The organism is Ochrobactrum sp. XJ1 (genome assembly GCF_024701725.1).
GTDB classification, from domain to species: domain Bacteria; phylum Pseudomonadota; class Alphaproteobacteria; order Rhizobiales; family Rhizobiaceae; genus Brucella; species Brucella anthropi.
In genome coordinates this window covers 1-112,646 of the sequence record NZ_VDGD01000012.1, presented here as the reverse complement: position 1 = coordinate 112,646, position 112,646 = coordinate 1, and the positions used below count along the sequence as shown (strand labels likewise).

The following is a 112,646-nucleotide window of genomic DNA, read 5'->3' as shown; positions in this document are numbered from 1 at the left end:
ACGCGCTTTCAGCTTGTCGCGACCGTCCTTGGGCAGCAACAGCTCGACGCGATCCTTGACCTTCAACGGCACGTGCGTGAGCGCACCACCGAAAACTTGCGCCTCACCCACGATTTCGTCCGCCGGATAAAGCTGCACATCATCAAATGCCGTCATCCCCCATTGCAGGAGACGCTTTGCTTCTTCTTCACGCTCCTTGATGCTGGCAAGGCCGCTCATCGCCAGATAAAGCCTGCGACCGTTCTGTTCCGCCGACCCGACCAGCGCAAAGCCCGACGCTTCCGTAAAGCCTGTTCCCATGCCGTCAGCCCCGACATCAAGCCGTAACAACGGATTGCGGTTGCGCTGCATGATGTTGTTCCAGGTGAAGGCCGGTTGAGCATAGTACTTATAGTATTCAGGATGGGCGGTTCGGATATGTCGCGCCAATCTGACCAAATCCTGCAGCGAGACAACCTGCCCTTCAGCAGGCAAACCTGTCGAGTTTACGAATTTGGAGCCGGTCAAGCCTAGCTCCTTCGCACGGTCATTCATACGGTCTGCGAAAGCCTGCTCGCTGCCTGCCAGTCCTTCTGCCAGTACGATAGCTCCGTCATTCGCTGACTGAACAATCATTCCTTGCAAAAGATCAGCGACGGTCGGCGTCGACTTGATACGCGCGAACATCGTTGACGTCCCCGAGGGTGCACCTCCGGTTCTCCATGCATTTTCGCTGACTGTGTATGGTGTACCGAGTGTCGTGGCACCCTGTTCGAGCGCTTCAAATACCACTTCCGCAGTCATCAGCTTGGCAAGAGACGCAGGAGGAATCGGAACATTGGCATTCTTGGAAAGAAGCACAGTTCCGCTCCGGTCATCGACGAGCAAGACCTGCGGAGCTTTTGTAACGAATGCAGTTTCGACAGGTGCCGCCAAGCTAGTAACCGGCATGGCAACAGCCAGCGAAACGCCGACAGTGACGGCACGAGCAAACACCAGTGTTTTTGAAATCAGCCCCATGCAAATCCCGTTACGTGAGCAATGTGATAGAGCTTACGCAACGAATCCGACCAAAATCAATATGCCAGTGTTTATCACCGTATCGTGAGCGATCAATCGAGACGCACCACAAACGCATTTTCTGCGCCTGCCTTCCAGGCAGCACGCAGCAGAGCATCATTTCCACCCTTCTCGGCCACGGCTGTCAACTCGTACAACTCACTGATTTCGGTCGGAATCTTCGTGAGCGTAAATCTGATTGAGCCTGGCAATGAAGCCTGAACCTGCTTGGCCTCTTCAAGCGTCTTGAATGTGCCAATCTCAACATATTCGCCGTGTTCCTCGGCTTCACGACGCTTCCAGGCGCTTGAGATCGCATCCTTGGTCAGGATGCTGCCATAGGCGCGCTCTTTGGCATAGGCCGTTGCTGCAAGCCGGTCAGACGCATAGCCCGCGAGACCGCTGACACCGGCAGCATTAGCCACTCCGAAGCTTGAGCCGGGGCGCTGCGACGGTACCGGTACATTTGCCGGTAACATTGGAGCTGCTCCACCCGACGGATCGCTATAAGCAGGATCGACTGCAAACGGTGAGTTTTCAGGTATAGGCGTGGACACCGGAACCGCGTCCATTACAGGCATCGGAACGCGTGACTTCGGTGAGGTCGGCGTCGGCCCGTTCATTGCCATCATGACGCCAGTTGCGGGCTGGCCGATCGCATCGCCACCTGCCGGACGGTACGACGCCATCAGAAATGCATCATCATTGCCGTTCAACGGAGCTCTTCCGACATATTCGACCTTCACATTCGCTGTACCGTGATGCTGATAATCAAGCATTTCGGCAGCTTTCTGGGAAAGATCGATCACGCGATCATATTCGTATGGACCACGGTCGTTCACACGCACGATCACCGAACTGCCATTGGCAAGATTGGTCACGCGGGCATAGCTCGGCAACGGCATCGTTGGATGCGCTGCGGTCAGATGCGTCATGTCATAGACTTCACCATTGGCAGTCAGACGACCATGGAAAGCTTCGCCATACCAGGAGGCATGGCCGACCTTGACGTATTTCTTGTCTTCTTTGGGATAATACCAGCGCCCCTTAACTTTGTATGGCTGACCGGTCTGATCGCGCCCGCCACCACGTGGTAGAGGCTTTCCTTTCGAAAAGGCTACGCGTGGGCTGGCTTTCACGCCATATTTGGATTCGGCGAAATATTCCTTCGAGCGCTTTGTCTTCGATTTCGGCTGCGGTGCCGATGCACAACCCGCCAAGGCAACAGCAATGGCCATAAACGACAACAGAACGACAGAACCGCGCTTATCGCGCAGCTTCACTGCCTTGCCGTTGACCGAATGTTTCAGCCCTCGTTTCGAATCCATACGCCACACGCCCGTTACTCAACAACGCAACCGGAAACGCTGGTCACGCCTTTTAGAATTTAGTGATGTCACCGATTCATTGACGGATCATTAAAGCTTTTGAAATTCCGCGTATTTTGAGTCGCATTGAACGGCACGGGCTCAACGCGGACGCGCCATGAATGTCCTGACTTGTGGAACAATCGCTCATTCGAAACGTTGAATTTTCAACAGGAAGGAGAACAAAAATGTTGAGAGCAATGATCCTTTGGCTGATGGGGGTTCCACTCGTTGTCGTGCTGCTTATCTGGTATTTTTTCTTTTAAATGTGGAACGTTCAGACCCTTCAATCGTTATTCATACGGCTCTTATGACCTCCGAGCCAGTCACCTAACGTCATGGATTAGGCCCGCTCCAACAAGGCGGGTCTTTTTTTGCGTGATCAACATCACCGCCTCAATTTTGAATCTGGCATGTAAACATTGATTGCTTTGCGCAGCAGACGAAAATGGGCAGGTGTCCAGGTTGACAGTTCACCATCTGTGTTTACGGCACGCGGCTTCTTGGTGCGCACAATAACTTCGGTCGTCGGGAAAGCCCGTACATCATCCCATTTGGAATGGGTACCGCGACGCAAGCTTGGAAGCAGGCGCAAAAGCTTCCACCAGTGATCGACTTCCAGACTATAGAAATCCAGCTTACCGTCATCCACTGTCGCATCCTTTTCGACAGCCATACCGCCGCCGTAGAATTTTCCATTCCCGACAGAGACTTGCAACGTACGGATTTTCTCTGTCATGCCGTCATGTTCCAGATAGACTGTGAAAAGCTCGGAGCGCATGAGGATGCGCGCTGCGACAATCGCATAACCGAGCTTCCCCCATTTCTTCTTCGCCGCGGAACTCAGTTGCTGCGCCAATTCAGCACTGAAACCGATACTTGCGACATTGAAATAAAGGTGACCGTTCACCTCACCCAGATCGATGGGCTGCACCTCGTAGGATACAAGGCGACGCGCTGCCTCAACTGGATCGGCAGGAATGCCAATGGTTCGGGCAAAATCGTTTGCGGTTCCCAGCGGAAGGATTGCAAGCGGCAATCCGGTTTCCATCAATCCTTTGGCCGCAGCGTTCAGCGAACCATCGCCACCACCGACAATAACCAGATCGCAATCTCTTTCACGAAGGATCACATCTGAAATTGTTTCATCGTCCTGCGGATTTCGTTCTATGAGCTGGAGGCCACCGCGTTCCAATGCTGCACGAATATCCGCGCCGTATCCCCTGCCATTTCGGGCATGTGGGTTTACGATAAGTAGTGCTCGGCGCTTTGTGGTCTTACCCATGGACTTCCTGTCATCTGCAACAGCCTGCAAATCTGGCTGCATGGTTGGGAGCGTTACCTGCAGATGGCCTCTCAATCTTGGATATCAATGGAATGGTTCATGAAAAATTTGTCACGGTACTGTAGTGTTTCGTGAGGTCATGAGACCGCATGTAGTGACAAGGCCGACCTGTCGACAAAACAGTTTGACGAGACCAGAAAGAGAACATAGTTTGGCAAAACCAACTGTAAAACTTTCTAAAGCGGCCTCGTCGAATTTGTCGCTAATCGACTGAAATACATTACAGTTTGCGGGTATGATGTAATGGTAGCCTGTCAGCTTCCCAAGCTGAACGCGCGGGTTCGATTCCCGCTACCCGCTCCAACATAATCGCTCGCACAAGTGTCAGAGACTAGCGAACATTTTCTCCGGTTTTTGGATCGACCTTCACCTCCACCTTGGCGCCAGCCTTGGTGACATATTCGATCTCGTAATAACCACGATCATTCCAGTCGACTTCATCAATGAAAGCAGTATCCGCATTCTGTTCGATTTTCGCGATTATTTCCGAAAGTTTGGTGCCTTCCGGTGGCGGAGCGGCATAGGCCGCAGCAACAGACAGACCGAGAAACAAAGTCGTAACAGCAAGACGCATGGTTATCTCCTTTAGCTATCCTAAAAGAGTAGGACTTCAGGCGTCTTCTTCAAGGCTAATGAGCATTACTTTATGATGGGGCTTATCGAACCGGTGAAGGTTTGATCTATCATCGCAGAGAGTTTAGGCTCTGCTCCAGACAAGATGACGACGATCGCTAGCATCAATATCAAAGGCGCAGCAAGAATGCCGCTCCTTACAGCCGGTTCGAGAATGCGCCGGGTTTTCTTGCTTCGCGTGGATTGCTGATCTCTCATGCAACTAACAGTAGTCGAGCAGACTTAATCGCCTATTAAATAATGTAGTTAATGCGTTATTAGCGCCCAACTACCGCTTAGTTTCCCTTGTTGCCGCGATATATATTGACCCCTAGCTCACGAATTTTCTTGCGCAGCGTGTTCCGATTTAATCCCAGAAGATCTGCCGCCTTGATTTGATTTCCACGTGTTGCCGTAAGACAGGCAAGGATCAAGGGATATTCCAGTTCCGCCAGAACCCGATGATAGAGACCTGGAGGCGGCAGGTCGGCACCGAATGACGCGAAGTAACGCTGCATATTCTGCTCGACAGCCTGCGATATGGAAATGTTCTCCATATCGCCACCACCGGCGGGAACGATATCCGGCTTGGCCAACTCAGACTTCAATTCGGTTTCGATGATCTCCGGCGATATTTCCTCTTGCGGATAAAGCGCCGCCAGTCTTCGCACGAGATTTTCCAGCTCACGCACATTTCCAGGCCATGGGTACCGGCGCATCATTTCCAGGCCAGCAGTGCTGATACGTTTTTCGGGCAGACCTTCTTCGGCAGCCCGCTTGAAAAAATGGCGCACGAGATCCGCCACATCCTCGCTGCGCTCGCGAAGCGGCGGCAAGCGCAGAGGCACGACATTCAGCCGATAATAAAGGTCTTCGCGGAAAAGTCCTTGTGCAATCAACTGCCGCAAATCCTTGTTGGTTGCTGCAACGATGCGCACATCGGTCTTGATCGGCGTGCGTCCGCCGACTGTCATATATTCGCCCTGTTGCAGCACACGCAAAAGTCGGGTTTGTGCTTCCATCGGCATATCACCGATTTCGTCGAGAAACAGTGTTCCACCATTCGCCTGCTCGAAGCGACCGCTCGAGCGGTTTTGTGCGCCGGTAAAAGCGCCCTTCTCGTGCCCGAACAACTCAGACTCAATCAGGTCGCGTGGGATTGCCGCCATATTGATCGCAACAAACGGTCCTTTTCGACGGCGTCCATATTCGTGCAGGGCGCTCGCAACCAGTTCCTTGCCCGTACCGGATTCACCCGTAACCATCACGGTCAAGTCCGTCTGCATCATGCGCGCCAGCACCCGGTATATTTCCTGCATCGCAGGCGAACGGCCCACCAGCGGCATGTTATCTGCTTGCTCATCCGATAGAGCGGCAATGGGCTTGTGTTTTGGTTCAGACAGCGCACGACCGACGATATTAATGAGTTCCGTCAAATCGAATGGCTTCGGCAGATATTCGTAGGCTCCCGCCTCGGATGCCCTAATTGCCGTCATGAATGTGTTCTGCGCGCTCATCACCAGAACCGGCAGGTCGGGACGCATCTTCTTGATGCGCGGCAGAAGATCAAAGGCATTCTCGTCCGGCATATTGACGTCTGTAATGACCAGATCACCATCACCTGCAGCCACCCATCGCCAGAGCGAGGCAGCATTGGAAGTTACGCGCACATCGTAGCCTGCTCGCGACAATGCCTGGTTCAGCACGGTCCGAATGGCTGCATCGTCATCCGCCACCAATATGGTTCCCGTCGGACGTCCTGCGATCATGCGTTATCTCCAGTATTTCCAGCTGCCAGTTCAGTATTTTTCCATGCGGGCATCAGAACGCGGAAAGTCGTTCGCGAAGGATGGCTGTCACATTCGATAATGCCACCATGATCGCCAATGATCTTCGCAACGAGTGCCAATCCCAGCCCCGAGCCATTGGTCTTCGTGGTCACGAACGGATCGAACAAATGCGGCAGCATATCCTGCGGCACACCTGGACCATTATCATGCACACAGAATTCGAGAGGCAGCGCCACCCTGTCCCGTGCGCCCGGCACCTGTAGACGAATGCCTGGACGATAAGCCGTGGACAGGACAATCTCGCCGCCCTCACGATCGCCTATGGCTTCCGAGGCATTCTTCAGGAGATTGAGAAAGATCTGCACGAGCTGGTCACGATTGGCGAAAACCGGCGGGAGAGAAGGATCATAATCTTCCACAAAGCGGATCTTCCGTGCGAACCCGTTCTTCGCAATCGCCTTCACATGATCCAGAACCGCGTGAATGTTGACCGCAGAGCGCTCGATGGGGCGCTCGTCCGAGAAAACTTCCATGCGGTCAACCAGTGAAACAATCCGATCCGTTTCGTCGGTAATGAGGCGCGCAAGCGCTCGATCTTCATCGCTGACAACCTGCTCCAGCAATTGTGCCGCACCGCGGATACCGGATAAAGGGTTTTTGATTTCATGGGCCAGCATTGAGGCAAGCCCGGTCACGGACCGCGCAGCACCTCGATGCGTCATCTGGCGGTCTATCTTTTCAGCCATCGTCTTTTCCTTGAAGAGGATGACCACAGCTCCCGGCAGCTCCGCTACAGGCGCTACGTAAACATCAACGATGCGCTCTGCCCCAAGACGCGGCGACGAGACATCGACGCGATATTCGTTCACCGGCATCTGACTGGTGCGAACCTGATCGACGAGTGCCAGAAGCGGGCTGCCGAAGGGCAGAAAGGATTCCAGCCGGTTGCGCGCCAGAATGGACGAGCCGGAACGAAAGAACTGTTCCGCGTCCAGATTGGCATAGGCGATATAATTCTCGGCGCTAACCATAATAACCGGTTGGCTGATCGCATCGAGTACAACAGACGGAATACCGTTCGTTTCGGTTCTCTCGCGCATCAGGCAACCTCTTTGAGCGCGGTTTCAGGAACTTCGCGCATGAATATACGACGCAAGGCATCGATGACGGCTTTCCGGTCAGTCAGGGTCATGACTTCTGCTTTCTCGATTGGCGTACATGCAGCGCCAGCATGACGATCAAGATACCAGCCGAGATGTTTGCGCGAATGACGGATGCCCGTCGTACTTCCATAATGCTCGAGCATATCTTCGTAGTGCTTTATAATATAATCAAGAATTTCACTTCGTGACTGTGGGGCAAGATCGCTTCCAGCAATTGCACCGGCCAGCCATGGTTGTCCATAAGAGGCACGCCCAACCATCACGGCATCCGCTCCGGAACGGCGTAAAATTTCCTCCGCATCAGGTCGACACGCCACGTCTCCGTTGGCAATCAGAGGAATCCCGACTGCATCCCGGACGGCGTGAATTGCATTCCAGTCCGCTTTACCTTCATAGAACTGACAACGCGTGCGCCCATGGACAGTCACCATGGCAATACCGGCTCCTTCAGCGCGCCTTGCAAGTTCAGGCGCGTTGACGCTTTTCTCGTCCCATCCCAGCCGCATCTTGAGTGTGACCGGAACGCGGACCGCATTAACCGTGGCCTCGACGAGGGTCATTGCGTGATCGAGATCGCGCATCAGCGCAGATCCCGAATAACCGCCCGTCACTTTCTTGGCCGGACACCCCATATTGATATCGATGATATCAGCGCCTTCACCTTCGGCGATCCTGGCCGCCTCGCCCATCCAGTGTGCTTCTCGTCCCGCGAGCTGCACGACATGCGTTCCAAGCCCTTCACCCGAAAGACGCAGAAGGCTTTCCTTGTGACGGTTACAGAGTTCGGCGCTGGCGACCATTTCAGACACGACCATGCCAGCGCCAGCCTCTGCGGCACGCCTGCGGAACGGAAGGTCCGAAACGCCAGACATCGGCGCGAGGAAAACGCGATTGGCAAGGGCCACATCGCCAATGGTCAAAGGTTGTTCGAGAAAACTCACCAATAAATGCCTATTTGATGTGCATAGTGCAATTAGCACATACATTAATCAGTCTCAATTTTCAACGCAAGGAAAAGCGCGCGCAAAATCACGATAAATCAATTGCCGTCTGGCATTTATCTGCACAAGGCATTATTCGGCTTGAAAAGGCAAATTTGAACAGATGCAACCTTTGGCAGAGGCGACAACCATTTCAAAGATAGCAGCAGTCATTGTGGCAGCTGGCCGCGGAGAGCGAGCCGGGCAGAGCATCGAAGGGCCGAAACAATACCGGCGCATCGGTGGCGAAGCCGTACTTGCCCGCACTTTGCGCGCTTTTATCGACTGCCCGCTGGTTGATAGCATCGTTGTCGTCATTCATCCAGACGACCATGTGCTTTACGAACGCGCCCTCCCGGAAAACTGCGGCACCATTCTCGTCGTGAATGGCGGCGCTACCCGGCAGGAATCAACGCGCCTTGGTCTCCTCGCATTGCGAGATTATGCACCGCAATATGTCATGATCCATGATGGTGTGAGACCGTTTGTCAGTCAGGATTTACTGAAGCGTATCGTCGAAAATCTCGCGCCTGATGAAGGCGTTCTACCGGCTCTGGCAGTTTCGGACACTCTCAAACAGTCAGCCACAGACGGAACAGTAAAAACGACGGTGCCTCGCGTTGGTCTTTTTGCTGCACAGACCCCCCAAGCATTTCCCTATACGCCAATCCTTGATGCACATGAAAAGGCCTTCGCGATCAGTCGCTCTGATTTCACGGATGATGCTGCCATTGCCGAATGGCAAAGTATCGCTGTCCGCATCATCGAAGGATCGGCGGACAATATCAAGCTTACCTGGGCAAAGGATATCGAAATGGCTGACAAACGCCTGCGGCAAGACCACGTCTCGTTTCCCGACATTCGTACTGGCAATGGTTATGACGTCCATTCCTTTGAACCCGGCGATCATGTGACGCTGTGCGGTGTGAAAATTCCCCACGAAGCGAAACTCAATGGCCATTCAGACGCCGATGTTGGACTTCATGCGCTGACCGACGCCCTGCTTGCGACGCGAGGAGCGGGTGATATCGGCACGCATTTCCCGCCTTCCGACCCACAATGGAAAGGCGCTGCTTCCCGCATCTTTATCGAACATGCTGCCAGTATCGTGCGTGAAGCTGGCGGTCGTATCGCCAATGTCGACGTGACCTTTATCAGCGAAGCACCGAAGATCGGCCCACATCGTGCAGCAATGACGGAAGCTCTTTGCGACATGCTGGGAATTGCCGCCGATCGCGTTTCCATTAAAGCCACAACCAACGAAAAACTTGGCTTCGTCGGACGCCGTGAAGGTATCGCTGCCATTGCAACGGCAACCGTCATCTATCCCGGCGAGGTTCCCGAATGAGCGCGCTCATCGCAGAAGACAAAGCTATTGCCGTGCTGGAAGCCTGCCGCAAGGCCAGTGTAATGATCGCGATGGCCGAGTCTTGCACAGGCGGGCTTATAGCTGGATCTCTGACCGACATCGCCGGTTCGTCCGATGTCGTGGATCGCGGCTTCGTTACTTATTCCAACGAAGCGAAAGCCGAAATGATCGGTGTTCCGATGGAATTGATCAATCGCGTTGGCGCTGTCTCGAAAGAAGTGGCGCTTTCCATGGCTGAAGGGGCACTTTCTCGCTCCCGCGCCGGTGTAACGGTGGCGGTTACGGGCGTTGCGGGGCCAGGCGGCGGTTCCGATGAAAAACCTGTCGGTCTCGTGCACATCGCATCGGCGCGAAAAGGCCACCCGCCCCTTCATCGCGAATACCATTTCGGTCCAAAAACCAGAGCCGAAATTCGCCACACAACGGTTCTCGCCGCACTGGACCTCGTTCTGGAAAACCTTCGATAGTCTGAAGCATATACTTTTATCTGTCGCGCCCTATCCTTGTCTTTGATCAGACAAGGAGAACATGGCGATGCGTTTCGATGGTAAGGTGGCAATCGTTACAGGTGGGGCGAGCGGTATCGGTGAAGCGACTGTTCGGGCTTTTGTTCGCGAGGGAGCGAATGTCGTTATCGCGGATTATTCGGAGCATGGCCAGCAACTGGCCAGCGAGCTTGCAAGCGGCACCGAACGGGCAATATTCGTCAAAACCGATGTAACCGATACGAAAGCCGTGCAGGCGTTGATTGCAAAAACCGTCGAAACTTATGGTCGCCTCGACATCATGTTCGCCAATGCAGGCATCGCCGCAGATGGCCCGATAGACGAGCTGGATGAAACTGCCTGGCAGAAAACCATCGATATCAACCTTACCGGTGTCTATCTTTGCGATAAATACGCGATTGACCAGATGCGCTCACAGGGCGGCGGAGTGATCGTGAATTGCGGCTCCATTCACAGTCATGTCGGGAAATCAGGCGTCACCGCCTATGCGGCTGCAAAGGGCGGCGTAAAACTTCTGACGCAGACACTTGCCATTGATTACGGTGCGCAAAACATCCGGGTGAATGCGGTTTGTCCCGGCTATATCGATACGCCGCTTCTCAAGGATATACCCGACGACAAGAAACAGGCTCTAGTAGCCCTGCATCCTATAGGTCGTCTCGGTCGCGCCGAAGAAGTAGCCAGCGTCGTGCTTTTTCTGGCAAGCGACGAATCTTCCTTCGTCACGGGAGCATCCATACTGGTCGATGGCGGCTATACGGCGCAGTAAAAGCACATCCTGAAAAGTGTGAAACGGTTTTCAGATAAGATGTGCGTGAAAAGAAAAAATGAGAGCCCCGGAAAACCAGGGCTTTTCTCAGGTTAGTCCGTATATCTGATCGGCCCGCTTCTCAAACGCTTCGGAAAATTTTTTGAAAGCGAGATCGAACATCGTTCCCATGAGAAGACCGAGGGTACGGCTCTTGAACTCATAATCGATGAAAAATTCGACATCGCACTCACTTCCGTCTCCCACCGGCTTGAAGGTCCAGCGGTTGTCGAGATAGCGAAACGGCCCGTCGAGATATTTTACATCAATGACGTTTTCCTCGGGCTTCAGCAGCACCTGACTGGTGAATGTCTCACGGATAAGCTTGTAACCAACGGTCATGTCGGCAATGAGAAGAGACTTTCCGTCACGCTCCTTGCGGGAGCGAACAGACAAGGCCTCGCACATTGGCAGAAACTGCGGATATTTCTCGACATCCGCAACGAGACCGAACATTTGCTCTGCCCGGTGATGTACCCGCCTGACGGTCGTAAACTGCGGCATTTCCTGTCTTAGGCCCGTGCAGCGATCTGCGCCTCACGCGCGGCTCTCAGCTTCGCGAAATCATCGCCAGCGTGATGCGATGAACGCGTCAGCGGACTGGATGCAACCAGCAGGAAGCCCTTCGTCCGACCAATCGTCTCGAACGACTTGAATTCGTCGGGTGTCACGAAGCGAATGACAGGATGATGCTTGCGGGTCGGCTGAAGATATTGGCCGATGGTCATAAAATCCACATCAGCCGAACGCAGATCGTCCATCAACTGAAGGATTTCGTTCCGCTCTTCGCCAAGACCGACCATGATACCGGACTTGGTGAAAATGGTTGGGTCCAGTTCCTTGACGCGCTGCAGCAGACGGATCGAATGGAAATAACGAGCGCCAGGACGAACCTTCAGATAACGCGACGGCACAGTTTCCAGATTGTGGTTGAACACGTCGGGACGGGCTTTCACCACGACTTCGAGAGCGCCTTCCTTGCGCAGGAAATCCGGTGTCAGGATTTCAATCGTGGTAGCAGGAGTAGCTTCGCGGATGGCCTGAATGACCTCAGCAAAATGCTGCGCACCACCATCGGCAAGATCGTCGCGATCCACCGATGTAATAACCACATGCGTCAAGCCCATCTGCTTGACGGCCTTGGCAACATTCTCGGGTTCGTTCGGATCGAGCGCAGTCGGGATACCGGTCGAGACGTTACAGAAAGCACAGGCACGCGTGCAGATCTCGCCCATGATCATGAAGGTCGCGTGCTTCTTTTCCCAGCACTCGCCGATGTTCGGGCAACCTGCCTCTTCGCAAACCGTGACCAGCTTGTTTGAGCGAACGATATCGCGCGTTTCGCTGTAGCCGCGTGAGACAGGAGCCTTGACACGAATCCAATCGGGCTTCTTCAGGACAACATTGTCCGGACGATGCGCCTTCTCTGGATGCCGCTCACGCTTGCCTTGGTTCACCAGATCGAGAACTGTAACCATGCTTTTTCCTGCCTATCCGAAGCATTTTCATGAATGGACCTGAAATGCTCCCAAATTCGGTTCGGTCCTAATCCCTGCCCTCAACCCTGTCAACTTGAGCGATTTGCTACTCATCGCCGCGCCGCCAGTCCAAGAGCCCGGAAAACTAATGCCCATATCAGGCCAAATACCAAGCCTGCAGTGCCGAGCGCCAATGTGAGCACCCAGACACCATACCAACCGGTTATGGCCACTCCGTTGACCGATATGGTGTTGCCGCCAAGAACACTCAAGGTGCCGGCTGCAAAGCCCAGCACCAGTCCTCCAACAGTACACCACTTAATGATCGGCCAGGCGGCACGCCGCCATGGCCCTCCGTTCTCGATCAGCGGAATGAGCGTCCCTCCGTATTATGCGTTCAGCACACGACCATACGCATCCAGAACGCTTTCCTTCATCATCTCGGAAAGGGTCGGGTGCGGGAAGACCGAATGCATCAGCTCTTCCTCAGTCGTTTCAAGGTTCATGGCGATCACGAAACCCTGGATAAGTTCAGTCACTTCCGCACCGACCATATGAGCACCAAGCAGCTGTCCCGTCTTCTTGTCGAAGATGGTCTTAACCAGTCCCTGATCTTCACCGAGCGCAATCGCCTTGCCATTTGCAGCAAACGAATAGCGACCAACGCGGATATCGTAGCCCTTTTCCTTGGCCTTTGCTTCGGTCAGACCAACGGAAGCGACCTGCGGATTACAATAGGTGCAGCCTGGAATCATGTTCTTTTCGAGCGGATGAACATTCGGAAGGCCTGCAATCTTCTCGATGCAGATAACGCCTTCATGCTCGGCCTTGTGTGCTAGCATTGGCGGACCGGCAACGTCGCCGATAGCATAGATGCCAGCAACGTTGGTCTTGCCATATCCATCAATGACGACGCATCCACGGTCTGTTTTCACACCGAGTGCTTCAAGGCCAAGATTTTCGATATTACCCTGAACGCCAACTGCCGAGATCATACGGTCCACGGTCAACGACTGCGTCTTGCCGTCCTTGGTCTCGATATGGGCGGTCACATTATTTGCACCCTTCTCGACCTTGGTAACCTTGGCATCGGTAATGATCTTCAGGCCACGCTTTTCAAGCTGTTTGCGCGCGAGTGCGGAAATCTCCGCATCTTCAACCGGCATGATCTGCGGCATCAATTCCACGACCGTCACGTCAACGCCCATGTCATTGTAGAAAGAGGCAAACTCGATACCAATCGCACCCGACCCCATAACCAGCATGGACTTCGGCAGTTCCTGCGGAACCATTGCTTCGAAATAGGTCCAGATCAGCTTGCCATCCGGCTCAATGCCCGGCAAAGAACGCGGACGTGCGCCAGTGGCGACGATAACGTGCTTCGCCTTGTAGGTGCCCTCCCCCAGAACGCCCTTCGGAACAGGGTTCTGCGGTTGCATCGGCTGCTTTGACGACTTGCCGACCGAAATCTCAACCGGATTGTTGCCCGAAGCAGCCTTTACAAGCTTTGCCTCGCCCCAGATCACGTCGATCTTGTTCTTCTTCATCAGGAAGCCGACGCCGCCGTTAAGACGTGCGGACACACCGCGCGACCGCTGTACCACAGCCGTCACATCAGGTGTGATCGTTCCTTCCAGCTTCAGGCCGTAATCCTTGGCGTGTTCGCCAAAATGCAGGATTTCAGCCGAGCGCAAAAGCGCCTTGGTCGGAATACAGCCCCAGTTGAGGCAAATGCCACCCAGATGTTCACGCTCAACGATAGCCGTCTTCAGGCCAAGCTGCGCAGCGCGGATTGCGGTAACATAACCACCCGGGCCCGAGCCGATAACAATAACGTCGTAAATGTCGGCCATATTGTCCTGCCTTTGCTCAGTTCACTTCTCGGGTGAGCAGCACCCAGTCGTGTCTTTTGTCCTGCCCAATGCGTTCTATCGCTTCGAGCCGCTCAATTTCCTTGAAACCATGGGCGCCGTAAAGGGAAAGCGCCACATCGTTGTGGCTTTCGGTTATCAGGCTGATTGCCGGATTACCGTTCCGGTACGCCAGGTCGATCTCGTTGGCGACGAGTGCACGGCCAATACCTTTGCCGCGAAACTCCCGATAAACGCCAACACTATCTATAAAACGGTTGCCAATGACCTTGCGCTGCATCGCGATCAGCTGATCCGTAACCGGATGTTTTTCGGGCAGATCGTTGATACTTTCGTCCACAGTGAAGCCGATGGAAAGCCCAGCAATATAGTCGGCCCATTCGGCTATGGTCGCGCTCTGCCAGCCTTCGCTCCCGTCAGCGCGCATATATTGCCGACCGCGTTCCATGGCCGTTTCGGTTCGCCCGTCAAGAACGGCCCCGTACCAGAGCCATGACGCAAAACCGTGCGAAGAGATATCGACAAGAATGGCGATCTCTGCGGCTTCACGGCGTTCAGCCGGGCGTAGGTTCGGTTGTCCAGCCATTCAAAAACCTCAGGCGTCGAGTTCAGCAGAACGCGACGCCCTTGAAGTTGATCAATCAGACCAGCATACCCATCGGGTTTTCGATGTGACGCTTGAAGGCCTGTGCAAGTTCAGCAGCCAACGCGCCGTCGACGGCACGATGATCGGTTGAAAGGGTTACAGACATAACGGTCGCAACCTTGATTTCACCGTTCTTGACCACTGCACGCTGTTCACCTGCGCCGATTGCGAAAATGGTCGCATGCGGCGGATTGATGATCGCGGCAAAGTCCTTCACGCCAAACATGCCAAGGTTGGACACGGAGGTCGAACCGCCCTGATATTCTTCAGGCTTCAGCTTGCGATCACGCGCACGCTTGGCAAGGTCCTTCATCTCATTGGAGATAGCGGACAGCGTCTTCGAGTCCGACTGACGCACGATTGGTGTAATCAGACCGCCCGGAATGGAGACTGCAACGCCGACATCAGCACGCTTGTGCTTGACCATACCGCCTTCAGTCCAGGAGACATTGGCTTCAGGAATGTCACGCAGTGCAAGAGCAACAGCCTTGATCACCAGATCGTTGACAGAAAGCTTGTAGGCCGGAACCTCACCCTTTTCAGTCTTGATCATCGGCGCAGCTGCATTGATCTGCGAACGCAGAGCCAGAAGTGCATCCAGTTCGCAATCAATCGTCAGATAGAAATGCGGAACAGTCTGCTTCGATTCCACCAGACGGCGGGCAATGGTTTTGCGCATACCATCGTGAGGAACGATCTCGTAGGTGCCTTCCTCAAAGAGCTTGAGAACGGTTTCATCCGACATCGGCTTCGGTGCGGCAGCTTCCGCCTTCGGCGCAGCAGCCTTGGCACCACCGGAAGCCAGAGCAGCTTCCACATCGCGCTGAACGACACGGCCGTGCGGACCGGTACCCTTCACAGCGGCGATATCGACACCGGATTCCTTGGCGATACGGCGTGCAAGCGGCGACGCAAACACACGGTCACCCTTATTCGTAGCAGCGGGCTGCTCTGCCTTGGCTGGTGCAGGCACCGCTGCAGGAGCTGCGGCTGGCTTCGGCTCTTCCTTGGGAGCCTCGACCTTAGCTTCTGTCTTCGGAGCAGAAGCCGCGCCCTTTGCTGCAGCCGCCACGTCCTCGCCTTCTTCGGCGAGGATAGCGATCAGCGCATTGACCTTGACGCCTTCGGAGCCAGCGGGAACCACGAGCTTGGCAATCGTGCCCTCGTCCACAGCTTCCACTTCCATCGTGGCCTTGTCGGTCTCGATTTCAGCAATAACATCGCCAGGAGCGATCTTGTCGCCTTCCTTGACCAGCCATTTCGACAGGTTGCCTTCTTCCATCGTCGGAGAAAGCGCTGGCATGGTGATATTGATCGGCATGTCCAGACCCTTTCGTTACGCGGTATAGGTAACGGCTTTCACCGCTTCGACCACTTCGGCGACAGTCGGCAGCGCCAGCTTTTCCAGATTTGCCGCATAAGGCATCGGAACATCCTTACCAGCAATGGTCAGGATCGGCGCATCGAGATAATCGAAAGCCTGCTGCATGACGCGGGTGGCGATTTCCGTACCAACGGACGACTGCGGGAAACCTTCTTCCACAGTCACAAGTCGGCCAGTCTTCTTGACCGATTCGACTACAGTTGGAATATCCATCGGGCGGATCGTGCGCAGATCAATGATTTCAACATCGATACCCTGCTGGGCCAGCTCTTCAGCCGCCTTGACGGCGTAGGTCATGCCGATACCGAACGAAACAATGGTGGCGTCCTTGCCCTGCTTGTGAATGCGGGCCTTGCCAATCGGCAGCACGAAATCGTCAAGCTTTGGTACATCGAAATGATGACCGTACAGGATTTCGTTTTCGAGGAAGATCACTGGATTCGGATCGCGAATGGCAGCCTTCAGCAAGCCCTTGGCGTCGGCTGCCGTGTACGGCATGACGACCTTGAGACCCGGAATGTGGCTGTACCAGGCCGCATAGCATTGCGAGTGCTGGGCAGCAACACGCGCAGCCGCACCGGACGGACCACGGAAGACCATCGGAGCGCCCATCTGTCCGCCGGACATATAAAGCGTCTTGGCAGCAGAGTTCACGATCTGGTCGATTGCCTGCATGGCAAAGTTGAAGGTCATGAACTCAACGATCGGACGCAGACCTGCAAAAGCAGCCCCTACACCTACACCGGCGAAACCATGTTCGGTGATCGGGGTATCTACAACGCGCTTGGAACCGAATTCATCGAGAAGTCCCTGAGTTACCTTGTAAGCGCCTTGATATTCGGCAACTTCTTCACCCATAACGAAAACGCTCGGGTCGCGGCGCATTTCTTCGGCCATCGCATCACGAAGCGCTTCACGAACGGTCGTAGAAACCATTTCGGTGCCAGCCGGAATGTCCGGGTCGGACGCGACTTCGAGTGCTGGAGCCTTTGGAGCAGCCGGAACAGAATCAGTCTTCTTTTCTTCGGCTTTTGGCTCTTCCTTGGCTTCGCTCGATGGTGCCTCGGCTTTGGCGGCGGGAGCAGAACCGATATCGGAAGCGCTTTCACCGTCACTGAGAAGCACGGCAATCGGCGTATTGACCTTCACGCCTTCGGTGCCTTCATCGACAAGAATTTTGCCAATCGTGCCTTCATCGACAGCTTCGACTTCCATCGTCGCCTTGTCGGTTTCAATTTCGGCGATCACATCGCCGGACGTAACCTTGTCGCCTTCTTTCTTCAGCCATTTGGAGAGCTTGCCCTCTTCCATGGTTGGGGAAAGTGCGGGCATGAGAATTTCTACGGGCATGACAACACCTTCCTGGAATTAGAGCAGAATATCCGTGTAGAGCTCGGATGCATCCGGCTCCGGATCGTTTTGAGCGAAATCAGCAGAATCAGCGACAATGTCGCGGACATCCTTGTCGATTTCCTTCAGCTCTTCCTCGGTTGCCCAACCCTTGTCGATCAGACGCTGCTTGACCTGCTCGATCGGATCATGCTCGGAGCGCATCTTCTGCACTTCTTCTTTCGAGCGATACTTTGCCGGGTCCGACATGGAGTGACCGCGGTAACGGTAGGTCTGCATGTCGAGAATGATCGGCCCCTTGCCGGAACGCGTCCATTCCACGGCCAGATCGGCAGCAGCCTTGACCGCACGAACGTCCATGCCATCCACCTGGATACCCGGAATATTGAAAGAGAGACCGCGCTTCGAGAAGTCCGTTTCTGCGGACGAGCGCGAAACCGAAGTGCCCATGGCGTAGCGGTTGTTCTCGATTATGTAGACTACCGGCAGCTTCCATAGCGATGCCATGTTGAAGCTTTCGTAGACCTGACCCTGATTGGAAGCGCCATCGCCGAAATAGGTCAGCGTTACATTGTCGTTGTCGCGATAGCGATTCGCGAATGCGAGGCCTGTGCCGAGCGAAACCTGCGCACCGACGATACCATGACCGCCGTAGAAGTTCTTCTCTTTGGAGAACATGTGCATGGAGCCGCCCTTGCCCTTGGAAAGGCCGCTGCGACGTCCGGTCAGTTCAGCCATCACGCCGCGCGCGCTCATGCCCGCTGCAAGCATATGACCATGATCGCGATAGGCAGTGATAACCTGATCACCTTCCTTCAGCGCCATCTGCATGCCGACCACCACGGCCTCCTGGCCGATATAAAGGTGGCAGAAACCACCAATGAAGCCCATGCCATAAAGCTGGCCGGCTTTTTCTTCGAAACGCCGGATCAACAGCATTTCGCGATAAGCATCCAGCTCCTGCTTCTTGTCGAAGTTCACAGGTGCAGGTGCCTTGGGTGCAGTCACAGAAGTCGCCTGCGTTTTGCTAGCAGGCGACTTTTTAGCCCTCGGTGCCATATCTCGCTCCCTAAATTGTCGTTCTATTGTGACGTTATACGGGCATATCACAAGATACAATATGCGCCCAGAGCATAGCTGCTATGTCGCCAAGCCCTTAAAAACATATCACAAAAAGACAATTAACCGGATTTCAGTTAATTTGAACGGTCTTCCCTGGAGGTGATAATTGTCACTTCATCGGGATGGGAGAGATTAAGCGCTCTGCGTGCCTGCTCGTCAAGCATATCCTTCTCGATGGAACCATCGCGCAAAAGCGTGACTCGTTTTTCGAGCGCGTTGCGATCTGCCGTCACTTGTTCGAGCTGCTTGGCCAGAAGGCTTTTCTGCTCTTCCAGCTGGATACGGGAGTAGAGACCATATTCGCCGTGATAGGCGTGAAAGCCGAAGTAACTCAGAAATGCAGCCGTCAGAATGGGCAACACAAAACGCCCACGGATCGATTTACGCTTCTGCTTGGTCCACATTTCGGCTTCCTTCCCGGATATTCGGTGCCACTACGAATCCTGCGAAGGGCATCAATCCGAATTCCACCATCAAGCATTATTTTGCTTAACAGAGATTTACCAAGAACCGATGTCAGGAGCAGTCGGGACTAGTTTTCGTAACAGCTGGAAGAAGTGAACCTCGCGCAAACCATTCAAACCCGTCAGGAATCGAGAACGGCTCATCATAAAGACGAGCCGCTCATTCAGATTGATAAAATGTTTGACAGGATCAAACATCTACAATTGTGGAAAACCCGCCCATGATCATGCGCTTGCCGTCGAATGGCATCTGGTCACCCATCGCCTTCATACGCGGATCACTCATCATTTTGCTATTTGCAGCGTCGCGCGTTGCCTTGTCGGGATATTCGAACCAGGAGAAAACAACCTCCTCGTCGGCCTCGGCCTTAACCGCACGTCGAAAATCGGTGACCTTGCCATCCGGCACATCATCCCCCCATGCTTCGACCATACGCGTCACGCCAAACTCCTTGAATAATACAGCAGCTTCGGCGGCATGCTTGCGATAAAGTTCCTTGTTCGCCTTGGGGACGGCGACAACAAATCCTTCGATATAAGCCATTTTCTCTCTCCCGTTGTTAACTCCCCCACGGCTTCATCATCTGAATTCCAAGCCGCTGCCTCATCAGCTCAAACACCAATGCAATAACATTGATATCAATATAATTGCATCCGGTCAAATGCCAAGCATTGGAAGTCATATAGGGCGAAAACGAAAAAAGGCGGACCGAAGCCCGCCTTTATCAGTCTCAGAGAAAAATCAGAGGAACTTCAGTGCGCTGCGACCTGCATAGCGGGCCTGCTTGCCAAGTTCCTCCTCGATACGGATCAGCTGGTTGTACTTGGCCGTACGGTCCGAACGGGCCAGCGAGCCAGTCTTGATCTGACCACAGTTGGTAGCAACCGCGAGATCGGCAATCGTCGAATCCTCGGTTTCACCCGAACGATGCGACATGACGGCAGTATAGCCAGCCTTATGAGCCGTTTCGACCGCGTCGAGCGTTTCAGACAGCGATCCGATCTGGTTGACCTTGACGAGAATCGAGTTGGCAACGCCCATACGAATACCGTCACGGAGACGAGCGGAATTGGTGACGAACAGGTCGTCACCAACGAGTTGGCACTTGTCGCCAATAAGATCGGTCAGGTACTTCCAACCTTCCCAGTCGTCTTCAGCCATACCATCTTCGATAGTGACGATAGGATAGTCGCTGGCGAGCTTGGCGAGATACTTGGCCTGAGCCTTTGGATCGCGCGTCTTGCGTTCGCCTTCATAGACGTAATTACCGTCCTTGAAAAATTCGGTCGCAGCGCAGTCGAGGCCAAGAGCAATATCTTCACCCGGCTTGAAACCGGCCTTTTCGATCGATTCCATGATGAAATCGAGCGCAGCCTGGGCATTCTTCAGATTAGGAGCAAAGCCGCCTTCATCGCCAACATTGGTGTTGTGACCGGCATCCTTCAGACGCTTCTTGAGGGTATGGAAAACTTCCGAGCCATAACGAACAGCTTCACGAACGGACGAAGCCCCCACTGGCAGAATCATGAACTCCTGGAAATCAATCGGATTGTCAGCATGTGCACCGCCATTAATGATATTCATCATGGGGACCGGCAGAACATGGGCATTTGCCCCACCAACGTAGCGGTAAAGTGGGAGACCGGTTGCCTGGGCCGCAGCCTTGGCAACGGCAAGCGAAACGCCCAGAATAGCGTTGGCGCCGATGTTGCCCTTGTTGGCCGAGCCGTCAAGCTCGATCATCGTCTGGTCGATGAGCAGCTGGCTTTCCGCATCCATGCCCGCAATAGCGTCAAAAATCTTGCCATTGACAGCTTCGACGGCCTTTTCCACACCCTTGCCGAGATAGCGGCTGCCACCATCACGCAATTCTACAGCTTCATGCGCGCCAGTCGATGCGCCAGACGGAACCGCAGCACGTCCGAAAGAGCCGTCTTCAAGCACAACGTCCACTTCGACGGTCGGGTTGCCGCGGCTGTCGAGGATTTCGCGGCCGACGATGTCGATGATTGCAGTCATAGGAACCAGTCCTTCCCTATAGATTGCCCCGCCAGATGTGCGAGGCGCTTAACAAATCCGATGCGGCCATTTCTTAGCGCATAATCCTGAAACTTTGCAGACATTTCAGAAAAGATTATGCACCAGGCCAATTTTTAAGCCCTAACCGCAAAAAAAGCGGCGAGAATGGCTTAGCGAAACAAAAGGCGGAGGAAAATCCCCCGCCTTTTTAAATTCTCCGAGAACTGTTTAAAGCCCTTTCGCGATACGATCGAAAGCCATCAGCTTTTCGAGGAGCGCGGGCATTTTATCCACCGGCACCATGTTCGGGCCATCGGAAGGAGCATTGTCCGGATCCTGATGCGTTTCGATGAAGAGCCCGGCAACGCCAACGGCTACAGCTGCGCGTGCCAGCGTCTCAACGAATTCGCGCTGACCACCCGACGAACCACCTTGCCCGCCCGGCTGCTGTACGGAATGAGTCGCATCGAAGACTACTGGCGAACCGAGGCCTGCCATGATCGGCAAGGAACGCATATCGGAAACGAGCGTATTATAGCCAAACGAAACACCGCGTTCGGTCGCCAGCACATTCGGATTGCCACTTTCCGTAATCTTGGAAAGAACATTTTTCATGTCCCACGGCGCCAGAAACTGGCCCTTCTTGACATTCACGACACGTCCCGTCTTGGCGGCAGCAATCAGCAGATCGGTCTGGCGGCAGAGAAATGCCGGGATCTGCAGGACATCGACCACAGGAGCAACTGCGGCGCACTGCTCTTCAGTGTGGATATCCGTCAGCACCGGAAAGCCGAACTCCTTCTTGAGATCCGCAAAAACTTCCATTGCCTTTTCGAGGCCGATTCCACGCTCAGCCTTCAAGGATGTGCGATTGGCCTTGTCGAAGCTGGACTTGTAGACAAGACCGATGCCGAGCTTATCGGTCATCTCCTTGAGACGGCCTGCCATATCGAAAGCGTGTTCACGCGTTTCCATCTGGCACGGGCCCGCTATCAGGGCAAACGGCGCACTGTTTGAAAAAGTAACGTTTCCGATTTTTACGGATGAATTGGCAGTCGCCATGACGTGAACCTCGATATTGAATGCCTTGCAGGCACCTTATCTGGCGTAAAGGTGAGTCGAAAACAAGACCACGGCCTGAAAGCGGAAATGAAAACGCGCCCCGAAAGGCGCGTTAGATTTTCAGACCAGACGGCTCTGCTCGATTGCCGCTTCGATGAAGGAAGCAAACAGCGGATGCGGTTCGAACGGTCGAGACTTCAGTTCAGGGTGGTACTGAACGCCGATGAACCAAGGGTGGTCAGGATATTCGACTGTTTCCGGCAGAACACCATCCGGTGACATGCCTGCGAAGTTCAGTCCGGCAGATTCCAGACGTTCCTTGTAGTCGATATTGACTTCATAGCGATGACGATGGCGCTCGGAAATATCGGTCGATCCGTAGATTTCCGCAATCTTCGAGCCCGACTTCAACGCCGCTTCATATGCACCAAGGCGCATTGTACCGCCAAGATCACCAGCCGAAGCGCGCTTCTCGAGCATATTGCCCTTCAGCCACTCGGTCATGAGACCGACAACCGGCTCCTTGGTCGGACCGAACTCGGTCGAAGATGCGTTTTCGATACCAACGAGATTACGTGCTGCTTCAATGCAAGCCATTTGCATGCCAAAGCAGATACCGAAGTAAGGAACCTTGCGTTCACGAGCGAACTTCGCTGCAAGAATCTTGCCTTCCGCGCCACGTTCGCCGAAACCGCCCGGCACCAGAATGCCATGAACCTTTTCCAGATATGGGGCCGGATCTTCGCTTTCGAAGACTTCAGCCTCGATCCAGTCGAGATTGACTTTTACCTTGTTGGCAAGACCACCATGATAGAGCGCTTCGATCAGCGACTTATAGGCATCTTTAAGGCCGGTATATTTGCCGACGATGGCGATGGTCACTTCGCCTTCCGGATTGTGGAGGCGGTTGGAGACCTCTTCCCAGCGGTCCATACGGGGCTTCGGAGCCGGATCGATACCGAATGCCGACAGAACTTCCGAATCAAGGCCTTCCTTATGGTAGGCAATCGGCACATCGTAGATCGTTGCTACGTCGAGCGCCTGAATGACCGCGCTTTCGCGGACATTACAGAACAACGACAGCTTGCGACGTTCTGATTCCGGAATCTCGCGATCGGCGCGGACCAGAAGGATATCTGGAGCAATACCGATAGAGCGCAGCTCCTTGACCGAATGCTGGGTCGGCTTGGTCTTCAGTTCACCAGCTGCCGGAATATACGGCATCAAGGTCAGATGGATATAAACTGCCGTTCCGCGCGGCAGTTCATTGCCAAGCTGACGGATCGCTTCGAGGAACGGCATGGCTTCGATGTCGCCAACCGTGCCGCCGATTTCGCAAAGAACGAAATCATAGTCTTCGTTGCCTTCAAGGACGAAGTTCTTGATCTCGTCGGTCACATGCGGAATGACCTGAACCGTCGCACCGAGATAATCGCCGCGGCGTTCCTTTTCGATGATGTTCCGATAGATGCGGCCGGTGGTGATGTTGTCCTGCTGGTTGGCAGGACGACCGGTGAACCGCTCGTAATGGCCCAGATCAAGGTCGGTTTCGGCACCATCGTCAGTGACGAACACCTCACCATGCTGGTAAGGCGACATCGTGCCGGGATCGACATTCAGATAAGGGTCGAGTTTACGGATACGCACGCGGTAACCACGTGCCTGAAGGAGTGCAGCCAGTGCTGCGGCAGCTATGCCTTTTCCAAGGGAAGAAACCACGCCGCCAGTGATGAATACATATCGCGCCATGGGCTTATCTCGTTAGACTTTCTTGATTGATTCCGCCACAAAAAAATGCACCCCGGCAGTGTTTTTTCACCGAAGCCAAGCGGTAATCGTCGTTGCACAAAGAAAAACCGGAGCCAGAAACCCCGGAGCGAATACGTCTGTACTCTCTAGCGCCCCTATTCACATAAAGCCATGTCGAAGCTCGAAATCCACAGCTTCCACCTGCCAGAATAGCCATTGGCACAAAAGAAAAGGCCGAGCCCATAAGCCCGGCCACATTCACATAGTCATTTACAGATCAGAGAACAACCACTTCGGTACCCAGACCGACGCGCTCATAAAGATCCATCACATCCTCATTGATCATGCGGAAGCAGCCGTTGGAAGCCGAGCTACCGATAGTCCATGGCTGTACCGTGCCATGAATGCGGATGTAGGTGTCCTTGTTGCCCTGAAACAAGTACAGAGCGCGCGAACCAAGTGGATTGCCTGGACCACCATCCATACCGTTCTTGAAACGACCATAGTGAGCCGGATCACGCTCGATCATTTCCTTGGTCGGAATCCAGCGCGGCCACTCCCGCTTCGCGTTGATTGTTCCAGTGCCCTTGAATTCCAATCCCTGCTTGCCGACAGCGATGCCATAGCGGCGAGCAGTCGTCGACGTTTCAACAAGGTAAAGGAAACGCTGCTTCGGGTCGATCACGATGGTACCAGGCTTATAGCCGGTAAAAGCCACTTCCTGCGCCCGGAACTTCGGATCGATGTTGTACTTGTTGGCCTTAACTGCATTGCCGCTCTTGGAAGCCTTTTTCTTCTTCGGCTTTTCAGGATTGGCCTTGGCATCGCTTGAGAGAGCAACTTGCTGAACAGACGCAGCAGCTTCATTGAGCTGCGCTTCAGCGCTTACCGGCGAAGTTGCAAATGCAGGAGCGGTCGCTCCGATGCAGAGAGTTGCAATACCTGCCATCAAAATACGGCGTGAAAACATGTTCGGTTCCCGAAAATTCAAGCACAAGGGAAAAATGTCTGCCGCATTAATTGCGACCAGACTTTCGCTTTCCTTACTGCAAAGCGATCCGGTTCTCAATTCGCTGCCATCGTTCTGCAATGCGATTCGCGGCAGCGTATTGCCTAGCTGCAACACTTTGCAGTCTCATGATTAACAAAAAGAAAACCGGCCACAAGGGCCGGTTTCGCATTCTGTTCACTTTGCTCGACCTTTTACTGCGAGCTAGGAACCGGGTTGGCCGGGGTTTCCGGAACAACCGGAGCCTGCGGCTGGGTAGCGTCGGGCTGTGTTGCCGGTGCCGCAGCACCTGGAACTGCAGGTGCAGTCTGATTGGCGTCAGGACGCGAAGACTCGCCACCCAGCTGATTGAGGATACCGCCGCCATTGCCGCCTGCCGGAGCTGACTGACTGCCGGTTGCCGCCGGGATACGATTGAGAATGTCGGTCGGCTTTTCGCCGTAGCGTGCCATGATGCCGAGAATAAGCGAGGTCGCGAAGAAACCGATCGCGAGAATGGCTGTCGTGCGGGTCAGCGCGTTGGCTGCGCCGCGAGCCGTCATGAACCCCGAACCACCGCCAATGCCAAGGCCACCGCCTTCCGAACGCTGGATAAGCACAACGCCGACAAGCGCCAGCACGATCAACAAATGAATGACAATGATTACGGTCTGCATGGGTTACGGTCTTTATATCCCTAAAACTAGAGCGGCTCTTTACACGCTATTGTCCGATAATCCAAGCCCCGAGACCAAGATAGACAGACGTGATGTGCCGGTTACAAATTACGATAGGTTTCGCATATGGCGAGAAAATCGTTCGCCTTCAAGCTCGCACCACCAACAAGCGCACCATCAACATCCGCGACGCCGAGCAATTCCAATGCGTTTGAAGGCTTGACCGAACCGCCATAGAGCAGCCGAAGATGTGCGCCTTTCGTGCCGAAACGTTCAATTAGCTGCTCACGCATGAAAGCATGAGCGGCACGCACGTCCTGCACTGTTGGCGTCAACCCTGTACCGATTGCCCAAACCGGTTCGTAAGCAATGATCGTATTCTCGGCATTGACGCCATCCGGCAAAGAGCCAGCAAGCTGCTTGCCGATTACATCCAGAGTACGCTCCGCCTTGCGCTCATCGGCAGTTTCGCCGACGCAAACGATTGCAACCAATCCGGCAGCCCATGCGGCCTCGGTCTTGGCGCGAACAGTGTCATTGCTTTCATGATGGTCGGTCCGGCGTTCGGAATGACCGATTATGACATGCGTAGCGCCCGCTTCCTTAAGCATTTCTGCAGAGACATCGCCTGTATGCGCGCCAGACACTTTATGGTGAGCATCCTGACCGCCGAGACCAACAGTCTCGCCTTCGAGCGTTTCCGCCGCGCGGGAAAGAAGCGTCGCAGGTACACAAATGACGGCGTCAAGCTTGCGGCCGAGATCGGAGCTCAGGCCGGCAGCAATCGCACGCAATTCGGTCAGGGACTCTCCCGTGCCATTCATCTTCCAGTTGCCAGCAACCAGCGGACGGATTCCCGGAGTCATTTCATTCTCCTCGCCTGTTCAAAACAGTAGACGCGGTCACCTCTTGAAAGCGGACCAGCGCCAAAATTTGCCACTGACTAAGCGTATTCGTGCCGCAATGCAAATGTTCTTGAGTGCCTACATGCAATGAGACCTTGCATATAGGGCTGGCTTGAGGTTATCCCCTGACTGGCTCTATCTATGAAAGCCGAGCTTAGATTTATACTTGAAGGGTTTCCAATGCTCGACAGCCTGCGTTCTGCCGCTCAATCCTGGGTCGCCAAACTTCTGCTTGGCCTGCTTGTACTGAGCTTTGCGATCTGGGGCATCTCCGATGTCTTTCGCGGCGGCCTGTCAGGCAATGCCGCTTTGACGGCTGGCGGTTCCGAAGTGAGCGCCACTGATTATCGTTTCGCCTATGAACAGCAGATGATGCGTTTGTCTCAACAGTTTCGCCAGCGTCTGACGCGCGAACAGGCAAAAACGCTCGGTGTCGAAAATCAGGTACTCGCCCAGCTCGCAGCCGGTGTGGTTCTGGATGAAGGTGCGCGCAACATGCAGCTCGGCCTTTCCAAGGACGGAATTGCTCGACTGACCGGTGAAGATCCGGCTTTCCATGACGCAAGCGGCAACTTCAATCGTGCACAGTTCGATGCAGTGCTTCGTCAATCTGGCATTCGTGCTCAGGATTATCTCGACAACCGCGCGAAAGTGGCTCGCCGCCAGCAGATCGTGGAAGCTGCAACGGACGGCATCAAGCTTCCGAATACAGCGTTGAAGGCGCTGGCTCTATATCAAGGTGAAACCCGCAGCGTTGACTATGTGACCATTCAGGCTGAAAAGGCCGATGCTGTCCCTGCCCCGTCCGAAGATGCGCTCAAGACCTATTTTGACGCACACAAGGACGAGTATAAGGCACCGGAGTACCGGAAAATAACCTATGTGAAGCTGGAGCCGGCTGATATTGCTGATCCGTCCGCCGTCACGCAGGACGAAATCAACGAATATTACGAAAAGAACAAGGACCGCTTCAGCACGATCGAAAAGCGTACTATTGAGCAGTTGAGCTTTGCCGATGACGCCGCAGCTGAAGCTGCCCAGCAGAAAATTGCCGCTGGAACAAGCTTCATCGATATTGGCAAGGAACAGGGTAAAACAGAAGACGACCTGAAGCTTGGCACGTTTGAGAAATCCGCTATTCCTGATCAGGCAGTTGCCGATGCAGCTTTTGCACTGGCAGAGAATGGCGTGAGCCCGGTGGTGAAGGGTGGCTTTGGTCCTGTTATCCTGCGCGTGACGCAGATCGAACCGGCTCATGTGAAGCCACAAGCCGAAGTTGAAGGCGAAATTCGCATCACGCTTGCCAACAATATCGCAGCAAGCAGCATCAGCGGCATTCATGACTCTTATGAGCAGGACCGTTCCGACGGCGCATCAATGGCTGATGTGGCAAAGAAGCTAAGCCTCAAGTCCGTCATCGTGGAATCCGTCGACGCCGAAGGTAACGATCCTTCTGGTAATCCAGTGCAGCTGCCAAACTCCGAAGCGCTGCTTTCTGCTGCCTTCCAGGCCGACCAGGGTTTTGACAACGACGCCCTGACCATGGGCAATATTGGCTATCTCTGGTATCAGGTTGACAGTGTAACTCCGGCACGCGACCGTACGCTCGACGAAGTCAAGGACAAGGTTGCAGCGGCGTGGAAGGGCGAAGAAGCAGTCAAGCGTCTCAACCAGCGCGTAGACGAGTTGAAGAAACGCCTCGATGGCGGCGCGACACTCGACGCGATCGCTACAGAGCTGGGCGTCGAAAAGCAGACCAAGCGTGGTATTGTCCGCACGACCAACGATGCCGATATCGGAACAGCGGCGGCGGCGCAGATTTTCCGGGGAGCGAATGGTTTCACTGGTAGCGCTGCTGCACCTTCGGACGATGCCCAGATTCTGTTCAAGGTTGTTGAAGTGACCGAACCTGCCGGAGCTGGCCCGGAAGCTATTCCGGAACAGCAGCAGAAATATCTGGCGACATCGCTCTCGGATGATGTTCTCGAACAGCTCGTCGGCGAATTGCAGAAGCAATATCCTGTTAAGATAAACCAGACCGTCATCAACAACGCTCTGGCGTTTTAAGGACGGTGGGCATCCAAAATGGCTGATCTAAAACCCTATATCGCGAAAGCTGCATCAGGCGAGCCGCTTTCGCTTGAGGATTCCAGAGCCGCCTTCGATATCATGATGTCAGGACAGGCAACGCCGTCGCAGATCGGCGGACTGTTGATGGCGTTGCGCGTACGCGGTGAAACAGTACCGGAAATCGCCGGTGCCGTTGCCTCCATGCGCTCGCGTATGCTGGGAGTTTCTGCTCCCGACAATGCCATCGATATTGTTGGCACTGGTGGCGATCAGTCGGGTTCATACAATGTCTCCAGCTGCTCGGCATTTGTTGTTGCTGGAGCTGGCGTTCCTGTAGCAAAACATGGCAACCGCGCCCTCTCCTCCCGCTCTGGTGCAGCCGATGCACTCGCCGCGCTCGGCATCAATATCGAGGCCGACGCGAGCATCATCGGTCGCAGCATCACAGAAGCTGGCCTCGGCTTCATGTTTGCACCGATGCACCATTCCGCCATGCGCCATGTCGGCCCCTCCCGCGTAGAACTCGGCACCCGCACCATCTTCAATCTGCTTGGCCCCCTCTCCAATCCGGCCAGCGTCAAGCGTCAGCTTGTGGGGGTATTCGCACCACAATGGCTTGTGCCGCTGGCTGAAGTGCTCAAGGAACTGGGTTCCGAAGCGGCTTGGGTTGTCTACGGCGACGGCCTCGACGAGATGACTACCGCAGGAACGACACAAGTTGCCGCCCTCGAAAACGGTCAGATTCGTACCTTTGAAATTACGCCGGAAGAAGTTGGATTGCGTCGTTGCGACCCGGCCGAACTGAAAGGTGGCGAGGCTTCGGTAAACGCCAAGGCTCTGCTGGGCGTACTTGAAGGCGAGAAAAACGCCTATCGAGACATCGTCCTGCTCAATTCAGGCGCGGCGCTTGTGATTGCTGGCAACGCGAAGGACCTGAAAGAAGGCATCGCACTCGCGGCACAATCCATCGACAGCGGCGCAGCACTTGATGTTTTGCAGAAGGTGATTGCCGTTTCCAACGACAAAGCCGCCTGACGGAAAGGATCAATTCATGTCCACCGACATTCTGCGCAAGATCGAGGCTTACAAGCGCGAAGAAATCGCTGCTGCAAAAGCCGAGCGCACCGTCGCTGATTTGAAGGCACACGCACAGGATCAGGAAGCGCCGCGTGGTTTTCTCAAAGCGCTGGAGGCAAAACGCGCCGCCGGTGAATTCGCGCTGATTGCTGAAATCAAGAAGGCAAGCCCATCGAAGGGCTTGATCCGTCCTGATTTCGATCCGCCTGCACTTGCAAAAGCCTATGAAGCTGGTGGCGCTGCATGTCTTTCAGTGCTGACTGACACGCCTTCCTTTCAGGGAGCGCCGGAATTTCTGACGGCAGCTCGCAACGCTTGCAGTCTCCCGGCTCTGCGCAAGGATTTTCTGTTCGATACCTATCAGGTACACGAAGCCCGTAGTTGGGGTGCAGATTGCATTCTGATCATTCTTGCAAGCGTCGACGATGATCTTGCAAAGGCGTTGGAAGAAACCGCGTTCGAGCTTGGCATGGATGCACTCATCGAAGTGCATGACGAAGCCGAGATGGAACGCGCACTAAAGCTTTCATCGCGTCTGCTCGGCGTCAACAATCGCAATTTGCGTACATTTGAGGTCGATCTGGCCGTTTCGGAACGGCTGTCGAAAATGGCGCCAGCCGATCGCGTTCTGGTCGGTGAAAGCGGCATATTCACACACGAAGACTGCCTGCGTCTGAAAAAGTCTGGAATCGGGACATTCCTCATCGGAGAGAGCCTGATGCGGCAGGCCGATGTTGCAGCGGCTACCCGTGAACTGCTGACTGGCAAGGCTTGATCGATGCCATCCAAACTCACCCATATCGACCAGACCGGCGCTGCCAATATGGTGGATGTTGGTGCCAAGGACGAGACTGAACGACAGGCTGTGGCCGAAGGATCGGTCAGAATGAAGCCCGAAACGCTGGCGCTCATTCTGGAAGGCAACGCCGCGAAAGGTGATGTCATTGGTGCTGCGCGTCTGGCTGGCATCATGGCGGCCAAAAAGACCGCCGATCTGATTCCCCTATGCCATCCGCTGATGCTGACCAAAGTAGCCGTCGAAATCGAGCCGGATCAGACATTGCCCGGTTTGCGCGTTCGTGCGCTGGCCAAGCTCAAGGGGCGCACCGGCGTGGAAATGGAAGCCCTCACCGCCGTTTCTGTCACATGTCTTACGATCTATGACATGGCCAAAGCCGTCGACAAACATATGGAGATCGGCGGTATCCGCGTTACCGAAAAGAGCGGCGGCAAATCAGGTGACTGGAAAGCATAAACCGCTAGACTTTGCTCTGGATCAACTCATCTGGACAGATTCTGTGGTCTAGACGGGTCAACAATTCAGTTCGAGAGGAAACGCCATGTCCCTTCTCCCGGTCGATGAAGCACTGGCCCGCATCCTGAAATCCGCAGAACCGCACGGTAAAGAGCAGGTCGCATTGTCAGATGCAGGTGGGCGCGTGGTTGCAACACCTGTTTTGGCACATTTTCTGCAGCCGCCGTTCGACGGATCGGCCATGGACGGTTACGCCCTGATCGCGCCAGACAACATCTCTTATCCCGTCGAGTTCGACATCATCGGCGAATCGGCAGCGGGAAATCGTTTCGAAGGTGAAACGGGAACTGGTCAGGCAGTCAGGATTTTCACCGGCGCGCCACTGCCCAAAGGCTCGGACACGATCGTTATTCAGGAACACACTGAGCGCTCGGATAACCGGCTAACCGTTCACGAAGGCATAGAACCGGGACGACATATACGCCGCGCAGGCCTCGATTTTTCACCCGATAACATCGTCATTCCGAGCGGGCGGGCGCTGGATGCTGCAGCCCTGTCGCTGGCAGCGGCCAGTGGCAATGCGAAAATCGACGTGTTTCAAAAGCCCAAAATAGCAATCATTGCGACCGGCGATGAACTGGTTCCGCCGGGGGAAGCACCCGGAAAAGACCAGATTGTTGCATCGAACAGCGTTGGAATCGCCGAGATAGTAAGGCGAGCCGGCGGAGCGCCACATGATAAAGGGATCATTCCGGATGATCCTGCCAAAATCGAACGGGCAATAGCAGACAGCCTGCAAAGCGGCATCGACATTCTGGTGACGATCGGCGGCGCTTCCGTCGGTGACCGGGATTTTGTGCATGGAGCACTGCAGAAACAGGGCGTCAATCTCGACTTCTGGAAGATCGCCATGCGGCCCGGCAAGCCCCTGATGTATGGGCGCATCGAAGTGAACGGCAAGATCGTGCATGTCATCGGACTACCGGGCAATCCCGTTTCGAGCTTGGTATGCAGCCTCGTTTTTCTCCGTCCGCTCGTCGCCAAGCTTGCCGGAACGAACCTCGATGCCGATATCCGACCTGCAAAGCTGGGCACTGACCTGCCTGCGAATGACCACCGCCGCGATTATATCCGGGCCACAATCGAATCAAACCCTGATGGAACGCTGACCGCAAAGCCGTTTCCGGTCCAAGATTCGTCCATGCTTTCAGCTCTCGTCGGTTCAAAAGCGCTTCTCATCAGGGATGAAAACGCTCCTGCTGCCACTGTTGGCGATGATTGTCGCGTTCTCATGCTGTAGATCGAGCGCAATTCTCGGCCTCACTAAAGCTTGAGAAAACAGACCTAAGTCATCATAAAATATATGTTATTCGAAGCAGCATCTGACATGCCGTGCCCGTGATGGTCTTGCCCTGAAGTATTCCGTTCAATCTCACCCTGAGCGTTAATGGTTTTAAAACCATTGCAGAACAAGACTGGAACATATAGTGTTCGTTCTGGTTTTGTTTTTCTCGATTCTTGGCCGGGAGGGTGTCGCGCATGTTAACCCGTAAACAGCACGAGCTTCTGCTGTTCATTCATGAACGTCTAAAAGAAACGGGCATTCCCCCGTCTTTCGATGAAATGAAGGAAGCGCTCGATCTGGCTTCAAAATCGGGTATCCATCGTCTGATCACCGCCCTTGAGGAGCGTGGATTTATTCGCCGTCTGCCGAACAGGGCGCGTGCGCTTGAGGTGTTACGTCTGCCGGATTCCATCGCTCCGGGCCTCAATGCACAAAAGAAGTTCGCTCCCAGCGTTATCGAAGGCAGCCTGGGCAAAACGCCTCCGCCACCGGCACGCCCCGCCCCCGTGGCTACCAATGACGACACGTCTGGAACTGTGTCCGTACCGGTCATGGGGCGAATTGCTGCGGGTGTACCGATTTCAGCAATCCAGAATCAGACACACTCCCTCAGCCTTCCGCCCGAAATGATCGGTGCGGGCGAGCACTACGCGCTTGAGGTCAGAGGTGATTCAATGATCGACGCCGGCATTTTCGACGGTGATACCGTCATCATTAAACGCGGTGATTCAGCAAACCCCGGCGAAATCGTGGTGGCACTTGTCGATGACGAGGAAGCGACTTTGAAGCGCTTTCGCCGCAAGGGTGCATCCATCGCTTTGGAAGCCGCAAACCCGGCATACGAAACTAGAATATTTGGCCCGGATCGGGTTCGTGTGCAGGGCAAGCTTGTGGGCCTGATCCGCCGCTACTAGATCGTAGTGAAGCCGGTTTTGGAGATAAGCTCCGAGTTCAAACAATGGAGCGGTTCCAGTTAAGAACAGAAACGTGGAACCGCTCTTTATTTAGTTGCAGCGCGTTGGTTCATCGCTAACACCTGATGAACAAACTCCGGCATTTTGAGCGGAGTGGGATTTTGGTTTGTACTCGCGCTCGGACAAGCCACGTGCTGGACGTGAATGGATGCGGTGCAGATGCCAGGGACGACTTGGCGCATCAATTGCATAGGTAATTCGGTCCTCCGGCTGCAATTCAGATGTTTGCTGGCTCATCCCGGGCTTTGCGACGTCGTAGGTGTCGCCCGGTACAGCTCTGAAAGATCGATTTTGATCTGGCCTTTCTCCGAGCCTGATCTCGACGGCTCCCTTTAGTGCCAGTTCCTGCTTGCTGATACTCAGGATAGTGGAACGTTCGCACGCCAGATCTTTGCCGGAAACGGCGAGAATAACCACATCGCCGATATTGCAGGCTATTTCCAGCATCGCGACATCTGCGGTGTAGGCTAGTGTACGACCATCACGCAGACTGATCGTGCAAAGTCCATCTTCGCATTCGAACCCGTCCCCATCAGTTCGCTTTTTGTTTTTGCCGGATGGCGGCGCAATGAACTCTTCCACCAGATAAGCGGTTTTCCAATTGTCGATTGTGAACTGTGACGGTCGGCTTCGATTGACTGCGAACTTCCCGTCCGCGAGCCGAACCCCCACCAGTTTGGCATCTTCCGAGATCACGATGTCAGGAAAGGGCTCCCTGACGAAAGCAGCAAACCCTAGAACGATGAACGGCAGCGCCAACACCTTCAATCTGGTCGACAGAACAACAACCAGAACGAGCGCAATGGTCCAGAGAACGATAGTGAGTGCGGGCATGGCCCCAGGATTACCGTCTGGTGACCACTTTGCAACAAAGGCAGCAATGTGCCTGACTGCGAAAATGCCCCAGCCCATTATCTGCAAAGGCACCCAGTCCAGTTGCAATGGCATCAGCACAAGACCAAAGACGGCAAACGGCATCACGAGAAGAGCTATTACAGGCTCAGCGAGGACATTTCCTACAAGACCGAACGGCGCTGTATTGTTGAAGTGATAAGCTGCAAAAATCCCGCTCGCCAATCCGGCGATGAGCGAAGTAGCCGCCGCCGCTGTGATCGGCTTCAGGATTTTTCCAGCGAAGCTATAAGCGGTCTTCCCACGTTTTTCCGTGCCAACCTGCCTGATCGCGTAGCGCTCGCTCCACCAGGCATAACCGGCAATCAACGCAGCCGTAGCCGAAAAAGACATTTGAAAACTCGGTCCCAGTATCTCATGCGGCGAAATTGCAATCATAGCGATGGCCGCAATCGCCAGATTGCGCATACTGATGGCCGCTCGGTCTACCAGCAAAGCTCCGAGCATGACTGCAATCATCTCATAGCTTCGTTGTGCAGCGACATCCGCACCTGACATGGCAAGATAGAAGGTACAGCTCAACAGGGAGAGAAAGGCCGCATATTTCTTCACCGGATGCCGCACACTGAAAGCCGGAAATAGCGCGAAGACGGATCGCAACGTCAGCATGACAACGCCAGCGGCAAGCGCCATATGCAAGCCCGAGATCGACAGAATATGTGCGAGCCCCGCCTTGCGCAGGTCTTCATTTGTCCGCTCGCTGATCCCCGCACGCGTGCCTGCCACAAGCGCCGAAGCAACACTGCCGTCCTCGCCACCGATCACTTCCTCGATTCGCTCAGACACCCGCACGCGCAACATGGCGATCCATTGGGAAATTTCCGCAGTCAGTTCGTCTGGCTGAGAAACCGTCGCCACTTTGGGTGTTCCGAGAAAGAAACCATTGGCACCAATACCATTGAAATAGGCATGAAACGAGAAATCGTAGTTACCCGGGCGAACCGGACCCGACGGAATACGCAATCGCACGAAACCTGCCAGTCCGCTGCCAATGGCCGTTGACGCCGGTATGTCCCGCGCATTGACACGAATGCGTTTCGGTGGAAAACGGAGTTTTGGACGCTCTGTCTGGAGCACATCAAGTGTTATCCGCCAGCTGCCATTGTCCTGATATTCAAGAGCGACAACCCGACCCGTTACACGTGTTGCCACGTCAGAGCCCAGCATCGGCGTGGCACGACGTTCCGTTTCCCATTTGCCGACCACAAACCCCGCCAGCAGAGCGATTGCCAATGTCACGCCTTGGGCAGCGGCGAATTGTTTGCGCGTCGCAATTCGCAAGATAGTGGCCATACCGAGCATGGACAAAAGCGGTATCCATGCCGGTTCGAATGAGAGCGTGAAATAGATGATTGCGCCAACACCGGCAAAAACCGGCAGCAGAAGAAAAAATACACCGCGTCCCGCTTCAGTTTCAGCCGCAGCCTTGAACTGTCGACCTGTGACCGACGGTATAGACAAAAGTCGTTCACGCAAGCTTGGCGCACGAGGCTTGACCGGCGGTGGATTTACCGGAATCTCGACATCATTTGGAGGCCAGACCTCTGGCAACAAAGCGCGCACCAAACCGTCGGGCAAGCTTTTCACAAGCGCCCGTTCGTTTGCATCGCTCGCTTCCCTGATGCCTGTCATGCCCCCGCCTGACCGCAAAAGTTGGCCCAACCGCCGGAATACCCCGAAAGAACGACGGCACATTCGTGCGAAAGGGATGCGAGGCCCTTGCGCACATTGCTGCCTATGCTACATGAACCGCAGCCGAAATCGAGTGGGTTCGCATAACGAACCCCGATTACCTGCCGGGCAGTCTCGCGCAGGCATAGGAATTCAAGTTCGCGCCTGTGTCTCCGGCATTTGCCGCTGCTCTAAAAAGGCGCACGACATAGTGGAGCTATCATGCCGAAACCGGTCGTTACCCGTTTTGCCCCCTCGCCCACGGGGTACCTGCACATTGGTGGTGCGCGCACTGCCTTGTTCAACTGGCTTTATGCCAAGCACAGCGGCGGCAAGATGCTGCTGCGCATTGAAGACACCGACCGGGAACGTTCCACCGACGCCGCGACGGCTGCCATTCTTGATGGCCTGACCTGGCTTGGTCTGGACTGGGACGGCGATGCCATCTCTCAGTTCGAGCGCGCGCCTCGCCATCGCGAAGTCGCGGAAGAGCTCGTCACTCTCGGCAAGGCATATTATTGCTATGCAACACCAGAAGAACTGGCCGAAATGCGCGAGAAAGCACGCGAAGAAGGCCGTCCGCCGCGCTATGACGGTCGCTGGCGTGATCGCGATCCGTCAGAAGCGCCTGCAGGCGTAAAGCCGGTCATCCGGATCAAGGCACCGCAGGAAGGCGAAACCCTCGTGCAGGACGCTGTGCAGGGCGATGTGCGCTTCCCCAACAAAGACCTGGACGATTTCATCATTCTGCGTTCCGATGGTACGCCGACTTACATGCATGCAGTCGTTGTCGATGATCACGATATGGGCGTGACCCATATCATACGCGGCGACGATCATCTGACCAATGCTGCGCGGCAGACAGTCATCTATGATGCAATGGGTTGGGACGTGCCGCAAATGTCGCATATCCCGCTCATTCATGGTGCGGACGGTGCAAAACTCTCCAAGCGTCATGGCGCTTTGGGTGTGGATGCCTACCGTGCGATGGGTTATCTGCCTGCTGCTCTGCGCAACTATCTTGTACGCCTCGGCTGGAGCCATGGCGACGACGAAATCATGTCGACCGAACAGATGATCGAATGGTTCGATGTGAAGGATATCAACAAGGGGGCAGCTCGCTTCGATTTTCAGAAGCTTGAGGCAATCAATGGCGTCTATATGCGCGCCAGTGACGACAAGGCGCTTTATGATGCGCTTATCGCTGTTCTGCCGGAGATCGAGGGTGGCAAGGAAATTGCCGACGCTCTCGACGACAAGCGAAGCGCACAATTGCTTGCCGCTATGCCGGGCCTGAAGGACCGCGCCAAAACTTTGGTGGAACTGGCTGATGGTTCGAAATTCATCTTTGCTGCCCGTCCGCTTGATCTTGACGAAAAGGCAGCTTCTCTCCTGAACGACGAAGGCCGGGCCGTGCTCAAATCCGTACTCCCGGATCTGGAAGCATCTGGCGAATGGACCGTTGAATCTCTAGACGCTGTCGTAAGGACTCACGCAGAAAAAACCGGCCTGAAACTGGGCAAGATTGCACAGCCTTTACGTGCAGCTCTGACCGGTCGCGCCACCTCTCCGGGCGTGTTCGACGTGCTTTTCGTCCTTGGACGCGAAGAGTCCCTCGGACGTATTCGCGATCAAATCGGTTAAGGTGGGAACATTCACGCTGACGTGACAAAACCGGCGTAAATAGTTCAAATTACGCATTGCATCGCGAACCGTTTGGGATAGTTTGACGGGCAAAATCGTTAGGATAATGCGCTAAACGCTGATGGTCCCCATAGGGGCGGGGACCATGCCAAGAGATAAAAGACAAATTATAACGACGATTACAATTCTGCCGTCGTGCGGGCGGCAAAGTGGACATGAAAGGAAACACGATGTCAGATAGGACAGCCAGCTTTACACTAGAAGGCAAAACATTCGACCTGCCTGTACGACAAGGCACTGTCGGACCAGACGTCGTCGATATCGGTCCACTTTACAAAAACTCGCAGATGTTCACGTACGATCCCGGCTTCACGTCCACGGCATCGTGCGAATCCAAGATCACTTACATCGATGGCGATGAAGGCACCCTGCTCTATCGCGGTTACCCGATCGATCAGCTTGCCGAACACGGTGATTTTCTGGAAACCTGCTATCTGCTTCTCTACGGCGAATTGCCTACCGCGACGCAGAAGTCTGACTTCGACTACCGTGTGACACGCCACACGATGATTCACGAACAGATGACGAAGTTCTTTACGGGCTTCCGTCGTGACGCTCATCCCATGGCAGTCATGGTTGGCTGCGTTGGTGCAATGTCGGCTTTCTATCATGACTCGACCGACATCACCGACCCGCATCAGCGTATGGTCGCGTCGATCCGTCTGATCGCCAAGGTTCCAACGCTTGCCGCCATGGCCTACAAGTACCATATCGGCCAGCCGTTTATGTACCCGAAGAACGATCTCGATTTTGCGTCGAACTTCCTGCATATGTGCTTTGGCGTTCCATGCGAGGATTACAAGGTCAATCCGGTTCTGGCTCGTGCAATGGACCGCATCTTCATTCTCCACGCAGATCATGAGCAGAACGCCTCGACCTCGACCGTGCGCCTTGCCGGTTCTTCTGGGGCCAATCCGTTTGCATGTATCGCTGCCGGCGTTGCCTGCCTCTGGGGCCCTGCCCACGGCGGCGCAAATGAAGCTGCGCTCAACATGCTGGCTGAAATCGGTTCTGTGGACCGCATTCCAGAATTCATCGCCCGTGCAAAGGACAAAAACGATCCGTTCCGTCTGATGGGCTTCGGTCACCGCGTCTACAAGAACTACGATCCACGCGCCAAGATCATGCAGAAGACCTGCCATGAAGTTCTGGGCGAACTGGGCATCAAGGACGACCCGTTGCTCGACGTTGCAATGGAACTGGAAAAGATCGCCCTGACGGACGAATACTTCATTGAGAAGAAGCTTTATCCAAACATCGACTTCTACTCCGGCATCACGCTGAAGGCCCTCGGTTTCCCGACCGAAATGTTCACGGTTCTCTTTGCTCTCGCCCGCACCGTCGGCTGGGTCGCACAGTGGAAGGAAATGATCGAAGATCCGCAGCAGAAGATCGGCCGTCCACGCCAGCTCTATACCGGCGCTCCCGAGCGGGATTACGTGCCGCTCGCAAAGCGTAAGTAAGTATCAGACTATAATAAAAACCCCGGTTGCCAAAACAACCGGGGTTTTTCGTATTCTATCTACAGTCAAAATCAGCTCTTGGAATTGCCTGCCAATTCCAGAATGACGCGCGCCCCGATCTCGCCAGAGGGTTGCTCCGTCGCCATGATCGACGCAACTTTATCAAATCCGTCCAGCTGCGCCTGACGTGCCGATCCAGGCCGCATCAACCGTTCAAGGTTGCGTGCAAGCATTCCCGGACGGACAAACTCATTGAAATACTCAGGAACGACCGGTTCGTCGGCGATGATATTTGGCAAGGCAGCGCTCCAGATCGTGATCTTGGGCATCAGAAACTTGCTTGCGAACCAGTCCGCCTTATAGGAAAGCACGCTTGGAATGCGCGATAGAGCCAGTTCCAGCGAAACCGTCCCTGAAGCGGCAAGCGCTGCATCGGCTTTAGAAAAAGCTTTCCACTTTTCCTCATCACCCAACACAATAAGCGGTTTGACAGCCCAGTCCTTTGAAAGATCGCGAACCATTTCCTCAATGCGTGGCAGTGTCGGCAGAACGACGTCAAGCTTGTCGACCCGGGCAGCTAATTCACCAACAGCCTGCCCGAACGGTTCCATGAGCATCTGGATTTCAGTACGACGAGACCCCGGCAGAACGAGCAATGTTTTCCGGGACTCAACAGTCCGTCGCGCTTCCAGGTTTTTTTGCTCATCCCGTGCCCGCAGTATCGGTTCATAGCTGGAAAGGCGATGCCCGACATAAGTGGCACTCGGCCCGCTTAACCGCTGCATGACCTCCACCTCAAATGGAAGAATAGTCAACACATGGTCGAAATAGGCTTTCATCGCCCGCGCGCGTTGCGGCCGCCAAGCCCACACGCTTGGTGCTATATATTTCACGATGGGAATCGATGGATTTGCAGCCCTGATCTTCTTGGCGACGCGATGTGTAAACTCCGGACTGTCAATCAGAAGTACGCAATCCGGTTTCTCAGCGATGATGCTTCTAGCGGTCTGGCCAATACGCCGCATTAGACCCGGTAAGTTCTTCAGAATTGCGCCCAGCCCCATAAGCGCAATCTCGTGCGGATCAAAAAAGGACTTCATTCCCCGGGCCGCAAGGTGATCACCACCGACACCAATGATATCAACCAAGCGGTCTGTCTGGCTCCGCAACGCATCGATAAGGTCGGCACCTAGAAGATCACCGGATTCTTCACCGGCCACTATTGCTATTTTCAACGGCCGGCTGGTGGTGTTCACTTCTTGATATCCTTTTTCTCGCGACTGACCGTCTCTACGAAAAGGCCTCTTGCATTGGCCGCCGCGATGGTTTCACCGAAGCCTAGAATGAATGTCCTGCCTGCCTCAACAGCTATTCCTGATAATCCCGCTTTTACGGCATTATCAATCGTAGAAATTCCGATGGTCGGAAGGTCTGCTCTTTCGTCCTGTCGCGGCTTCGCCATCTTGACGAGAACACCGCCACGACGAGGTATGCGGCCAGCTGCACGTAACTCGCGCACACGCTCTATCATTTGATCTGTGCCTTCCGCCCCTTCGAGCGCAACGACACGTCCGCCAACCGCAACAGCACCCTGCCCGACATCCAGATCACCCAGACGAAGCGCAGATTCCATTGCAAGTTCAAGATTATGACGTTCTCTCGCGTCCGGTGCATTTCGCGTCAAAATTTGAGCTGGCGATGGAGAAAGTAAATTCGGAACAACATCGTGAGCCCCGACAACTTTGAAACCGAAGGACTCCAGCAGACCGATAAATGCACGTAAAAGAGCATCATCGCCTTGTCCCAACGCACGTAAAACGTAAGGCACTGCGCGCAGAGTAGGCCAGTCAAACTTCAGATCACTGACATGGGGCCTGCTTGTCACGCCACCAGCGAGGACAACGCGATCCACACCGGCAGCCTTCATCGACCGCACGAGCTTTGCAAACTCTACGATGGAAATTTCCTGATGCTCGTACTTGTAGAGTACCGGATCAGCCTCCCCTCGCAACGGTACGAGGAATGGCTTCTTCTCCGCAGCCTCAAGGGCCTCCGCCACACTGATCGGCAGCAGGCCATTACCAGCGATAATTGCAACGCGTCCCGCATCATCTGCAAGACGCGGTATTTGCTCAATCTTCGCCGCTGTCATGCCCGGCCCCACCATGGACCGCATCAAGCGGAGGTGTACAGTAGGCACGTTTGGTATCGACATTGATGAAGTCGATCATATCGATGACAGCCGGAGAATCCGGTATCGCAGTCAGGACGTCCTTTGCACGGTCCCGAATGGGCTTTGTGCGATCGAACAGCATCCGAACTGCATGACGGAGATTATGAATCTCTTTGCGTTCCATACCGGAACGCTTCATGCCGACGATGTTCAATCCACCGAGATGAGCGTGCACGCCAATCGCCATGCCGTACGGGATAAGATCGCTTACAACCGCAGCCATGCCGCCAACGAAAGCGTGATGTCCAACGCGCACAAACTGATGAATAGCGGCACCACCACCCAGAATAGCGTGATGCCCGATTGTCGTGTGGCCACCAATCATCACATTGTTGGAGAAGGTGACGTAGTCGCCAATGTCACAATCATGTGCCACATGCGCGTAAGCCAGGAACGAACAGTTGTCGCCAACCGAAGTGTAACCACGTGCGCTGTCTGACCCCTTGTGCATGGTCACGCCTTCGCGGATCAGGCAATTTGTGCCAATGTTCAGCTTCGTTGGACCGCCCTTATGCTTGTTGTTCTGCGGATCGCAACCCAGAACGGCATGCGGATAAACCTTTCCACCTGCGCCAAGCGTCGTTGCACCAGTCACCACTACATGACTCATCAATTCCGAATTGTCGCCTATGACGGCGCCAGACTGAATGTGACAGAAGGGGCCGACAGACACACCCTGCCCCAGTTCCACACCCTGCTCAACAAGAGCGGTGGGGTGAATAAATGTTTCTTTCATTGATATGCTCACTGGCTTTCTTCAGCTGTACTGATCATGGCAGCGACTTCAGCTTCCGCAACCTTTACACCATCGACTTCGGCAATGCATTCGTATTTCGAGATATTTGCGCGTTGCTTGATCTTCTTTACGTGAAGCAAAAGTCGATCTCCCGGTATGACCGGGCGACGGAATTTGGCATTATCTATAGTCATGAAATAGACCACGCCAGGGCGTCCGGTTTTGCGCTGAAGCAGAGAAATAGCGCCCGCCGTCTGTGCCATGGCTTCGACAATCAATACGCCCGGCATAATCGGCTTTTCAGGGAAATGTCCGGTGAAATGCGGCTCGTTGATCGTCACATTCTTGATGCCGGTTGCGGAGACGTCGCCGTCAATGTCAACAATCCGGTCGATCAGCAAAAATGGATAGCGATGCGGCAGCACTGCCAGAAGATCCTGGATATCTGCTGCTTCCAGCTTGGTCTGATTTGCATCACTCATCAGAGGATTGCTCCTTTCTCGATTGCCCGATGCTACGTATGTTCGCGATATCTCGGAACCACTGTTTGATAGGCCGAGCTGGAATACCGCCCCAGCGCTCGCCATCGGGTATGTCATTCATAACGCCGCTCGCTGCAGCAATCTGCACGCGCGAACCGATAATCAAATGGTCGGCAAGTCCCACACGACCACCCAGCATCGTCTGGTCACCGATGACACAGCTGCCGGAAATGCCGCAATGAGCCGCAACAATACAAAAACGGCCGATTCGCACGTTGTGGGCGATCTGTACGAGGTTATCGATCTTTGTACCTTCGCCAATGACGGTGTCGTTCAACGAACCACGGTCGATCGTCGTATTGGCGCCAATCTCGACATTGTCCTGAATGATGACTCTGCCGAGCTGGGGAACCTTCTCCAAGCCGGCGGGACCTGGGACGTAGCCGAAACCGTCCTGCCCAATCCGCACACCAGGATGAAGAGACACTTGATTGCCGATGAAAGCACACTGAACGGTTACACCGGGGGCAATATAGCTGTTGCGACCTATCTGGCTGCCTTCACCGATAACCGCTGTTGACGCGATCAGCGTACCGCTGCCGACACTTACGCCCCTGCCGATAACTGCGCCGGCCTCGATGGTCGCACCATCCTCGATATGTGCTGTCGGATGAATAATCGCCGCTGAAGAAACACCAGTTTCTCCGAACCAGCTGACCGGTTTGACGGACGCTGGAAACAGCATTCGACCAACGGATGCAAAGTCCCGTTGCGGATTGCGGGTAACCAGTGCAGCTATGTGCGACGGCACGCTATCCACCACAGCCTCACTACATAGAACGCCCGCGGCATTGATCGATGAGAGACCGTCGGCATTCTTCTTGCCTTCGACGAAAACAAGAGAACCCTCAACAGCATCTTTAAGCGAAGAAAGACGCGCAACAGAACGCGGTGCAAGCTTCGGGTCACGAAGTCTTGCACCGGTAAAATCTGCGATATCGCCAATCGTGAGTTCACGCGAAGGCGCGAAAAAAACAGGATCTGCCATCAAAACACTTTCTTCCCCGGGGTTGTTATACCCCGGGAAAAGGCAAATCTATTAGAACTTGGTCGAAACACCGAAGTTGAAGTTCTGAACCTTGTCGGTATCAGCCTTCGCGATCGGGAACGCATAGTCAAAACGCAGAGGACCGAACGGCGAAGCCCACATCAGGCTTATACCTGCCGAAGCGCGAAGCTTCTTGTCGTCGCCATAGATTGGCGAACCGCCCTGCGAGGAGTCATTACCATAAAGCGTTGCGGCATCAGCAAACAAGGCGCCACGGATACCCAAGCTTTCAGGAACGAGTGGCATCGGGAACTGAACTTCAGCCGTACCGTTGATATAGGTCGTTCCGCCCATCCAGTAGCGTTTGCCGTTCGCGGCATCCTGATATGGACCGATACCATTGAACTTGAAGCCGCGGATGATGTCCGAATTGTTCTTGAACAGATCAAAGATGCGGACGCCATCATCACCGAATTCATGGATATAACCACCGCCAATGCCCAGCATACCGACGATATCGGCTTCCTGAGAAAGCGTCTTGTAGTAGTTACCCTTGAACGTGGTCTTGATGTACTTGGCATCGCCGCCAAGACCTGCGAACTCCTGCGTGAACTTGCCATAAAGACCGTCATGCGGATTCTTCATGTCGTCGATGGAGTTGTAGGTCAGCGAGTAGCTGATCGACGAACGCAACCACGGACTATGCTCAGCAGCCTCTAGCAAGGCAGGCGCATAGTAGTTGTCAGCGTCCGCACGGAACAGGTCATACTTTTCCTGAACGAGGTTATACGCGATACCTGCCGAGAAATTGTCCGTGATCGGAAGACCGAAGCGGATCGTACCACCGGTCTGCTCGACGTCGTAATCATCGTTTACGCGATACGTACGACGGAATACATCGAAACCAGCCGAGAGACGATATCCGAGGAAATATGGCTCCGTAAACGACAGGCCATAATTGCGCATATCATCCTGACCGGCACCGGCGCTGATACGGATGTACTGGCCGCGTCCGAGGAAGTTACGCTCGGTAATAGCAGCTTCGACCTGCGCACCCGGCGATTCGCCGCCTGTCGTGTAACCGCCACCGATCGAGAATTCGCCGGTCGACTTTTCAACGACATCAACGACAAGAATAACCTGATCCGGCTCAGAGCCAGGCGCCGTCGAGATATTGACCGTCTGGAAGAAGTCAAGCGCTTCGAGACGACGCTTCGCGCGCTGTACCATGACCTGATTGAAGGCATCACCTTCGTTCATGTCGAATTCGCGACGAATCACGAAGTCACGCGTCTTGTCGTTACCGCGAATTTCAATGCGCTGAATATAAGCGCGCGGACCTTCGTCAACGCTATAGACGACCGAAATCGTATGGTTCTCGAAATCACGATCGCCACGCGGTTCAACCTTGGCGAAAGCATAACCACTACCGGCAACATTTTCGGTAACTGCGAGAACCGAATCTTCGATTTCCTTGGCGCTGTAAGGCTTACCCGAACGAGTCTTGACCAGATGATCCAAGGCCTGCCCGTCAACGCCATCAACGTTGCTCTCGACGCTTACATTGCCGAATGTATAGCGCTGACCTTCATCAACCGTGATGGTGATCGTGTATTCGTTTGTCGACGGATCGAGAACTGCATTCGATGAAATAACGCGGAAATCCGCATAGCCGCGATTGTAATAGAAACGACGGAGCGTTTCCTCGTCAGCCTGAAGACGCCCTTCGTCATATACGTCATTACGCGTCAGCCACGAAAGCGGATTCGAACGTTTGGTCGAAATCACGTCGCGCAAACGACGAGAGCCGAATGCCTGATTGCCAACGAAATCGACATTTGCGATTTTCGTGCGCGAACCTTCGTTGATTTCATAAACGACGTTCACACGCCCCTGACCAAGATCAACAGTACGTGCATTCACGGTCGCATCGCTGCGCCCGATATGCGCATAGGCTCCCTTGATCGCTTCAACGTCAGCTTCCATCGTCGCAGCGTCATAAGGCGAACGCGGCTTGAGCTGAACAGCACGAGTAAGATCAGGATCCTTGATCTTCTTGTTGCCCTGGAAAAGGACGTTGTTGACGACGGAACGCTCAGAAACATTCACGACGAGCGTGCTGCCGGACTGATTGATGCGAACATCCGAGAACAGACCCATCGCAAACAGACGCTTCACCGCAGCATCAATATCAGCGCTGGTGAAGGCCTTGCCCGGACGAATGTCGATATTGTCACGGATGGACTGTGCGTCGACGCGTGTATTACCGCGTACCTCGATACGGCTAACGACAGCAGCCTCGGCAACATTGACCGAAGCCAGCGAGAGTGCAGCAGTACCCGAAGCCACAAGAGCCACTGACATGGCGAGCGCAGAAGCGGCGCCAAAGAATTTAGAACTTGCCGTCATAGGCTTTCCGAACCTTCGTTTCTTTCTGTCCCCGGGGCGATTAACCCAGAAAAGCACGTACAGATACAACCGTCATACCCGGTTTTTCCATACAAGCAAGCGTCACGGTTAAATTCTGTTTACTTAAGCAACCAGCGTGGCATCCGCGCCACGCGATTTGAGCGTTATGGTAAACAAATCGCTTAGCTTTTCGAGCAGTCACTCCCAATTTTCACTTCTGTTTAACACCTTCCCCGATCCTCGCCAGAGAAGATGCGCATCATAGCGGTTAGCTGACTGGAACCCTCCAGCCTGCACCGATCCCCAAGATCACCACCTGAGCCAGCCGGAGAGTCATCTAGCAGGCAAACAGGTCGTTGAAAAGTACGAACCCCATGAATCCCATAACAAGTAGGAACCCAACACGATAGAAAATTTCCTGCGCCGCAACAGATACCGGGCTACCCTTTATGGCCTCCACCGCATAGAAAACCAGGTGACCGCCATCCAGCGGAGGCAATGGAAACAGGTTCAAAAGCCCGATACCAACCGACAACATTGCCATTAGCTGGATAAGCCAGTCAAAACCCTGACTTGCAGCCTTACCAGCCATATTGGCAATTTTCACCGGACCACCGAGCTGACATTTATCCTCACGCCCGACCGCAAAACGCTGAAAGAACTCTCCTGTCCGGCTGATAATGTAGCCCGTTTCCATGACAGCCTGTCCCACTGATTCGAGGGGACCATATTCAATCCGGCGAAAATTACCGACAGCTTCAGTGGTTTCCACGCCGATGGCGCCAAGCTTGATCTTGTTTCCAAGCGGATCCGTACGCTCGACGATTGCCGGAACGGCCTGCAAATCCACCATCTTGCCATCACGCTCGACAGTGAAGTTCAGCTTGTCCCCGGCCCGTCCGGATACGATGCGCTGCACGTCGGAAAAAGTTGTGATCTTTTCGCCCTCAACGCTGATAAAGCGATCCCCGGCTTCAAACCCTGCTTCAGCAGCAGGACTGCCAGGCTGAACGCCAGCTATGAGCGGATCGGAAATCTGACGCCCATAGAGCGCGAAGAAGACACTGAAGATAACGATCGTCAGAATGATATTGAAAGCAGGACCGGCAAAGACGGTCGCCGCACGCTTCCACACAGGCTGGGTATGGAATGCCCTTCGCTGCTCATCTGCGCTCAGGCTTGCATTATCGACGTCAACTGGAGAGCTCGTGGCGCTCTCGTCACCGATGAATTTGACATAGCCACCAAGCGGAATGGCAGAAATCTTCCACCGCGTGCCGTGCTTGTCCGTGAAACCGATCAGCTCAGGTCCGAAGCCGATAGAAAATGCCTGTGAGCCAATGCCGCACCAGCGCGCAACCAGATAGTGGCCCATTTCATGAACAAAGACCACAACGGTCAAAACAAAGAGGAATGGAATGATGGTCCCGACAAGCAGACTTTCGCCACCCAGAAAAAAGGCCAACGCCTCCTGCAAATCACTACTCCTTACACAACGCTAGTGGGCTTCCGAAGAACCGAATGCGTTTTGAGCAATCCCACAAACTCATCCGTCGCACCCTTAGAAACTGAAGAATATAGCGGACGGCACGTCTGGCTCTGCAAAAATTGCACCAAACAGGTACAAAAGTGCGGCAGCAGCGACAAGCCCGTCCACGCGATCCAGAACACCGCCATGCCCCGGCAAAAGACGGCCAGAGTCCTTTGCGCCGAACTGGCGCTTCACCCATGATTCTGCAAGGTCGCCAATCTGCGAAACGACAGACAGCAGCAATGCGAGTAGCGGTACCAGCCAACTGCCGGGAGCAGCCACCAGTGAGGCAACCAGAATGCCACCGGCTACCGCAGCCGCGGCGCCACCGATGGCGCCTGACCACGTCTTGTTCGGTGAAAAGCGCGGTGCCAATTTCGGCCCGCCCAGTGCCCGGCCATTGAAGTAGGCCGCGATATCCGTGGACCAGACAACTGCGAAAAGGAAAACAATCGCAGTAAAGCCAAAGGGCTCATCGCCGCGCAGGAGTGAAAGCGAAACGGCGGAGAAACCTGCATAGAAAAGCCCCGCCGCTGGCCAGCCGCGCCCTGTCCGCCATTGCGTGGCCAGAAGAATGAGGGTGCCCACCAACAGAACGCCAATCGTCAGCAAAGCGCTCCGGTCCATAACAAGCAGAACGCTTGTGAGCACCAGCCATGCCCAGCCGAACACACGCGAGAACACTGTCTGCTTCGGTGCGGTCAGGCTCGTCCACTCGTGGAACATGGCCAATCCGATTGCAATCGAAAACAGTGTGAAACCCAAACCGCCGACCCACGTCAGCCACAAGGCGGCTGCACCGAGGACAATGGCAGTAATGATGCGGGTTTGCAGATTGGACATTGAGACCTTTCGAGGGACTGGCTTACGCCATATTAGAGCATTTTCAGTCGTCCCAACTCTCGGGAACCACCTTAGACTGCCGCCCCCTTGGTCGAAGGGCATGCGATTTCTTCTTCACGGTCTTCCAGTCCGGCGCGCACTTCAACGCCGCCAAACCGACGCTCGCGCTGGCGAAAAGCCTCATAGGCTGCATCAAGATCAGACGCGCGGAAATCAGGCCAATGAATGGGCAGGAATAGAAACTCGGAATACGCCGCTTGCCAGAGCAGGAAATTCGACAGGCGCATTTCCCCGCTCGTACGGATGATAAGATCGGGATCGGGTATCCCGGCTGTATCGAGATTTGCGGAAACCAGTTCACTGGAAATGGAAGCAGGATCAAGCAGTCCGGCAGCGACATCACGCGCCAGACTTCGAACGGCACGGACGATCTCGTCGCGGGAACCGTAATTGAAAGCTATGATCAGGTTGAGGCCTGTATTGCGACGCGTAAGCGTTTCCGCTTCGACTAATAGCGCACGTATATCGGCGGCAAGTTCCTCGCGCTCGCCGATAATACTGACACGCACATTATTGCGGTGCAGCTCAGCAAGATCGCGTCGGATGAAAATCTTCAGCAACCCCAGAAGATCGTTCACCTCGCCGCTGGGGCGGGTCCAGTTCTCTGAAGAGAACGCAAACAATGTAAGGTAGCCGAGGCCACGATCCCCGGCCGCCCGTACAATCTCACGAAGAGCTTCCACGCCTGCCCGGTGCCCGGCGCTGCGCGGCAAATTGCGCGCCTTCGCCCAACGGCCATTGCCATCCATGATAATGGCGATGTGGCGCGGATCGGACATGGCGAAGCTCTCCCTCAATGAAAACCATGCAAGTACTAGACCTGCATGATCTCCCCTTCTTTCACTGCAACGACCTTATCCATCTCCGCGATGGTTTCGTCCGTCAGCTTCTGCACTTTTTCAGACAGAACGCGGCCATCATCCTGACTGATGAGGCTGTCCTTCTCCAGCTTTTTCAGCGTGTCCATACCGTCACGACGAACATGACGGGCAGCGATACGACCCTGCTCAGCATACTGGTGCGCGATCTTGACCAGTTCCTTGCGGCGCTGTTCGTTCAATTCCGGCAGCGGAATGCGCAGCGTCGTGCCATCGGTGATAGGATTGAGACCGAGGCCGGAATCGCGAATTGCGCGCTCCACAGCGCCCACCATGCTCTTGTCCCAGACGGAAACCGAAAGCATACGCGATTCGGGAACAGTGATATTGGCAACCTGATTGATCGGCATGGTCGAGCCATAGGCCTCGATCACGATCGGCTCCAGCAAGCTTGCTGAAGCGCGGCCCGTGCGTAGACCGTTAAGGTCGTGCTTCAAAGAGTTGATAGCGCCTTCCATGCGGCGTTTCAGGTCGTTGATGTCGAAAGCATCACTCATGCATTTTCTCCTTCGATACGCAGCAAAGGTCGATCAATTATCGGAAACGATCGTGCAGCGTCCCTTGCCTTGCAGAATTTCGGCCAAGCCGCCGTTTTCATGGATGGAATAGACTATTATCGGAATGTTGTTCTCACGCGCAAGGGCAACAGCGGCTGTATCCATGACTGCAAGCCCGCGATCGAGAACTTCTTTGTGGGTCAAACTGTCAAAACGCGTCGCGTTCGGATCCTTCTTCGGGTCGGCAGAATAGATTCCGTCAACCTGCGTGCCCTTCAAAAGCGCATCCGCTTCAATTTCCGCAGCACGAAGAGCTGCTGCCGAATCCGTCGTGAAGAAAGGATTTCCGGTGCCACCAGCAAAGATCACGACCTTGCCCTCATCCATGTAAGCCGTAGCCTGTCTCTGCGAGAAGCTCTCACAGATTTCAGGCATGGCTATGGCCGAGAGCACGACAGAATCGACGCCGATCTTGTGCAGGGAAGTACGCAGCGCCAGCGAATTGATGACCGTGGCCAACATACCCATGTGATCGCCTGTGACGCGGTCTCCGCCCTTGGAGGCCACAGCAACCCCACGGAAAATATTACCGCCGCCGATCACGACGCCAACTTCAACACCAAGCGACCGTGCCTGCTTGATATCGCTTGCAATACGGTCTGCAACGGAAACATCAATGCCAAAGCCCTGACTGCCCATCAATGCCTCGCCCGAGGCTTTCAAAAGGACGCGTTTGTAGGCGGGCTTACCGGACATTGGATGCTCTCCGCAGATTGTGATCAAGTGGTTGTGTTTGGGTTCCGATACACGAAGGGCACCGCGTTGTCACGCGATGCCCTTCATAATCAAAAGCCTTTTCAGGCAATCAGCGCATTCCGAAAAGTGGAAACCGGTTTTCGGAACAAAATGCGCTGAAAAAACGGAGCCACTTAGCCCTTGGCAGCAGCAGCTACTTCAGCAGCAAAGTCGGTTTCTTCCTTCTCGATGCCTTCGCCGAGAGCAACACGGACAAAGCCGGTGATCTTGGCCGGTGCACCGATGGTCTTTTCAGCTTCCTTGAGGGCAGTTGCAACCGTCAGGTCAGGATTGATGACGAAAGCCTGCGAAAGAAGAACAACTTCTTCGTAGAACTTGCGCATACGGCCTTCGATCATCTTTTCGATGATGTTGTCCGGCTTGCCGGATTCACGGGCCTGCTCGATGAAAATCGCCTTTTCGCGCTCGGCAGCAGCCGGGTCAACGTCCTCGGCGGTGAGAGCCAGCGGGTTGATTGCAGCAACGTGCATGGCAACCTGACGACCAAATGCATTTGCAGCTTCTGCATCGCCAGCGGTTTCGATTGCTACGAGAACGCCGAGCTTGCCGAGGCCATCAGCAACGCCGTTGTGAATGTAGGTCGCGACAACGCCCTGCGGGACGGTCAGCGCAGCCGAACGGCGGAAGCCAATGTTTTCACCGATGGTGGCAACAGCGTCCTTTGCCGTTTCGGTAACGGTCTTGCCGTCAACGTTGGCGTTGGCCACAGCTTCGGTCGAACCGTCGGTCGACAGAGCAGCCTGGGCGATCTTGCGGACCAGATCCTGGAAAGCATCGTTGCGGGCAACGAAGTCGGTCTCGGAATTGACTTCAACGACAACAGCCTTGTTGCCGGAAGCTGCAACGCCAACCAGACCTTCGGCAGCCGTACGGCCAGCCTTCTTGTCAGCCTTTGCAATGCCCTTGGCACGCAGCCAGTCAACGGCAGCTTCGATATCGCCATTGGTTTCAGCAAGTGCTGTCTTGCAGTCCATCATGCCGGCGCCGGTGAGGTCGCGGAGTTCTTTGACGAGAGATGCGGAAATGCTCATGATATCGCCTTTCATGAAAGCGAAGGCACACCGGATGGGTGTGCCAACTTTTAACCGGCGCTTGGTTTCTGGATCGCGATCACCCTGAGCATTGCACTTCAGGAATCACAATCCCGCACCGGGATGAAACGAGATTATCCACCCGCCCTATCGCAGATATGACGGATGGATGAAATCATACGCTGATTAAGCGCCTTCAGCCGGAGCTTCGAGGGCTGGCTCAACCGGAGCTTCAGCCTGCGCGCCGACGTCGATGCCCATTGCGCCCTGCTGACGAGCAATGCCGTCGAGAGCAGCGCGAGCAATCAGATCGCAATAGAGAGCGATAGCGCGTGCAGCGTCGTCGTTACCCGGAATCGGGTAGTCGATCTGGTCTGGATCGCAGTTCGAGTCGATCACTGCGACAACCGGGATACCAAGACGCTTGGCTTCCTGAATAGCAATCGCTTCCTTGTTGGTGTCGATGATGAACATCAGGTCCGGAACCGAACCCATGTCCTTGATGCCACCGAGGGCGCGGTCAAGCTTTTCACGCTCACGCTCAAGGTTCAGGCGTTCCTTCTTGGTGAAGCCCTGAGCTTCGCCAGCCAGAAGTTCGTCGAGCTTGCGCAGACGCTGGATCGAGTTGGAGATCGTCTTCCAGTTGGTCATCATGCCGCCGAGCCAGCGTGCATTGACATAATACTGTGCCGAACGGTTGGCAGCATCGGCAATGATGTCCGAAGCCTGACGCTTCGTGCCGACGAACAGAACGCGACCGCCACGAGCAACCGTGTCCGAAACGATCTTCAGCGCATTGTGCAGCAGAGGAACGGTCTGGGACAGATCGAGAATGTGGATGTTGTTACGGTCACCATAGATGTATGGTGCCATTTTCGGGTTCCAGCGATGGGTCTGGTGGCCGAAGTGAACACCAGCTTCCAGAAGCTGGCGCATGCTGAAATCAGGCAATGCCATCTTTATTTTCCTTTTCCGGTTTAACCTCCACGGGCTGAGGCGATTTCTCGCCACCGGAGGTTTTTGCCGGATTTCTCCCGACAAAAGCCCAATCCCGTGTGTGGAATAGGCGCGCTGTTAACTGATCACGCCGTAAATTGCAAGTCGTCTACACAATATAGCATTGAACAGGCGAACAAACACGCCAATCGGCGTGCTTATTTGCAGGTTGCGGTCTGTTTTGCCGCGTCATAGACATCAAGCTTCACAAGCTTCCCGCGCATGGAGAAATCTCCATAGTCCATAGTGAGGTCACGGGTGATGCCATTGCGATAGAGCTTGAAATTAATGCGGTAGATCGGCAGGCCGTCCTGCTTTTCCTTGTCATCGAAATAGGCAATCGTCACCGGCCAGACCTGATCCTTGGAAAATTTACCCATGACCTTGGTCTCGTCATCCGGCAGAGACTGCTCCTTGCCGACGACAACGGTGGTAGCAACCACCCGGTCGGCATCTTCGGACGCGTCGAAAAGCGACGTCTGGTAAAATTTCTGCCCGGCTTCCGCCTTGCCGATCAGCTCTTCCATATGTCCGGTCGGAAATTGCGTTCCCTTGAGGTCAAGCTTGTTTTCCTTCGGCTTGTTCAGTTCAACGACTGTCTTGCCGCCCTCGAGTTTCGCGTCACCACGCACTTCTTTGACCAGTTCCTTGTCCACGAAGGTCTTGTTGACGAAACGGAAGTTCTTTCCGTCTGCGCCTTCGAAAGTCGTCGTCTGCTGGTCGGTCACACGCTGCGGCTGTTCTTCCATATCGATCCGCGTCACGAAACGGAAATTGGTGGTGTAGCCTTCACACGCAGATCCGTTGAACTCGTAGACCATACGACCGGTCAAACCACTGATCCCCGATTTTTCATCGGAACGATCCAGGGTCAGATCATAGACTGCGCGATGTGGAACCAACGTTACTGTCGAGGCCGCATGAGCGACGCCAGCGAATCCGGCCCATACACAAGCAGCCGTTCCACTCGCCGCAACCGCACTCTTGAAAAAACGCATACATGAATCTCCCGATGAGTTGACGAGCATGATAAAAAAACTCGTGGCGGAAGCGAGGCAAAAAAAGCACCCTTCCCAAAAGCTTCACCGATTCTGCCTATAGGTAGATCGCGAAGTACCTTTGCAAGCAAGGATTAATACAATGACCGACACGATCGACAGCCGCCTCAAAAATCTGGGTATATCTATCCCGGAGGCCGCAGCACCCGCCGCAAACTACGTTCCTTTTGCGCAAAGCGGTTCTCTGCTTCTCACATCTGGCCAGCTTCCGCTGGAAGGCGGCAAGCTTGTGCACACGGGGCAGATTGGTGATGAGCTGACGGTTGCGCACGGACAAGCGGCTGCACGCGCCTGTGCTGTCAACATCCTTGCCCAGGCAAAGGCTGCTCTTGGTGACCTTGGCCGCATCAAGCGGATTGTGAAGATTACCGCCTTCGTGGCTTCCACACCTGATTTCGTGGAACAGCACCTTGTGGCCAATGGCGCCTCCGATCTCCTCGTGGCGGTTCTCGGCGACGCTGGCAAACATGCCCGCTCGGCTGTTGGTGTTGCGAGCCTACCCCTCAATGCACCTGTTGAAATAGAAGCGATCATCGAGGTTGCCTGACATGACTTCCATCGACTGGATCAAGAAGCGTCCTGTTGCTCATCGCGGATTGCACGATCTCAATAAAGAGCGCTGGGAAAACACTCTTTCAGCGTTCGAGGCAGCAGCAAAAGCGGGTTTCGCTATCGAATGCGATGTGCATCTCACAAGTGACGGCGGCGTAGTCGTCTTTCACGACGATGAACTGAAGCGCCTTGCTGGTCGCGAAGGCTACATCAGCGATCTGACACTGAAGGAAGCCACCGCACTGAAGATTGGCGGCACCGCCGATCATGTGCCGACGCTTCGTCAAATGCTTGATCTGGTCGATGGTCGCGTTCCCCTCGTTATCGAGCTGAAGGGTATCGAAGGTAAAGATGACGGTCTGGTTGCCGCCGTTGCCAAAGAACTGGCGTCCTATAAGGGCGAAGCCGCGATCATGTCTTTCGATCACCACCTGATCCGCCGTTTTGCGGCAGATGCACCGGGAATTCCTGGCGGTCTAACAGCCGAAGGTACACGCAGGGAAGACTATGAAAGACATTTCTCCATGCTGGCGCATGGCATCTCCTTCGTCTCCTATAATGTGCATCACCTGCCCAACCCGTTCGTCACCTTCGTTCGGGAGAAATTGCAAATGCCTGTGATCAGCTGGACAGTGAGGGATCGGGAAATGCAGAAACATAGCGATCTCAATGTCGACCAGATCACGTTCGAGGGCTTTGATCCACGCGCCCTCGTGGCTTGACGACAACACGCCGAACGCCGCAAAATATGTGCGATAACGGCAAAGGAATAGCGGTGAACGACGAAGATCCGCAGAATGAGCAAAGCTTTGTTCTCCGTGTCGTTGAGAATATCAGCGAATTCACGGCAGGCGAATGGAACAGTCTTGTCGGGGCTTCCCGGCAGGACGCGCATTACAATCCCTTCATTACTCGCAACTTCCTGCTGGCTCTGGAAGAATCAGGCTCGGTTTCACGAAAAGCGGGCTGGCTTCCGCGCCATTTGCGCCTTGAAGATGATCAGGGCCACCTCATCGGAGCCGTGCCGAACTATCTCAAGGGGCATAGTCAGGGAGAATATGTCTTCGACCATGGATGGGCTGATGCTTTCGAGCGCGCCGGTGGTCGATACTATCCAAAATTTCAGGCCGCAGTGCCGTTTACACCGGCTACCGGTCCGCGCCTCCTCAATCACATCGCCTATGAAAGCGAAACCGTTCGACTGGCGCTGGCTGGCGGACTGCGGGAACTGGCTGATCAATCCGGCGTCTCATCAGCGCATGTCACATTTGCACTACCAGGTGAGATCATCGCGCTTGAGCGCGCAGGGTTTCTTCATCGCAAGGATCAGCAGTTTCACTTTAAAAACAATGGCTTTAAAAGCTACGATGATTTTCTGAATGAGCTGGTATCTCGGAAACGCAAGGCGTTAAAGAAAGAACGACGTGAAGCCTTGTCGGATGGTATCGAAATCGACTGGTTGACCGGCAGCGACCTCACGGAATCCGTCTGGGACGACTTCTTCGCGTTTTATACGGATACCGGTAGCCGCAAATGGGGACGGCCCTATCTGAACAGGCAGTTCTTTTCGCGGATCGGCGAAACCATGGCGGAAGACATTCTGCTCGTCATGGCCAAACGCAACGGACATTACATTGCCGGCGCGATCAACTTCATCGGTGGTGATACACTTTTCGGCCGTCATTGGGGCTGCATCGAAGATCACCCATACCTGCATTTCGAGGTTTGCTATCATCAGGCGATCGATTTTGCGATTGATCGAAAGCTCAGCGTCGTGGAAGCCGGAGCACAGGGCGAGCACAAAATCGCCCGCGGTTATGTGCCGGTAACAACCCATTCAGCGCATTATATTGTCCATGAAGGCTTTCGGAATGCCGTACGCGACTATCTCGATCATGAACGTCGCGAAGTCGAACAAATTCAGGACGCCCTGGAAGAACACTCGCCATTCAGGGATGCGTCCTGATTGTTTGTTTTGACGCGCATCTCATCCGAAAGCCGCTTCACACCTTTCGGGATGCGCTCGCTCTATCCACCTTGCCTAACGCGACTTGATACGGTCTGATCCTGTCAAACATTTTCGCATTGGAGAGAATCGCATGTCCGCCACCTATGACGACAACAATATCTTCGCCAAAATTCTGCGCGGCGAAATCCCGTCCACCCGTGTTTACGAAACCGATGACGTCGTTGCTTTCATGGATGTGATGCCGCAAGGCACGGGCCACACGCTGGTTGTGCCAAAGACTGCTTCCCGCAATCTGCTCGATGCCAAGCCGGAAACCCTCGCGAATGTTGTTCAAGTGGTGCAGAAAATCGCGCAGGCAGTGAAGAAGGCATTCAATGCCGATGGCGTAACCGTCATGCAGTTCAACGAACCGGCATCCGGCCAGACCGTCTATCATCTGCACTTTCATGTGATCCCGCGCTTTGAAGGCGTGGCGCTCAAGCCCCATACCGGACAGATGGAAGACGCAGCGGTTCTTTCCGCAAACGCTGAAAAGATTCGTGCAGCGCTCTGATAAGACTCACACTTTCAAAGTGTAAGCAGGCCGATTACCAGCAGGATTTCCGCAACGAGCACGCCGACGAGCAATCGCTTACCGGTAGTGAGAAAGGCGGCAAATCCTGCCGCAGCGGAACCAGCGCGGAGCCAGAGCGGCGAATTGGCCAGTTCTCCATTAGGATAGAGAATAAGCTGCGCGATAACGCCTGCAACCAGCGCAGTTGCGACGCAGCGCACGAAAACGAGAACTTCTGAATCCTCCCGCACGCGCCCACCAACCAGCACCCCCATCAGCCGAAACAGATAGGTTGGAAGCGCTCCAGCCAGGAGGATAAATAGAAACGGCCACCACCAGGTCGAAAAGCTGTCCCAGTTCATTCAGTTGCCCCCACCGATACGCGGCGCATCCGGTGAAAACCAAATGCTATCAGCCCACCGAGAACCCCCGTGATCAGCAGGTCATATCCAGGAGCCAGATGATGAAATATGGGGAACAGAACGATCCCGGAAATCATTGCGACCTGCCCTGCCCTTTCTCTGGCTGAACGCCAGAGCGACGTCAGAAAATACATCGGCGTCAGCATGAAAAGTGCCGCGAAAACAATTGGCGGAAAAGACGTCGATAACGAATAGACGATAGCAACGACAATTGCATTGGTTCCCACCAGAACCATACCGATCCCCGCAAAATAGCTCGTCCGCATATCACGCGGGATCTTGCGCAGCTCCTCCATGGCCATGACCCAGGCGGTGACGGCAACGAAATGACACAGAGCAGCGAGCGTCAGTTTTCGCGTTTTCGGTCCCTGCAACTCGGGAAGCAGCGCGACCACCATTGGCATCAAACGCACGGACGAAAGTCCCACTGCGAGAGCCGCGGCAGGCAAAGCCACACCTGCACTGATCGCTCCGATCAGAACGACCTTTGCCGGAAGCGCCCAGATGGTCAGAGTCATAAAGACGGCTTGAACAACGGTGATGCCGCTTTCAATTGCCAGTCCCGCAAAACCGATAAACGAACTCATCAACAATAGAGCTGGAATACTGCCAATGCGTGTGCAGCCGCGCAAGAACCATCGCAGGTGACGATGGTCTTCTGAATTTTGCTCAGGATAATCGGAATGAATCGGTGGCATGGAGTCACGTTAGAGCAAGGTCCGAGCAAGTTGCACCCGGTTTTTACCACTCAGATCGGAAAACCTCAGTTTTCCTTCACACCAGCCTCATGCTCACAACAAAACGGCCCTCAGAGAGGGCCGTTTCGCTTGCTTGTTACTTCTTACGTGGCACTTTCGGCACCGAAGATTTGGCCGCCGAGGACTTCGGGGAAGATTTCGGCGCCGGTTCGGCCTTGCCCGCCAGCACCTTCTCCTTCTCTGCCTTCTTCGGCGCAGCCTTCTTGCGTTGCAGCTGCTTCTTCTCAGCCGGAATATCCTTCTTCGGACTTACCGGCTTATCAGCCACGCTTTCCAGCGAAAGATCGGTCTTGCCGTCCGGTTTCGTCACGACGTCCACACGGACTGTGCCACCATGCTTGAGTTTTCCGAAGAGCACCTCATCAGCCAATGGCTTCTTGATGTGTTCCTGGATAACCCGGGCAAGCGGACGTGCGCCCATGCGCTCGTCGTAACCCTTGTCAGCAAGCCAGGCGATTGCGCCTTCGGTCAGTTCAAAGGTCACGCCGCGCTCAGCAAGCTGTGCTTCAAGCTGAAGCACAAACTTCTGCACAACCTGATGAATGACCGGAACCGGCAACGGACCGAACGGAATGATCGCATCCAGTCGGTTACGGAACTCAGGCGTGAACAAGCGGTTGATCGCTTCCATGTCATCGCCTTCGCGACGCGTGGAACCGAAGCCGATTGCTGCCTTCGCCATATCCGATGCACCGGCATTGGTGGTCATGATCAGGATCACATTGCGGAAGTCGATCTTCTTGCCGTTGTGATCGGTCAGCGAGCCATGATCCATTACCTGCAACAAGATGTTGAACAGATCGGGGTGTGCCTTCTCGATCTCATCAAGCAGCAGCACGCAATGCGGATGCTGATCGACGCCATCGGTCAGGAGTCCGCCCTGATCGAAGCCAACATAGCCGGGAGGCGCACCGATGAGCCGCGATACGGTGTGACGTTCCATATATTCCGACATATCGAAACGCAGGAGTTCCACGCCCAACGAACTTGCCAGCTGTTTGGCGACTTCCGTCTTGCCGACGCCGGTCGGGCCGGAGAACAGGTAAGAGCCGATTGGCTTGTCCGGTTCGCGCAATCCCGCACGGGCGAGCTTGATCGACGCTGACAGCGCTTCGATGGCCAGATCCTGACCGTAAACGACACGCTTCAGTTCAGCATCCAGATGCGAGAGAACCTGCTCATCATCCTTCGATACCGACTTCGGCGGAATACGGGCCATCGTTGCGATTGTCGCTTCGATTTCCTTCACACCGATGGTCTTCTTGCGCTTGTTCTCAGGCAGCAGCATCTGGCTGGCACCTGTTTCGTCAATCACATCAATTGCCTTGTCTGGCAATTTGCGATCCGAAATATAACGCGCAGAAAGTTCCACTGCCGTCTTGATGGCATCGACCGTGTACTTGACCTTATGGAAATCCTCGAAATAGGGCTTCAGCCCCTTCATGATTTCAATCGCATCCGGGATCGAAGGCTCATTGACATCGATCTTCTGGAAGCGACGCACCAAGGCACGGTCTTTCTCGAAGAACTGACGATATTCCTTATAGGTCGTCGATCCGATGCAGCGGATAGCACCCGATGAAAGCGCCGGCTTCAACAGGTTCGATGCATCCATCGCGCCGCCCGAAGTGGCGCCAGCCCCGATGACTGTATGAATCTCGTCGATGAACAGAACCGCACCCGGATACTCTTCGAGCTCCTTGACGACCTGCTTCAGACGCTCTTCGAAGTCACCGCGATAGCGGGTGCCAGCCAGAAGTGTGCCCATGTCGAGCGAGAATATCGTCGCATCGGCAAGCGCTTCAGGCACCTGTCCTTCAACGATCCGCTTGGCAAGACCTTCGGCAATCGCAGTCTTGCCGACGCCGGGATCACCCACATAAAGCGGGTTGTTCTTCGAACGACGGCAGAGTACCTGAATGGTGCGGCTGATTTCGCTGTCACGACCGATCAGCGGATCGATACGCCCGGCCTTGGCTTTCTCATTCAGATTGACGCAATAGGCAGACAGGGCGTCCTGCTTCTTCTTGGCGCTTTCTTCCTGTTCTGTGCTGGTGCGTTCTTCACTTGCGCTCTCTGCGCCGCGCGGCGGGCGAGTTTCGCTGTTCTGCGGGCGCTTGGAGATGCCATGCGAAATATAGTTCACGGCATCATAACGTGTCATCTGCTGCTCCTGGAGGAAATAGGCAGCATGACTTTCCCGTTCCGCAAAAATGGCAACCAGCACGTTGGCACCGGTTACTTCCTCACGGTTCGAGGATTGCACATGAATGACCGCGCGCTGAATGACGCGCTGGAAAGCGGCAGTTGGCTTGGAATCTTCGTCATAACCCGTGACGAGATTATCAAGTTCGCGATCAATATAGTCGGTAACGATACGTTTGAGATGCTCAAGGTCGACGCTGCAGGCACGCATCACTGCGCCCGCATCCTGATCGTCGATCAAGGCAAGCAAAAGATGTTCGAGCGTCGCATATTCGTGATGCCGCTCGTTTGCAATTGTGAGGGCTTGATGCAGGGCCCTTTCAAGGCTTGGGGAGAACGATGGCATATGACCTCACTTTTTCTCCATCACGCATTGCAGCGGATGCTGGTTTTGGCGGGCGAAATCCATGACCTGGCTAACTTTGGTTTCGGCGACTTCGTATGTAAATACGCCGCACTCGCCGACCCCGTGATTGTGAACATGCAGCATGATGCGCGTGGCATCATCCTGGTTCTTCTGGAAAAACCGCTGCAGGACATGAACGACGAACTCCATGGGTGTGTAGTCGTCATTGAGGAGCAGGACACGATAGAGGCTGGGCTTCTTGGTTTTCGGCTGTGTACGCGTAACTACAACGGTGCCGTTTTCCGGACCATTTCCGCCGTCAGTCTTGCTTTGCATGACTATATCGAGATGCCTCATGAAACCTATTACCCGGATGCCCATCTGCCTGACCCAACTTGCCCTATTATGTAGGTCGTCATGTGGTGATTTTAAGCCCTTCATTGGCACTTGCAACCGGGACTTATTGCAATAACGAGGCTTGACACAGTTATATGATGTCGTCCGAACGATAGGTCATGACAAAACAGCTCTATGTAAAATAGCCGGAGCACTTCGCTGCCAAATAATATAGGTACTAATAATTGGACCTAATAAACTCGACCCTATAAAAAGCGGAACACAAATTGCGGTTTCACGAATACGAAAAAAGTACTAATTTTCTCACATAATCAAAACATTAATAAATGCATTAGGGCTACTAACAGAACATACTTTTTAAAACCCGCTCATTTCTAGAGGCTGCCTCTCCCCTTCCACCCAAACAAGGCAGCAGCAAAACTAAACTCGCGCAAGCGGGTTTTTTTTGTGTTGTGACACCACTGCCTTCCCCTGATACGAACACCGCATTTCATTGACACATCTGCGTGAACGTTCGCAACGCACCGGGCCTGAACGGACTGTCAGCGTTACGGCTTCCTCAAAATTTTTCCGAAATTTATGAACAACACGGTTACCATAAACGGATTGGTAACGCTGATGGCAGTAGGATCACCGAATTAGACGCTGTGTGCCTTTTGTGTCGCAGTTCAAAAAATCCGGGATACAGGTAGGTCATCATCGTGCGTACCGCATTTAGTAAAGTCGCATATGCCTTGAAAAGAGCGGCGCAAGCCACCCTTCTTCTTGCAGTTGTAACGGGGTGTTCGACAGCTTCGACAACGATACCGGCGATAGCGGCTAGCGATAGATATGCAGCGATCGTGATCGATGCGAACACCGGCAAAACGCTGTTTGCCTCGAATGCGGATGCACAGCGCTATCCAGCTTCCCTCACCAAAATGATGACTCTGTATATGCTTTTCGAGGCAATGCAGGCAGGACGCATGAACAAGGACACGCGTATCCCGGTGTCCGCCTATGCCGCCGCACGTCCGCCCACGAAAATCGGCTTCCGTTCGGGGCAAAGCATTCGTGCTGAAGATGCAGCGCTGGCCATGATCACAAAGTCGGCCAATGACGTGGCAACTGCCGTCGGCGAATATATCGGCGGCTCCGAAGAGCGCTTTGCGCAGATGATGACAGCAAAGGCTCGTCGTCTTGGCATGCGTAACACGACGTTCCGTAACGCATCGGGTCTGCCGAACATGGCGCAGCATACGACTGCACGCGACATGGCGATTCTCAGCATCGCACTTCGCCAGCATTTCCCGAACGAATTCTCCTATTTCTCCCGCCGCAGCTTCGTTTTCCGCGGACAGACCATCAACGGTCACAACCGTTTACTCGGTCGCGTTGAAGGCGTGGACGGCATCAAGACCGGCTACACCAATGCATCCGGTTACAATCTGGCCTCTTCAGTCAGTCTGGATGGCCGCAGGCTCGTAGCGGTGGTCATGGGCGGCAATACCGGTGCAAGCCGCGACGCCCATATGACTCAGCTCATCCGCAAATATCTTCCTATGGCAACGCGTAGCCGTAACGCTGCACCGCTCGTCGCCATGCGCAACGATGCACCGCAGGTCGTTGCTTCGATCGATCTTCCCAAGGCCAAGAATGCCCCTGTTCCTGTAACCCGTCAGGTTGCAGCCGTGGACGACATCATCAACAACGAAAGTGGTGAAGGCGATAGCGACCAGCCTCAGGTTCTGGCACTTGCAGCACCGACCGCGCGTCCTGCTGCGCTGGCCGCACAGGCTGCGATCCGCCCCACACCGAAGGCCGCCGTCCCGTCTGCACAGGCTCAGGAAGTCGATCCGGTCACCACGGCATCCGCCCCTGCTGCCGGTGGCTGGGCTATCCAGATCGGCTCCCTCCCGAGCGAAGGTCAGGCACGGGACATGCTTGCCAAGGCTTCTGCCACGGCAGGTGGCACGCTGCGTGCGGCGTCGCCCTATACCGAGACCTTCAACAAGGGTAGCGCAACTTTCTACCGCGCCCGCTTTGTTGGCTTCTCCTCCAAGCAGGCTGCTTGGGATGCCTGCGCCTCGCTGAAGAAGAAAAACTTCGGCTGCTATGCAGTCGCGAACTAATCGATTGCGAGGGGTTCTGCCCCCTCGTTGCCAGCTTCAAACCCGAATTTGTAGTGCGTAGAGGGTTTCGAGATGTCAAATATGAGAGAAACTTTCGGCCAGCCGCCGTTCAAAACAGCCGACTGGACACAGGATGAAGGCAAGACTTCAGCCTTCGGTGCATTGTTCTCGGTGCAAGGCCTCAAGCAGGCTGCCCTGCGAATTGCCGATGTAAGGCGAGGCACCGGCTTTCAGACTAAAGATCTGGTCGGGCTGCTCGTCTCTCATGCAGCACGTAACAAGCGGTTGGTTCAACCACGGGCTTCCATGCGGATGACCCTGCCGGTGAATTTCGACCGAGTTTCTGTGCGCCTGACGATAGAAAACTGAATGAACACCAGATGAAATGTAAAAGGGCCTGCCGGTTAACCGGCAGGCCCTTTTACATGAGTGTATCAATCTTCAAAGCAATCCCAGAGCCGCCAGCTCCTGGCGCAATTCTGCAGGCAAGGCAGCCCTGCCCGCTTTACCCGCGGCTTCATCACGCGGGACTTCATTTTCAGCCAGATAGCGCCAACCCTGAAAAGCGCGGCGTGGCTGCCACTCGGTCGGAATGACCTTGGGTTCGAGAACAAGGTGACAGCGATTGATACCCTGCTCATCCGTAAATGGACGAACATCCAGCAGGCGCTGACGGCATTGGACGTTGCCCTTGATAACCCAGTAGAGCGAGCCACCTTCCAGCAGCTCATCGATCCGTTTCGGAACCATTCTCGTTGTGTGAAACTGTTCCGGCACCAAACCGGCCGCACGCTGTTCAGCGAGACGGAAATCGATCCAAGCCGCGAGATCTTCGATACTGTCGCAGCCGACACAAAGTTTGACGAGATTGAGAGCCATAGGGGTGATTTAGCCAAGACGAATGCGCGCTTCAAGCCTGAAGCATCGCATTCCGCCCAGAATTGCGAATCAACAGGCGACCACGTTGACGGCGAGACCACCCTGACTGGTTTCCTTGTAACGCTCGCTCATATCGTGACCGGTCTGGCGCATTGTCTCGATACAAGCGTCGAGAGGTACAAAATGCTTGCCGTCGCCCTTGACAGCAAGTGACGCTGCGGTCACCGCCTTCACCGCACCAAGCGCGTTACGTTCAATGCACGGCACCTGCACAAGTCCGGCAACCGGGTCGCAGGTCATGCCAAGATGGTGTTCGAGCGCAATTTCAGCAGCATTTTCAATTTGCTCAGGCGATCCGCCAAGCACAGCGGCAAGACCCGCTGCTGCCATTGCCGATGCTGATCCTACTTCGCCCTGACAACCAACTTCCGCGCCAGAAATCGATGCGTTGTGCTTGATGACACCACCAATTGCGGCAGACGTCAGGAGAAAATCGCGAATGCCTTTCTCATCGGCATCATCATGAAAATGCAGATAATAGCGCAGAACCGCCGGTACAACGCCTGCAGCACCATTTGTCGGTGCGGTGACTACCCGGCCGCCGGACGCGTTTTCTTCATTGACCGCCATCGCGTAAACCGAAAGCCAGTCATTTGCCAGAAGCGGGTTACTGCGATTATTGCGCCAGTCATCCTGAAGCTTATCATGAAGCTGTCGCGCACGACGACGGACATTCAGGCCGCCCGGCATGACACCGTCTCGGCTCAGTCCACGCTCGATACAGCCACGCATGGCCCCCCAAATACGATCGAGACCATTATCCAGATCACTGCGTGCCATATGCTTTTCTTCATTGGCCCGCTTCATTTCGGCGATCGACAGCCCGCTGTCATGGGCCATCTCAAGCATCTCAGCGGCACTACGGAACGGAAACGGCACATCAGCCTTATCGTCCTGCTTTGCACCGCTACGCTGAACGCGGCTCAGCTCTTCTTCCGTCACCACAAAGCCGCCACCGATGGAAAAGTATGCCCGACGCAAGAGAAGATTGTCATCGGCATCGAATGCAGAGAAAGCCATGCCGTTGGCGTGCCCCGGCAAAGGAGTCTTCCGATCCAGTACGAGATCGACCTTCGGATCAAAATGATAGGCCGGATGCCCATCGGGTTTCACCTTCTTCTCGGCGAACACCTTCTCAACTTCAACGTCCATAATGTCGGGATCAATCGTATCCGGCAGATGACCGCAGAGCCCCAGAATGACGGCTCGATCCGTCGCATGCCCGACGCCGGTATATGCAAGAGAGCCGTGCAGGCTCGCTTTCAACCGGTGGATTTTCGAATGCGCAGGTCGTGGCCAGTTTCCGCCTATAATTTCATTGAGAAACATGCGCGCAGCCGTCATCGGGCCCATCGTATGCGAACTGGAAGGCCCAATGCCAATCTTGTAAAGATCGAAAACCGACAGAAACATTCCACACCTTCTGCAGCCGTCATAAAGGCTGATTGATTCCTGATCGCAGCGTCGCCCGCGATTTGCCTGATCGTCCATTCTAGACAAAAATCGGCAAAAAGTCGCTAACGCAGAAACCGCGTATCTCTATCAGATAGTGTAGGAAAGGATCAACGCAAACGGAATGCCGAAATGCGGCATCAAATTTCCGGAATACGTAACGCCGCCTGACTTCTAGAGCATTTCCTGTTTTGTTTGATTCATTGGAAATGCTCTATCCGTTTGTTTTCACGCATGTCTTTATCCCGAAACCGGTTCCCACTTTCGGGAGACATGCTCTAGACGGAGAACAAATAGGCCATGAGGATGACAGCAGCGAGACCAACGACTGCCCAGAGCGTAACGCCCCAGCAGGATTTTTGAACGGTTTCGTCCATGGAGATTTTGGCAACCTTGTTGTGCAACTCTTTTACACAGCGTCCTTCACAACGCTGTTACCAATCATATAGCTTCGTGAACAACGGAACGCAACGGCGAAAAGCGACTGAATTGTGGCGATGAATTTTCAGGATTGAACATACGCTTCATGAAAGCTTTCTTTATCAATCAGTTACCAATAGATAACCTTAACAAAAGCTTTAAAGTGACGGCAGAAATGCGGCATCAGGGTTGAGGTAGAAGCATATCTGTCTTGCCCGCCAACCAGTAAGCGGCAAGTCCTACCCACTCACGCATGGCCACGCTGAACCGCGAAAGCGCTTCATTCGGGGATTCGAGATAAAGGGCAAAACGCTCGCTGGCGCGCGTCTTGTAGTCTACCGGCCAGGCGACAATATCGAAATCCGCCTTGCGAAAGCAGCCAACGGATCGCGGCATATGATATGCGGAAGTCACCAGAAGCCACGTTTCGCCGGGCTTGGGCTGGGCCAGTTCTTTCGAGAAAATTGCATTCTCAACCGTGTTCCGAGACTTGTTTTCATAGATGTAACGTTCGCCGGAAAAGCCGAGATCTACCAGCATCTGCCGCGTGCTATCTGCCTCTTTGACGGATTCTTCGAAAAAGGCTCCATCACCTCCGGAAACAATAACCCTGGCGTCTGGATATAATCTCGCCAGCCGCATCGCTTCGAAAATGCGGTCGGCCGCGCTATTCAACTCGAAACCTTTGCGCCCGGCATTGATGTCGCCATTCATATAGCCGCCAAGAACAACAATCCCATCCACATGTTGTGGCATTGCATCCGGTTTCGGGAAACGATCTTCCAGCGGGGCAAGCAGAACAGAACCCAGTGTGGTGAAAGCCGCAAAAAACAGAATGGCGATAGACAACCCCAGCACACTCATACTGAGCCGTCGAGAACCTCGCCACATGGCCAGAAAAGCAATCAGGACAAGAACGAGAATTATCATAACAGGTTGGAAAAACAGCCAGAAAATCTTCGACAGACTAAAAAACAATCAAGCTCTCCAATATCCAGCCCTCGTTCCGTGCCCATGCCAGCACGAATCCGTGTGCGACCGCATACTATAGTGTTGCAAAAGCCTGTGTTAGAGATTTGCCGGGAATCGAAAAACGCCGGATAGCGCTATCCAGCCGGAAGGAACCATGTCTAACATCACGCCTCAGGATATTGCACCTTCGTCCCGTATTCGTCTCGGGCGCATCGATATTGCGCGTGGGATCGCGCTGATCGCCATGGCGATCTACCACTTTGGCTGGGATCTTGAGTTTTTCGGCTATATGGCGCCTGCCACAACTGCCCATGGGGGCTGGAAGCTTTTCGCCCGCTGTATTGCCTCAAGCTTCCTGTTTCTGGTCGGCTTCAGCCTCGTTCTGGCGCATGGCAACGGGATTCGCTGGAAATCAATGGCGAAACGTCTGGCACAGATCGTTATCGCTGCGGCCGCGATTTCAGCAGTCACATGGTATATGTCGCCGGACAGTTTCATCTTCTTCGGCATCCTTCACCAGATCGCTCTGGCAAGTGTGCTCGGTCTTCTTTTCCTGCGCCTGCCCGCCTTTGCAATATTGATCATTGCAGCGTTGGTCATCAGCGCCCCGCTTTACGCAAGCGCCGATATTTTCAACAATCCCGCGCTCAGCTGGGTCGGCCTTTCGACCGTGGCGCCGCGTTCGAACGATTATGTGCCGCTGTTTCCTTGGTTCGGAGCTGTCCTTATCGGCATGGCGGCGGCGCGCATGTTTCAGCGTTTTGGATGGCTTCAGCTCTTGGCTGGCGGGATCAAACCCCAGTTGCTTGAAAAGCCGCTGACATTTATCGGCAGGCATAGTCTGGCTTTTTATCTCATTCATCAGCCAGTTCTGATCGCGCTAGTTTATGTTTTCTCGCAACTGATGCCTCCGGCACAGCCAACACCGCGAGAAGCTTTCACGCAATCCTGTGTTGCTGCATGCCTGCAAAACGGAAGCGAACAGCTATGCCAGCAGTTCTGCGGCTGCGTCGTGACGGAACTGGATAAAGCGAAACTGTTCGATGATGTCTTCAGCGGCAAGATCGATCAGGAGAACAACAGCACGGTCCAGGATATTGCACAAATGTGCTCACCGGTGCCCGATACCCGGTAAAACAGATCAGGTATTGACGCCCAGTTCGGCAAGACGCTCGATGCAGGATTCCTCGATCTGGTCGAGTTCGCCGAGTGTCTCCTCAATGTCGCGTCGCTTCTGGCGAAGATCGGCGCGTTTTTCCTCAACGCGCTTCATGAGCAGCTTCAGCTGCCCCGTCTCGCCGGGCGGCTCACGATACATCTGGATGATTTCGTGGATTTCGGCGATCGAAAAACCAAGCCGCTTGCCACGCAGAATCTGCTTCAGAAGATGACGGTCGGCGGGACGGAACAGTCGTGTGCGGCCACGTCTCACAGGAGCGATCAGGCCTTCATCTTCGTAGAAGCGCAAAGTACGGGTTGAAATACCGAACTCGCGCGTCAACTCTGTGATCGTATAATATTCGCGCACCACAACATTCCTGCCTTATATCAAGCGGACCAGCCTCTAAACCGAATTGAGTTCAGAGGCTAAGTTGTGCTCCCCCATTTACGTAAAAGTCAACATTAAACCGATGCGAACTAAAATACATCTAGCTACAATTTGGCCGAAAACCGGAATAATCAATTTCACTTACCGCCACAAACGGTGAAGGCTTTTCCAAAGGGTATTGAGCTGAAACCCCTTAATTTCCGCTGATTTCCCATGGATTGCGACTTGCCATCATATTGCCGCTCATGCGTTATGAACTTGCGGAAACCAGTTACAAATGGCGATTCATGCGGCGCTCTATAAAATTTACCTTGATCGGACTTGTCGTCATCGCTGTGATAGGCGCGGCCCCATTTGCCGTCGAACCAATTGTCGTGAAGATCGGAGAAGGTTCGATTCGTCAGCTCGCCAGAGACGGTAATTTCTGTCAGACAGAGCAATGCGACGAAGGCATGAATTACGCGCTTGGCTTTCTCGAAACCAATTATGCCCTGTCGCCTCACGACGTTAAATGGTGTATGGGCGTCGATGTCATTTCCCATTATGAGTTGCCATTCGGTAACGCATTGAAAAAGTCAATAACCGACCGAATGTACCAACGTTGTGGCGATCCGAAGCAAGATGAACCACCCGGCGATCATACGGATGAATAAAGGCGCTCTTCATGAAGCGATTTTTGCGCATTGGCGCCTGGATGATACTTCTGGCCATCCTTGCAGTTACGATCAGCCCGATTAAATTCCGCCCCGTGACAGGTGAGCCCGTCGATCTAGAGCGGTTTGCGGCTTTCTTTCTGGTCGGAGCCTTGTTCGCCCTCGCCTATCCTCGCCACTGGATGGGTGTTCTTCTGCTGACAGTCGGCTGCGCCGCACTTTTCGAACTGATGCAACGTTTGGCACCTGGGCGTCACGGCGAGTTCATAGACTTTGTTTTCAAGGCGGCCGGAGCCATATTTGGCATTGCTGTTGGCTATGGCCTCAGCCTTATGCGCCCTTTCCGGCAAGAAGGCTGATCAGGCAGCGGGAATAGCCTTCAGTCTGTCGCCTGCCGTTTCACGCATGAATTCCAGATGGATCGAACGTAGCAATGCGGCCAGATCGTCATTGGCAGCAGCAAATCGGCCGCCCCCGACAGCCTCACACATGAGTGCTGATATTTCCGCAGCGCCCATACGCTTTCGCCCGGCAGCAACCGCCCGCCAGGCCTCGATGGCAACAATCAAGGGCGCATGCGTGGCATCGCTCAATCCGGAAGAGCGAAGAAGCGCAGCAAGGGCAGCAGGACGTCCGCCCGAAATAATCGCACAAATCCGCCTATCATCGAGATCGGAAAGTGCGCCCAGCAAGCTGGCGAAGAAATCTATACGGCCTCCGGCAACGGCACGGATAACAAAACTGGTCGTGATTTCACCGCGCAGACGCAGATGTTCGACCAGCGCCGGGAGTTCTTCTTGTGAACAGTTTTCCGCCAGTTGCATTGAGGCACGAGCGGTCGCATCGCCTACAACCTTATCGGCGCGGCGTTGACCCAGAAGCAATTTCACCAGTGGAAGAGATTGGAGAACCTCTCCGACTTTCACTGCGAGTAGATGACGGCATTCAGCCGGAAGATGCGGATGGGCCAGCAAGGCTTCCCGTACGACAGCATCATGTCCGCAGCGCTCGCTGATGCGCCGAAACGAAACGGGGGCGATACGGGCGCAGCTGTTGAAGAGCATTTCAGCAACAGCTTCATTATTCCCGACTTCGGCGATTGCCGCCGCGACTGCGAATGAAACATGCGGGCGCGCGGCAATCAAAACCTGCATCGATGGAGCGCTATAGGCCACACGATCAATCAGATCAGCGTCGCTAAGAAGCTTTGAGCGTGCAAGGATATATCCCGCCACCTCAGGTTGATCGGCTGCAAGCGCCGTTACGATATGCAAAGGCGAATGCACGCTGGTCGAAAGCACATCTGCAATAGCCATGCGAACTTTCGGGGAAGGATCATCAAGCAAAAGCGTCAATGCGGCTTCTGCATGTGCACGAACATGATCAGACTGAAGCTGGTCAATACATTGCCGGGCCAACTGAGCAGTGCGGACAACGCGCGCAGCTACCGGCTCGCAGCCACCGACAAACGTATCTTTTTCGATATACATTCTGGCCCCGCTCCAGATCGTTCTTGTATTCGAAAATGATAAATTAAAATGGTTTACGAGCGGTTTACCATGTTTGTTAACCGCATTGTCGCAGCATGGAACCGAACGCGTTTTCACTCGTTTTATCGTCATCAATTCAACGGAGACTTCAAATGGCCGACGAAAAGATCACGAACGACATCCAGCAGGCTCTCGAAAAGCAGATTGCCGATATGCGCACTGAACTGAAGCGCCTTTCAAAGTCGCTGGCGTCACATTCTGGCGAGCTGAGAGAACGCGCGGAGGAAGTCATGGATGATGCGTCCGGTCGTTTCCGTCATGCCGCGCAGGCCGTGCGTGAACGCGGTCAGGTCGTTGCCGAAACGGTTCGCGAAAACCCAGGCACAGCCACGACCCTTTTCGGAACTGCCGGAATTATCGGTATTCTCATCGGTGTTGCCATCGGGTGCGCCATTTCTGATCGCCGCTGAACAGCAAGAACAGCCTGATACTTATGCCCGCGCTCAATGCGCGGGCTTTTGTTTGCACTCTTTACGAGACGGTTGTGGTCTGCTAGCTCCCGGTCATTGGCAGTTTGCCACCGGTCGCAGCCTACCCGGTCAAAACAAGGATGAGCGCAATCAAGCGCTGCAAGACTGCGACGTGGCTTGAAACAAAGGCACGCAAATGTCTGAAAAGACGATATATTCCGATCTCAAGCAGCTCGGATCCAACGCTTCGATCCCACAAAATCCGGAAGATGCCATCCTTGAAAGGGTCGCAAATCCGCAAGCGGGAACGCCTTACTGTGTGCGCTTCACCGCACCTGAATTCACCTCGCTATGCCCAATGACGGGACAGCCAGACTTTGCGCATCTGGTCATCGACTATGTTCCCGGCCAGTGGCTGGTGGAAAGCAAATCTCTGAAACTGTTCCTGTTTTCCTTCCGCAATCACGGTGCATTTCACGAAGATTGCACGGTAACCATCGGCAAGCGCCTCGTCGAGCTGCTGGAGCCGGAATGGCTCAGGATCGGCGGCTACTGGTATCCACGTGGCGGTATACCCATCGACGTTTTCTTTCAGACCGGAGCGGCGCCGCAGAACGTCTGGATACCGGAACAAGGCGTGCCCAACTATCGTGGTAGAGGCTAGAGCATCTCCAGCAAAAGTGCGAAGCAGTTTTGCGTAGGATAATGCGAAAACAAAGAGATCGAGCGGTTCCAGTGAACCCGTTTTAACTGGAACCGCTCCAGTTAATCGGAGTCGCTGTTGCGACTGAAGATCACGATCCCTATTATAGAAGCAGACCACATGGCCCCTGAAAGGACCCCCATGAAAAACTTCGCTATTCTGATTTCTCTGGCCGTTCTTGCCGGATGCGGGGGAGCTGGTAAGGCGGCCATGGATACAGGCAAGAGTTTTGATCGATTCGCCTGCATGTCGCGCAATTTCAAGGGCGAACCGCCCTGCCCGCAGCCGGAAGCTACAAACCAGAAGGCACAGTAAAACCAGAAAGGAGGCCTGTCATGGCTATCGAACCCAAGGACGTTCTCGATTTCTGGTTCTCGCCGAAGATGCGAGAGAACTGGTTCAGCAAAAGTGATGAGATCGACGCGGAAATTCGTGAGAAATTTCTGACGGCTTACGAAGATGCTCGCGCCGACAAGCTGGAACACTGGAAACAACAGCCCGAAAGTGCGCTTGCGCTCACCATTCTGTTCGACCAGTTTCCGCGCAATATGTTCCGTGGTTCACCGCGTTCTTTTGAAAGTGACGGGCTGGCCCGAGATGTGGCGGCGCAGGCGCTCGATCACGATTTCGACCGCAAACTATCGCCCGAACAACGCCAGTTCTTCTATCTGCCATTCATGCATAGTGAGCATCTGAGCGACCAGAAGCGCTGCGTCGATCTTTATGAAAGGCTCGGCGACGAGTTCTCGCTCGGTTTCGCCCGCCAGCATCACGATATCATCGAACGCTTTGGACGCTTTCCCCATCGCAATAAGGTGCTTGGTCGCGATACCACCCACGAGGAAACCGAGTTCCTCAAGGAACATACAGGCTTCTGAAATTCAGAGCGCATCCCGAAAAGTGTGAAACGGTTTTCGGGATGCGCGTTAAACAAATATCTAGAGCAGCCGATAAGGCAATATTCCGCGGCGGTCGTGATCGACCGCCAATCTGCTTTTAAGCGGCGGAACGGCGCGCTGCACACATTCAGCGCGTTCACAGATACGGCAGGAAACGCCAATCGGATCGAAGGCAGAGCGCACTGCGATGTCGAGCCCATCCGCATAGACAAAATCCTGCGCGTAGGCCACCTCACAGCCAAGGGCGATAGCGTAGCGCCGCTGAGGTGCATTGAATCCCCCCTCGCTCTTGGTCAGTTCTGTCGCAATGCAAAGATAGCGCGCACCATCCGGCGTTTCGGCAAGCTGCCGAATGATCCGTCCCGGCGTCTCGAATGCCTGATGCACATTCCATAGCGGACACGCAGCACCATAGCGCGCAAATTGCAGCTTGGCAGCGCTGTGTCGCTTCGTAATGTTTCCGGCCCTGTCTATGCGAGCAAAAAACACCGGTACGCCCCGATGGCCGGAACGCTGCAAGGTGCTAAGCCGATGCGCAACCTGTTCCAGACTTGCCCCGAAACGCGATGCCAACAGCTCCAGATCATGGCGCAGCTCCTTGGCTGCTGAAAGGAATGTCTGATAGGGCAGCATCAGCGCCCCGGCGAAATAATTGCGCAAGCCGATCTTACAAATTTCAACAGCCTCGGCAGAGCGAAAATCCGCTCGTCCAGCAATCGTGCTCACCAGTTCTTCCATTTCCAGTTCGGCGATCTGGAACGCAATCTGAAAATTGCGGGTCGAAGCGGGTGAATAAGGATTGAGATAAAGCACCCGTGCTGCAGGATCGAACCGACGCAGGACTGCCTCCTCCGGCCCGGCCCGCGCAATGTGCACACGGTGGTGCTCCGCCATATATTGCGGCAAGGCTACACCGATGTCCCGACCCGGAATATTTAGCTCCGCTGCCAGCTTTTCTGCGGCAATATCAATCTCATGTACATAATTGTCGATAAAATGGAAAAAGTCGCGAACTTCTTCATAAGGCGCAGGCTCCGCAGTAGACGGAGCGCGACCCAGCTGATTATCCAGACTTGCGAGCTGTTCGCTGTTGCGGCGATAGGCCTGATGGCAGGCAATCAGCGCATGAGCCAGCCCCGGCGCATTTTGCGTAATGAGCTTCAGTTCCTGCAGGTTCGGCTTGTAATTGTCGAAAACGGGGTCAGCCAGTGCCTCGGAAACAGCTGAAAGCAATCGATCATCATCACCCAGTGAAATGGCGCCTATATCGATCTGGTAGTTTTCAGCCAGCGCGAGCAAAACGGCTGCGGAAACAGGCCGCTGATTATTCTCGATCTGATTGAGATAACTCGTTGAAATACCGAGGCGTTCAGCAAAGCCCGACTGGGTTGCCTTATGTTGCTCGCGTATTTCGCGTATCTTTCTGCCGATATAAAGTTTTCTCGGTGCCATTTTCGCAAATTCGCATTTCGCTATTTGCAAATTTATATCTTACACAATCGCACCTTTTCAAGCTTTTCCAGAACGCCTTCGGATTTTAAGCAGGAAGGAGAAAAAGACTATGTTTTCAGTTTCATAACTCGCCTTCCAAAGGCCACCCAAAAGTGGGGACTTTATGCAGGAACTTCTTGAGCAACTCGAAGCCCGCCGTACGGAAGCCCGCCTTGGCGGTGGTCAGCGCCGTATCGATGCCCAGCATGGCAAAGGCAAGCTTACTGCCCGCGAAAGGATCGAAGTGCTTCTCGACGAAGGATCGTTTGAGGAGTTCGATATGTATGTCACGCATCGCTGCACCGACTTCGGCATGGAAAAGCAGAAGGTCGCTGGCGACGGCGTCGTGACGGGCTGGGGCACGATCAACGGCCGGCAGGTCTACGTGTTCAGCCAGGATTTTACCGTTCTGGGCGGCTCATTGTCCGAAACCCATGCGCAGAAAATCTGCAAGATCATGGATATGGCCATGAAGAACGGCGCGCCGGTAATCGGCCTCAACGATTCCGGTGGTGCGCGCATTCAGGAAGGCGTCGCGTCACTCGCGGGCTATGCCGACGTGTTCAAGCGCAATGTCGATGCGTCTGGTGTGGTACCGCAAATCTCAGTCATTATGGGCCCTTGCGCAGGCGGTGCAGTCTATTCGCCAGCCATGACCGACTTCATCTTCATGGTGCGTGACAGCTCATATATGTTCGTGACGGGTCCCGACGTGGTGAAAACCGTCACCAACGAAATTGTCACCGCGGAGGAACTGGGCGGTGCCTCGACCCACACCAGAAAGTCATCGGTCGCCGATGGCGCTTATGAGAACGATATTGAAGCGCTGGAACAGGTCCGCATTCTGTTCGACTTCCTGCCGCTCAACAATCGCGAGAAGCCGCCAGTGCGCCCGGTATTCGATGATCCGGCCCGGCTCGAAATGCGGCTCGACACACTGATTCCAGATAGCGCCACCAAGCCCTACGATATGAAGGAGCTTATCCACGCACTGGCCGACGAAAGCGATTTCTTCGAAATTCAGGAATCTTTTGCGAAGAACATCATTACCGGCTTCATCCGTATGGATGGTCAGACTATCGGTGTCGTTGCAAACCAGCCCATGGTGCTTGCCGGTTGCCTCGATATCGATTCATCGCGCAAGGCTGCCCGGTTCGTTCGCTTTTGCGACGCCTTCAATATCCCGATCCTTACCCTTGTGGATGTTCCGGGCTTCCTGCCCGGCACGGCGCAAGAATATGGCGGCGTCATCAAGCACGGCGCAAAACTGCTCTTCGCTTATAGCCAGGCAACTGTTCCCATGGTCACGCTCATCACCCGCAAGGCCTATGGTGGCGCATATGATGTGATGGCCTCAAAACATATCGGCGCAGATATCAACTACGCCTGGCCGACGGCGGAAATCGCCGTGATGGGCGCCAAGGGCGCAACGGAAATTCTCTACCGTTCGGAGCTGGGCGACCCTGAAAAGATCGCCGCGCGCACGAAGGAATATGAAGCGCGTTTTGCCAATCCGTTCGTGGCTGCGGAGCGCGGCTTCATCGACGAGGTGATCATGCCGCATTCCTCGCGCCGCCGCATTGCACGCGCTTTTGCCAGCCTGCGCAACAAGCAGCAGAGCACGCCTTGGAAAAAGCACGACACCATTCCGCTGTGATCCGGTTCAGTTGAGTAGATAAAATGATCAAGAAAACTCTCATTGCCAATCGCGGCGAAATCGCATGCCGTGTGATCAAGACCGCAAAGAAGATGGGCATTGCGACGGTCGCGGTTTATTCCGATGCCGACCGCAATGCGCTGCATGTGAAAATGGCCGACGAAGCGGTCCACATCGGACCAGCGCCGTCCAATCAGTCCTATATCGTCATCGACAAGATTCTGGCTGCGATCAAGGAAACCGGCGCAGATGCCGTGCATCCCGGCTATGGCTTTCTGTCGGAAAATCCGCGTTTCGCTGAAGCACTGAAAGCCGCCAACGTCACCTTCATCGGCCCACCGGTGAACGCAATTGAGGCCATGGGCGACAAGATCACCTCGAAGAAGCTTGCCTCCGAAGCCGGAGTTTCCACCGTACCTGGTCATATGGGTTTGATCGAAGACGCCGACGAGGCGGTTCGCATTTCCACATCCATCGGCTACCCGGTCATGATCAAGGCTTCAGCCGGCGGCGGCGGTAAGGGCATGCGTATCGCGTGGAACGACGACGAAGCCCGCGAAGGTTTCCAGCTTTCGCGCAATGAGGCCAAGTCTTCTTTCGGCGACGACCGCATCTTCATCGAAAAATTCGTTACCCAGCCGCGCCATATTGAAATTCAGGTTCTGGGTGACCAGCACGGCAATGTTGTCTATCTCGGCGAACGCGAATGTTCCATCCAGCGCCGTAATCAGAAGGTCATTGAAGAAGCACCTTCGCCATTCCTTGATGAAGCCACCCGCAAAGCCATGGGCGAGCAGGCAGTGGCTCTCGCAAAGGCCGTTGGTTATTACTCTGCAGGCACGGTGGAATTCATCGTTGATGGCAGCCGCAACTTCTACTTCCTTGAAATGAATACGCGTTTGCAGGTTGAGCATCCGGTGACGGAGCTCATTACCGGCATCGACCTCGTGGAAGAAATGATCCGCGTTGCATCGGGTGAAAAGCTCCGTTTCGACCAGAGCGACGTGAAGCTCAACGGTTGGGCTATGGAAAGCCGCCTCTATGCGGAAGACCCATATCGCAACTTCCTGCCCTCTATCGGCAGGTTGACCCGCTATCGCCCACCAGCCGAAGGCCGCAATTCGGATGGTACGATCGTGCGCAATGACACTGGCGTGTTCGAAGGCGGCGAAATTTCGATGTATTATGATCCGATGATCGCAAAGCTCTGCACCTGGGGGCCGGATCGCACCAGCGCCATCGATGCGATGGGAGATGCTCTGGACGCATTCGAGGTTGAAGGCATCGGTCACAACCTGCCCTTCCTGTCGGCAGTAATGGATCATCCGCGTTTCCGCGAAGGTGCACTCACAACCGCATTCATTGCCGAGGAATATCCGGACGGCTTTGTCGGCGTCCCGGTTTCGGAAGATGATGCGCGGGTGCTTGCTGCGGTTGCTGCCCAGATCAATCTGGCGATCGAACAGCGCAACATGCAGATTACCGGACGGATTTCCAGCGAAAAGCAATCGGTCGCGACTGATTGGGTGGCGACACTTGGCGGGTTCACCCTGCCGGTTCGCATTGTGGAAGGCGAAGGCGGAACGACGATCAATTTCGTGGATGGCGGTAGCCTGCCAGTTGCCAGCGACTGGCATCCCGGTAGCCATCTGGGCTCATTTACCGTTGGCGGCAAGCCCATTGCCATCAAGGTTTCGCGCGTGGGCACTGGCTGGCGCCTGCGCTGGCGCGGCATGGATATGGTCGCTCACGTCCGCAAGCCACGTGTCGCAGAACTCGCAAAACTCATGCCGGTAAAGCTGCCACCAGATACGTCGAAAATGCTGCTCTGCCCGATGCCGGGCGTCATCACATCGATCCTCGTCAAGGATGGTGAAACTGTCGAAGCCGGTCAGCCACTGGCCACCGTAGAAGCCATGAAGATGGAAAACGTGCTGCGTGCGGAACGCCGTGCTACCGTAAAGCGCATCACAGCGGAGGCTGGCTCCAGCCTTGCCGTAGACGAACTGATTATGGAATTTGAGTGAGGTCGATATGAGCGAGCGCCCCACAACCCGAGCAGACTGGGAAGCATTGGCCGAGAAGGAACTGAAGCGGCCAGCTGACAGCCTCATTTGGCAAACGCCAGAAGGCATTGACGTCAAGCCGCTCTATACGGAAGATGACCTTCAAGGCATCGACCATCTGGGCACCCTGCCCGGCTTCGAGCCTTTCTTGCGCGGTCCTCGTGCGACCATGTATGCGGGTCGTCCATGGACGATCCGGCAATATGCGGGATTTTCGACGGCCGAAGAATCCAACGCCTTCTATCGCAAGGCTCTCGCTGCCGGTCAGCAGGGCGTTTCGGTTGCCTTCGATCTTGCCACGCATCGCGGCTATGATAGCGACCATCCGCGTGTTGAAGGCGATGTGGGCAAGGCTGGCGTTGCCATCGATTCCGTCGAGGATATGAAGATCCTTTTCGACGGCATTCCGCTGGAACAAATTTCCGTTTCCATGACCATGAACGGCGCGGTGATCCCGATCCTCGCCAATTTCATCGTGGCGGGCGAGGAACAGGGCGTGCCCCGCGCCCAGCTTTCCGGCACGATCCAGAACGACATCCTCAAGGAGTTCATGGTCCGCAACACTTATATCTATCCGCCGGAACCCTCCATGCGGATCATTGCGGATATCATCGCCTATACGGCAGCCGAAATGCCGAAGTTCAACTCGATTTCCATTTCCGGCTACCATATGCAGGAAGCGGGCGCGACACTGGTTCAGGAACTCGCCTTCACGCTTGCCGATGGGCGTGAATATGTGCGTGCCGCCCTGAACAAGGGCCTGAATGTCGATGAATTTGCGGGACGACTGTCATTCTTCTTCGCCATCGGCATGAATTTCTTCATGGAAATCGCCAAGCTGCGCGCCGCGCGCCTGCTCTGGTCGCGCATCATGAAGGAATTCGATCCGAAGAAGCCCGGCTCGCTGATGCTACGCACGCATTGCCAGACTTCGGGCGTATCGCTTCAGGAACAGGATCCCTACAACAATATCGTCCGCACCGCATTCGAGGCCATGTCAGCTGCTCTTGGCGGTACGCAATCGCTGCACACCAATTCCTTCGATGAAGCCATTGCTTTGCCAACCGAATTTTCGGCTCGTATCGCTCGCAATACGCAGCTCATCCTCCAGAACGAAACCGGCGTAACCAAAGTGGTCGATCCGCTGGCAGGTTCTTATTACATCGAAAACCTCACCAACGAGCTGGCCGAAAAGGCCTGGGCGCTGATCGAGGAAGTCGAAGGTCTGGGCGGCATGACCAAGGCGGTCGAAAGCGGCCTTCCGAAGCGCCTCATCGAAGAAGCAGCGACCAAACGGCAGGCGGCGGTCGATAAGGGCGAAGAGATCATTGTCGGGGTCAACAAGTTCCGGCTGGAACAGGAAGACGAAATCGACATTCTGGAAATCGACAATTCGGCTGTTCGCCAGTCGCAAATTGCACGTCTCAATCGCATCAAGGAAACGCGCAACAAGGCAAAAGTCGAAGCAGCTCTGGCAGAACTGGAAAAAGTTGCAAAGACCGGCGAAGGCAATCTTCTCGCCGCCGCTGTTGAAGCCTCCCGTGCTCGCGCCAGCGTCGGAGAAATTTCCGACGCCATGCGCCGCGCATTCGGCGATCATGCTGCAGTTCCGAAGGTCGTCAAGAAGGTTTACGGCGCGGCCTATAAGGACGAGCCCGAATATCAGACGCTGGTTGAGCGGCTTGGCGATTTTTCAAAGCAGATCGGCGAAACGCCGAAAGTGATGGTGGCAAAGCTCGGCCAGGACGGGCATGATCGCGGTGCCAAAATCATTGCGTCAGCCTTCGGCGATATCGGCTTCGAGATACTGGCCGGGCCACTGTTCCAGACGCCGGATGAAGCTGCCGATATGGCGATCAAGTCCAAGGTGCATGTTCTTGGAGTTTCGTCGCTAGCAGCCGGTCACAAGACACTTCTGCCTCAGCTTGTGGATACGCTCCGCAGGAAGGGCGCGGAAAATATCATTGTCGTCTGTGGTGGCGTCGTTCCCCGTCAGGATTATCAGTATCTGTTCGACCACGGTGTGGCGGCGGTTTTCGGCCCCGGCTCGAATGTGCTTGATTGTGCCCGCGCCGTGCTCGACCTGATGGAAGGCAAACGTCGTAATCTGTAGTATTCTCAGATGGATATGCCCTTTACAGGACTCATTTTCTGAACAACTTCAGAAGCCGGGTGAATAGCCCGGCTTCTTGCTTGGAGCATTTCCAGCAAAAGTGCAAAGCGTCTACGCGGGGAAATCAGTTCACTGGACTGATTTCTGATCCCGCTTCGATGCGTCAGATAATGCGACGAAAAAATACTCAAAGCGATTCCAGCGACTCCGTTTCAACCGAAACCGCTCTAGAACCATCATTCAGTTTTTCGGCCCGGCGAAGCCGGCAATCGTCGAGCCCGTAACGGATACTGGATCGCTGGCCGGGAACGTATCTTCCAAGCCCTCTTCAAGCTGGCGCTCCAGCTCTGCCCGGTCACCCGCGCGGCGCGCGCTGGGGCGTGTCAACAGGTTTTCAGGCTGAATGCCGCATTCCATACATGCAACGCCCAGCGCTTCGCCGAGCTTGATCGCGGCACGACGTATCACTTCATCGCGCGCCAGTTCCGCTTCCGTCTCGTTCTCAACTTTGACAGTGATCTTCTCTTCGCCCTCGGTGACGAACTCCACCATATAGAGCTTGAAGCCCCCAACCGAACTGATGCGGGTTTCGACAATTTCCATCGCTTAACCTCCGCGTTTTCTATGAGGATCAAACGTCGACCAGCGCCTGAAAGTTCCGCATATCTATGCAATTACGGAACCGCGTCCCTCCATCAAGCGTTTCTCGCCTGTCGTCTGGAGGTTGCGATGTCACAGTTCTTCACAAAGCTCAGCGAAAAAGCCGCCGAACTTGCAGGCCATTATCTGGCATTCGGGCTGGCAACCTTGTTCATCCTGTTATGGGGCATTAGCGGGCCTTTCTTTGACTTCTCGGATACTTGGCAACTCGTGGTGAATACATCGACCACAGTCATCACATTCCTGATGGTGTTCCTTATCCAGAACGCACAGGATCGCGAAGCAAGCGCGACACAGGCAAAACTCGATGAAATTTTGACCATCGTCTCAACAGCCAGGAGTGAGACCATAGGTGCGGAACACCTTCCTCTCGACAAGCTGAAGGCAATCTTGAAGCACCTTGAAGAGCAAAGCAAAAAAACTCGACCGAAGAACCAGAATAAGCAACCCGATCTTTCCGGTGGGATGTTCACGCCTATATCTTCTCCGGAGAATTCTTATCGTTAGCAGAAAGGATGTCCCATGGCCGTCACCAAGAAGCAGGAGGCTCGTGCTCTCAATGCCGACGAAAAAGAGCTGGTGGAAAAGTCGCACCATCCTTTTTTGCAGAACGTCCCCGACGAAGAACTTTCTCATCTGGCGAAACTGATCCGCGAACGCCGCAAGAAGGCAAAAGATCAGGCCCACCAGCGCAGGCGCGAAGTGCGCGGAAAGGGAGCCGCTCGTGGCGCGACACCCTCCAAGGCGGATGAAGGTTCACATCTGAAAGTTTCCGTTCTGGCTATGGCGGTGCGTCGCATCAACACCGAAGTTGAACGCCGTCGTCGCATGTCAGCCAGCGCCGAACTGATCGCCAATGCACGAAACGCGCTTGCGACCAAGGAAGCAAACGAAAAGAAAGGCAAGGATTTCAACACGCGTCATGCGCTGAACGGCATGCGCAACATCCCGAACGAGAAATATGACAGCCTTGTCCGCCCTGCAGAGCGTGGACGACTCCGTAAGGCCGCAAGTGTCGCTCAGGCGAAGAAGGACACTCGCCAGAAAGACGCGGGTTAGAGCATTTCCAACGCCGTCTTTCGGGATGGGGGTGCGAAAGCCCGGTCCAGACGTTTCAATTGATCTTCGGAAAGCCGCAAGTCTGCGGCTTTTCTGTTATCCCGCACATGATGCAGATTGGACGACTTTGGAATTGCTATCACATTGCCGCTGCGCATTGCCCACGCAAGCGCAACTGAGGCTGGCGTTCCTCCCGTCTCGCTTGCAATTTCCGCCAGTACGGAATTGCCCAGCAATCGACCTTGCTCGATAGGCGAATAAGCCATCAGCGGAATCTTACGCCCGGCACACCATGGCATCAGATCAAATTCTGGGCCGCGCCGCGTCAGATTGTAAAGTATCTGGTTCGTTGCAACGGCCTTGCCGCCAGCTATACCGACGAGTTCTTTCATGTCATCCGTATCGAAATTGCTGACGCCCCAGCTCACTATCTTTCCAGCATGCTGTAATTCATCGAACGCAGCGACAGTCTCCTCAAGCGGATATCGCCCACGCCAATGCAGCAGATACAGATCAATGTGATCCGTGCGAAGGCGCTGCAGGCTCCTCTCGCAGGCCTCGATTGTACCCTTCCGTGACGCATTGAACGGCAATACCTTGCTGACGAGAAACACATCATCGCGACGGCCCGTAATGGCTTCGCCAACAACGTCTTCCGCCTCTCCATCAGCATACATTTCCGCCGTATCGATCAGCGTCATCCCGAGATCGATGCCGCTTCTCAGTGCTTCGATTTCATAGCGGCGTTGCGTGCTGTCCTCACCCATATACCAAGTGCCCTGCCCGAGCGCTGGAACCGTCTGGCCCGAAGGCAGGGTGATCTGTGATATGGTTCCCGTCATTGCATCTTCCCCTATGAAACGATCATTGCCATGATCGCTACATAGCCGGAAAATTCAAGACCTTGAGAACAAGGGCTCAAGCAAAATGCAGACCGAAACCCTGCATGAGCCTGCGGATGGCATAGTCCGGATTGCGGGATGTCACGACCGCCAGATCGTTGTGATGATGCAGCTCTTCATCGGCGCGGCGTGGTTTCAGCAGCGAGACGGTACGCCGGGCGATCGCTTCCGCAGGATCGAGCCAGTCAACCGGCCATGGCGCAAGACGGCGAAACACATTGGCAAGGAACGGATAGTGCGTGCAGGCCAGCACGACAATGTCGGTCCGGTTACCATCCTGCTCAATGAAGCAGGGGGCGATCTGTTCCACGACCAGCGCCTCGTCGATCTTTTCGCCGCGAATATGGGCTTCCGCTACTGTCGCAAGCTGATCGGCACCAACGAGACGAACATGGCACTGGGTGGCGAAAGATTGAATGAGATCGCGCGTATAAGCACGCCTGACGGTACCGGGGGTCGCCAGCACGGAAACAAGCCCCGACGATGTTCTTTCGGCAGCGGGCTTGATTGCTGGCACTGTGCCGACAAACGGCACCGAAGGATAGGCTTGCCGCAAATCATCCAGCACCAGCGTGGAGGCCGTATTGCAGGCAATGACCGCGATCTCGGGGTCATAGGCGGCAATGAGCTTGCCGAACAGCTCGACAATCCTCTCCCTCAACGCATCCTCTTCCCATCCGCCATAGGGAAACCCGGCATCGTCGGCAACGTAGACAAAGCGGCGATCCGGCATAAGCACCCGCGCTTCGCGCAAAACCGTCAGGCCTCCGATACCGCTGTCGAAAACCAAAATAGGTCTTTCGACATCGGCAGAAGGCATGGCGGCAAAGCTCACAGCGGGTGCGTTTTTCATTCGTCCTCGTCCTTCATTGCCGGAGCCTCACTCGCAGGCTTACGCGCACGTCCTTCCGGGGCACCGGAACCGCGTGGTTTCTTCGGCGTAAACACGTCAAGCGACGTGACAACACCGCGCAGCAACTTGAGTTCTGCGGATGCGAAACCAGCACGCGTCAACACGGCGCGCAGATTGTTGACCATGATTTCCTTGCGGGCTTCCGGACGGAAATATCCCCGAACATCAAGGGCTTCTTCGAGATGATTGAAGAGCCCCTGCAACTCCTGTTTTGGCGCCATCTCAAGCTCCGGCCCGCGGAACACGGTCTCCGTTTCCGTCTCAAGGCCCGACTTCATCCATTCATAGGACATCAGCAAAACGGCCTGAGCGATATTCAGCGATGCGAAAGCCGGATTGACCGGAAACGTCACCAGTTCATCCGCAAGACCGACCTCTTCATTGCTGAGACCGAAGCGTTCACGGCCAAACAGGATGCCGGTCTTCTCACCAGTCCGGAAACGACGGCGCAGTTCGCCCCCCGCTTCCACGGCGCTGCGAACCTGCTTGAAGCCATCACGTTCACGTGCCGTCGTCGCATAGACGAAATTGAGATCGGCGATAGCGGACGGCAGGTCGTCATAGACTACCGCATTGTCGATCACATGATCGGCCTTGCTGGCTGCTGCCCTTGCCTTCTCACTCGGAAACTCTTCGCGCGGATTGACGAGGCGCAATTCAGCCAGACCAAAATTCGCCATGGCGCGCGCCACCATGCCAATATTCTCCGGCAATTGCGGCTCCACCAGCACGATTGCCGGTCCTTCCGCGATGAAGGGGCGCTGTTTATCTGTTCCTGCCATGATCTCTTCCGCATTAGCTATCGTATCGTGGCGTTTCCCTTACATAATTGACGCAGAATCGCAAAGATTCCCCTTACGTGTTTTAGGGAAAAGCCTGTGTAGTAGCCCGATAACACCTATTTGCTGCCCATTCATGCCAGACTGTTCCACCAGATACAGGATCAAAGGGAGGAAACCATGTCCGGTAAGAAGATACTCATGCTTTGCGGCGACTTTGGTGAGGACTATGAAACCATGGTCCCGTTCCAGACGCTTTTGACTGTTGGTCATACGGTTCATGCGGTCTGCCCCGGCAAGAAGGCTGGCGATCATATCGCGACAGCCATTCACGACTTCGAAGGCCACCAGACCTATACAGAAAAGCCCGGCCATAACTTCACGCTGAACGCGACCTTCGCCGATGTTAAGCCTGAGAACTATGACGCTCTGGTCATTCCCGGGGGTCGGGCACCGGAATATCTGCGTCTCGACGATAAGGTTATCGCCGTGGTGAAGCATTTCTTTGAAGCGAACAAGCCAGTCGCTGCAGTCTGCCACGGCGCGCAATTGCTGGCCGCAGCGCGCGTTCTGGAAGGTCGCACCTGTTCTGCCTACCCGGCCTGTCGCCCGGAAGTTGAACTCGCCGGTGGCAAATATGCCGATATTCCGGTCGATCAGGCGGTTACGGATGGAAATCTCGTCACGTCGCCCGCATGGCCCGCCCATCCGGCGTGGCTGTCACAGTTCCTTACTGTGCTCGGCACCAGGATCACCCACAGCTGATCGCAACGCCCTGCCTGTTTCCCAACAAGGTTGCAGGCAGGGCGAAACTGCGCGACAGTAAGTTTGGGAGAATGATCCGGAGGAAATCATGTGCAGGCTGTTCATCGGTGCCGATCCTGAGCTCTGGCTGAGCGTAACACGTTCGCTGCGCATCGACGGCGTCGTGACAAGCGTCCGGCTTGAGAATTTCTTCTGGTGGGCTCTCGAAGATATTGCAGCACGCGATGATCTCACGGTCAGCCGCCTTATCGGCAAGCTTTACGATGAATCCCGGAATGAGGGGCACGACCTCGACAATTTCGCGTCGTTCCTGCGGGTCTGCTGTGGACGCTATCTTTCGTTGCAGCTGAACGGCCTTGTTCCCACAGACAAGTCGACCGCCATCTCTACACTGGATGCAGATACCATTCTGGTCAGGGAACAGGAAAACTATCGCCAGCGGCAATCTTCCTGGGAGAAATCTCGTGATGACAATCGCACTGCACACCGCGCCGCATAATCGGTGCCGTCAAAAGCCATTTCACGCTTTTCGCAAGTCTCTCCCGAAATTTTGACCGCCTAAACGCTCTATAGGCCAAAGAATAAGCCTCTTACGCTTTGCCTTATTCGTCGTGAGTGCTATACGGGCGCGACGCATTGAAAAAGAGGCTTCATCCATGGCAAAAATCAAGGTTGCGAACCCGGTCGTTGAACTCGACGGCGATGAAATGACCCGCATCATCTGGCAGTTCATCAAGGACAAATTGATCCATCCCTACCTCGACATTGATCTGAAATATTACGATCTGTCAGTCGAGCACCGCGATGCCACCAATGACCAGGTTACCATTGATGCGGCTAATGCCATCAAGGAACACGGCGTTGGCGTAAAATGCGCAACCATCACCCCGGACGAAGCCCGCGTTGAAGAATTCAAGCTCAAGAAAATGTGGAAGTCGCCAAACGGCACGATCCGCAACATTCTCGGCGGCGTGATCTTCCGCGAACCGATCATCTGCAAGAACGTTCCGCGCCTCGTGCCGGGCTGGACCCAGCCGATCATCGTTGGCCGTCATGCTTTCGGCGATCAGTACCGCGCGACCGATTTCAAATTCCCGGGCAAGGGCACTCTGTCGATCAAGTTCGTCGGTGAAGATGGCGAGACCATCGAACACGAAGTCTATCAGGCTCCGGCGGCTGGTGTGGCAATGGCCATGTACAACCTCGACGAATCGATCCGCGAATTTGCCCGTGCTTCGCTGAACTACGGCTTGCAGCGCAACTACCCGGTCTATCTCTCGACCAAGAACACTATCCTCAAGGCTTATGACGGTCGCTTCAAGGACATCTTCGAAGAAGTTTACCAGACCGAATTCGCTGACAAGTTCAAGGCTGCAAAGATCTGGTACGAACATCGTCTCATCGACGACATGGTCGCTTCGGCGCTCAAGTGGTCCGGCGGCTATGTTTGGGCTTGTAAGAACTACGACGGCGACGTGCAGTCGGATATCGTGGCTCAGGGTTTTGGCTCGCTCGGCCTGATGACCTCCGTTCTGATGACGCCGGATGGCAAGACCGTTGAAGCAGAAGCTGCACACGGCACCGTGACCCGTCACTACCGCCAGCATCAGAAGGGTGAGGAAACCTCGACCAATTCGATCGCTTCGATCTTCGCATGGACGCGTGGTCTCGCACACCGCGCCAAGCTCGACGACAATGCCGAGCTTAAGCGTTTTGCCGACACGCTGGAAAAGGTCTGCGTCGACACCGTTGAAAGCGGCTACATGACCAAGGATCTGGCCCTGCTCATCGGTCCGGATCAGCCTTGGCTCTCGACCACCGGTTTCCTCGACAAGATCGACGAGAACCTTCAGAAGGCCATGGCCGCCTGATAAAATATTCGACGCTTATCGTCGATATGGAAAACCCGGCAGCCTCGCTGCCGGGTTTTTTCATTTCCTTTTCAAGGGAAAAAGCGCATCCTGCCACCGCTTACAGGGAGGATGAAATGGCTGAGTTGAAGCTCTATACCAACCCGATGTCGCGCGGACGCATCGCGCGCTGGATGCTGGAGGAGATCGGCAAACCCTATGATGTGGAAATTCTGGATTTCGGGCCACCGATGAAGGGGCCTGACTACTGCACAATCAATCCGATGGGCAAAGTTCCTGCCCTGCGCCACGGCGATGCGGTGGTGACGGAAGTGGCTGCAATCTGCGCCTATCTGGCAACAACATTTCCCGAAGCTGGTCTAGCGCCTCACCCCAATGAGCGCGCGGATTTCTTCCGCTGGCTGTTCTTTACATCTGGTCCTGTGGAAGCCGCCTTATCCAACCATGCGCTCGGCTTTGAAATCCCCGCAGACAAGCAGGGAATGGTCGGCTACGGCAATTACGATACAGTGGTCAACACATTGGAGAAAGCGGTTTCGCACCATCCATACATCACCGGCGACCGCTTCACGGCGGCTGACGTTTATGTCGGCTCGCACATCGGCTGGGGCCTGCGCTTCGGCACGTTGCCGGCCAGAGGAGCGTTCGTCGCCTATTGGGACCGACTAAAAGATCGTCCTGCCATGAAGCGCGCCACGGAACTGGACGAGGCAGCAGCCGCAGCCACACAGCATTAACAACATAATGCTGGCTGTTCAGGTCACGTAATCTGGCCAGCCAGCTCAAACGTGTGTGAGAATGCCTGTGCACCTTTTGGCGAGAACGCGATGACACGCCCCGCTTCGCGGCGTACCCAGCCCTTTGAAATGAAATGGTTCAACAGCGCTGCACCGAGCGCTCCGCCCAGATGGTTGCGACGTTCACTCCAGTCGAGGCAGTGACGACAGACCGGGCGCTTGCCCTGCTCCAGAGTGGTCACATCAACGCCAAGGCAACTGAAAAACGACTTGCCCTTTTCTGTCAGCACCGGCTCATTGTCATCAACAATCAGCCCGAGCCGATGCGAGGCATCGAGCATTTCCACCCCACGCTCACCGGCCAGATGATCATAGCAGATACGCGCCTTGCGTAGTGCCTGATCTTTCGGGCCGGTCCGCACCCGCACAGCGCCGGTGCGTTGCGCAAGCCCCATCAAACCTTCCAGAACCTGCGCCACGTCTGTTCCAGAAAGCCGGAAATAGCGGTGCCGCCCCTGCTTCTCCGCAACCAGCAAATTGGCCGCATCGAGCTTTGCAAGATGTCCGCTGGCGGTTTGCAGCGTCACGCCTGCGGCTGACGCGAGTTCACTGACAGTCAGCGCACGACCATCCATCAGCACCGTGAGCATGTTTGCACGCGCCGGATCACCTAGGAGCGCGGCAACAGAAGCTATGATCGGGCCATCTTTCATACTTCGATGCTAACCGAACTATGGAGAACTTTCAATTGCTACATTGTCAGCATCGAAGACATGCTTTTGAAGGAGACACGCATGATTACCTGTTTCATCCGCTATCAGATCGACCCGTTCAAAGCGGATGCCTTTGCAGAATATGCGCGCAATTGGGGACAGGCGATTCCGCGCTGCGGCGCTGATCTCATCGGCTATTTCGGGCCGCATGAAGGTTCGTCGACCACAGCCTACGGCGTCTATTCAGTCGAAAACCTTGCCGCGTATGAAGCATATCGGGCACGGCTTGCCGCCGATCCGCTGGGACGCGAGAATTACGAATTTGCGCGCAGAGAACAATTCATCCGATCCGAAGACCGCATCTTCCTTAAACTCCAATCCGCACCGCATGGGGAGTTCATCAAGCCATGATTGCCGTCATATTCGAAGTCTGGCCAGCCGATGACAACAGGCGTGAACAGTATCTGGATATTGCCGCAAGCCTGCGCGAAGATCTTTCCAGGATTGACGGTTTTCTGTCGATCGAGCGTTTTCAAAGCCTGGCCGATCCCGACAAATTGCTTTCGCTCTCGTTCTGGCGCGACGACGATGCGGTGCGTGAATGGCGCAACCTGCCATCTCATAGGGTAGCACAGGGGCAAGGGCGCAATGGTGTTTTTGAAAACTACCGTTTGCGTGTAGCCAGCGTCATGCGTGACTATGGTCTGGATGAACGAAGCGAAGCGCCTGACGACAGCCGCACAATTCATGCGGCTTAATTCCACCGATAAAAAAAGGCCGGGTTAACCCGGCCTTTTGAATTAGATGATCAGTGCCTTGACTGCTGCAATCGCAGCGTCGGCCTTATCGCCATCCGGCCCGCCGGCCTGCGCCATGTCCGGGCGACCGCCGCCACCTGCGCCACCAAGGGCCGCAGAAGCAGCGCGAACCAGATCGACCGCACTAAAGCGACCAACCAGATCTTCCGTCACCGCAGCCACCGCGCTGGCCTTGCTATCTTCGCCGATACCAATGAACAGCACCACACCGGAGCCGACCTGCTTCTTGCCTTCGTCGGCAAGCGGCTTGAGATCACGCGGGGAAACGCCAGTTACGATCTTGCCGAGGAAGTTGACGCCATTCACAGCTTCAACGGCGCTGCCGCCATCTGCCGAACCACCGCCAAGCGCAAGCTTCTTGCGCGCATCAGCAAGTTCGCGTTCCAGCTTCTTGCGTTCATCAAGCAATGCGTTGACACGTTCCAGCGCTTCAGACGGTGTCGTCTTCAATGCACCGGCGATGGCCTTTACGCGCTCGTCCTGCTCTTCAAGGTAAAGACGTGCTGCCTCACCCGTCAGCGCTTCCATACGACGAACACCAGCGGCAACCGCGCCTTCCGAAACAATGCGGACGAGACCTATATCGCCGGTCTGGCGCACATGCGTACCGCCGCAAAGCTCAACCGAATAAGCCTTGCCCTCCTTCGAACCGTGCTTGGCGGTGCCCATGGAAACAACACGAACTTCATCGCCATATTTTTCACCGAACAGTGCCATAGCACCCTCGGCAATGGCATCGTCAACGGCCATCAAGCGGGTGCTGACAGGAGCGTTCTGCAGAATGATTTCGTTGGCGAGAGTTTCCACCTGCGTCAGCTCTTCAGCCGAAATCGGCTTCGGATGCGAAAAGTCGAAACGCAGACGATCCGGTGCAACGAGCGAACCCTTCTGTGCAACATGACTGCCGAGCGTTTCACGCAGCGCCTCATGCAGAAGGTGCGTCGCCGAATGGTTAGAGCGGATGCGCGTGCGGCGTACCGAATCCACTTTCAGCTCGACCGCATCGCCGGTCTTCGCCGTCCCCTTGGTGACTTCGCCGATGTGAACGAAGACGCCCTCGCCCTTCTTCTGCGTATCCTTGATTGCGATAGCAAAACCTTCTCCGGAGATCGTGCCGGTATCGCCCTGCTGGCCGCCGGATTCTCCATAGAACGGGGTCTGGTTGACTACGACCGAAACAACATCGCCTTCAGCAACGGACTGTACTTCCGCGCCATCGCGGACAAGCGCAGTGATAACGCCTTCGGCAACCTCGGTCTCGTATCCAAGAAATTCCGTCGCACCGACCTTATCCTTGATACCGAACCAGATCGTTTCGGTTGCAGCTTCACCAGAACCAGCCCAGTTCGCACGGGCCTCGGCCTTCTGGCGCTGCATGGCGGCACTGAAGCCATCCGTATCGACGGCAATACCGCGCTGACGAAGTGCATCCTGCGTCAGATCCAGCGGAAAGCCATAGGTGTCGTAAAGCTTGAAAGCGGTTTCGCCGTCGAGGCGATCCCCTTCAACAAGGCTTTCCGTCGCATCCGACAGGAGGCCAAGACCGCGATCCAGCGTCTTGCGGAAACGGGTTTCCTCAAGCTTGAGCGTTTCGGAGATCAAGGCATCGGCGCGGATCAGTTCCGGATAGGCCTGTCCCATTTCGCGGATCAAGGCCGGCAGCAGGCGCCACATCAACGGCTCTTTGGCGCCCAAGAGCTGGGCATGACGCATTGCACGGCGCATGATGCGACGCAACACATAGCCGCGGCCTTCGTTGGACGGCAGAACACCGTCAGCGATCAGGAAGCTCGAAGCGCGCAGATGATCAGCAATCACGCGGTGGCTGGCGCGGAATTCGCCCTCAGCCTTGACGCCGGTTGCTTCTTCCGAAGCGCGGATCAATGCCTTGAAGAGATCGATATCGTAATTGTCGTGCACGCCCTGCAGAACCGCAGCGACGCGCTCCAACCCCATTCCGGTGTCGATAGACGGACGCGGCAGGTCGATGCGCTGTTCGGGCGTAATCTGCTCGAACTGCATGAAAACGAGGTTCCAGATTTCGATGAAACGGTCACCGTCTTCGTCAGCCGATCCGGGAGGTCCGCCCCAGATATGGTCGCCGTGGTCGAAGAAGATTTCTGAACACGGACCGCATGGACCGGTATCGCCCATAGCCCAAAAATTATCGCTGGTGGCAATGCGAATGATGCGGTCATCGGAAAGACCAGCAATCTTTTTCCAGTAATTCGCAGCGTCGTCGTCCGTGTGATAAACGGTGACGAGCAATTTGTCCTTCGGAAGGCCGAATTCCTTCGTGATCAGGTTCCAGGCGAAGCTGATGGCATCTTCCTTAAAATAGTCGCCAAACGAGAAATTGCCGAGCATTTCAAAGAATGTATGGTGACGAGCGGTATAGCCGACATTGTCCAGATCGTTGTGCTTGCCACCGGCACGCACGCACTTCTGGGAAGTCGTCGCGCGATTGTAGGAACGGTGTTCAAGACCCGTAAAAACGTTCTTGAACTGAACCATACCCGCATTGGTGAACATCAGCGTCGGATCGTTGCGTGGGACAAGTGGGCTCGATGGAACGACCTCATGCCCGTTCTTACGGTAATAATCGAGGAATGTGGACCTAATCTCGTTGACGCCAGCCATAAGTCACCCTTGGGCTTTTTTGCCCTGCACGGATACAGCTCTGCAGAAAGCTGTATCAATTATCCTGTTCAAACTCCCATAGCCGCCAACCGTTATTGAAGGCCCGAGGCTCTCCCGCACTGCCAGGAGGTGAAGTGGAGTTTTCGGTTGACCGCTTTTAGCGGTGCCTTGCTTTTCTGTCCAGATAAGTACGCTGCGCCATAAAAGCAATTTCTGCCGGAAAGCGATAAAACCAGCACCATTCACTTCGCAAAAACCCCCACTGCTAAACAAAAAGCCCCATGCAATTGCACGGGGCTTCGATAATTCATTCAATGCTGGCGATCTTACATTTCGGCAGCGTCACTCGCATCGTCTTCTGGTCCGCCATCTTCGAGGAACTGTTCGGCAATCAAACCGGCATTCTGACGAAGCGTGGTTTCGATCTCGCGGGCCACTTCCGGGTTGTCCTTGAGATATTGCTTGGCGTTTTCACGGCCTTGTCCCAGTCGCTGGGAATTATACGAGAACCACGCACCGGACTTCTCGACGACACCGGCCTTTACGCCAAGATCGACCAGCTCGCCGGTCTTGGAAACGCCAGCACCGTACATGATGTCGAATTCGACCTGCTTGAAGGGCGGCGCAAGCTTGTTCTTGACGACCTTCACGCGGGTCTGGTTACCAACAACTTCGTCGCGCTCCTTGATCGAACCGATACGGCGAATATCGAGACGAACCGAAGCATAGAACTTGAGAGCGTTACCGCCAGTCGTCGTTTCCGGCGAACCGAACATCACACCGATCTTCATACGAATCTGGTTGATGAAGATCACCATACAGTTCGACCGCGAGATCGAAGCAGTAAGCTTGCGCAGCGCCTGGCTCATGAGACGAGCCTGAAGACCAGGCAAGGAGTCACCCATTTCGCCTTCGATTTCCGCACGTGGCGTCAAGGCTGCGACGGAGTCGACGACGAGAACGTCGATGGCGCCCGAACGCACAAGCGTGTCGGTAATTTCAAGTGCCTGCTCACCCGTATCTGGCTGCGAAATCAGCAAGTTTTCCAGATCGACACCCAGCTTGCGTGCATAGACAGGATCAAGCGCATGTTCCGCATCGACGAATGCACAGATACCGCCCTTCTTCTGTGCTTCCGCAATCGTGTGCAGCGCGAGTGTCGTCTTACCGGAGCTTTCCGGTCCGTAAATCTCAACAATACGTCCTTTGGGCAAGCCGCCGACACCCAGCGCGATGTCCAGAGAAAGCGAGCCGGTCGGAACAGTTTCGATCTCGATAACCGGGGCATTTTTCCCCAGACGCATGATCGAGCCCTTACCGAACGCCCTTTCGATTTGCGACAATGCCGCATCGAGAGCCTTAGTCTTGTCCACTGAATTTTCCTCAACAAGTCGCAATGAATTCTGAGACATCTTACACCATCCTCTTGTCTCGCTAGAAGCCCGGCAGGCTCGTTGCTATGATCTATTTGTATTCGTTTTGTTCTCATTTGACAATAGGGCTAACTCATTGATTAAAAACAGTTCCGAAATTTTGTTCTATAATCGTTCTCTAACATCAGCAATTACGAAAATAATCGAACTATCCACGAATTAACTTAATTCAAACCAAACTGCCCATCCACCGATTCGGAAAAGCAAAGAAAAACGCAGCTCTTCTATCGAAGAACTGCGTTGTTTGAAGCCTATTAACCCTTGGAAGGGAATCAGCTGGCGGCGCGAAGCGGAGAAATCTGGATTTCCACGCGACGGTTCTGCGCACGGCCTTCCGGTGTTGCGTTAGTGGCAACGGGCTGGCTCGCGCCATAGCCGATAACGGCGAAGCGACGCGGATCGATACCCTGCGAACCGAGATAGCTCGCGACCGACGCGGCGCGGCGCTGCGAAAGAGCCTGATTGTGGCTGACGCTACCGGTCGAATCGGTGTGGCCATAAACGTCCACAAGTGTCTGGTTGAATTTGCGCAGTACAATCGCGACCGAATTAAGCGTCGGGTAGAACTGGCTCTTCACCTGATCCTGATCGGTATCGAAAGTGATGCTGGACGGCATATTAAGGATGATCTGGTCGCCGTTACGGGTCACAGACACGCCAGTGCCCTGCAACTGTGCACGGAGCTCGTTTTCCTGACGATCCATGTAATTGCCGATTGCGCCGCCGCCAAGTGCACCGATACCGGCACCAATCAGAACGGCATTGCGCTGTGCACGGCTGGAACCGCCGACCATCAGGCCACCAAGAGCGCCCACAGCCGCGCCAATTGCAGCACCACCTGCGGTGTTCGACATCTTCTGTTCCCCGGTATAGGGGTCGGTGGTGCAGCCTGCCAGAAATGTGGCGGCGAAAAGGGCAATACCGATCTTCTTCAGCATGAAATGGTCATCCTCAATTAGCGAATCCGTCGCATGATAATAGCGATTAAGGCCGGATGGTGTCTCAAATGCGAGTTTGAATCCAGCCTTTCGCTTTTTAACTGAAGCCTCCGCAACTGCGCAACTGCGTGGCGTAACGATTGGCCATGGATTGGGCACGTTTTGCGCCATTGAGCGCTGTAGCATTCCCGCGCCAGACACCACGAGCGTAACCGCCGTGACCCGAATAGTAAGCGAGATAAAGGCTATATGCATCGGCGCGATTGATGCCGTTTTTCAGATAGCTTTGATAGTGATACCAGCCAATGAAATGGATAGCGTCCGCGAAATTGGTGCGCGATGCAGTCCAGCGACCGGTTTCCCGCTTGTAACGATCCCACGTGCCGTTCAGCGCCTGGGAATAGCCATAGGCGCTGGAAGCCCGCTTCCACGGTATGATCCAGAGAATCTTGGTCCGTGGCGGGCGGGCATAGGGCTGGAAGCCGGATTCGGTATAGATTGTGGCCATCAGAACCGGAACCGGCACGCCGAATTCGCGCGAAACCCGCGTGGCAGCCGTCTGCCAGTTATTGAACCAACCGTCGCGTTGATCGAAGACCGCACACACATTGTTGACCTGCCGTGGGGCAGTCGCGCAGCCTCCTAGGATCACGAGCGCGACGAGAAACAAAACGCGCATCATGGAAAACCTCGTCTCTTTGCAAAGATTGATAAAGCGTAAAAATTAAGAAGACCTTTCTAACGACAGGTCACCCCTTTCCGGGGCCTTCAAACTCGCGTGAAGAAGCAAAGTAAAAGCCGCTGCCAATATGACAGCGGCCCGAACTGTGGATGAATGTGGATAACTATGGGGATAGCGTATTTTCAGCGGTCGAAACTGCGTGAAAACCAATGGTTAGAGCGATTCCGCTGGAACAGAACCGCTCCAAACTTCAGCGGCGCTCCTGCCGCAACCGCGCCCAGTATTCGAGGCGCTTGCGGATATCTCGCTCAAAACCTCGCTCCGGCGGATCATAGAACTTTTGCCTGCCCATGCTTTCCGGGAAATAATCCTGTCCTGAAAACGCGTCTGGCTGGTCGTGGTCATAGGCATAGCCATCGCCGTAGCCCTCATTCTTCATAAGCTTGGTCGGCGCGTTGAGAATATGCTTCGGCGGCAGCAGGGAACCGTTCTCCTTGGCCGCACGCATTGAGGCTTTATAGGCCACATAGACGGCGTTCGATTTCGGAGCCGTTGCAAGATAAACACAGGCCTGTGCGAGCGCCAGTTCGCCTTCCGGCGAACCAAGATAGTCATAGGCATCCTTGGCGGCGTTGCAGATGACCAGTGCCTGCGGGTCGGCCAAGCCGATATCTTCCACCGCCATGCGCACCAGCCGCCGCCCAAGATATAACGGATCTTCGCCCGCATCGAACATACGAGAAAGATAGTAGAGCGCTGCGTCAGGGTCCGATCCCCGAACGGATTTATGCAGCGCCGAAATCAGATTGTAATGCCCGTCCTGCCCCTTGTCATAAACCGGGGCGCGACGTTGCACGACATCCTGCAGCTTTTCGGCAGTAAACACTTCATCGGGACGGGCCGCACGCCAGACTTCCTCGGCAAGCGTCAGCGCAGCACGTCCATCGCCGTCAGCCATGCGAACAAGGCTTACCCGTGCTTCCTCGTCCAGCGGCAATGGACGTTCTTCTTGCTCTTCGGCACGGGTCAGAAGTGTTGCAATGCTCTCGCCATCATGGGGATGAAAAGTAAGCACCCTCGCCCGGGACAAAAGAGCAGCATTGAGCTCGAAAGACGGGTTTTCCGTCGTGGCGCCGATCAGGATAACAGTGCCGTCTTCCATGACCGGCAAAAACGAATCCTGCTGGGCGCGATTAAAGCGATGAATTTCGTCTACGAAAAGCAGTGTCTGCCGGCCCGACATACGCCGCGCACGAGCAGTCTCGAAAACCTTCTTGAGATCGGCAACGCCGGAGAAGATCGCCGAAATCTGCTCAAACGCGAGATCAGTTTCTCCGGCAAGCAGGCGGGCAACGGTCGTCTTGCCGGTTCCCGGAGGTCCCCAGAAGATCATGGAACCGAGCGAACCGGATGCAATCATGCGCGTCAGCACACCTTCTGGTCCGGTCAGATGTTCCTGACCGGTTACTTCCGACAAATGCTTCGGGCGCAGACGGTCAGCAAGCGGCCGGTTGCGGTCCGCGTTCGGGTCTGCCGCTGCTGAGAAAAGGTCGCTCATTTCATTCGCTCGATCGATAAATTAAATGCCGCTTCAGGCATAATCCTACCCGAAGCGGCATGCAACTTTTGGCGATATACTGGCCGACAGTTTTAACGCACGAACTGACGCAACAACGTTCCGTTGCGTTCCACCTCAAGCCGCCAGGCAAGACCACGTCCCCCATCCAGAATCGCGGTCATATCCTCCACGGAGCGGATAGGATTTCCGTTGATGCTTCGAACAATGTCGCCCGGGCGCAATCCGAGCCGTGCCGCCGGCGAGCCGGAATAGACGTCAACAACGACCACCCCCTGGCTTTCACTCTTGAGACGCAGCTTTTTAGCGGTGGATGGCGTCAGCACAAGAACAGCTGCACCGGCGAAGGGATTATCGCCCTTGATCACCTGCGGCGCAGTTTCCTTGACTTCAGGCGCTTTGGAAAGCTTCACCGGGATGGTCTGGTTCTTTCCATCCCGCATGATTTCGACCGACACGGTGTTACCAATGCCAGCCGTCGATAGACGATAACCAAGCACATCCTGATTATCGACACGAACGCCCTGAACGGACAGAACCACATCGCCGATCTTCAGCCCTGCGGCTTCTGCAGGACCACCTTTTGCAACTGCCGTGATCAGGGCACCGTAGGGCTTTTCCATTCCAAGCCCTTCGGCCAGATCGGAGGTGACCCCTTGGAAAGTCGCGCCGATATAGGGGCGCTCGAAACTTTTGCTGCCATTCTGCGCAGCTTCCACGACAGCGCGGACCATATTGGACGGAATAGCAAAGCCGATGCCCACGGAACCGCCAGAACGTGAATAGATCGCTGTGTTGATACCTATCAGGCGTCCGCGCATGTCAATCAATGCGCCACCGGAGTTGCCGGGATTGATAGCCGCATCCGTCTGGATAAAGAAATCAAAATCGGAAATGCCAACCTGTGTTCGGGATTGCGCCGACACGATACCGCTCGTCACAGTCTGTCCGACGCCGAACGGATTGCCGATGGCCAGCACCAGATCGCCAACTTCGACTTCGTCGGAATTGCCGAGGCCCAACACTGGAAACTTGTCCTTGGCTTCAATTTTCAACACGGCAAGGTCGGTGGTTTCATCACGCAGAAGCAGCTTGCTTTCGAACTCGCGACCGTCCGACAAGGCGACTTTGATTTCGTCGGCATCCTTGATGACGTGATTGTTCGTCACGACAATGCCTGAACTATCGACAATCACGCCGGACCCGAGCGACTGCTGGATACGTGGCTTGCTTTCCCCGAACTGCCGCCCGAAAAACTGCTCGAAGAACGGATCGCCTGCAAATGGCGATTGTGCCCGTGCCTGCACCTGTCGCGCCGCATAGACATTCACAACAGCTGGTGTCGTCTCTTTCACAAGAGGAGCGAAGGAAAGTTGCATATCAGCGCGGCTGAGCGGCACTTCTTTGGGAGGTGTTGCAGGCGCATCCTGCGCCATTGCCTGCGGCATAACCAGCCCGACGGATGTCAGCATAAGACCCAATACACCTAAACGTCGCCAATTCATGCACATACTCCGCGCTTTCCGAGGGCACTCATATCTTCCGTGAAAAAATATGAGATTCGTCGTCCATATGTAGTCAACTGAGGACAAGGATAAAGGGCCACATTGTGACCTTGAAGTGCAGCACGGCAATTTTTCGTGAAACATATCGATCCGAAAGAGCCGAACAGCAGCAAGAACAAACAAAAAGGGCCGCTCAAGGCGGCCCTTTTCAATAATCAGAAACAGTGCAGATTATGCTGCGTCTGCTTCAGCAGCCTGTTCGGCTTCGACGCGGGCGCGGTCAGCCTTGCCCTTTGCATCGACGTCGCGTTCCACGAATTCAACAACAGCCAGAGGCGCGTTGTCGCCAGCGCGGAAGCCAGCCTTCATGATGCGGATGTAGCCGCCGTTGCGGGTTGCATAGCGAGCAGCCAGCGTATCGAACAGCTTTGCAACGAGCTTAACGTCGCGAATAGCCGAGATGGCCTGACGGCGTGCATGCAGATCGCCGCGCTTGCCGAGAGTGACAAGCTTTTCTACGATCGGACGGATTTCCTTAGCTTTAGGAAGCGTGGTCACAATCTGTTCATGCTCGATGAGCGAAGCCGCCATGTTGGCGAACATTGCCTTGCGATGCGAGGCAGTGCGGTTCAGCTTACGCTGTCCATTACCGTGGCGCATGGCCTTCTCCTTAATTAGTTCTAGCCGGATTGCCGGTCTTAATATTGGTCTTCGTAGCGCTTTGCGAGATCTTCGATGTTTTCTGGCGGCCAGGACGGGATTTCCATACCGAGATGGAGACCCATCGATGCCAGAACTTCCTTGATCTCGTTGAGCGACTTGCGGCCGAAATTCGGAGTCCGCAGCATCTCGGCTTCCGTCTTCTGGATCAGATCGCCGATGTAGACGATGTTGTCGTTCTTCAGGCAGTTTGCCGAACGGACGGACAGTTCGAGTTCGTCGACCTTCTTGAGCAGAGCCGGGTTGAAAGCCAGTTCCGCAACCTGTTCCTGCGGAGCTTCCTTCTGGGGCTCTTCGAAGTTGACGAAGATCGCCAGCTGGTCCTGGAGAATACGAGCAGCATACGCCACTGCGTCTTCACCGCTGACCGAGCCGTTTGTCTCGATGTTCAGCGTCAGCTTGTCATAATCGAGAACCTGACCTTCACGGGTGTTCTCGATCTTGTACGACACCTTGCGAACCGGAGAGTAGAGGCTGTCAACCGGGATAAGCCCGATCGGAGCATCTTCCGCACGGTTGCGGTCGGCAGGCACATAGCCCTTGCCGGTGTTGACGGTGAATTCCATGCGGATTTCAGCGCCTTCGTCCAGCGTGCAGATGACGTGATCCGGGTTAAGGATCTCGACATCGCCGACAGTCTGAATGTCGCCAGCCGTAACAACGCCTGGGCCTTCCTTGCGGACGACCATGCGCTTCGGGCCCTCGCCTTCCATGCGGATGGCGATTTCCTTGACGTTCAGAACGATATCCGTAACGTCTTCGCGGACGCCCGGAATCGAAGAGAATTCATGCAGAACGCCATCGATCTGAATGGCGGTCACGGCAGCGCCGCGAAGCGACGACAGAAGCACGCGACGCAGAGCATTACCGAGCGTCAGACCGAAACCGCGTTCCAGCGGCTCAGCAACGACGGTTGCATGCGTGCGGGAGCCGTTGGTGATGAAATCCACCTTATTCGGCTTGATGAGTTCCTGCCAGTTCTTCTGGATCATGTAAGTATCCCTCTATCAATCGTCGCTACCATCCTATCGTAGCGATCAAGTGTAGAAACCGCAGAGGAACCCCGAACTTGAAAAGCCCGAGGCTCGTACGGCATGTGAACGAGGATTAGACCCGGCGCTTCTTGCGCGGACGGCAACCGTTGTGCGGGATCGGCGTAACATCGCGGATCGACGTAATCACAAAGCCGGCAGCCTGAAGGGCGCGCAGCGCGGATTCACGGCCAGAGCCCGGTCCGCAAACCTCGACTTCGAGGGAGCGCATACCGTGTTCCTGAGCCTTCTTGGCGCAATCTTCGGCAGCGATCTGAGCGGCGAACGGGGTCGACTTACGCGAACCCTTGAACCCCTGAGCACCGGCAGACGACCAGGCAATCGCATTGCCCTGAGCATCCGTGATGGTGATCATGGTGTTGTTGAACGTCGAATTTACGTGGGCAACGCCCGACGAGATGTTTTTACGCTCGCGACGGCGAACGCGCGTGGCTTCCTTGGCCATGACAGTCCTTTCAATCGATCTCTACACCGCCGTAATTCCAGCGGCTACACCGGTCCTCAAGAAAGGACCAGCATCAAACCCAACCGGCGCACCGGAAAGGCCCGACGGAACATATGTCCCGTCGAAATTACTTCTTCTTGCCTGCGATTGCCTTCGCCGGACCCTTGCGGGTGCGTGCGTTGGTGTGCGTGCGCTGGCCGCGAACCGGCAGCGAACGACGATGACGCAGACCGCGGTAGCAGCCCAGGTCCATCAGGCGCTTGATGTTCATCGAAACTTCACGACGCAGGTCACCTTCGACCTGGTAGTCAGCATCGATTGCTTCGCGGATCTGAAGGACTTCAGCATCCGACAGCTGGTTAACGCGACGATCGTCAGCAATGCCGACCTTCGTTACGATTTCCCGAGCAAATTTCGGTCCGATCCCGTGAATGTACTGAAGCGCAATAACAACGCGCTTGTTCGTCGGGATGTTGACGCCAGCGATACGTGCCACGTCTGTTCTCCTTGAGTTATAAAAATTTCCATCTGGCAGATGCGATCAACCAGACAGCATTAAACGACCGGTACCGGCCTCTTTCGATTTCCGCCGATACCCGCCATTCAAAACCAGTTGAAGTGGCGCAGTCTTTGACGGAATCGCCCGAAAAAGTCAACTCTTAACTGTCCGTAAAGCCATCAAACCGGCCTGACAGGCAACTCAAGCAACTTCTGGAAGTAATAAACGGGCAGAAAACGCTTCACGCTTTCCCTGCCCGTATTGGAATGAGGCTTCTTCAAGCCTCTTCAATTTTCATGCCGGAACCAGAATTCTCTCGATTTCGGCAGTAACTTCTTCAACCGGCGCCATGCCATTGATGACGCGCAGTTCACCAGTTCCGGCATAATAGCTCGAAAGCGGCGAAGTCTTTTCGCGGTATTCCACGAGACGCTTACGGAACGCCTCAGGATTGTCGTCCGAACGGACCTGACCACCCTTGGCAATCGTTTCAGCCACGCGGCTCTCCATCCGCTTGACCAGAGCATTCTCGTCAACCTTCAGCTCAATGACTGCATCGAGTTTTAGGCCCTTCCCCGCCAGCATCGTTCCCAGAGCCTGAGCCTGTGGAACCGTGCGTGGATAACCGTCAAGGATGAAACCGTTCGCGCAGTCAGGCGCATCGATGCGCTCCGAAACGATCTGGTTCACGATCTCATCGGAAACCAGTTGCCCGGCGTCCATCACGGCCTTGGCGCGCTTCCCGATCTCGCTCTGCTGGGCGACTGCTGCACGCAGCATGTCGCCGGTCGAGAGCTGAGGAATTCCATGCTTCTTGGTAAGAAGTCCAGCCTGCGTCCCCTTACCTGCTCCGGGCGGCCCAAGAAGTATCAGTCTCATTTATTGCGTTTCCCACCTCTGAGTTTGGACTTCTTGATCAGCCCTTCATACTGATGGGCGATCAGATGCCCCTGAATTTGCGCAACCGTGTCAAGCGTTACGCTCACAACGATCAGCAGCGAGGTGCCACCAAGATAGAACGGCACACCGGTTGCGGAAATCAGGAATTCCGGCAGGAGACAGACAAGCACGATATAGATGGCGCCGACAACAGTGATGCGTGTCAGCACATAGTCTATGTATTCGGCGGTACGCTCACCCGGACGAATGCCCGGAATAAAGCCGGAATGCTTCTTGAGCTGGTCAGCAGTGTCCTTGGGATTGAACACAATGGCCGTGTAGAAGAAGCAGAAGAATGCCATCAATGCGGCATAGAACAGCATGTAAAGCGGCTGACCATGACCGAGTGCATTGAGAACGGTAGTAGCCCAGGCCGGCATTTCTGTCGTGTTGGCGAAACCGGCGACCGTCGCAGGCAGAAGCAACAACGACGAGGCGAAAATCGGAGGAATGACGCCTGCGGTATTGAGCTTCAACGGCAGATGCGACGTATCGCCCTGGAACATGCGGTTGCCGACCTGACGCTTCGGATACTGGATCAGAAGGCGACGCTGCGCACGTTCAACGAATACGATGACCGCAATCAGCACGATGGCAAGAATGATAACGCCCAGAATGAGTCCCGTCGACAGCGCGCCGGTACGGCCAAGTTCCAGCGTGCCGGAAATAGCGTGCGGCAGGTTGGCCACGATACCGGAGAAGATGATCAGCGAGATACCGTTGCCGATACCGCGTGCAGTGATCTGCTCGCCGAGCCACATCAGGAACATCGTGCCGCCAACAAGGGTGATCACCGACGAAACGACGAAGAACGGTCCCGGATTGGTGACAATACCGTTGCCCGACTGCAAGCCGACAGAAATCGCGTAGGCCTGAACAAGCGCCAGAAGCACCGTGCCGTAACGCGTATACTGATTGATGATCTTGCGACCTGCCTCGCCTTCCTTCTTCAGCGCTTCAAGAGACGGAACAACCGACGTCATGAGCTGCACGATGATGGAGGCAGAGATATAAGGCATGATGCCGAGCGCGAAAATGGCCATACGACCGACGGCGCCACCGGCGAACATGTTGAAAAGCCCGAGCACACCCTGGCTATGCTGCTGGAAAGCCTGCGCAAGCGCGTCAGGATTGATGCCGGGAAGCGGAATATAGGTGCCGAACCGGTATACGAGCAAAGCACCTAGCGTGAACCAGATGCGCTTCTTGAGTTCTTCTGCTTTCGAGAAAGCTGAAAAATTGAGATTGGAAACTAGCTGTTCAGCAGCCGATGCCATTAAATTTCTCCGGTGAAAAGTCTCCGGTCCTCCGCCCCCGTCAGCGCAATCTATTGCGGTCGCGCCTCGAGACTAAAAAGACCCTACCCAGATATGCGCATTGGCATAAATGTGCAAGCGGCGGCACTGAGGCCGCCGCTTTTTATTTTTGTATCGAAGCCTTATTCGGCAGCGGCTTCAGGAAGCTTGATGCTACCGCCAGCCTTTTCGATCTTTTCGACCGCAGCCTTGGAAGCACCGGCTACCTCGAAAGCAACCTTTGCCTTCAGTTCGCCGTCCGAAAGGATGCGAACGCCGTCCTTGGCGCGACGAATCACGCCAGCAGCCTTCAGCGAATCGAGGTTCACAACTACCTTGGCATCAAGCTTGCCTGCATCGATAGCGGCCTGAACACGGCCGAGCGACACAACGTTGAAGCTCTTTGCGAAGATGTTGGTGAAGCCGCGCTTCGGCAGACGGCGGTAGATTGGCATCTGGCCGCCTTCGAAGCCGTTGATCGCGACGCCCGAACGGGACTTCTGCCCCTTGACACCACGACCACCGGTCTTGCCGGTGCCCGAACCGATACCGCGGCCAACACGCTTGCGTGCTTTGACCGAACCTGGCTTGTCACGCAGATCGTTGAGTTTCATATCTCTATCTCCTGCGCTATCACGCCTCGTCCACAACTCGAACGAGGTGTGGAAGCTTGGCGATCATGCCACGAACTGCCGGAGTATCTTCCAGCGTGCTGCGGCGGTGCATTTTATTAAGACCCAGACCGATCAGCGTTGCGCGCTGCTCGGCTGGACGACGGATTGGGCTTCCGATCTGCTCGACCGTAACCGTCTTGCCCTTCTTCTCAGCCATCACTCAAATCCCTTGTCTATGGCGTATCCGGTGGCCTGAGCGGCCCCGGACGAACACAAACTATCGGCTACTCTTCCGAACCGACCACATCATGGCGGCGAGCCTGAAGGGTCGAGTACTTGATGCCGCGCTGTGCAGCGATGTCCTTCGGATGCATCTGATGCTTCAGAGCATCGAACGTCGCACGAACCATGTTGTAAGGGTTCGACGAACCGAGCGACTTGGCGACAACGTCCTGAACGCCGAGCGTTTCGAACACTGCACGCATCGGACCACCGGCGATGATACCCTTACCAGCAGGAGCTGCGCGGAGCAGAACCTTGCCAGCGCCGTGACGGCCTTCAACATCGTGGTGCAGCGTACGGCCCGAACGCAGCGGTACGAAGATCATGTCGCGCTTGGCAGCTTCCGTAGCCTTACGGATAGCTTCCGGCACTTCACGAGCCTTGCCATGACCGAAGCCTACGCGGCCCTTCTGGTCGCCAACAACGACGAGCGCAGCAAAACCGAAGCGACGGCCGCCCTTGACGACCTTGGCAACGCGGTTGATGTGAACGAGCTTATCGACGAATTCGCTGTCGCGCTCCTCACGGCCGCGATCTTCGCGGTTACGTTCTCTCTGTGCCATATCCTGATTTCCTTTTTCTTTTCCGGAAGCACAAAATGCTATTAGAAGCTCAGTCCGCCTTCGCGGGCAGCTTCGGCGAGAGCCTTCACACGGCCGTGGTAAATGAATGCACCACGGTCGAACACTACTTCGCTGACGCCTGCTTTAACGGCACGCTCGGCAACCAGCTTGCCAACTGCAGCTGCTGCTGCGGAGTCGGCGCCAGTCTTGAGCTTGCCCTTCAGGTCGCCATCCAGGGTCGAAGCAGCGGCGATGGTAACACCGCGAACGTCGTCGATAACCTGAACGTAGATGTTCTTGGAAGAGCGGTGCACGCTGAGACGCGGACGGCCGTTTGCAACAGCCTTGACCTGACGGCGTACACGAGCAGCGCGACGCTGCAAAGTTTCTTTTGGCGATGCCATGACGCGCTTCCCTTACTTCTTCTTGCCTTCTTTGCGGACGATCTTCTCGCCAGCATACTTGACGCCCTTGCCCTTGTAAGGCTCGGGGCCGCGATATTCGCGGATCTCAGCCGCGACCTGACCGACCTGCTGCTTGTCGATACCGGTGACGACGATTTCCGTCGGCTTCGGAACGGCAACAGTGATGCCAGCAGGCACGTCGTAGACCACTTCGTGGCTGAAGCCGAGCGAAAGCTGCAGGTTCTTACCCTGCATGGCAGCACGGTAACCGACGCCGCTGATTTCGAGCTTCTTTTCGAAGCCGTCCTTCACGCCAACAAAAATGTTGGAGATCATCGTGCGGGACATGCCCCACTTCGAACGAGCTTCCTTCGACTGGTCGCGCGGATCGACGCTGACAGCGCCGTCTTCCATCTTGACCAGAACTTCATCGTGCACGACGAAGGAGAGTTCACCCTTCGCGCCCTTGGCCTTGACGATCTGCCCATCAACACTGGCGGTCACGCCTGCCGGGACCGGCACGGGTTTTTTACCGATACGAGACATTTTAATACCTGTCTTTTATCTGTTCGCTGTCAACCGCATCAGAAGATGCGGCAGAGCAGCTCACCACCAACGTTTTGTTCACGGGCTTCATGATCAGCCATCACACCCTTAGGGGTGGACAGGATCGAGATGCCAAGACCATTCGCAACCTGCGGGATCGACTTGACCGACACGTATACACGGCGGCCAGGCTTCGAAACGCGGGTCAGTTCACGAATGACTGGAACGCCTTCATAGTACTTCAGTTCGATTTCGATCTCGGCTTTGCCGTTCACGAATTCACTCTGCGTGTATCCGCGGATGTAACCTTCAGACTGAAGAACATCAAGAACGCGAGCGCGCAACTTGGAAGCCGGGGTCGAAACCTTGGTCTTCTTGCGGCCTACTGCGTTACGAATACGGGTCAGCATGTCGCCGATAGGATCTGACACAGACATATGCTACTCCTTACCAGCTCGACTTGACGATGCCCGGGATCTGACCGAGCGAACCCAACTGACGGAGCGCAATACGCGACATCTTCAGTTTACGGTAATAACCACGCGGACGGCCCGAAACTTCGCAACGATTGCGAATACGAACCTTCGATGAATTGCGCGGCAGTTCGGCAAGCCGGATAGTGGCGCGGAAGCGCTCCTCCAGCGGAAGGCCCTGATCCATTACGATCGCCTTCAGACGTGCACGCTTGTCAGCATGACGCTTAACCAACTTTTCGCGGCGCTTGTTTTTTTCGACTGCGCTAGTCTTGGCCATATTATTATACCTCGCTACGCTTGCCGTTACTGCCGGAAGGGGAAGTTGAATGCACGCAGAAGAGCGCGCGCTTCATCATCCGTCTTGGCGGTCGTGCAAACGATGATGTCCATGCCCCAGATCTGATCAACCTTATCGTAGTTGATTTCCGGAAACACGATGTGCTCCTTGATACCCATGGCATAGTTGCCACGTCCGTCAAAGCTCTTCGGGTTCAGGCCGCGGAAGTCGCGAACGCGAGGAAGAGCGATCGTGATGAAACGATCAAGGAATTCGTACATGCGGTCCTGGCGAAGGGTGACCTTCGTGCCGATCGGCATGCCTTCACGCAACTTGAATGTTGCGATCGAGTTACGGGCGCGGGTGATAACAGCCTTTTGACCAGCAATCAAGCCAAGGTCTTCAGCAGCTACAGCCGGCTTCTTGGAGTCGCCAGTGGCTTCGCCAACGCCCATGTTGAGGACAACCTTGGTGATGCGTGGGATCTGCATCTCGTTGTCGTATTTGAATTCTTCAAGCAGAGCCTTACGAATGTTTTCGTTGTAAAGCTTCTTGAAGCGGGGAAGTGCCTTAGCTTCAGCCATCGATCAGCGCTCCAGAACGTTTTGCGACACGAACCTTCTTGCCGTCCTCGACGCGGAAACCGACGCGGGTCGGCTTACCGTCCTTGGGATCAGCAATTGCCAGGTTGGACAGGTGGATCGGCGCTTCCTTGGAGATAATGCCGGCTTCCTGGGTCTGGGTCTGACGCTGATGACGCTTCACAACGTTGATACCGCGAACGAGCGCCTGCTCGTCCTTAGGCATAACCTTGAGAACTTCGCCTTTACGGCCCTTGTCCTTACCGGACAGCACGACAACGCTGTCGCCTTTGCGAATCTTCTGCATCGTCTTGCTTCCTTACAGAACTTCCGGGGCCAGCGAGATGATCTTCATGTGGTTCTTTGCGCGAAGTTCGCGCGGAACCGGTCCGAAGATACGCGTGCCGATCGGCTCTTTCTTGTTATCGATGAGAACGGCTGCATTGTTATCGAAACGAATAACGCTGCCGTCCGGACGACGGATGTCCTTGGCGGTGCGTACAACAACCGCCTTCATCACATCACCCTTTTTGACGCGGCCGCGCGGAATAGCTTCCTTGATCGACACCACAATGATGTCGCCAACGGAAGCGTAACGCCGCTTCGAGCCGCCCAGCACCTTGATGCACATGACACGACGTGCGCCGGAGTTATCCGCCACGTCGAGGTTTGTTTGCATCTGAATCATGACTGGCCGCCTTCTTTCCTCTCAGCTGGTTAAGGGCTCCTGCCCTACCTAAGCTGCGTGTTTATAATTTAGCCTGCTGCTTCGTTCGTGAGAACGACCCAGCGTTTGTCCTTCGAGATTGGAGCCGATTCCTGAATGGAAACGAGATCGCCAACCTTGAACTGGTTGTTTTCGTCATGCGCCTTGTACTTCTTAGACTGACGCACGGTCTTCTGGAGGAGCGGATGCGAATAGCGGCGCTCAACCTTGACCACAACAGTCTTGTCATTCTTGTCGCTGACGACAACGCCCTGCAGAACGCGTTTAGGCATTATATTTTTCCTTATGCCTTGCTTGCGGCCGCCTTCTGGCGGGCAATAGTCTTAATACGCGCGATGTCGCGGCGAACCTGCTTCACGCGCGCGGTTTTTTCGAGCTGGCCGGTGGCCTTCTGAAAGCGCAGGTTGAACTGCTCTTTCTTCAGGGTGCCCAGCTCGTCATTCAGTTGATCGAGGCTCTTCGCCCGAACGTCTGCGGCTTTCATAGTTGCCTCTCTCTTATTCAGCAATGCGCTGGATAAAGCGCGTCTTGATCGGCAACTTTGCTGCGCCGAGTCTGAGGGCTTCGCGTGCCACATCTTCGGGTACGCCGTCAAGCTCAAACATCACGCGACCTGGTGCCACACGGCATGCCCAGTAGTCAACCGAACCCTTACCTTTACCCATACGGACTTCGGTAGGCTTCGACGTAACTGGCAGGTCAGGGAAGATGCGGATCCACACGCGGCCGGCACGCTTCATGTGACGGGTGATCGCGCGGCGGGCCGCTTCGATCTGACGTGCAGTGACGCGTTCCGGCTCAACGGCCTTCAAACCGAATGCACCGAAATTCAGATCCGTGCCGCCTTTCGAGTTGCCGTGAATACGGCCCTTGAACTGCTTGCGGAACTTGGTGCGCTTAGGCTGCATCATTGTTCTCTACTCCAAATTTCTCGCCCGCGGCCCGCTTTTTAAGCGTTTTCGCGGCGGCGGTTCGACGAGGAACCCTGATTGTCACCCTCGACCGCACGACGCTCGGAAGCCATCGGATCGTGTTCAAGAATCTCGCCCTTGAAGACCCAGACCTTCACGCCGCAGATACCATAAGCGGTCTTCGCTTCTGCCGTGCCGTAGTCGATATCGGCGCGAAGCGTATGAAGCGGAACGCGACCTTCACGGTACCATTCCATGCGAGCGATTTCCGCGCCACCCAGACGACCCGAGCAGTTGATACGGATACCTTCGGCTCCAAGACGCATTGCCGACTGAACGGCACGCTTCATGGCGCGACGGAATGCCACACGGCGTTCGAGCTGCTGAGCGATCGATTGAGCGATCAGCGTAGCGTCGATTTCCGGCTTGCGAACTTCAACGATGTTGAGCGACGTATCGGCATTGGTCATCTCGGAAAGCTTCTTGCGGAGCTTTTCGATGTCTGCACCCTTCTTGCCGATGATGATGCCCGGACGAGCCGAATGGATCGTCACGCGGCACTTCTTGTGCGGACGCTCGATTACGATCTTGGAGATCGCAGCCTGCTTCAGTTCCTCGGTGAGGAATTCGCGGATCTTGACATCTTCATGCAGCAGCTTGCCGTACTCACCGGTATTCGCGTACCAACGCGAATCCCAGGTGCGGTTGATGCCGAGACGAAGACCGATCGGATTAATCTTCTGACCCATTATGCGGCCTCCCCTTTTTCCGCGACTTCGCGGACAACAATGGTGAGATGCGAAAACGGCTTCTCGATACGGCTCGCGCGGCCACGGCCACGGACGTGGAAGCGCTTCATGACGATCGACTTACCTACATAGGCTTCGGCGACGATCAGAGAATCGACGTCGAGGTCATGGTTGTTTTCTGCGTTCGCAATTGCGGACTGGAGCGTCTTCTTAACCGTATCGGCGATCCGCTTGCGCGAGAACGTCAGATCGGCAAGAGCCGCATTCACCTTCTTGCCGCGGATCATGCTCGCAACAAGGTTCAGCTTCTGCGGGCTGACGCGCAGCGTACGGGCAACAGCTTGCGCTTCGTTGTCCTTGAGCTGACGGGGAGCTTTAGCCTTGCCCATCGTTACTTCCTCTTCGACTTCTTGTCCGCGCCGTGACCGTAGTAGGTACGTGTAGGCGCGAATTCACCGAACTTGTGTCCGACCATTTCTTCCGAAATCGACACCGGCACATGCTTGTTGCCGTTGTAGACGCCGAAAGTCAGACCGACAAACTGCGGCAGGATGGTGGAGCGACGGCTCCACATCTTGATAACTTCATTACGACCGCCTTCGCGTACCTTCTCAGCCTTCGTGAGAAGATAGCCATCGACGAACGGACCTTTCCAAACTGAACGAGCCACTTCAGACTACCTCTCTTACTTCTTGCGCTGATGGCGCGAACGCATGATGAACTTGTCGGTCGACTTGTTCGAGCGCGTCTTCTTGCCCTTCGTAGGCTTGCCCCACGGAGTGACAGGGTGACGACCACCCGAGGTACGACCTTCACCACCACCATGCGGGTGATCGACCGGGTTCATTGCAACGCCGCGAACGTGCGGACGCTTGCCACGCCACACCGAACGACCGGCCTTACCGTCGTTGATGTTGCCGTGGTCCGGGTTGGACACTGCACCGACCGAAGCGAAGCAGGCACCTGGAACCAGACGCTGTTCACCGGAGTTGAGGCGCAGAATGGCCATGCCCTGATCGCGACCAACCAGCTGAGCGTAGGTGCCAGCCGAACGAGCGATCTGACCGCCCTTGCCAGGCTTCAGTTCGACGTTGTGAACGATCGTACCAACCGGCATGGAAGCGAGCGGCATTGCGTTGCCCGGCTTCACGTCAACGGAGTTGCCTGCAACAACCTTGTCACCAACAGCCAGACGCTGCGGAGCCAAGATGTATGCCAGTTCACCGTCTTCGTAACGGATCAGCGCGATGAACGCGGTGCGGTTCGGATCGTATTCCAGACGTTCGACAGTGCCGACGACGTCAAGCTTGCGACGCTTGAAATCGATGAAACGGTACGTACGCTTGTGACCACCGCCCTGAAAGCGAACAGTGATACGACCGGTGTTGTTACGGCCACCCTTCTTGGACAGACCTTCGGTCAGGGACTTGACCGGCTTGCCCTTGTAGAGTCCCGAACGGTCCACGATGACCAGCTGACGCTGGCCTGGCGTGATCGGATTAAAATGCTTGAGTGCCATTGTCTCTTACTCCATGGCCTCTCAGAGACCGGTCGAAACGTCGATGCTCTGGCCTTCGGCCAAAGTAACGATCGCTTTCTTGACGTCGCTCTGGCGCCCGATAAGGCCGCGGAACCGCTTAACCTTACCCTTGCGCACTGCAGTGTTGACTGCGGTAACCTTGACGCCGAACAGCGCTTCGACTGCAGCCTTGATTTCCGGCTTCGTTGCCTTGCGGGCTACGTTGAAGACAACCTGGTTGTGTTCGGAAACCATGGTGGACTTCTCGGTGATAACCGGGCTGACGATCACGTCGTAATGGCGAAGATCAGTCATTTGAAACGCTCCTCGAGGGCTTCGACAGCCGCCTTGGAAAGAACGAGCTTGCCGCGGCGAAGGATGTCGTAAACATTGATGCCCTGCACCGGCAGAACGTCGATGTTCGGGATGTTCGAAGCCGCGCGCTGGAAGTTCACGTCGATCTCTGCACCGCCGATGACGAGTGCATTTTCAAGACCGAGCTTGGCGAACTGCGAAACAAGCTGCTTCGTCTTGGCTTCCGTTGCAGCCAGATCATCGATGATGATCAGGTCAGATGCCTTTGCCTTTGCAGACAGGGCATGACGCAGGCCAAGAGCGCGAACCTTCTTCGGCAGATCGTGATCGTGCGAACGGACAACCGGTCCGTGAGCCTGACCACCACCGCGGAACTGCGGAGCGCGAGCCGAATGGTGACGAGCGCGACCCGTACCCTTCTGCTTGTACATCTTTGCGCCGGTGCGGCTTACGTCGCCACGGCCCTGAGCCTTATGGGAGCCCTGCTGGCGGCGAGCCAGCTGCCAGCGCACAACGCGCTGAAGAATGTCGTCACGCGGGTCGAGGCCGAAGATTTCTTCGTTCAGCTTGACCTTGCCGGCATCCTTGCCTTCAAGAGTGGTAATCGTGAGATCCATTATTCGGCTCCCTCAGTCGCGACAGCTTCAGCCTTCGCGGCACCTGCACGCAGAGCGGCCGGCTTCGGCGCGTTCTCAGGCAGCGAGACCTTTACCGCATCGCGCACGATGATCCAGGCGCCCTTGGAGCCAGGAACCGCACCGCGAACCAGAATGAGGCCGCGATCGCTGTCCGTCGAGACAACTTCAATATTCTGCGTGGTTACGCGGGTCTGGCCCATGTGACCAGCCATCTTCTTGCCCTTGAACACCTTACCCGGGTCCTGACGCTGACCGGTCGAGCCGTGAGCGCGGTGGGTAATGGAGTTACCATGGGAAGCGCGATGACCGGCGAAGTTATGACGCTTCATAACACCAGCAAAGCCCTTACCAATCGAAGTACCCGTCACATCGACCTTCTGGCCAGCGACGAAGTGTTCGGCGGTGATTTCAGCGCCGACTTCGAGGAGGTTGTCCGGCGAAACGCGGAATTCCGCGACCTTCGCCTTTGGCTCGACCTCGGCCTTCGCGAAATGACCGCGCATAGCCTTGGACGTGTTCTTTACCTTGGCAAGTCCAACGCCAAGCTGAACAGCCGTGTAACCATTCTTTTCAACTGTACGCTGAGCTACCACGTGGCAATTCTCCATGCGGAGAACCGTCACCGGCACATGCTCGCCGGCGTCGTTATAGACGCGGGTCATGCCCAGCTTCTGTGCAATAACACCTGAACGCATCGGGTTCGTTCCTTCCGTCCTCAAGCCGATTAAAGCTTGATCTCGACATCGACACCGGCGGACAGATCGAGCTTCATCAGCGCGTCCACCGTCTGCGGGGTCGGGTCAACGATATCGAGAAGACGCTTGTGCGTGCGCATCTCGAACTGCTCGCGGCTCTTCTTGTCGATGTGCGGCGACCGGTTAACCGTGAACTTCTCGATCCGCGTAGGAAGCGGGATCGGTCCGCGCACATTTGCACCGGTACGCTTGGCAGTCGACACGATTTCCCGCGTCGAAGCGTCAAGGATCCGATGATCAAACGCCTTGAGGCGAATGCGGATGTTTTGACCGTTCATTTCATCTGTTCCTTGTTACGCGGGAACGCTCGCTCCAAAGCGAGCGTTCCTGCACAAACCTTCATTACTCGATGATCGAGGAGACGATGCCTGCACCGACGGTGCGGCCGCCTTCACGGATAGCGAAGCGGAGCTTCTCT

The 112,646-nt window shown here is 55.1% G+C and carries 122 protein-coding genes and 1 tRNA gene (1 of these 123 running past the window's edge); 36 read left to right on the top strand and 87 right to left on the bottom strand.

All coding sequences use genetic code 11. The annotated features are described in order from the left end of the window. The 3 genes from FG152_RS21285 to FG152_RS21275 all read right to left on the bottom strand — a co-directional run. Positions 1-999, bottom strand: the 5' portion of a protein-coding gene (locus FG152_RS21285; RefSeq protein WP_029924726.1) for a D-alanyl-D-alanine carboxypeptidase family protein. Its footprint begins 198 nt before the window's first position; only the first 999 of its 1,197 coding nucleotides appear in the window; its start codon is at positions 997-999; its stop codon lies off the left edge, out of view. Positions 1,000-1,091: 92 nt separating this feature from the next. Further along, positions 1,092-2,366, bottom strand: a complete 1,275-nt coding sequence (locus tag FG152_RS21280; RefSeq protein ID WP_029924724.1) for a septal ring lytic transglycosylase RlpA family protein — start codon at positions 2,364-2,366, stop codon at positions 1,092-1,094. A 427-nt stretch (positions 2,367-2,793) separates the two neighbouring features. After that, on the bottom strand, positions 2,794-3,690 hold the full coding sequence (locus FG152_RS21275; RefSeq protein WP_498988221.1) for a lipid kinase: 897 nt from the start codon (positions 3,688-3,690) through the stop codon (positions 2,794-2,796). Positions 3,691-3,979: 289 nt separating this feature from the next. Here FG152_RS21275 and FG152_RS21270 point away from each other — a divergent pair. Then, a tRNA-Gly gene (locus tag FG152_RS21270) sits at positions 3,980-4,053 on the top strand. 28 nt (positions 4,054-4,081) lie between these two features. Here the strand turns inward: FG152_RS21270 and FG152_RS21265 are convergent. From FG152_RS21265 to dusB, 4 genes are all read right to left on the bottom strand, one after another. After that, positions 4,082-4,324, bottom strand: a complete 243-nt coding sequence (locus FG152_RS21265; protein ID WP_029924719.1) for a PepSY domain-containing protein — start codon at positions 4,322-4,324, stop codon at positions 4,082-4,084. Between the two features lie 334 nt (positions 4,325-4,658). Then, positions 4,659-6,131 carry a nitrogen regulation protein NR(I) gene (gene ntrC, locus FG152_RS21260; protein WP_029924717.1) on the bottom strand — a complete coding sequence of 491 codons (1,473 nt, stop codon included), beginning with the start codon at positions 6,129-6,131 and terminating at the stop codon, positions 4,659-4,661. Continuing rightward, positions 6,128-7,252 carry a two-component system sensor histidine kinase NtrB gene (locus tag FG152_RS21255; protein WP_010660018.1) on the bottom strand — a complete coding sequence of 375 codons (1,125 nt, stop codon included), beginning with the start codon at positions 7,250-7,252 and terminating at the stop codon, positions 6,128-6,130. Before FG152_RS21255 ends, ntrC begins: the two co-directional genes overlap by 4 nt. Next, positions 7,252-8,256 carry a tRNA dihydrouridine synthase DusB gene (gene dusB / locus FG152_RS21250; RefSeq protein ID WP_029924716.1) on the bottom strand — a complete coding sequence of 335 codons (1,005 nt, stop codon included), beginning with the start codon at positions 8,254-8,256 and terminating at the stop codon, positions 7,252-7,254. The genes FG152_RS21255 and dusB overlap by 1 nt, the downstream gene beginning before the upstream one ends. A 163-nt stretch (positions 8,257-8,419) precedes the next feature. Here dusB and FG152_RS21245 point away from each other — a divergent pair, with 163 nt between their 5' ends. The 3 genes from FG152_RS21245 (at position 8,420) to FG152_RS21235 (ending at position 10,939) form a co-directional block, all read left to right on the top strand. Beyond that, positions 8,420-9,643: a bifunctional 2-C-methyl-D-erythritol 4-phosphate cytidylyltransferase/2-C-methyl-D-erythritol 2,4-cyclodiphosphate synthase gene (locus FG152_RS21245; RefSeq protein WP_498988215.1), complete on the top strand. Its 1,224-nt coding sequence runs from the start codon at positions 8,420-8,422 to the stop codon at positions 9,641-9,643. Beyond that, positions 9,640-10,131, top strand: a complete 492-nt coding sequence (locus FG152_RS21240) for a CinA family protein (RefSeq protein WP_498988212.1) — start codon at positions 9,640-9,642, stop codon at positions 10,129-10,131. Before FG152_RS21245 ends, FG152_RS21240 begins: the two co-directional genes overlap by 4 nt. Before the next feature lie 67 nt (positions 10,132-10,198). Further along, on the top strand, positions 10,199-10,939 hold the full coding sequence (locus tag FG152_RS21235; protein WP_029924709.1) for an SDR family NAD(P)-dependent oxidoreductase: 741 nt from the start codon (positions 10,199-10,201) through the stop codon (positions 10,937-10,939). Between the two features lie 87 nt (positions 10,940-11,026). Here FG152_RS21235 and FG152_RS21230 read toward each other — a convergent pair whose 3' ends face one another. From FG152_RS21230 to tpiA, 16 genes are all read right to left on the bottom strand, one after another. After that, positions 11,027-11,482 (bottom strand): type II toxin-antitoxin system RatA family toxin, encoded by a 456-nt coding sequence (locus FG152_RS21230; RefSeq protein WP_029924707.1) that lies wholly within the window; start codon positions 11,480-11,482, stop codon positions 11,027-11,029. An 8-nt stretch (positions 11,483-11,490) separates the two neighbouring features. Next, positions 11,491-12,456 (bottom strand): lipoyl synthase, encoded by a 966-nt coding sequence (gene lipA, locus FG152_RS21225; protein ID WP_010660012.1) that lies wholly within the window; start codon positions 12,454-12,456, stop codon positions 11,491-11,493. 110 nt (positions 12,457-12,566) lie between these two features. Further along, positions 12,567-12,752, bottom strand: a complete 186-nt coding sequence (locus FG152_RS21220) for a hypothetical protein (protein WP_036578910.1) — start codon at positions 12,750-12,752, stop codon at positions 12,567-12,569. Positions 12,753-12,845: 93 nt separating this feature from the next. After that, on the bottom strand, positions 12,846-14,309 hold the full coding sequence (gene lpdA, locus FG152_RS21215) for a dihydrolipoyl dehydrogenase (RefSeq protein WP_036586703.1): 1,464 nt from the start codon (positions 14,307-14,309) through the stop codon (positions 12,846-12,848). Between the two features lie 16 nt (positions 14,310-14,325). Beyond that, positions 14,326-14,913, bottom strand: coding sequence for a GNAT family N-acetyltransferase (locus FG152_RS21210; protein ID WP_498988208.1), 588 nt, complete (start codon positions 14,911-14,913; stop codon positions 14,326-14,328). Between the two features lie 55 nt (positions 14,914-14,968). Continuing rightward, positions 14,969-16,294, bottom strand: coding sequence for a pyruvate dehydrogenase complex dihydrolipoamide acetyltransferase (locus FG152_RS21205; RefSeq protein WP_029924702.1), 1,326 nt, complete (start codon positions 16,292-16,294; stop codon positions 14,969-14,971). A gap of 15 nt (positions 16,295-16,309) precedes the next feature. After that, the gene (locus FG152_RS21200; RefSeq protein WP_029924700.1) at positions 16,310-17,707 is read right to left on the bottom strand and encodes a pyruvate dehydrogenase complex E1 component subunit beta; all 1,398 of its coding nucleotides are present in this window, start codon (positions 17,705-17,707) and stop codon (positions 16,310-16,312) included. 18 nt (positions 17,708-17,725) lie between these two features. After that, positions 17,726-18,766, bottom strand: a complete 1,041-nt coding sequence (pdhA, locus tag FG152_RS21195) for a pyruvate dehydrogenase (acetyl-transferring) E1 component subunit alpha (protein ID WP_010660006.1) — start codon at positions 18,764-18,766, stop codon at positions 17,726-17,728. A gap of 137 nt (positions 18,767-18,903) precedes the next feature. Then, entirely contained in the window at positions 18,904-19,233 is a 330-nt protein-coding gene (locus FG152_RS21190; RefSeq protein ID WP_010660005.1) for an FtsB family cell division protein, read from the bottom strand. A 250-nt stretch (positions 19,234-19,483) separates the two neighbouring features. Then, the gene (locus FG152_RS21185; RefSeq protein WP_010660004.1) at positions 19,484-19,837 is read right to left on the bottom strand and encodes a DUF1428 domain-containing protein; all 354 of its coding nucleotides are present in this window, start codon (positions 19,835-19,837) and stop codon (positions 19,484-19,486) included. Between the two features lie 198 nt (positions 19,838-20,035). Then, positions 20,036-21,313 carry a phosphopyruvate hydratase gene (gene eno, locus FG152_RS21180; RefSeq protein WP_029924698.1) on the bottom strand — a complete coding sequence of 426 codons (1,278 nt, stop codon included), beginning with the start codon at positions 21,311-21,313 and terminating at the stop codon, positions 20,036-20,038. Positions 21,314-21,541: 228 nt separating this feature from the next. Then, positions 21,542-22,375, bottom strand: coding sequence for a 3-deoxy-8-phosphooctulonate synthase (gene kdsA / locus FG152_RS21175; RefSeq protein ID WP_010660002.1), 834 nt, complete (start codon positions 22,373-22,375; stop codon positions 21,542-21,544). 120 nt (positions 22,376-22,495) lie between these two features. After that, positions 22,496-24,124: a CTP synthase gene (gene pyrG / locus FG152_RS21170; protein ID WP_010660001.1), complete on the bottom strand. Its 1,629-nt coding sequence runs from the start codon at positions 24,122-24,124 to the stop codon at positions 22,496-22,498. A gap of 277 nt (positions 24,125-24,401) precedes the next feature. Beyond that, positions 24,402-25,094: a L,D-transpeptidase gene (locus tag FG152_RS21165; RefSeq protein WP_010660000.1), complete on the bottom strand. Its 693-nt coding sequence runs from the start codon at positions 25,092-25,094 to the stop codon at positions 24,402-24,404. 233 nt (positions 25,095-25,327) lie between these two features. Continuing rightward, positions 25,328-25,789, bottom strand: coding sequence for a preprotein translocase subunit SecG (secG, locus tag FG152_RS21160; RefSeq protein ID WP_029924696.1), 462 nt, complete (start codon positions 25,787-25,789; stop codon positions 25,328-25,330). 101 nt (positions 25,790-25,890) lie between these two features. Next, entirely contained in the window at positions 25,891-26,655 is a 765-nt protein-coding gene (gene tpiA, locus FG152_RS21155; protein WP_029924694.1) for a triose-phosphate isomerase, read from the bottom strand. 219 nt (positions 26,656-26,874) lie between these two features. Between tpiA and FG152_RS21150 the strand changes: the two genes are divergently transcribed. The 6 genes from FG152_RS21150 (at position 26,875) to lexA (ending at position 33,355) form a co-directional block, all read left to right on the top strand. Then, the gene (locus tag FG152_RS21150; RefSeq protein ID WP_029924692.1) at positions 26,875-28,761 is read left to right on the top strand and encodes a peptidyl-prolyl cis-trans isomerase; all 1,887 of its coding nucleotides are present in this window, start codon (positions 26,875-26,877) and stop codon (positions 28,759-28,761) included. Between the two features lie 18 nt (positions 28,762-28,779). Beyond that, positions 28,780-29,799: an anthranilate phosphoribosyltransferase gene (gene trpD / locus FG152_RS21145; RefSeq protein ID WP_029924690.1), complete on the top strand. Its 1,020-nt coding sequence runs from the start codon at positions 28,780-28,782 to the stop codon at positions 29,797-29,799. Positions 29,800-29,815: 16 nt separating this feature from the next. Continuing rightward, positions 29,816-30,616, top strand: a complete 801-nt coding sequence (gene trpC / locus FG152_RS21140) for an indole-3-glycerol phosphate synthase TrpC (protein WP_029924688.1) — start codon at positions 29,816-29,818, stop codon at positions 30,614-30,616. Positions 30,617-30,619: 3 nt separating this feature from the next. Further along, positions 30,620-31,096 (top strand): cyclic pyranopterin monophosphate synthase MoaC, encoded by a 477-nt coding sequence (gene moaC, locus FG152_RS21135; RefSeq protein WP_029924686.1) that lies wholly within the window; start codon positions 30,620-30,622, stop codon positions 31,094-31,096. 85 nt (positions 31,097-31,181) lie between these two features. After that, positions 31,182-32,396 carry a molybdopterin molybdotransferase MoeA gene (locus tag FG152_RS21130; protein ID WP_498988200.1) on the top strand — a complete coding sequence of 405 codons (1,215 nt, stop codon included), beginning with the start codon at positions 31,182-31,184 and terminating at the stop codon, positions 32,394-32,396. A 239-nt stretch (positions 32,397-32,635) separates the two neighbouring features. Continuing rightward, positions 32,636-33,355: a transcriptional repressor LexA gene (lexA, locus tag FG152_RS21125; RefSeq protein ID WP_010659992.1), complete on the top strand. Its 720-nt coding sequence runs from the start codon at positions 32,636-32,638 to the stop codon at positions 33,353-33,355. Between the two features lie 90 nt (positions 33,356-33,445). On the opposite strand, the gene FG152_RS21120 is transcribed toward lexA, so the two are convergent. Beyond that, entirely contained in the window at positions 33,446-35,959 is a 2,514-nt protein-coding gene (locus tag FG152_RS21120) for a ComEC/Rec2 family competence protein (RefSeq protein WP_029924682.1), read from the bottom strand. Between the two features lie 261 nt (positions 35,960-36,220). On the opposite strand from FG152_RS21120, the gene gltX reads away from it, so the two are divergent. After that, complete coding sequence (gltX, locus tag FG152_RS21115) at positions 36,221-37,642, top strand: glutamate--tRNA ligase (protein WP_036586702.1); 1,422 nt, start codon at positions 36,221-36,223, stop codon at positions 37,640-37,642. Positions 37,643-37,872: 230 nt separating this feature from the next. Next, complete coding sequence (gene gltA / locus FG152_RS21110; RefSeq protein WP_010659989.1) at positions 37,873-39,165, top strand: citrate synthase; 1,293 nt, start codon at positions 37,873-37,875, stop codon at positions 39,163-39,165. Positions 39,166-39,236: 71 nt separating this feature from the next. On the opposite strand, the gene lpxB is transcribed toward gltA, so the two are convergent. The 14 genes from lpxB to eipB all read right to left on the bottom strand — a co-directional run bounded on the left by lpxB (position 39,237) and on the right by eipB (position 53,723). After that, positions 39,237-40,421, bottom strand: coding sequence for a lipid-A-disaccharide synthase (gene lpxB / locus FG152_RS21105; protein ID WP_036586701.1), 1,185 nt, complete (start codon positions 40,419-40,421; stop codon positions 39,237-39,239). Next, the gene (locus FG152_RS21100) at positions 40,418-41,317 is read right to left on the bottom strand and encodes an LpxI family protein (protein WP_029924676.1); all 900 of its coding nucleotides are present in this window, start codon (positions 41,315-41,317) and stop codon (positions 40,418-40,420) included. Before FG152_RS21100 ends, lpxB begins: the two co-directional genes overlap by 4 nt. After that, positions 41,298-42,134 carry an acyl-ACP--UDP-N-acetylglucosamine O-acyltransferase gene (gene lpxA, locus FG152_RS21095; RefSeq protein ID WP_010659986.1) on the bottom strand — a complete coding sequence of 279 codons (837 nt, stop codon included), beginning with the start codon at positions 42,132-42,134 and terminating at the stop codon, positions 41,298-41,300. Before lpxA ends, FG152_RS21100 begins: the two co-directional genes overlap by 20 nt. Positions 42,135-42,142: 8 nt before the next feature. Continuing rightward, positions 42,143-42,616, bottom strand: a complete 474-nt coding sequence (gene fabZ / locus FG152_RS21090) for a 3-hydroxyacyl-ACP dehydratase FabZ (protein WP_010659985.1) — start codon at positions 42,614-42,616, stop codon at positions 42,143-42,145. Beyond that, positions 42,609-43,664, bottom strand: a complete 1,056-nt coding sequence (gene lpxD, locus FG152_RS21085; protein WP_010659984.1) for a UDP-3-O-(3-hydroxymyristoyl)glucosamine N-acyltransferase — start codon at positions 43,662-43,664, stop codon at positions 42,609-42,611. The genes fabZ and lpxD overlap by 8 nt, the downstream gene beginning before the upstream one ends. Positions 43,665-43,715: 51 nt before the next feature. Beyond that, the gene (gene bamA, locus FG152_RS21080) at positions 43,716-46,073 is read right to left on the bottom strand and encodes an outer membrane protein assembly factor BamA (protein WP_036586699.1); all 2,358 of its coding nucleotides are present in this window, start codon (positions 46,071-46,073) and stop codon (positions 43,716-43,718) included. A 337-nt stretch (positions 46,074-46,410) separates the two neighbouring features. After that, positions 46,411-47,550: an RIP metalloprotease RseP gene (rseP, locus tag FG152_RS21075; RefSeq protein WP_012091955.1), complete on the bottom strand. Its 1,140-nt coding sequence runs from the start codon at positions 47,548-47,550 to the stop codon at positions 46,411-46,413. Between the two features lie 84 nt (positions 47,551-47,634). Then, positions 47,635-48,447 carry a phosphatidate cytidylyltransferase gene (locus tag FG152_RS21070; protein ID WP_010659981.1) on the bottom strand — a complete coding sequence of 271 codons (813 nt, stop codon included), beginning with the start codon at positions 48,445-48,447 and terminating at the stop codon, positions 47,635-47,637. A 71-nt stretch (positions 48,448-48,518) separates the two neighbouring features. Continuing rightward, a complete protein-coding gene (locus FG152_RS21065; RefSeq protein WP_029924672.1) occupies positions 48,519-49,286 on the bottom strand; it encodes an isoprenyl transferase in 768 nt (255 codons plus the stop codon). 35 nt (positions 49,287-49,321) lie between these two features. After that, positions 49,322-49,882: a ribosome recycling factor gene (gene frr, locus FG152_RS21060; RefSeq protein WP_010659979.1), complete on the bottom strand. Its 561-nt coding sequence runs from the start codon at positions 49,880-49,882 to the stop codon at positions 49,322-49,324. A 33-nt stretch (positions 49,883-49,915) separates the two neighbouring features. Continuing rightward, positions 49,916-50,638 (bottom strand): UMP kinase, encoded by a 723-nt coding sequence (pyrH, locus tag FG152_RS21055; RefSeq protein ID WP_029924670.1) that lies wholly within the window; start codon positions 50,636-50,638, stop codon positions 49,916-49,918. Positions 50,639-50,811: 173 nt separating this feature from the next. Beyond that, positions 50,812-51,729, bottom strand: a complete 918-nt coding sequence (tsf, locus tag FG152_RS21050) for a translation elongation factor Ts (RefSeq protein ID WP_029924668.1) — start codon at positions 51,727-51,729, stop codon at positions 50,812-50,814. A gap of 186 nt (positions 51,730-51,915) precedes the next feature. Beyond that, positions 51,916-52,686, bottom strand: coding sequence for a 30S ribosomal protein S2 (rpsB, locus tag FG152_RS21045; protein WP_010659976.1), 771 nt, complete (start codon positions 52,684-52,686; stop codon positions 51,916-51,918). 197 nt (positions 52,687-52,883) lie between these two features. Beyond that, entirely contained in the window at positions 52,884-53,723 is an 840-nt protein-coding gene (gene eipB / locus FG152_RS21040; RefSeq protein WP_498988191.1) for a cell envelope integrity protein EipB, read from the bottom strand. Between the two features lie 142 nt (positions 53,724-53,865). Here eipB and FG152_RS21035 point away from each other — a divergent pair, with 142 nt between their 5' ends. The 4 genes from FG152_RS21035 (at position 53,866) to FG152_RS21020 (ending at position 56,857) form a co-directional block, all read left to right on the top strand. Continuing rightward, positions 53,866-54,330: a RidA family protein gene (locus FG152_RS21035; protein ID WP_006471616.1), complete on the top strand. Its 465-nt coding sequence runs from the start codon at positions 53,866-53,868 to the stop codon at positions 54,328-54,330. A gap of 1 nt (position 54,331) precedes the next feature. Further along, complete coding sequence (locus tag FG152_RS21030) at positions 54,332-55,057, top strand: glycerophosphodiester phosphodiesterase (RefSeq protein WP_029924665.1); 726 nt, start codon at positions 54,332-54,334, stop codon at positions 55,055-55,057. A 53-nt stretch (positions 55,058-55,110) separates the two neighbouring features. Further along, complete coding sequence (locus tag FG152_RS21025) at positions 55,111-56,301, top strand: GNAT family N-acetyltransferase (RefSeq protein WP_029924663.1); 1,191 nt, start codon at positions 55,111-55,113, stop codon at positions 56,299-56,301. A 133-nt stretch (positions 56,302-56,434) separates the two neighbouring features. Further along, a complete protein-coding gene (locus tag FG152_RS21020; RefSeq protein WP_029924661.1) occupies positions 56,435-56,857 on the top strand; it encodes an HIT family protein in 423 nt (140 codons plus the stop codon). Positions 56,858-56,871: 14 nt separating this feature from the next. Here FG152_RS21020 and FG152_RS21015 read toward each other — a convergent pair whose 3' ends face one another. The 4 genes from FG152_RS21015 to clpS form a co-directional block, all read right to left on the bottom strand. Then, a complete protein-coding gene (locus tag FG152_RS21015; protein WP_029924658.1) occupies positions 56,872-57,219 on the bottom strand; it encodes an AzlD domain-containing protein in 348 nt (115 codons plus the stop codon). Continuing rightward, the gene (locus FG152_RS21010) at positions 57,216-57,866 is read right to left on the bottom strand and encodes an AzlC family ABC transporter permease (protein ID WP_235817397.1); all 651 of its coding nucleotides are present in this window, start codon (positions 57,864-57,866) and stop codon (positions 57,216-57,218) included. Before FG152_RS21010 ends, FG152_RS21015 begins: the two co-directional genes overlap by 4 nt. A gap of 247 nt (positions 57,867-58,113) precedes the next feature. Continuing rightward, positions 58,114-60,588, bottom strand: a complete 2,475-nt coding sequence (clpA, locus tag FG152_RS21005; RefSeq protein WP_029924654.1) for an ATP-dependent Clp protease ATP-binding subunit ClpA — start codon at positions 60,586-60,588, stop codon at positions 58,114-58,116. Between the two features lie 6 nt (positions 60,589-60,594). Continuing rightward, the gene (clpS, locus tag FG152_RS21000; protein WP_061346484.1) at positions 60,595-60,924 is read right to left on the bottom strand and encodes an ATP-dependent Clp protease adapter ClpS; all 330 of its coding nucleotides are present in this window, start codon (positions 60,922-60,924) and stop codon (positions 60,595-60,597) included. A 722-nt stretch (positions 60,925-61,646) separates the two neighbouring features. Between clpS and FG152_RS20995 the strand changes: the two genes are divergently transcribed. Beyond that, positions 61,647-63,056 (top strand): D-alanyl-D-alanine carboxypeptidase family protein, encoded by a 1,410-nt coding sequence (locus FG152_RS20995; RefSeq protein WP_012091945.1) that lies wholly within the window; start codon positions 61,647-61,649, stop codon positions 63,054-63,056. Positions 63,057-63,128: 72 nt separating this feature from the next. Next, on the top strand, positions 63,129-63,425 hold the full coding sequence (locus FG152_RS20990) for a hypothetical protein (protein WP_010659966.1): 297 nt from the start codon (positions 63,129-63,131) through the stop codon (positions 63,423-63,425). A gap of 72 nt (positions 63,426-63,497) precedes the next feature. On the opposite strand, the gene FG152_RS20985 is transcribed toward FG152_RS20990, so the two are convergent. From FG152_RS20985 to FG152_RS20975, 3 genes are all read right to left on the bottom strand, one after another. Further along, positions 63,498-63,935: a DUF1489 family protein gene (locus tag FG152_RS20985; protein ID WP_010659965.1), complete on the bottom strand. Its 438-nt coding sequence runs from the start codon at positions 63,933-63,935 to the stop codon at positions 63,498-63,500. Positions 63,936-64,004: 69 nt separating this feature from the next. Further along, positions 64,005-65,408 (bottom strand): L-serine ammonia-lyase, encoded by a 1,404-nt coding sequence (locus tag FG152_RS20980; RefSeq protein WP_029924648.1) that lies wholly within the window; start codon positions 65,406-65,408, stop codon positions 64,005-64,007. A 642-nt stretch (positions 65,409-66,050) separates the two neighbouring features. Continuing rightward, positions 66,051-66,845: a YdcF family protein gene (locus FG152_RS20975; RefSeq protein WP_029924646.1), complete on the bottom strand. Its 795-nt coding sequence runs from the start codon at positions 66,843-66,845 to the stop codon at positions 66,051-66,053. Positions 66,846-66,993: 148 nt separating this feature from the next. Here FG152_RS20975 and FG152_RS20970 point away from each other — a divergent pair, with 148 nt between their 5' ends. Then, entirely contained in the window at positions 66,994-67,974 is a 981-nt protein-coding gene (locus FG152_RS20970; protein ID WP_029924644.1) for a heparan-alpha-glucosaminide N-acetyltransferase, read from the top strand. Between the two features lie 6 nt (positions 67,975-67,980). Here FG152_RS20970 and FG152_RS20965 read toward each other — a convergent pair whose 3' ends face one another. Then, entirely contained in the window at positions 67,981-68,367 is a 387-nt protein-coding gene (locus tag FG152_RS20965) for a MerR family transcriptional regulator (RefSeq protein WP_010659960.1), read from the bottom strand. A gap of 308 nt (positions 68,368-68,675) precedes the next feature. Between FG152_RS20965 and FG152_RS20960 the strand changes: the two genes are divergently transcribed. Next, the gene (locus FG152_RS20960) at positions 68,676-69,041 is read left to right on the top strand and encodes a hypothetical protein (protein WP_029924641.1); all 366 of its coding nucleotides are present in this window, start codon (positions 68,676-68,678) and stop codon (positions 69,039-69,041) included. Positions 69,042-69,052: 11 nt separating this feature from the next. Then, positions 69,053-69,400: a VanZ family protein gene (locus tag FG152_RS20955; RefSeq protein WP_010659958.1), complete on the top strand. Its 348-nt coding sequence runs from the start codon at positions 69,053-69,055 to the stop codon at positions 69,398-69,400. Here FG152_RS20955 and FG152_RS20950 read toward each other — a convergent pair whose 3' ends face one another. Then, entirely contained in the window at positions 69,401-70,531 is a 1,131-nt protein-coding gene (locus FG152_RS20950; protein ID WP_029924638.1) for a DUF2336 domain-containing protein, read from the bottom strand. A gap of 152 nt (positions 70,532-70,683) precedes the next feature. Between FG152_RS20950 and FG152_RS20945 the strand changes: the two genes are divergently transcribed. The 4 genes from FG152_RS20945 (at position 70,684) to FG152_RS20930 (ending at position 72,582) form a co-directional block, all read left to right on the top strand. Next, positions 70,684-71,001, top strand: a complete 318-nt coding sequence (locus tag FG152_RS20945) for an ElaB/YgaM/YqjD family protein (RefSeq protein WP_498988185.1) — start codon at positions 70,684-70,686, stop codon at positions 70,999-71,001. Positions 71,002-71,197: 196 nt separating this feature from the next. Next, complete coding sequence (gene queF, locus FG152_RS20940; RefSeq protein ID WP_012091934.1) at positions 71,198-71,665, top strand: preQ(1) synthase; 468 nt, start codon at positions 71,198-71,200, stop codon at positions 71,663-71,665. A 180-nt stretch (positions 71,666-71,845) separates the two neighbouring features. Next, a complete protein-coding gene (locus FG152_RS20935; RefSeq protein WP_010659953.1) occupies positions 71,846-72,019 on the top strand; it encodes a hypothetical protein in 174 nt (57 codons plus the stop codon). A gap of 20 nt (positions 72,020-72,039) precedes the next feature. Then, positions 72,040-72,582, top strand: a complete 543-nt coding sequence (locus FG152_RS20930; protein ID WP_010659952.1) for a DUF924 family protein — start codon at positions 72,040-72,042, stop codon at positions 72,580-72,582. A gap of 60 nt (positions 72,583-72,642) precedes the next feature. Here FG152_RS20930 and FG152_RS20925 read toward each other — a convergent pair whose 3' ends face one another. After that, entirely contained in the window at positions 72,643-74,055 is a 1,413-nt protein-coding gene (locus tag FG152_RS20925; protein ID WP_010659951.1) for a helix-turn-helix domain-containing protein, read from the bottom strand. Between the two features lie 163 nt (positions 74,056-74,218). On the opposite strand from FG152_RS20925, the gene FG152_RS20920 reads away from it, so the two are divergent. The 3 genes from FG152_RS20920 to scpA are packed head-to-tail and all read left to right on the top strand — an operon-like array spanning position 74,219 to position 79,930. After that, positions 74,219-75,751, top strand: a complete 1,533-nt coding sequence (locus FG152_RS20920; RefSeq protein WP_029924635.1) for an acyl-CoA carboxylase subunit beta — start codon at positions 74,219-74,221, stop codon at positions 75,749-75,751. A 23-nt stretch (positions 75,752-75,774) separates the two neighbouring features. After that, a complete protein-coding gene (locus FG152_RS20915) occupies positions 75,775-77,778 on the top strand; it encodes an acetyl-CoA carboxylase biotin carboxylase subunit (protein WP_029924633.1) in 2,004 nt (667 codons plus the stop codon). A 7-nt stretch (positions 77,779-77,785) separates the two neighbouring features. Then, the gene (gene scpA / locus FG152_RS20910; protein ID WP_029924632.1) at positions 77,786-79,930 is read left to right on the top strand and encodes a methylmalonyl-CoA mutase; all 2,145 of its coding nucleotides are present in this window, start codon (positions 77,786-77,788) and stop codon (positions 79,928-79,930) included. Positions 79,931-80,170: 240 nt separating this feature from the next. Here the strand turns inward: scpA and FG152_RS20905 are convergent, their stop codons facing one another. Further along, a complete protein-coding gene (locus tag FG152_RS20905) occupies positions 80,171-80,533 on the bottom strand; it encodes a hypothetical protein (protein WP_012091928.1) in 363 nt (120 codons plus the stop codon). Between the two features lie 126 nt (positions 80,534-80,659). Between FG152_RS20905 and FG152_RS20900 the strand changes: the two genes are divergently transcribed. Beyond that, the gene (locus tag FG152_RS20900) at positions 80,660-81,097 is read left to right on the top strand and encodes a low affinity iron permease family protein (RefSeq protein WP_051686614.1); all 438 of its coding nucleotides are present in this window, start codon (positions 80,660-80,662) and stop codon (positions 81,095-81,097) included. Between the two features lie 15 nt (positions 81,098-81,112). After that, complete coding sequence (locus tag FG152_RS20895) at positions 81,113-81,649, top strand: hypothetical protein (protein ID WP_029924628.1); 537 nt, start codon at positions 81,113-81,115, stop codon at positions 81,647-81,649. Here FG152_RS20895 and FG152_RS20890 read toward each other — a convergent pair. From FG152_RS20890 to FG152_RS20880, 3 genes are all read right to left on the bottom strand, one after another. Continuing rightward, positions 81,646-82,491, bottom strand: coding sequence for an aldo/keto reductase (locus FG152_RS20890; protein WP_029924626.1), 846 nt, complete (start codon positions 82,489-82,491; stop codon positions 81,646-81,648). The genes FG152_RS20895 and FG152_RS20890 overlap by 4 nt on opposite strands. A 76-nt stretch (positions 82,492-82,567) precedes the next feature. After that, a complete protein-coding gene (murI, locus tag FG152_RS20885) occupies positions 82,568-83,404 on the bottom strand; it encodes a glutamate racemase (protein ID WP_010659943.1) in 837 nt (278 codons plus the stop codon). Next, positions 83,401-84,246 carry an RNA methyltransferase gene (locus FG152_RS20880; protein WP_010659942.1) on the bottom strand — a complete coding sequence of 282 codons (846 nt, stop codon included), beginning with the start codon at positions 84,244-84,246 and terminating at the stop codon, positions 83,401-83,403. Before FG152_RS20880 ends, murI begins: the two co-directional genes overlap by 4 nt. Positions 84,247-84,423: 177 nt before the next feature. Between FG152_RS20880 and FG152_RS20875 the strand changes: the two genes are divergently transcribed. The 4 genes from FG152_RS20875 to FG152_RS20860 all read left to right on the top strand — a co-directional run bounded on the left by FG152_RS20875 (position 84,424) and on the right by FG152_RS20860 (position 87,616). Beyond that, positions 84,424-85,008, top strand: a complete 585-nt coding sequence (locus tag FG152_RS20875) for a DJ-1/PfpI family protein (RefSeq protein ID WP_010659941.1) — start codon at positions 84,424-84,426, stop codon at positions 85,006-85,008. 88 nt (positions 85,009-85,096) lie between these two features. Next, a complete protein-coding gene (locus FG152_RS20870; protein WP_010659940.1) occupies positions 85,097-85,507 on the top strand; it encodes a ribbon-helix-helix domain-containing protein in 411 nt (136 codons plus the stop codon). A gap of 157 nt (positions 85,508-85,664) precedes the next feature. After that, on the top strand, positions 85,665-86,879 hold the full coding sequence (locus FG152_RS20865) for an NADP-dependent isocitrate dehydrogenase (RefSeq protein ID WP_010659939.1): 1,215 nt from the start codon (positions 85,665-85,667) through the stop codon (positions 86,877-86,879). Between the two features lie 116 nt (positions 86,880-86,995). Then, positions 86,996-87,616: a glutathione S-transferase family protein gene (locus tag FG152_RS20860; RefSeq protein WP_012091919.1), complete on the top strand. Its 621-nt coding sequence runs from the start codon at positions 86,996-86,998 to the stop codon at positions 87,614-87,616. 23 nt (positions 87,617-87,639) lie between these two features. On the opposite strand, the gene FG152_RS20855 is transcribed toward FG152_RS20860, so the two are convergent. Beyond that, positions 87,640-88,329: an ArsR/SmtB family transcription factor gene (locus tag FG152_RS20855; RefSeq protein WP_010659937.1), complete on the bottom strand. Its 690-nt coding sequence runs from the start codon at positions 88,327-88,329 to the stop codon at positions 87,640-87,642. Positions 88,330-88,410: 81 nt separating this feature from the next. On the opposite strand from FG152_RS20855, the gene FG152_RS20850 reads away from it, so the two are divergent. Together FG152_RS20850 and FG152_RS20845 are read left to right on the top strand one after the other, a co-directional pair. Then, a complete protein-coding gene (locus FG152_RS20850) occupies positions 88,411-88,740 on the top strand; it encodes an NIPSNAP family protein (protein ID WP_010659936.1) in 330 nt (109 codons plus the stop codon). Next, a complete protein-coding gene (locus FG152_RS20845) occupies positions 88,737-89,087 on the top strand; it encodes an antibiotic biosynthesis monooxygenase family protein (protein WP_010659935.1) in 351 nt (116 codons plus the stop codon). Before FG152_RS20850 ends, FG152_RS20845 begins: the two co-directional genes overlap by 4 nt. Positions 89,088-89,129: 42 nt before the next feature. Here the strand turns inward: FG152_RS20845 and alaS are convergent, their stop codons facing one another. The 34 genes from alaS to FG152_RS20675 form a co-directional block, all read right to left on the bottom strand. Continuing rightward, complete coding sequence (gene alaS, locus FG152_RS20840) at positions 89,130-91,787, bottom strand: alanine--tRNA ligase (RefSeq protein ID WP_010659934.1); 2,658 nt, start codon at positions 91,785-91,787, stop codon at positions 89,130-89,132. Positions 91,788-92,113: 326 nt separating this feature from the next. Further along, positions 92,114-93,199 (bottom strand): recombinase RecA, encoded by a 1,086-nt coding sequence (gene recA / locus FG152_RS20835; RefSeq protein WP_010659933.1) that lies wholly within the window; start codon positions 93,197-93,199, stop codon positions 92,114-92,116. A gap of 293 nt (positions 93,200-93,492) precedes the next feature. Beyond that, positions 93,493-94,158, bottom strand: a complete 666-nt coding sequence (locus FG152_RS20830; protein WP_010659932.1) for a YiaD family glycine zipper/OmpA-like lipoprotein — start codon at positions 94,156-94,158, stop codon at positions 93,493-93,495. A gap of 97 nt (positions 94,159-94,255) precedes the next feature. After that, entirely contained in the window at positions 94,256-94,840 is a 585-nt protein-coding gene (locus FG152_RS20825) for a transglycosylase SLT domain-containing protein (protein ID WP_010659931.1), read from the bottom strand. 250 nt (positions 94,841-95,090) lie between these two features. Beyond that, a complete protein-coding gene (locus FG152_RS20820) occupies positions 95,091-96,398 on the bottom strand; it encodes a replication-associated recombination protein A (protein ID WP_010659930.1) in 1,308 nt (435 codons plus the stop codon). A 92-nt stretch (positions 96,399-96,490) separates the two neighbouring features. Then, positions 96,491-97,921: a DegQ family serine endoprotease gene (locus tag FG152_RS20815; protein ID WP_010659929.1), complete on the bottom strand. Its 1,431-nt coding sequence runs from the start codon at positions 97,919-97,921 to the stop codon at positions 96,491-96,493. 231 nt (positions 97,922-98,152) lie between these two features. Next, a complete protein-coding gene (gene rplQ, locus FG152_RS20810) occupies positions 98,153-98,581 on the bottom strand; it encodes a 50S ribosomal protein L17 (protein ID WP_010659928.1) in 429 nt (142 codons plus the stop codon). Positions 98,582-98,619: 38 nt separating this feature from the next. After that, positions 98,620-99,633 (bottom strand): DNA-directed RNA polymerase subunit alpha, encoded by a 1,014-nt coding sequence (locus tag FG152_RS20805; RefSeq protein WP_006467001.1) that lies wholly within the window; start codon positions 99,631-99,633, stop codon positions 98,620-98,622. A gap of 115 nt (positions 99,634-99,748) precedes the next feature. Further along, positions 99,749-100,138 (bottom strand): 30S ribosomal protein S11, encoded by a 390-nt coding sequence (rpsK, locus tag FG152_RS20800; RefSeq protein WP_002964339.1) that lies wholly within the window; start codon positions 100,136-100,138, stop codon positions 99,749-99,751. A 127-nt stretch (positions 100,139-100,265) separates the two neighbouring features. Beyond that, on the bottom strand, positions 100,266-100,634 hold the full coding sequence (gene rpsM / locus FG152_RS20795; protein ID WP_006467002.1) for a 30S ribosomal protein S13: 369 nt from the start codon (positions 100,632-100,634) through the stop codon (positions 100,266-100,268). A 297-nt stretch (positions 100,635-100,931) separates the two neighbouring features. Continuing rightward, a complete protein-coding gene (locus FG152_RS20790; protein WP_010659927.1) occupies positions 100,932-101,516 on the bottom strand; it encodes an adenylate kinase in 585 nt (194 codons plus the stop codon). Continuing rightward, positions 101,513-102,853, bottom strand: coding sequence for a preprotein translocase subunit SecY (gene secY / locus FG152_RS20785; protein ID WP_010659926.1), 1,341 nt, complete (start codon positions 102,851-102,853; stop codon positions 101,513-101,515). Before secY ends, FG152_RS20790 begins: the two co-directional genes overlap by 4 nt. Before the next feature lie 161 nt (positions 102,854-103,014). Beyond that, positions 103,015-103,485, bottom strand: coding sequence for a 50S ribosomal protein L15 (gene rplO / locus FG152_RS20780; protein WP_010659925.1), 471 nt, complete (start codon positions 103,483-103,485; stop codon positions 103,015-103,017). Positions 103,486-103,504: 19 nt separating this feature from the next. Further along, the gene (gene rpmD, locus FG152_RS20775) at positions 103,505-103,702 is read right to left on the bottom strand and encodes a 50S ribosomal protein L30 (protein WP_002967737.1); all 198 of its coding nucleotides are present in this window, start codon (positions 103,700-103,702) and stop codon (positions 103,505-103,507) included. A gap of 67 nt (positions 103,703-103,769) precedes the next feature. After that, complete coding sequence (rpsE, locus tag FG152_RS20770; RefSeq protein WP_006467009.1) at positions 103,770-104,330, bottom strand: 30S ribosomal protein S5; 561 nt, start codon at positions 104,328-104,330, stop codon at positions 103,770-103,772. Between the two features lie 41 nt (positions 104,331-104,371). After that, entirely contained in the window at positions 104,372-104,734 is a 363-nt protein-coding gene (gene rplR / locus FG152_RS20765) for a 50S ribosomal protein L18 (RefSeq protein WP_010659924.1), read from the bottom strand. A 12-nt stretch (positions 104,735-104,746) separates the two neighbouring features. Further along, a complete protein-coding gene (gene rplF, locus FG152_RS20760) occupies positions 104,747-105,280 on the bottom strand; it encodes a 50S ribosomal protein L6 (RefSeq protein WP_010659923.1) in 534 nt (177 codons plus the stop codon). Positions 105,281-105,318: 38 nt separating this feature from the next. Beyond that, positions 105,319-105,717 carry a 30S ribosomal protein S8 gene (gene rpsH / locus FG152_RS20755; protein ID WP_007875325.1) on the bottom strand — a complete coding sequence of 133 codons (399 nt, stop codon included), beginning with the start codon at positions 105,715-105,717 and terminating at the stop codon, positions 105,319-105,321. Between the two features lie 10 nt (positions 105,718-105,727). Continuing rightward, on the bottom strand, positions 105,728-106,033 hold the full coding sequence (gene rpsN / locus FG152_RS20750) for a 30S ribosomal protein S14 (protein ID WP_010659922.1): 306 nt from the start codon (positions 106,031-106,033) through the stop codon (positions 105,728-105,730). Between the two features lie 26 nt (positions 106,034-106,059). Further along, positions 106,060-106,617, bottom strand: coding sequence for a 50S ribosomal protein L5 (gene rplE / locus FG152_RS20745; RefSeq protein ID WP_010659921.1), 558 nt, complete (start codon positions 106,615-106,617; stop codon positions 106,060-106,062). After that, positions 106,610-106,921 (bottom strand): 50S ribosomal protein L24, encoded by a 312-nt coding sequence (gene rplX, locus FG152_RS20740; protein WP_010659920.1) that lies wholly within the window; start codon positions 106,919-106,921, stop codon positions 106,610-106,612. Before rplX ends, rplE begins: the two co-directional genes overlap by 8 nt. 12 nt (positions 106,922-106,933) lie before the next feature. Beyond that, positions 106,934-107,302, bottom strand: a complete 369-nt coding sequence (gene rplN / locus FG152_RS20735; protein ID WP_004683923.1) for a 50S ribosomal protein L14 — start codon at positions 107,300-107,302, stop codon at positions 106,934-106,936. A gap of 68 nt (positions 107,303-107,370) precedes the next feature. Further along, on the bottom strand, positions 107,371-107,613 hold the full coding sequence (gene rpsQ / locus FG152_RS20730; protein WP_010659919.1) for a 30S ribosomal protein S17: 243 nt from the start codon (positions 107,611-107,613) through the stop codon (positions 107,371-107,373). A gap of 11 nt (positions 107,614-107,624) precedes the next feature. After that, a complete protein-coding gene (rpmC, locus tag FG152_RS20725) occupies positions 107,625-107,825 on the bottom strand; it encodes a 50S ribosomal protein L29 (protein ID WP_006467022.1) in 201 nt (66 codons plus the stop codon). A gap of 13 nt (positions 107,826-107,838) precedes the next feature. Beyond that, entirely contained in the window at positions 107,839-108,252 is a 414-nt protein-coding gene (gene rplP, locus FG152_RS20720) for a 50S ribosomal protein L16 (RefSeq protein ID WP_006467023.1), read from the bottom strand. Between the two features lie 38 nt (positions 108,253-108,290). Beyond that, positions 108,291-109,001, bottom strand: a complete 711-nt coding sequence (gene rpsC, locus FG152_RS20715; protein WP_006467024.1) for a 30S ribosomal protein S3 — start codon at positions 108,999-109,001, stop codon at positions 108,291-108,293. Further along, on the bottom strand, positions 109,001-109,390 hold the full coding sequence (gene rplV / locus FG152_RS20710; RefSeq protein ID WP_010659918.1) for a 50S ribosomal protein L22: 390 nt from the start codon (positions 109,388-109,390) through the stop codon (positions 109,001-109,003). The genes rpsC and rplV overlap by 1 nt, the downstream gene beginning before the upstream one ends. Positions 109,391-109,392: 2 nt before the next feature. After that, positions 109,393-109,671 (bottom strand): 30S ribosomal protein S19, encoded by a 279-nt coding sequence (gene rpsS, locus FG152_RS20705; protein ID WP_010659917.1) that lies wholly within the window; start codon positions 109,669-109,671, stop codon positions 109,393-109,395. Positions 109,672-109,686: 15 nt separating this feature from the next. Continuing rightward, positions 109,687-110,520 carry a 50S ribosomal protein L2 gene (rplB, locus tag FG152_RS20700; RefSeq protein WP_010659916.1) on the bottom strand — a complete coding sequence of 278 codons (834 nt, stop codon included), beginning with the start codon at positions 110,518-110,520 and terminating at the stop codon, positions 109,687-109,689. Positions 110,521-110,541: 21 nt separating this feature from the next. Then, complete coding sequence (locus tag FG152_RS20695) at positions 110,542-110,835, bottom strand: 50S ribosomal protein L23 (protein ID WP_006467028.1); 294 nt, start codon at positions 110,833-110,835, stop codon at positions 110,542-110,544. Then, the gene (gene rplD / locus FG152_RS20690; protein ID WP_010659915.1) at positions 110,832-111,452 is read right to left on the bottom strand and encodes a 50S ribosomal protein L4; all 621 of its coding nucleotides are present in this window, start codon (positions 111,450-111,452) and stop codon (positions 110,832-110,834) included. The genes FG152_RS20695 and rplD overlap by 4 nt, the downstream gene beginning before the upstream one ends. Continuing rightward, complete coding sequence (gene rplC / locus FG152_RS20685) at positions 111,452-112,168, bottom strand: 50S ribosomal protein L3 (RefSeq protein ID WP_012091910.1); 717 nt, start codon at positions 112,166-112,168, stop codon at positions 111,452-111,454. Before rplC ends, rplD begins: the two co-directional genes overlap by 1 nt. Positions 112,169-112,197: 29 nt before the next feature. Beyond that, on the bottom strand, positions 112,198-112,506 hold the full coding sequence (rpsJ, locus tag FG152_RS20680) for a 30S ribosomal protein S10 (protein WP_002964363.1): 309 nt from the start codon (positions 112,504-112,506) through the stop codon (positions 112,198-112,200). 64 nt (positions 112,507-112,570) lie between these two features. Continuing rightward, positions 112,571-112,646: EF-Tu C-terminal domain-related protein (locus FG152_RS20675; RefSeq protein WP_080641667.1), on the bottom strand; the 76-nt coding region annotated here is incomplete at its 5' end.

What these genes read in the sequence shown, in the direction of transcription:
- FG152_RS21150 (WP_029924692.1), top strand. Translation starts at nt 26,875, where the DNA reads ATGCTCGACAGCCTGCGTTCTGCCGCTCAATCCTGGGTCGCCAAACTT.
- FG152_RS21205 (WP_029924702.1), bottom strand. Translation starts at nt 16,294, where the DNA reads ATGCCGATCAATATCACCATGCCAGCGCTTTCTCCGACGATGGAAGAA.
- rplQ (WP_010659928.1), bottom strand. Translation starts at nt 98,581, where the DNA reads ATGCGCCACGGTAATGGACAGCGTAAGCTGAACCGCACTGCCTCGCAT.
- FG152_RS20845 (WP_010659935.1), top strand. Translation starts at nt 88,737, where the DNA reads ATGATTGCCGTCATATTCGAAGTCTGGCCAGCCGATGACAACAGGCGT.
- gltA (WP_010659989.1), top strand. Translation starts at nt 37,873, where the DNA reads ATGTCAGATAGGACAGCCAGCTTTACACTAGAAGGCAAAACATTCGAC.
- FG152_RS20970 (WP_029924644.1), top strand. Translation starts at nt 66,994, where the DNA reads ATGTCTAACATCACGCCTCAGGATATTGCACCTTCGTCCCGTATTCGT.
- FG152_RS21230 (WP_029924707.1), bottom strand. Translation starts at nt 11,482, where the DNA reads ATGCCGCAGTTTACGACCGTCAGGCGGGTACATCACCGGGCAGAGCAA.
- FG152_RS20805 (WP_006467001.1), bottom strand. Translation starts at nt 99,633, where the DNA reads ATGATCCAGAAGAACTGGCAGGAACTCATCAAGCCGAATAAGGTGGAT.
- rplC (WP_012091910.1), bottom strand. Translation starts at nt 112,168, where the DNA reads ATGCGTTCAGGTGTTATTGCACAGAAGCTGGGCATGACCCGCGTCTAT.
- FG152_RS20960 (WP_029924641.1), top strand. Translation starts at nt 68,676, where the DNA reads ATGCGGCGCTCTATAAAATTTACCTTGATCGGACTTGTCGTCATCGCT.
- FG152_RS20900 (WP_051686614.1), top strand. Translation starts at nt 80,660, where the DNA reads ATGTCACAGTTCTTCACAAAGCTCAGCGAAAAAGCCGCCGAACTTGCA.
- FG152_RS20875 (WP_010659941.1), top strand. Translation starts at nt 84,424, where the DNA reads ATGTCCGGTAAGAAGATACTCATGCTTTGCGGCGACTTTGGTGAGGAC.
- FG152_RS21010 (WP_235817397.1), bottom strand. Translation starts at nt 57,866, where the DNA reads ATGAGTTCGTTTATCGGTTTTGCGGGACTGGCAATTGAAAGCGGCATC.
- pdhA (WP_010660006.1), bottom strand. Translation starts at nt 18,766, where the DNA reads ATGGCACCGAGGGCTAAAAAGTCGCCTGCTAGCAAAACGCAGGCGACT.
- secY (WP_010659926.1), bottom strand. Translation starts at nt 102,853, where the DNA reads ATGGCATCGGCTGCTGAACAGCTAGTTTCCAATCTCAATTTTTCAGCT.
- tpiA (WP_029924694.1), bottom strand. Translation starts at nt 26,655, where the DNA reads ATGACTCCGGGAATCCGTCCGCTGGTTGCTGGCAACTGGAAGATGAAT.
- FG152_RS21130 (WP_498988200.1), top strand. Translation starts at nt 31,182, where the DNA reads ATGTCCCTTCTCCCGGTCGATGAAGCACTGGCCCGCATCCTGAAATCC.
- FG152_RS20955 (WP_010659958.1), top strand. Translation starts at nt 69,053, where the DNA reads ATGAAGCGATTTTTGCGCATTGGCGCCTGGATGATACTTCTGGCCATC.
- FG152_RS20990 (WP_010659966.1), top strand. Translation starts at nt 63,129, where the DNA reads ATGTCAAATATGAGAGAAACTTTCGGCCAGCCGCCGTTCAAAACAGCC.
- FG152_RS20880 (WP_010659942.1), bottom strand. Translation starts at nt 84,246, where the DNA reads ATGGCAGGAACAGATAAACAGCGCCCCTTCATCGCGGAAGGACCGGCA.
- rpsE (WP_006467009.1), bottom strand. Translation starts at nt 104,330, where the DNA reads ATGGCACAGAGAGAACGTAACCGCGAAGATCGCGGCCGTGAGGAGCGC.
- FG152_RS21185 (WP_010660004.1), bottom strand. Translation starts at nt 19,837, where the DNA reads ATGGCTTATATCGAAGGATTTGTTGTCGCCGTCCCCAAGGCGAACAAG.
- FG152_RS20695 (WP_006467028.1), bottom strand. Translation starts at nt 110,835, where the DNA reads ATGACTGATCTTCGCCATTACGACGTGATCGTCAGCCCGGTTATCACC.
- FG152_RS21265 (WP_029924719.1), bottom strand. Translation starts at nt 4,324, where the DNA reads ATGCGTCTTGCTGTTACGACTTTGTTTCTCGGTCTGTCTGTTGCTGCG.
- FG152_RS20890 (WP_029924626.1), bottom strand. Translation starts at nt 82,491, where the DNA reads ATGACGGGAACCATATCACAGATCACCCTGCCTTCGGGCCAGACGGTT.
- rplF (WP_010659923.1), bottom strand. Translation starts at nt 105,280, where the DNA reads ATGTCTCGTATCGGTAAAAAACCCGTGCCGGTCCCGGCAGGCGTGACC.
- lpxD (WP_010659984.1), bottom strand. Translation starts at nt 43,664, where the DNA reads ATGGCAGATCCTGTTTTTTTCGCGCCTTCGCGTGAACTCACGATTGGC.
- clpA (WP_029924654.1), bottom strand. Translation starts at nt 60,588, where the DNA reads ATGCCATCGTTCTCCCCAAGCCTTGAAAGGGCCCTGCATCAAGCCCTC.
- rpsN (WP_010659922.1), bottom strand. Translation starts at nt 106,033, where the DNA reads ATGGCCAAGACTAGCGCAGTCGAAAAAAACAAGCGCCGCGAAAAGTTG.
- FG152_RS20865 (WP_010659939.1), top strand. Translation starts at nt 85,665, where the DNA reads ATGGCAAAAATCAAGGTTGCGAACCCGGTCGTTGAACTCGACGGCGAT.
- eipB (WP_498988191.1), bottom strand. Translation starts at nt 53,723, where the DNA reads ATGCGTTTTTTCAAGAGTGCGGTTGCGGCGAGTGGAACGGCTGCTTGT.
- FG152_RS21255 (WP_010660018.1), bottom strand. Translation starts at nt 7,252, where the DNA reads ATGCGCGAGAGAACCGAAACGAACGGTATTCCGTCTGTTGTACTCGAT.
- FG152_RS21275 (WP_498988221.1), bottom strand. Translation starts at nt 3,690, where the DNA reads ATGGGTAAGACCACAAAGCGCCGAGCACTACTTATCGTAAACCCACAT.
- FG152_RS20860 (WP_012091919.1), top strand. Translation starts at nt 86,996, where the DNA reads ATGGCTGAGTTGAAGCTCTATACCAACCCGATGTCGCGCGGACGCATC.
- lpxA (WP_010659986.1), bottom strand. Translation starts at nt 42,134, where the DNA reads ATGAAAGAAACATTTATTCACCCCACCGCTCTTGTTGAGCAGGGTGTG.
- FG152_RS20980 (WP_029924648.1), bottom strand. Translation starts at nt 65,408, where the DNA reads ATGTTTCTGTCGGTTTTCGATCTTTACAAGATTGGCATTGGGCCTTCC.
- rplP (WP_006467023.1), bottom strand. Translation starts at nt 108,252, where the DNA reads ATGATGCAGCCTAAGCGCACCAAGTTCCGCAAGCAGTTCAAGGGCCGT.
- tsf (WP_029924668.1), bottom strand. Translation starts at nt 51,729, where the DNA reads ATGAGCATTTCCGCATCTCTCGTCAAAGAACTCCGCGACCTCACCGGC.
- FG152_RS20950 (WP_029924638.1), bottom strand. Translation starts at nt 70,531, where the DNA reads ATGTATATCGAAAAAGATACGTTTGTCGGTGGCTGCGAGCCGGTAGCT.
- FG152_RS20790 (WP_010659927.1), bottom strand. Translation starts at nt 101,516, where the DNA reads ATGAGACTGATACTTCTTGGGCCGCCCGGAGCAGGTAAGGGGACGCAG.
- trpD (WP_029924690.1), top strand. Translation starts at nt 28,780, where the DNA reads ATGGCTGATCTAAAACCCTATATCGCGAAAGCTGCATCAGGCGAGCCG.
- murI (WP_010659943.1), bottom strand. Translation starts at nt 83,404, where the DNA reads ATGAAAAACGCACCCGCTGTGAGCTTTGCCGCCATGCCTTCTGCCGAT.
- rplV (WP_010659918.1), bottom strand. Translation starts at nt 109,390, where the DNA reads ATGGGCAAGGCTAAAGCTCCCCGTCAGCTCAAGGACAACGAAGCGCAA.
- FG152_RS21165 (WP_010660000.1), bottom strand. Translation starts at nt 25,094, where the DNA reads ATGTTTTCACGCCGTATTTTGATGGCAGGTATTGCAACTCTCTGCATC.
- moaC (WP_029924686.1), top strand. Translation starts at nt 30,620, where the DNA reads ATGCCATCCAAACTCACCCATATCGACCAGACCGGCGCTGCCAATATG.
- FG152_RS20825 (WP_010659931.1), bottom strand. Translation starts at nt 94,840, where the DNA reads ATGATGCGCGTTTTGTTTCTCGTCGCGCTCGTGATCCTAGGAGGCTGC.
- FG152_RS20815 (WP_010659929.1), bottom strand. Translation starts at nt 97,921, where the DNA reads ATGAATTGGCGACGTTTAGGTGTATTGGGTCTTATGCTGACATCCGTC.
- FG152_RS21235 (WP_029924709.1), top strand. Translation starts at nt 10,199, where the DNA reads ATGCGTTTCGATGGTAAGGTGGCAATCGTTACAGGTGGGGCGAGCGGT.
- rpsK (WP_002964339.1), bottom strand. Translation starts at nt 100,138, where the DNA reads ATGGCCAAGGAAGCCACGCGCGTTCGCCGTCGCGAGCGTAAAAACATC.
- pyrG (WP_010660001.1), bottom strand. Translation starts at nt 24,124, where the DNA reads ATGGCGCGATATGTATTCATCACTGGCGGCGTGGTTTCTTCCCTTGGA.
- alaS (WP_010659934.1), bottom strand. Translation starts at nt 91,787, where the DNA reads ATGGCTGGCGTCAACGAGATTAGGTCCACATTCCTCGATTATTACCGT.
- eno (WP_029924698.1), bottom strand. Translation starts at nt 21,313, where the DNA reads ATGACTGCAATCATCGACATCGTCGGCCGCGAAATCCTCGACAGCCGC.
- FG152_RS20870 (WP_010659940.1), top strand. Translation starts at nt 85,097, where the DNA reads ATGTGCAGGCTGTTCATCGGTGCCGATCCTGAGCTCTGGCTGAGCGTA.
- FG152_RS21070 (WP_010659981.1), bottom strand. Translation starts at nt 48,447, where the DNA reads ATGTCCAATCTGCAAACCCGCATCATTACTGCCATTGTCCTCGGTGCA.
- rpsH (WP_007875325.1), bottom strand. Translation starts at nt 105,717, where the DNA reads ATGTCTGTGTCAGATCCTATCGGCGACATGCTGACCCGTATTCGTAAC.
- rpsJ (WP_002964363.1), bottom strand. Translation starts at nt 112,506, where the DNA reads ATGAACGGTCAAAACATCCGCATTCGCCTCAAGGCGTTTGATCATCGG.
- FG152_RS21030 (WP_029924665.1), top strand. Translation starts at nt 54,332, where the DNA reads ATGACTTCCATCGACTGGATCAAGAAGCGTCCTGTTGCTCATCGCGGA.
- FG152_RS20925 (WP_010659951.1), bottom strand. Translation starts at nt 74,055, where the DNA reads ATGGCACCGAGAAAACTTTATATCGGCAGAAAGATACGCGAAATACGC.
- FG152_RS20820 (WP_010659930.1), bottom strand. Translation starts at nt 96,398, where the DNA reads ATGAGCGACCTTTTCTCAGCAGCGGCAGACCCGAACGCGGACCGCAAC.
- kdsA (WP_010660002.1), bottom strand. Translation starts at nt 22,375, where the DNA reads ATGGCGACTGCCAATTCATCCGTAAAAATCGGAAACGTTACTTTTTCA.
- FG152_RS20850 (WP_010659936.1), top strand. Translation starts at nt 88,411, where the DNA reads ATGATTACCTGTTTCATCCGCTATCAGATCGACCCGTTCAAAGCGGAT.
- lipA (WP_010660012.1), bottom strand. Translation starts at nt 12,456, where the DNA reads ATGGTTACAGTTCTCGATCTGGTGAACCAAGGCAAGCGTGAGCGGCAT.
- FG152_RS20905 (WP_012091928.1), bottom strand. Translation starts at nt 80,533, where the DNA reads ATGGAAATTGTCGAAACCCGCATCAGTTCGGTTGGGGGCTTCAAGCTC.
- rplR (WP_010659924.1), bottom strand. Translation starts at nt 104,734, where the DNA reads ATGGCATCGCCAAAAGAAACTTTGCAGCGTCGCGCTGCTCGTGTACGC.
- FG152_RS21020 (WP_029924661.1), top strand. Translation starts at nt 56,435, where the DNA reads ATGTCCGCCACCTATGACGACAACAATATCTTCGCCAAAATTCTGCGC.
- rpmC (WP_006467022.1), bottom strand. Translation starts at nt 107,825, where the DNA reads ATGAAAGCCGCAGACGTTCGGGCGAAGAGCCTCGATCAACTGAATGAC.
- FG152_RS20855 (WP_010659937.1), bottom strand. Translation starts at nt 88,329, where the DNA reads ATGAAAGATGGCCCGATCATAGCTTCTGTTGCCGCGCTCCTAGGTGAT.
- trpC (WP_029924688.1), top strand. Translation starts at nt 29,816, where the DNA reads ATGTCCACCGACATTCTGCGCAAGATCGAGGCTTACAAGCGCGAAGAA.
- FG152_RS21245 (WP_498988215.1), top strand. Translation starts at nt 8,420, where the DNA reads ATGCAACCTTTGGCAGAGGCGACAACCATTTCAAAGATAGCAGCAGTC.
- rplE (WP_010659921.1), bottom strand. Translation starts at nt 106,617, where the DNA reads ATGGCTGAAGCTAAGGCACTTCCCCGCTTCAAGAAGCTTTACAACGAA.
- frr (WP_010659979.1), bottom strand. Translation starts at nt 49,882, where the DNA reads ATGAGTGATGCTTTCGACATCAACGACCTGAAACGCCGCATGGAAGGC.
- gltX (WP_036586702.1), top strand. Translation starts at nt 36,221, where the DNA reads ATGCCGAAACCGGTCGTTACCCGTTTTGCCCCCTCGCCCACGGGGTAC.
- rpsC (WP_006467024.1), bottom strand. Translation starts at nt 109,001, where the DNA reads ATGGGTCAGAAGATTAATCCGATCGGTCTTCGTCTCGGCATCAACCGC.
- FG152_RS21015 (WP_029924658.1), bottom strand. Translation starts at nt 57,219, where the DNA reads ATGAACTGGGACAGCTTTTCGACCTGGTGGTGGCCGTTTCTATTTATC.
- FG152_RS21210 (WP_498988208.1), bottom strand. Translation starts at nt 14,913, where the DNA reads ATGGCTGGACAACCGAACCTACGCCCGGCTGAACGCCGTGAAGCCGCA.
- ntrC (WP_029924717.1), bottom strand. Translation starts at nt 6,131, where the DNA reads ATGATCGCAGGACGTCCGACGGGAACCATATTGGTGGCGGATGACGAT.
- FG152_RS21200 (WP_029924700.1), bottom strand. Translation starts at nt 17,707, where the DNA reads ATGCCCGTAGAAATTCTCATGCCCGCACTTTCCCCAACCATGGAAGAG.
- FG152_RS20895 (WP_029924628.1), top strand. Translation starts at nt 81,113, where the DNA reads ATGGCCGTCACCAAGAAGCAGGAGGCTCGTGCTCTCAATGCCGACGAA.
- rpmD (WP_002967737.1), bottom strand. Translation starts at nt 103,702, where the DNA reads ATGGCTGAGAAGAAGGGCAAGACGGTTACGGTCGAGCAGATCGGAAGC.
- FG152_RS20945 (WP_498988185.1), top strand. Translation starts at nt 70,684, where the DNA reads ATGGCCGACGAAAAGATCACGAACGACATCCAGCAGGCTCTCGAAAAG.
- recA (WP_010659933.1), bottom strand. Translation starts at nt 93,199, where the DNA reads ATGTCTCAGAATTCATTGCGACTTGTTGAGGAAAATTCAGTGGACAAG.
- FG152_RS21065 (WP_029924672.1), bottom strand. Translation starts at nt 49,286, where the DNA reads ATGTCCGATCCGCGCCACATCGCCATTATCATGGATGGCAATGGCCGT.
- FG152_RS21100 (WP_029924676.1), bottom strand. Translation starts at nt 41,317, where the DNA reads ATGACAGCGGCGAAGATTGAGCAAATACCGCGTCTTGCAGATGATGCG.
- FG152_RS20930 (WP_010659952.1), top strand. Translation starts at nt 72,040, where the DNA reads ATGGCTATCGAACCCAAGGACGTTCTCGATTTCTGGTTCTCGCCGAAG.
- rplO (WP_010659925.1), bottom strand. Translation starts at nt 103,485, where the DNA reads ATGAAACTCAACGATCTGCGTGACAAGCCAGGTTCGGTCAAAGCACGC.
- FG152_RS20830 (WP_010659932.1), bottom strand. Translation starts at nt 94,158, where the DNA reads ATGCTGAAGAAGATCGGTATTGCCCTTTTCGCCGCCACATTTCTGGCA.
- fabZ (WP_010659985.1), bottom strand. Translation starts at nt 42,616, where the DNA reads ATGAGTGATGCAAATCAGACCAAGCTGGAAGCAGCAGATATCCAGGAT.
- FG152_RS20985 (WP_010659965.1), bottom strand. Translation starts at nt 63,935, where the DNA reads ATGGCTCTCAATCTCGTCAAACTTTGTGTCGGCTGCGACAGTATCGAA.
- FG152_RS21240 (WP_498988212.1), top strand. Translation starts at nt 9,640, where the DNA reads ATGAGCGCGCTCATCGCAGAAGACAAAGCTATTGCCGTGCTGGAAGCC.
- secG (WP_029924696.1), bottom strand. Translation starts at nt 25,789, where the DNA reads ATGCAGACCGTAATCATTGTCATTCATTTGTTGATCGTGCTGGCGCTT.
- FG152_RS21280 (WP_029924724.1), bottom strand. Translation starts at nt 2,366, where the DNA reads ATGGATTCGAAACGAGGGCTGAAACATTCGGTCAACGGCAAGGCAGTG.
- bamA (WP_036586699.1), bottom strand. Translation starts at nt 46,073, where the DNA reads ATGACGGCAAGTTCTAAATTCTTTGGCGCCGCTTCTGCGCTCGCCATG.
- FG152_RS20935 (WP_010659953.1), top strand. Translation starts at nt 71,846, where the DNA reads ATGAAAAACTTCGCTATTCTGATTTCTCTGGCCGTTCTTGCCGGATGC.
- FG152_RS21035 (WP_006471616.1), top strand. Translation starts at nt 53,866, where the DNA reads ATGACCGACACGATCGACAGCCGCCTCAAAAATCTGGGTATATCTATC.
- lpdA (WP_036586703.1), bottom strand. Translation starts at nt 14,309, where the DNA reads ATGGCCGACATTTACGACGTTATTGTTATCGGCTCGGGCCCGGGTGGT.
- rplN (WP_004683923.1), bottom strand. Translation starts at nt 107,302, where the DNA reads ATGATTCAGATGCAAACAAACCTCGACGTGGCGGATAACTCCGGCGCA.
- clpS (WP_061346484.1), bottom strand. Translation starts at nt 60,924, where the DNA reads ATGCAAAGCAAGACTGACGGCGGAAATGGTCCGGAAAACGGCACCGTT.
- rplB (WP_010659916.1), bottom strand. Translation starts at nt 110,520, where the DNA reads ATGGCACTCAAGCATTTTAATCCGATCACGCCAGGCCAGCGTCAGCTG.
- queF (WP_012091934.1), top strand. Translation starts at nt 71,198, where the DNA reads ATGTCTGAAAAGACGATATATTCCGATCTCAAGCAGCTCGGATCCAAC.
- FG152_RS20920 (WP_029924635.1), top strand. Translation starts at nt 74,219, where the DNA reads ATGCAGGAACTTCTTGAGCAACTCGAAGCCCGCCGTACGGAAGCCCGC.
- rpsQ (WP_010659919.1), bottom strand. Translation starts at nt 107,613, where the DNA reads ATGCCTAAACGCGTTCTGCAGGGCGTTGTCGTCAGCGACAAGAATGAC.
- lexA (WP_010659992.1), top strand. Translation starts at nt 32,636, where the DNA reads ATGTTAACCCGTAAACAGCACGAGCTTCTGCTGTTCATTCATGAACGT.
- pyrH (WP_029924670.1), bottom strand. Translation starts at nt 50,638, where the DNA reads ATGTCCGGTAAGCCCGCCTACAAACGCGTCCTTTTGAAAGCCTCGGGC.
- rplX (WP_010659920.1), bottom strand. Translation starts at nt 106,921, where the DNA reads ATGCAGAAGATTCGCAAAGGCGACAGCGTTGTCGTGCTGTCCGGTAAG.
- rpsB (WP_010659976.1), bottom strand. Translation starts at nt 52,686, where the DNA reads ATGGCATTGCCTGATTTCAGCATGCGCCAGCTTCTGGAAGCTGGTGTT.
- FG152_RS21120 (WP_029924682.1), bottom strand. Translation starts at nt 35,959, where the DNA reads ATGACAGGCATCAGGGAAGCGAGCGATGCAAACGAACGGGCGCTTGTG.
- FG152_RS20915 (WP_029924633.1), top strand. Translation starts at nt 75,775, where the DNA reads ATGATCAAGAAAACTCTCATTGCCAATCGCGGCGAAATCGCATGCCGT.
- rplD (WP_010659915.1), bottom strand. Translation starts at nt 111,452, where the DNA reads ATGGATCTCACGATTACCACTCTTGAAGGCAAGGATGCCGGCAAGGTC.
- scpA (WP_029924632.1), top strand. Translation starts at nt 77,786, where the DNA reads ATGAGCGAGCGCCCCACAACCCGAGCAGACTGGGAAGCATTGGCCGAG.
- FG152_RS21190 (WP_010660005.1), bottom strand. Translation starts at nt 19,233, where the DNA reads ATGTGGACCAAGCAGAAGCGTAAATCGATCCGTGGGCGTTTTGTGTTG.